The organism is Phycicoccus sp. Root563, from assembly GCF_001427915.1.
Lineage (GTDB): Bacteria > Actinomycetota > Actinomycetes > Actinomycetales > Dermatophilaceae > Pedococcus.
Map to the genome: position 1 here is coordinate 115,344 of NZ_LMGM01000002.1, position 113,070 is coordinate 228,413.

A 113,070-nucleotide genomic window follows, 5' to 3' on the forward strand; every position below is an offset into this window, starting at 1 on the left:
GGGTTCAGCCGTGGTCAGCGACCTCGCGTCCAACGGCCGGCTCAAGAACGGGCTGTACGGGCTGGTCGTCGTGGCTCCCGCCTCGAAGGTGCCGGGCCTGTCCACCGAGTTCAGCGACCCGGTGACCGGTGACGCCAAGGACCTCGGCGCCCAGGTGATCGTCCACGTGCCCGGCGGGACCCCGCAGGACTACCGGGACTTCTCGGTCACCGTCGCCGACGACGACACCCAGATCGGGCAGGACTTCATGCCGTACCCGACCAACGCCACCGCGGGGCGGTCGAACATCAACTACCTCACGGCCCCGGCAGGGGACGGCCCGACGTCCTTCAAGAACCCCGGACAGGTGCCGTACCTGACCGCCTTCGCGGGCGATCCCGAGCTGGTGCACGTCATGGTGGCACCCGGCAGCGAGAACAACCACGTGTTCAGTCTCGGCGGCCTGCGCTGGGACGAGGACCCGCTCGTGGGCCGTTCACCCTGGATGACCGCGCAGGGTATGGCGCCGTGGGAGACCTTCGACCTCAACGTCGTCGGTGGTGCCGGCGGGACCGCGGAGGTGCCCGGCGACTACTTCTACGGTGACCAGCGACGTCCGTTCACCGCCGTCGGGATCTGGGGCCTGCAACGGGTCCTCCCCCCGTCAACCGGCACCTGCCCCATCCTGCTCGTCGACGGAAGCACCTGCTGAGGCCGTCGTGACCCCGAGCAACGCAGTGACGGGTGCCCCATGGGTCCCACGGACCCATGGGGTCACACCCGTCACAGGCGGCCCGGATTCCCCGCCATCTGGGGGTCGATTCGCCGCCGGTTGCGGCTTACGATCGGCCCGAGGGGGAACCGCGTCGATCTGGCGTGCGATGAACGACGGCCGAACCAGCGGGGAGGTCTGATGGCCGAGCCACACCCGGAGCGCGGACCACGGGTGGTCCGCATCCCGGTCGCGCGCCCGCTCGCCACTGCCCTGTCCGTGATGGCGTTCGGTGCGGCCCTGCTCGTGGGCGGGAGCCCTGCCGACGCACCGGCCAGCGCCGGCCGACCGACCGGGCCCGCCCAGGCGGCCCCGTCGCCCAGTCCCAGCACCGCGGCGGACTGGGACGTCACCCCTCGCGACCTCGTGGTCGGCGAGCGCACGGGACTGGTCAGCGTCGACCAGGTGATCGCCGGGCCGTTGCGGCTTGCCACGCTCGCCGCCGCGCTCCAGCCGTCGGTGGTCGACCCGCCCGTCCCGCAAGGGGCCGCGGGGAGCACCAGCGTCCCCGTCGTCCTGTGGAGCGCCTACCGTTCGGCGGTCGCGTCCGCCCCCACCTCGTGCCGGCTTCCGGTCCAGCTGCTCGCCGCCATCGGCCAGGTCGAGTCCGGCTCGCTGGCTGGACGGAGCCTCGACAGCCGGCACCGAGCCGTCCCTGCCGTCTACGGGCCGGTCCTCAACGGCGGTGCCTTCGCCGCGATCTTCGACACCGACAACGGCCGCTATGACGCGGACCGGGTCTGGGACCGGGCCGTCGGGCCGATGCAGTTCATCCCCTCGACGTGGCAGCGCTGGGGCCGCGACGGCAACGGCGACGGCATCCGTGACCCGCAGAACGTCGAGGACAGCGCCTTCTCCGCCGCCGCGTACCTCTGCGCCGGGGGCCGGGACCTGTCGACCGCTGTCGGACTCCGCTCGGCGATCCTGTCGTACAACCACTCGGACGTGTACCTGCGCGACGTCCTGCGCCTCATGCAGACGGTGTCCCCCGGCGGTGCGGTGCCCCGCTCCGTGGTGACCCTGCCCTCGTCGCCCACACCGCCCGTCGGCCCGCCGTCGCGTCCACCGGTCGTGGCCGCACCGAGGGCGAGCACCCCGAGCTCCCACCCGTCCACGACGTCGCACCCCACTACCAGCACCACGACGTCGACCTCCACCACCAGCTCGTCGACGACGGGCACCGGCACGAGCAGCTCCACGACGACCACCACGTCGTCCACGTCGTCCACGTCGTCCACGTCGTCGACATCCACCTCCTCGACATCCACGTCCTCGACGACCTCCAGCTCCACCACGCCGTCGACGTCGTCCAGCACGTCGGCCACGGGCACGACGACCTCGACCACCTCGTCCTCCACCACCACACCCTCGTCGAGCTCGACCACCACGGCCTGCCCGACCCCGACCCCGTCGACGACCACCCCGTCGACGACCACCGCCACGGCCACCGCGGCATCGACGACGAAGCTGCCCACGCCGTCCACCACGACCGGACCGTCGGCGACGAGCAGCACGAGCACGTCGTCCACCTCCGTGACGACGGCCACCGGGACGACCTCCGCAGGGAGCGCGACGAGCGCCACGTCCGGGGACTCGTCCCCCGGGCCCTGCGCGGCTCCCACCGACACCCCGTCGACCGGCAACGGTCTCGGCCTGGTGGTTCGCCCGGCGAGCTGGCCGACTCAGCCGACGATGTCGAACCTCACCGTGCTGGTGCTGATGTTCGCCTCGGTCAGCCTGATCTTCACACGGGTGCCGAGGGCGTGGTCGCCCGTCGCGTTCGCGAGGACCGCGGGCTCGTCGACCTGAACCACCAGCCGGCCCTTGTCCCGCTGGTCGACGACCATCGCGTCGAACACCTCACCCACACGGTCCTCGAGCGAGGCTGCCTCGACGGCATCCGCGCACCCGCGTTCGACGGCACCGGCCACCTTGTCCGAGGCCGCCATCACCTCCGGTAGTGACCCGAGCGCCTCGCGCGCCCAACCGGGCAGCTCGGTCCCGGCGCTGATCGCCTCGCAGATGGCCAGGCCGAACCGGTCGACGAGCCGACGCAGCGGCGCCGTGACGTGGGCGTAGGCGGCAGCCACGGCCGAGTGCTGCGGGTCCGCGGGGACCGTCCCGTCGAACGGCGTGTAGCCGGCGCCGCGGAACAGGGCGGTCGCCTCGTGGATCAGGGCGAGGTGCCGCGGGTCGGTGCGGTCCAGCGTGCGCAGGAACTCGCCGTACGGCACGTCCTTGCGCCACTCGACGCCGAGCGCCCGGCTGGCCTGCCGGAAACGGGTGACCGCGCCGTCGTCCGGGGCGGGCATGGTGCGCAGGATCCCCACCTTCGCGCCGAGCATCAGGTCAGCAGCCGCCATACCGGTCATCAAGGAGATCTGGGCGTTCCAGTCCTCCGCCGCCAGCGGCGGGCGGAAGTGGGTGCGGTAGTGGCCGTTCGCGTCCTCGGTGACCTCCTGCTCGGGCATGGGCAGGCTCGCACCGCCCCGCTGGCGCTCGAGCTCGAGGCGGCGTGTGCCCACCTCCTTGAGCAGCTCCAGGCGCTCGTCGGCGCCACCGGCGTCGACGGCCTGCTGGACGTGGTCGTAGTCGTAGCGGTCGGTGCTGCGGACCATCGCGCGGTAGAGGCTGGTCGAGGTGGTCGTGCCGTCGGCGCCGAGCCGCAGGTCCCAGACGAACGCCGGTCGCACCTGGTCGGGGAGCAGGCTCGCGGCACCCTCGCTCACCACCGGGGGGTGCAGCGGGGTGCGGTGGTCCGGCGCGTAGATCGTCTGCCCACGCCGGCGCGTCTCGGCGTCGATGGCGCCCCCCGCCCGGACGAACGCCGGGACGTCGGCGATGGCATAACGGACGCGGTAGCCCTCGCCGTCGCGCTCGATGTGCAGGGCCTGGTCGAGGTCCATCGACCCGGGCGGGTCGATGGTGCAGAAGGCGACCGCGGTTTCGTCCCGCTCGGGCAGGTCCGGGGCGGCCGCGACCTGCTCGGCCTCAGCCTGGACCTGCGGCGGGAACTCCTTCGGCACCGCGTTCTCGGCGCGCACCGCGTCGAACCGAGCCCGGAGCTCGGCGGACTGGGCCACGGCCTTCGCGGCCACCGGCTTCTCGACCTGGATTCGTCGTTGGGGCATGCCGCCAACCTATCCAGCGGACCGACGCGGCACCCGTCGGAGGCCGGACCTAGGCTTGCCCCGTGCTGATCCTGCTCCCTCCCTCGGAGTCCAAGACGGGCCGGTCCCGCGGCCGCCCGGTCGACCCCGGGACCCTGAGCTTCCCCGAGCTGACCGACACCCGACGCGCCGTCCTCGACGCGGTGGCCAAGGTGAGCGCCCACCCCTCTGCTGCAGAGGTCCTCGGCGTCAGCCCCAACCTCACCGCCGAGATCGCCCGAAACACGGTGCTCGACAGCGCACCGTCCCTGCCCGCGTCTCGCGTCTACTCCGGGGTCCTCTACGACGCCCTCGGCCACGCCTCCCTCGACCCGGCGGCCAAGCGCCGGGCGAACCGGTGGGTCGTCGTCGTCTCGGCCCTCTACGGTGCGGTGCGCCCCACCGACGCCATCGCGCCGTACCGGCTCTCGATGGCGGTGAACCTGCCCGGAATCGGCCCCCTTGCCAGCGCGTGGAAGCCCGAGCTCGCGCAGGTGCTGCCCGAGCTCGCCGGACGTGGGCTCGTGGTCGACTGTCGCTCCAGCACGTATGCCGCGGCGTGGACTCCGCAGGGCGCCCTCGCCGACCGCTGGGTGCAGGTGCGCGTTCCCGGTGCCACGCACATGGCCAAGCACACCAGGGGCCTGGTCACCCGGCACCTGTGCCAGGTGGGCCGGGACGTGCGCAGGGTCTCCCAGCTGCTCGACGTCCTCGACGACGCCTTCGAGGTCGCGCTGACCCCGCCCGAGCGGCCCGGTCGGCCGTGGGTGCTCGACGCGAAGGCCCGCTCCCTGACCTCGACGAACACCGCGTGAACGGCACCGAGCTCGCCGACCTCGTCGCCCGTGTCGCCCCGGTCCTGATCTTCTTCGTCGCGATCACCGTCGTGGCCGAGATCGCCGACGCCGCAGGCGTGTTCGACGTCGCTGGGCACTGGACGTCGCGGGCCGGTCGGCACCGCGTGCCGCTGCTGTGGTTGCTGTTCGTCCTCCTCGCGGTGGTCTGCACGGTCTTCCTCAGCCTCGACACCACCGCCGTCCTGCTGACACCGGTCGGGCTCGCCATCGCGGCGCAGCTGGGCATCTCACCCCTGCCGTTCGCGATGACGACCCTCTGGCTGGCCAACACGGCCAGCATGCTGCTACCCGTCTCCAACCTCTCGAACCTGCTGTCGCTGCACCACTTCGACGAGCTGGGCGTGGGCCACGCCGGGTACGTCCGCCTGGCCGCCGCCCCGGCGCTGGCCGCGGTCGTCGGCACGCTGCTCGTGCTGTGGGTCTTCCACCGCAAGGACCTGCGCGGTCGTTACGAGCCCGACGCGCCGCCGGAGCCGCACGACGCGGTCATGCTCCGCGTCGCCGGCGGGGTCTGCCTCGCCGTGGGCCCGCTCTTCGCCCTCGGCCTCTCCCCCGCCTGGGTGTCCTCCGTGGCCGCCGCCGTCCTGCTGGTGCTGGTCGCGGTGCGGGACCGTCCGTTGCTGCGTCGGCTGGCCCTCCCGTGGCAGATGGCCCTGGGCGTCGCGGTGCTCTTCGTGGTCATCGACGTGGCGCTGCGCCACGGGTTGCAGCCGGTGCTGGAGTCCCTGACGGGCAAGGGCACCGACCCGGCCGCCCTGGCGCGGGTGGCCGGCAGCGGCGCCCTCACCGCGAACGTGGCCAACAACCTCCCGGCCTACATCGCCCTCGAGTCGGTCACGGCCGACGCGCCACAGCGGCTGATGGCCCTGCTCATCGGGGTCAACGTGGCACCCCTGGTGACGCCGTGGGCGTCCCTGGCGACCCTGCTGTGGGCCCAGCGCTGCCGGGCTCGCGGGCTGACCGTCAACCCGTGGCGGCTGGCGGCCCAGGGCCTGGCCTGCGCCGTGGTCGCAGGCGGCCTGTCCGTGGCTGCGCTCGCCCTCGCCGGCTGACCCGGGGCGCGGCACGTCGTGAGTGTCGCCCGTCAGCCGGGCAGGCCGCGGAGCAGGTCCTCGATGACGTCCTGGGGGTCCTCCAGACCGACCGAGATGCGGACCGTGCCGTCGGTGATGCCGACGGCCGCGCGCGCCTCGGGCGTGAGCCTGCGGTGGGTCGTCGTCGCCGGGTGCGTGACCATCGACTTCGCGTCACCGAGGTTGTTGCTGATGTCGACGACCTGCAGCGCGTTCATCAGGGCGAACGCCTCGGCCTTGCCCCCGTCTAGCTCGAACGTCACCACGGTGCCGCCGCCGAGCATCTGCCGCTGCGCCAGCTCGTGCTGGGGGTGCGACGGCAGCCACGGGTAGAGCACCTTCGTCACCGACGGGTGGGCCTCCAGGGCCTCCGCGACGGCGAGGGCGTTGGCCGCCTGCTGACGCACCCTCAGGCTCAGCGTCTCCAGGCCCTTGACCAGGACCCACGCGTTGAACGGCGACATCGCCGGTCCGGTGTGCCGCATGAGGTTCTTCACCGGCCCGTCGACGAACTCGGACGTGCCGAGCACGGCCCCGCCGAGGGTGCGGCCCTGGCCGTCGATGTGCTTGGTCGCGGAGTACACGACGACGTCGGCACCGTGGTCGAGCGGACGGGAGAACACCGGCGTGCCGAAGACGTTGTCGACGACGACCTGGGCCCCGGCGGCGTGCGCCAGGTCCGACACGGCCCGCATGTCGACGAGCTCCTGCATGGGGTTGCTCGGGGTCTCGAAGAAGACCGCCTGCGTCGGCACGGACAGCGCCTCGCGCCACTGGTCGAGGTCCGGTCCGTCGACGAACACCGTCTCCACGCCCCACCGCGGCAGGATCTCGTCCAGGATGACGAAGCACGAGCCGAACAGGCCGCGCGAGGACACCACGCGGTCCCCCTGTCCGAGCAGCGCAGCCAGGGCGACGAACACCGCCGACATGCCGGACGCGGTCGCGAAGCAGGCCTCGGCACCCTCGAGCTGGCGCAACCGCTCCTCGAACATCGACACCGTCGGGTTGCCGTAGCGCGAGTAGATGAAGTGGTCGACCTCGTCCTTGAACGCCGCCTCGGCCTGCTCGGCGCTCTCGTAGACGAAGCCGGACGTGAGGTACAGCGCTTCGGACGTCTCGTCGAAGTTGCTGCGGGACAGGCCTCCCCGCACCGCGACCGTGTCCGGTCGGAACGAGCGGCCCTCGGTCATCCCTGCCTCCACGGCAGCCCCGAGTTCTTCCAGCCGGAGACCGAGCGGTGCCCCTGGTCGTCGTGCGGTCCCTCGAAGCCCTCCGTGACGTTGTAGGACGGCTCCAGCCCAGCACCGGTGGCGGCCTCGGCGGCGGCCACCGAGCGCACGCCGGAGCGGCACAGGAAGTAGATCGGGGCACCGTCGGGCAGGCCGGCGTCGCGCAGCTGCTCGACGAAGTCGCCGTTCACCGCTCCGTCCGGAAAGCGTTGCCACTCCACGCAGATGACCTTCTTGCCCAGCCCGGTGAGGTCGGGCAGCCCGACGTAGTTCCACTCGGCGCTGGTGCGCACGTCGACGAGGACCGCGTCCTCGTCGGCCGCCAGCGCGGCATACGCATCCTGGGGGGCGACGTCTCCTGCGTAGCTCATGTCCCCAGCGTAGGACGGACCGCCACATGGCGAGACGACCCGGCCACATCGTGGGCGGGTCGTCCGTCCGCTCAGGTGCGGTTGGTGAACGCGACCGAGACGTTGCCGTCCGGCCAGACCTCGAGCGCCGTGAGCGAGCCCGGGGCCGCGGCGAGCCGCCAGATCCGGTCGTGCGGGATGCCCAGCACGTGCGCGAGGACGACCATGATCGGCTTGCGGTGGCAGACCACGACGGTCGTGCCGCCCGCGGCGACCACGCGCTCGTATGCGGCGAGGACGCGCTCGGCCAGCTCCAGGTGGGTCTCCCCGCCCGGACGGGCGTATGCCGCGTCGCTGCGCATGCGGTCCAGCTCGTCGGCCTGCTCGCGGGCGAGGTCGTGGACGCTCATGCCGTCCCAGTCGCCGAAGTCCTGCTCGTCCCAGTCCTCGTCCTGCTCGGCGTCGACGCCGATGGTCGCGGCGACCGCGGCACCCGTCTGGACGGCGCGGGCCAGCGACGACGTGACGACCCGTGCGTCGACGCCCCCCAGGAGGTGGGCAACGGCGGCTCCGGCGGCTCGCGCCTGGGCGCGACCGGTCTCGTTGAGGGAGGGGTCCGCGCCGCCCCGGCCGTCGAGCTGGGCGTGCACGGTGAAGTCGGTGACGCCGTGGCGCACCAGCACGAGGCGGGTGGGGGTCCCCCGGCCAGCAGCCGGCGGCAGTGTCGTGGAGGCGGGGTTGGGGTCGATGATCTCCTCGACGAGCTCGTCGGCCGACGTGTCCCGCTCTGCCACGGCCGCGTCGCCCAGCATCCGGTCGATGGTGCGACCGTCCATGCCGTCGTTGGACAGGGCGTCCGCGTCCTTGTTCTTCTCACGGGGGATCCACGTGTAGGACACCGAGCCACCACCGCGGCTGATGAGCGCGGCCAGCTCGCGGGCCTCGAGGGCCAGTCGCCGCATGTCCTCGTGCTTGATCTTCCAGCGGCCCGACATCTGCTCGACGACGAGCTTGGAGTCCATGCGCGCCTCGACGTGGGCGCCGGGGTCGATGCGCTGGGCGGCTCGCAGCCCGGCGATCAGGCCGGAGTACTCCGCGACGTTGTTGGACTCCTTGCCCAGCGGCGCAGCGCCCTCCCAGAGGACCGTGCCGCTGGCGCGGTCACGGACGAGGGCACCGTAGCCGGCGACCCCGGGGTTGCCCCGGGAGCCGCCGTCGGCTTCGACGACGAGCTGACGACCCACCGGTCAGAGGCCGGACTCGGACGTGCGGACCAGGATCCTGCGGCACTCCTCGCAGCGCAGCACCTCGTCGTCCGGGGCGGCCTTGATGCGGTTCATCTCGACGTTGTTGAGCTCGAGCTGGCAACCACCGCAGCGTCGCTGGCGCAGGGCCGCTGCCGCCAGTCCACCGGTCTGGGTGCGGATCTTCTCGTAGAGCGCGACCAGGTCGGCGCCGACGCCCGCGACGGTGTCGGCCCGGGGGGCGGAGACCTTGGCGGCCTCGGCCTCGAAGTCCTTGAGGGCGTCGTCCTTGGCTGCGGAGGCCGCCTCGAGCTCGGTCGCGAGGGCCGCCCGCTCCGCCTCGAGCCGGGCCACGGCGGCCTCGGCGGCCTCGGCCCGCTCCATGACCTCGATCTCGACGTCCTCGAGCTCGGCCTGGCGCCGGTTCAGGGAGTCGAGCTCGTGCTGGAGCGCCTGCAGGTCCTTGGCGGTGCCGGTACCGGCGTCGAGCCGCGCCCGGTTGCGCGCTGCACGGTCACGCACCAGCTGCACGTCGGTGTCGGCCTTGGCCACCTCGCGCTGCACGTCGCCCAGGGCCGTCTGGGCACGGACGAGGTCGGAGTCGAGGGCCGCTGCGCGCCGCTCGAGCTCGGCGAGCTGGGCTCGCTGCGGCAGGTTCTTGGTCGCGTGGGCGATCTGGTCGAGACGGGTGTCGATCGCCTGCAGGTCCAGGAGCCTCCACTGACGGGACGGGTCGGCTTTCAGGACGTACCTCCGGGCGGCTCGGCACCGACGACGAAGGTCCACGGGTCGGTGCGCAGTGTGGAAATGTGAGTCTCCACTCTAGAGGCCGACGGGTCCCCGTCCGCAAGCGCCGCCTCCAGCCGCCGCGCGGCCTCGGTGAGCCACAGGGACTCGGTCGCCCAGTGCCCCGCGTCCACCAGGTATGGCGTGCCGCCGCGGGCCTCCTCGCGCGCCTCCAGCACGGGGTGGTGGCGCAGGTCCGCAGTGACGAAGACGTCGGCTCCCGCAGCCCTGACGTGGTCGAACATGTCGTCCCCCGCGCCGCCCATCACGGCGACACGCTGGACCCTGGCTCCGGGTGGACCCGCCACCCGGACGCCCCCCGCCGAGGGCGGCAGGGCGGCATACAGGGCGGTGGTGAACTCGGCCAAGGTGTTCGGGGCGGGGAGGCTGCCGACCCGGCCGAGGGGCTGCCCCTCGACCACGGCCAGCGGCTCCACGTCGGTGAGCCCGCAGGCGTCCGCCAGCGCGTCGTTGACGCCGGGCTCGGCGACGTCGGCGTTGGTGTGGGCGACGTACAGCGCGATGTCGTGCACGACCAGGGCCGTGACGCTCGCCCCCTTGGCCGTCGAGGTCGCCACGCTGTGGATGCCCCTGAGCAGCAGCGGGTGGTGGGTGACCAGGAGGTCGGCGCCGAGCTCGCGCGCCTCGTCGATGACCGCCAGCGTGGGGTCGACGGCGAACAGGACCCGCGACACCGGCTGCTCGAGGTCGCCGGACACCAGGCCGACCTGGTCCCACGACTGCGCCGTGGACGGCGGGTAGAAGCCCTCGAGGGCGTGGACGGCGTCGGCGAGGGTGGGGTGCACGTGGGCCCGGCCGGGCTCGAACCGACGACACCCGCGGTGTAAACGCGGTGCTCTACCAACTGAGCTACAGGCCCTCCGCACGGTCGACCCAGCCGAACCGCGCGGCGCCATTGTGTCAGGTGGGCAGGGGTGCGAGGGAAATTTCGGCAGGCGGGGCGGGATGTGGTGATTTTCCTTCCCAAAGGCCCCCACGCGGTGCAAGATGCCCCTCATTGTGGTCTCTCGCAGAGAGAGGTCCCTGAACCCGGCTACTCCGCGGCCGGGTCAGAACATGGAGGAAAAATGACTCATCGCAGGATCACGGGGCGTGCTCTCCGGGCCGCCGCGGTGGTTCCGACGTTCGCGCTCGTCGCCACCAGCCTCGCGGCTGTCGGCGCAGCGGGCACCTCGTCGGCCGCCCCCGCACCCGCGCCGGCCAGTCCCAGTGCCGCCGCAGGAGGCAGCACCTACCTGAACACCGTGGCCCCCCGGGCCGAGCAAGCCTTCGGCACCGACACCCGGGTCACCAAGGACAAGAAGGTGCTGGCCCGCCAGGCCGCCGTCCTGGAGAAGGCCAAGAAGTACGACGCCAAGCACGCCAAGGGGAACCCGGTCGCCGCACGCGGCCTGGCGAAGATCGAGGCGCAGTCGCTGCGCACCGGCCAGAGCCCCGCGGCGATCAAGAGCAAGTTCAAGCAGGCCCCTGCCATGCAGGAGGCCAAGCTGCTCACGATCCTCGTCGAGTTCAACGACAAGGCGAACGACGACTTCCGCACGTCGATGGTCCCGAGCGAGTTCGGCTCGGACACCTGCAAGCTGGGGTCCGTGCAGAACGGCCCGAAGCACAACACCATCCCCAACCCGGCGAGCGCCCCGCTGCTCGACAACAACTCCATGTGGGTCAAGGACTTCTCGTCCGCGCACTACAACACGATGCTCTACACCAAGACCGGCATCACCCAGCGTGTGCGCACCGACCTCAAGGGCCCTGACGGCAAGCCCGGCTTCGACATCTCCGGCTACACGATGAAGAACATGTACGAGGAGATGTCCAAGGGCGCGTACACCGTCGACGGTGCTGCGACCCCGTGGATCACGGTGCCGCACTCGGAGGCCTACTACGGCGCCACCCGGTGCCACCAGGACGAGAACGGCGTCTGGACCTACGACGCGATCCAGGACATGCAGGGTCACCCGAGCAACCCGCTCGGCGCCGGCCAGCTGCCCATCGACGCCGTGGCGGCCCTCGCCAAGGCCCAGCCGAACTTCCCCTGGGCCGACTACGACCTCGAGGACCAGGGCGACGTCGACGGTGACGGCAACTTCAACGAGCCGGACGGCGTCATCGACCACGTCGTGCTCGTCCACGCCGGCTCGGACAAGTCCGGTGGTGGCGGTGCCCAGGGCACCTACGCCATCTGGGCGCACTCGTCGGCCGTCGCCGGTGGCGCTCCCGTTCCCGGGACCAACCTCAAGCTGAGCAACTACATCGTGCAGCCGGAGGACTCCGGCGTCGGTGTGTTCGCCCACGAGTACGGTCACGACCTCGGTCTGCCGGACCTCTACGACACCGCCAGCGGCGGCGACTCCGACGTCGACTTCTGGGACCTGATGAGCTCCGGCTCGCACTCGGGCCCGATCTTCCAGTCGATGCCGACGCACATGGGCATCTGGGACAAGTACGTCCTCGGCTGGGCCGACCCGAAGGTCATCAACCCCGGTGACCCGCGTCAGTCCGTCCTCGTCGGCCAGTCGTCGCGCACGCCGCGCGGCACGCAGGACGGCCTCAAGGTCAACCTGCCGAACAAGACCATCACCCTCGCGACCCCGCACAGCGGCGCGAAGATGTGGTTCTCCAGCAGCGACCAGTCGTGGGCCGACAACACCCTGACCCGCACGGTCAGCGTCCCGGCGGGCTCGACCGACGCGAAGTTCTGGATGTGGAACAACTACTCCATCGAGGAGGACTGGGACTTCGGCTTCGTCGAGGTCTCGACCGACGGTGGCGCCACGTGGACCGAGCAGAAGGTCTACGACACCACGGGCGCCGAGGTCAGCACGTCCGACACCTACGCCGACCCGAACGGCAACCTCAAGACCTTCGGCAACAAGAAGTACGGACTCACCGGCGCCACCGACGGCTGGGAGCACCACTACGCGAAGGTCACGCCCTACGCCGGCAAGACCATCCAGGTCCGCCTGCACTACGCCACCGACGCCGCCTTCGAGGACCGTGGCTGGTTCGTCGACGACCTCTCGCTCACCAACGGTGCGAGCACGGTCTGGAGCGACGACGCCGAGGCCAACAACGGCTGGACCGCCAAGGTCGGCACGCACGTCGACACCACCGGTGCCGGCTGGATCCTCGACACCGGCACGCAGACCAAGGCGCAGTACTACCTGGTCGAGTGGCGCAACTTCGACGGGTTCGACAAGGGCCTGCAGTACGGCTACGACACGACCTACCAGGCCAAGGGCGCGTGGAACGTCGAGAAGATCAAGTACAACGCTCCCGGTGCCCTCATCTGGTACCGCGACACCACGTACGGCAACGCCAACCACGTGCTCAACAACCTCTCGGACCTCCCGAGCGAGGGCACCAAGGGCGGCCTGCTGATCGTCGACAGCCACTTCGACCCGCTGCGCCGCACCGGCGCCGCGGCAGCGCTCGACCCGACGCTGCTGAAGAACCTGCCGTCGCGCCCGCAGTCGTCCAACGCCGCGTTCGGCCTCGTGGGGACCTACCCCTTCAAGGAGTGCGTGACGAACGACGCGGTCACCAAGACCGCCTGCAACACCTACCCGAAGCAGGCCGCGGTGCGGACCTTCACGGACAACAAGGGCTGGTACCCCGGTATCGAGTACCGCCCCGACCTGGACGCGAAGAACCCGTACTTCTACCGCGACGCTGACGCCTCGGTGGTCGTCCCCTCCAAGGGCAACTCGCCGTACACCGTCAAGATCGTGGACAAGAACGGCAAGCTCCTCCCGGCGCAGTACGGCGACGGACTCGGCACCGGCAACCCGGCGGACTCGAAGGTCGGCTACGGCACGACCATCACCGTCGCGATGACGATGCAGAACAACCAGATGGCGCGGCTCATGGTGACCCCGCCGAAGAAGTAACCAGCACCGAACGAACCAGGGCCGGTATGCCGCACACGCGGCATACCGGCCCTGTCGTCGTCGGGGCGCCGGGAGGACCCGGCCCGCGCTCAGGCGAGCTCGCGCAGCGCCTCGTGGTAGCCGGTGAAGTCGCGCGCCTGGCCGATCTCGTTGACCAGGGACCAGCGGACGACGCCCTCGCGGTCGATCAGGAAGGTCCCGCGGACGGCGGCGCCGGCACCCTCGTGCAGGACGCCGAAGGACTGCGCGACGGCCCCGTGCGGCCAGAAGTCGGACAGGAGGGGGAAGAAGTACCCCTCCTTGTCGGCCCAGGCACGCTGGGTGAACATGTGGTCGGTGGAGATGCCGAGCACCTGGACGTCGTCGGAGACGAAGGCGCCGAGGTTGTCGCGGATCTCGCAGAGCTCGCCGGTGCAGATGCCGGAGAAGGCGAACGGGTAGAAGACCACGACGACGAACTTGTCGCCGCGGAACGAGGACAGCGTGACGTCCTGGCCGTTCTGGTCCTTGAGGGTGAAGTCGGGGGCGATGTCGCCGACAGCGAGCGGTGAGGTCATGGCTGGCAGTCTGCCAGCGAACTCAGCGCCGGGCCGACTTGGGGGCGACGAGCCGGGTCGCGGTCCAGTCCTCGCAGGCGTTGACCGTGCCGGACGTGTGGAGGCCGCCGGTGGTGGCCGCCTCCTCGATGTCGCTGGCCTGGACGTGGCCGGGACGGCCCGCCTTGGGGGTGAGGATGACGATGAAGGCACCGTCGGCCAGGTTGGTCAGGGCGTCGACGACTGCGTCGACGAGGTCGCCGTCGTCCTCGCGCCACCAGATGAGGACGGAGTCGGCCACGTCGCCGTAGTCCTCGTCCTCCAGCTCGGTGCCGGTGAGGTCCTCGATGGCGAAGCGGAGGTCGTCGTCGACGTCCGTGTCGTAGCCGAATTCCTGGATCACCTGACCTGCGGTGAACCCCAGACGGTCGGCCCCACCGTGCGGCGCCGCCTGTGCGGACGTGCTCACGTGCCTTCTCCTGTTTCTCGTCGTCGACCTCGGTGGTCGGGGACTGTGGCGCACAGTCCACTCTGTCCGGGCCGTTTGCGCAACCAACTCCACAGAATCGTCGCAGATCAGCCGCGATCTGGACGCCGTCGTGCCCCGCGCGACCGCCTGCCCGCCCACGGCGCGGGCGCGCCGGAGCCGGGTTAGGGTCGCCGTATGGCCACCCCCAGCGACCTCACCAGCACCGACCCCCTGGCCACCGCCGACCCGACGGGGGCGGCCGAGGCGCACCAGCCCAAGCAGTGGGCGGCTGGGCTGCCGGCGGTGGTCAACTCGTTCCGACACGGCGTCGAGCAGATGGGGCTGCCGCGGACGGCACGGGTCTTCGGGCGGCTCAACCAGGACCAGGGCTTCGACTGCCCGTCCTGCGCCTGGCCAGACCCCGAGACCGGCGACCGGCACGTGGCCGAGTTCTGCGAGTCGGGGGCCAAGGCGGTGGCCTGGGAGGCGACCAAGCGGCGCGTCGACCGCGAGTTCTTCGCGAAGCACTCCGTCGCAGCGCTCGACGAGCAGAGCGAGTGGTGGCTCGGGCAGCAGGGCCGGCTCACCGAGCCGATGCACCTGCGCGCGGGCGGGACCCACTACGAGCCCATCTCCTGGGACGCCGCCAACGAGCTCATGGCCCGCCACCTCAAGGCCCTGCCGACCCCGGACGACGCCGTGTTCTACACGTCCGGCCGCACGAGCAACGAGGCCGCGTTCCTCTACCAGCTCATGGTCCGCGCATACGGCACCAACAACCTCCCCGACTGCTCCAACATGTGCCACGAGTCCTCGGGCACGGCGATGAGCGAGCAGATCGGCATCGGCAAGGGCGCGGTGACGCTGGAGAGCCTCGAGCAGGCCGAGCTCATCGTGATCGCCGGGCAGAACCCCGGCACGAACGCCCCGCGCATGCTCACCCACCTCGAGAACGCGAAGAAGAACGGTGCCGTCATCGTCGCGGTCAACCCGCTGCCCGAGGCGGGCCTGATCCGGTTCAAGAACCCGCAGACGCCGCGCGGCATGATCGGCCCGGGCACGGCCCTGGCCGACGACTTCCTCCAGATCCGGCTCGGGGGCGACCACGCGCTCTTCCGCGCCGTCGGCCACCTGCTCGTGCGGGCCGAGGAGTCCGCTCCCGGGACCGTCCTCGACCGGGCGTTCGTCGAGTCGCACACCGCCGGGTACGACGAGTACGCCGCTGCGGTCCGCGAGATCGACTGGGACGCAACGCAGCTCGCCACCGGCCTGCAGCGCTCGGAGATCGAGGCGCTGGCCCAGCGGTTCGTCGAGTCGAAGGCCACGGTCGTCTGCTGGGCCATGGGGCTGACCCAGCACGTGCACGCGGTGAACTCGATCCAGGAGGTCGTCAACGTCCTGCTCCTCCAGGGCAACATCGGCAAGCCGGGGGCCGGACCGTGCCCGGTCCGCGGCCACTCCAACGTCCAGGGCGACCGCACCATGGGCATCTGGGAGCAGATGCCGCAGACCTTCCTCGACGCGCTCGAGGCGGAGTTCGGGTTCGCCCCGCCGACCGACCACGGTGTCGACGCCGTCGCCACCGTCCAGCGCCTGAGGGACAAGTCGGTCCGGGTCTTCTTCGGCATGGGCGGCAACTTCTCGATGGCCACGCCGGACACCCCCGTGGTGCACGAGGGCCTGCGCGCGTGCGACCTCACCGTGCACGTCTCCACGAAGCTCAACCGGTCGCACACCGTCACCGGGCGCGAGGCGCTGATCCTGCCCTGCCTCGGCCGCACCGACCGGGACGCGACCCCGCGGGGGCACCAGGGCGTCACCGTCGAGGACTCCCAGGGCCAGGTCCACCTGTCGCAGGGGCGCCTCGATCCCCCGTCGGACCAGTGCCGCTCGGAGGTCGCCATCGTCGCGGGGCTGGCCGAGCGCCTCGTGCCCGACGTGGGCTCGGTCGACTGGCGTGCGCTGGGTGAGGACAACGACCTCGTCCGCGACCACATCTCCCGGGTCGTCCCGAACTTCGAGGACTACAACAGCCGGGTCCGCGAGCCGGGTGGCTTCCTGCTCCCCCACAAGCCGCGCGACAGCCGCGAGTTCGACACCCCGTCGGGGAAGGCCGAGTTCCTCGCGCGCGACGTCCCGATGCTCGAGGTGCCCGAAGGGCGGCTGCTGCTGCAGACCATCCGCAGCCACGACCAGTTCAACACGACGATCTACGGCCACGCCGACCGCTACCGCGGCATCAGCGGCAACCGACGCGTCGTGCTGGTGAGCCCCGAGGACCTGCACCGGCTCGGCTTCCACCAGGGGCAGGTCGTCGACGTCGTGAGCGAGTTCGAGGGCACCGAGCGCCGGGCCGAGGGCTTCACCCTCGTGTCGTACCCCACGGCCCAGTCGTGCGCGGCGGCGTACTACCCCGAGACCAACGTGCTGATGGCGGCCGACCACGTGGCCCTGCGGTCCAACACCCCGGTCGCCAAGGCCCTCGTCATCCGCCTCGAGCGCCGCTGACCTCCGCCCGCCGCTGGTCTCAGGCCGCCGTATGGCGCGTCAGCTGCGTCGGCGCGCCAGCCCGGACCGCACGACCTGCTCTTCGAGCAGGCGCTCGGCCTCGGGCAGGTCGAGGTGGGCCACGACCGGGCTCACCGGCCCCGGTGTCGACACCAGGGTCACCGAGGCCACCCGCTGCGAGCGCTGCACGGGCCCCTGCGACACCTTGAGCGACTGCACGCGGGCGTGCGGCACGAACTGCGCCACGCGCCACAGCCGACCCCGGCGGGTCACCAGGACCTCGGGGGCGACCGTGTAGCCGAGGCGGCGCCACCCGACGGGGTCGAGCCGACGAGCCCGTGCGGTGGCCGTGGTGAAGCCGTGGTCGCCGCCCTCACCGAGCAGGGCCGCCGCGGCCATCTCCCTGGTGGTTCCGGGCAGCACCAGCACGATGACCTCGAGGACCTCCGCGAGGGTGCCGACCGGCAGCAGGACCGTCTCGGTCGAGTCCTCGCCCCGGCCCGCGCCGGCGACGTTCATCTGCAGCCGCCACCACCCCGTCAGCCGCCACGGCAGCGGCTGGCTGGCCTGCACCGCCTGGATCCGGTGCAGCGGCACCGTGGTCGCGCGCAGGTCGGTCAGGCCGTGCCGGATCCGCAGCCGGTCGCCGCCGTGGAGCAGCTCGAAGTTGCCCTCCTGCAGCAGTCGCTTGAGCTGCCCGCTGCCCACCGCCAACGTGGCCGGGCCGAGCCACGCGACCATGCCCCCGATCCCGGCGATGAGCGACCCCACCAACCCGGGGACGGCGAGGACCAGGAAGAGGCTCTGGCCGGTGTAGAGCACGGACTGGACGACCCTGGAGTTGGGCACGAGGACGACGCGGCGTCCGAGTGGCGCGGCGGCGTCGGTGGGTACGTCGCCAGGGGCGACGGCCGAGCCGGGCGTGGGCGTGTCGGCGGTGCCGGCCAGCGACATGAGCTGTTCGCGGACCTCCTGGGCGCGCGAGTCGGCGAGGAAGGACAGCTTGAGCTGGGAGTCCTTGCCCCCGGCCGACTGCACCACCACCTCGGACAACCCCGTGAGCCGGGCCAACAGGGGTCGGCCCACGTCCACGGCCTGGATCCGGTCGAACCGCACCTGACGGTGCTGGCGGAAGAGGAACCCGGTGCGCAGTTCGATGAGCGTGGCGCCGAGGCGGTAGCGCGAGAACCGCCAGGACAGCCACGACCCCGCGATGATCGCCACCAGGACTCCCAGGACGGCCAGCGCAGCCCAGCCGAGGTGTCCCCGGGTCGGGTCGTCGGCGGCCGCGCCGAAGAGCGTGTCGAGCTGCTGGGAGACGACGTAGGCCACGACGGCGGCGAACGCCAGACCGCCCCGGAGCAGCGGCGACAACGGGTGCAGGTGCTGCCACGGCCGCTCGACCGCGTCGGGGTGCGGCTCGCTCACAGGCCGGCCCGCTGCGACTCCCCGCGGGCGGCGAGCCGCTCCCGCAGCCGCTCCGCCTCGGCGGTCGGGAGACCGGGGATCTGGCCACCGCTCTCGGGCGAGGCCGTGTGCAGCTCGACCGTCGCCATGTCGAAGCGCCGCTCCAGCGGCCCGGACTGCACGTCGACGTACTGCAGGCGGCCGTACGGCACCGACACGACCGACCGGAACAACCGGCCGCGACGGACGACCAGCTCCTCCGCGCCCTCCGCCCAGCTGATCGCCGACACCTGCCGGCCGACCACCCACCACGCCCAGCCTCCGGCAACGGCCACGACAGCCACGGGCACCCAGGTCCACGACCAGACGAAGACCGCGAGGACGACGAGGACCACCAGGACCGGGACCAGCACGATCCCGAGGACCAGGTGGCGCGCCGTGGCGAGCCGCTGCGACACCGGCTGCCACGGCATACCGCCGTCGTCGTAGAGCCGCACCGACGCGAGCCCGGTCGGCGCGGCGCTGGGGTCCGGTGGGTACAGGTGGGGCGCGTCGGTCACGCCCCCAACCTAGCCGCCGAAGAGCTTGGCAGCCTTGAGGATCGTCTGCCACAGGCCGTACGCGAGCGGCGTGCCCACGACCAGCCAGGCGGCCGTGACGACGAGGGGGTTGGTGGTCGCGGCCGCGGTGGCCGTGGCTCGGGTGTCGCTCATCGGAGGGCTCCTTCGTCGACGGTGTCTGAGGCGCGGGCGTCAGGAGCGGAATCACTCGTGGCGCCGGCGTCGAAGTGGTCCCGGCTGACGTCGGTCACCAGGAGGTTGGCGACGAACCCGACGACGAGGACACCGACCATCGTGAACAGCGCCGGGCGGTAGTCGCCGTTGGTCAGGCTGCCGGGCTTGCCCGCAGCGTCGAGGAACCCGTTGACGATCAGGGGTCCGGCCACTCCGGCGGCCGACCAGGCGGTGAGCAGCCGGCCGTGGATGGCGCCGACCTCCAACGTGCCGAACAGGTCCTTGAGGTAGGCCGGGATCGTCGCGAACCCGCCACCGTAGAAGGACAGGATGACGGCCGCCAGCAGGACGAACAGCCCGGTCGAGGTGTGGCCGACGGTGGCGAGCAGGAGGTAGGTCACGATGCCGACGCCGAGGTAGATCATGTAGATCGGCTTGCGCCCGATGAGGTCGGACGTGCTCGACCAGACGAACCGACCCGCCATGTTGGCCAGCGACAGCACCCCGACGAAGCCGCCGGCGGCGGCCGCCGTGACGGTCGAGGTCTTCCCGTCGCGGAAGAAGTCCTGGATCATCGGCGCAGCCTGCTCGAGGATGCCGATGCCCGCGGTGACGTTGCAGAAGAGCACGACCCAGAGCAGCCAGAACTGCTTGGTGCGAATGGCTTCCGACGCGCGAACCATGGCGCCGTTGCGGCCGGTCATCTGGCCCGCCGGGGTCTTCGTGCCCGCGGCGTCGGTCGACTCCGGGGGCACCCGGATGAGCGAGGCGCCGAACAGCATGAAGACGAGGTACGCGACGCCCAGGACGAGGAACGTCATCGTCAGGGCGTGGCCGTCGGCGACCGAGCCGGTCTTGCCGTCGAAGCCGGAGTCGAAGGTGCCGAGCAGCTTGTTGGACAGCGGCGAGGCGATCAGCGCACCGCCACCGAAGCCCATGATGGCCATGCCGGTCGCGAGGCCGGGGCGGTCCGGGAACCACTTCATCAGCGTCGAGACCGGGGAGATGTAGCCGATGCCCAGCCCGATGCCGCCGATGACGCCGTACCCCAGGTACAGCAGCCAGAGCTGGCTGGTCGCGATGCCGAGCGAGCCCACCATGAAGCCGATCCCCCAGCAGAGGGCCGCGGCGACCATGGCCTTGCGCGGCCCTTCCCGCTCCACCCAGGTGCCGAGCACCGCGGCGGACAGGCCGAGCATGACGATCGCGATCGAGAAGATCGCCGCGACCGGGGTCTGCGAGGTGCCGAAGTGGTCGACGAGGGAGGTCTTGAAGACGCTGAACGCGTAGACCTGACCGATCGACAGGTGCACCGCGAGCGCGGCCGGCGGGATGAGCCACTTGCTGTAGCCCGGACGGGCGACCGAGCGGCTGCGGTCGAGGATCGACATGCACATACCTCCTTGTACGTGGCAATGCCCCCACAGCAGGACGAAGCGGGGCAGGAGCCGCGGTTGACGCTACCCCGGGTGGCGAACAACCGCGCGGCAACTGGTCTCGGGCACGAGGACGAGGCACGAGCGCGGGACACGAGGACGGCTGCGGACCGGGCCGGGCGAGCGGCGCACGGCCGCGCCGCATACCGTGGCGCCATGGGCAGGGTGACGCAGCGGACTCCGGCGATCCGGCTCGAGGTGACCCCCGAGGGAGTGGTGTCGCGGTCGCGCCCCGACACGGTCGCCGTCGAGGAGCCGCTGGAGATGCGCGTCGACGGCACCTCGATCTCGGTGACCATGCGCACGCCCGGCGACGACTTCGACCTCACCCTGGGCTACCTGCTCACCGAGGGCGTCCTGCGCCACGGCAGCGACGTCGCGCAGATGATGCACTGCCTCGACGAGGACGAGAACGGCTCCCCCACCTACAACGTCGTCGACGTGACGCTCGCCCCCGACGTGACCGTGGACCTCTCGCGCAGTGAGCGGAACCAGTACACGACCAGCGCGTGCGGCGTGTGCGGCAAGACGAGCATCGAGGCCATCACCACCCACCGCCCGTATGCCGTCGACTCTGACGCCGTTCGCCTCGCCCCCGCCGTCCTGGCGGGGTTGCCCGACGTCCTGCGGACGCAGCAGAAGGTGTTCGACAAGACCGGCGGCCTGCACGCGGCAGGGTTGTTCACCCCCGAGGGCGAGCCCCTGGTGGTCCGCGAGGACGTCGGCCGCCACAACGCGGTCGACAAGGTGATCGGCTGGGCCGGCCGCGAAGGGCGGCTCCCCCTGAGCGGACACGTCCTCGTCGTGAGCGGCCGGGCCAGCTTCGAGCTGGTGCAGAAGGCCGTCATGGCCGGGATCCCTGCCCTGGTCGCGGTCTCCGCGCCGTCGTCGCTGGCGGTCGGGTTGGCCCGCGAGGCGGGGCTGACCCTGGTCGGCTTCGCCCGGGCCCCGCGGCTCACGGTCTACTCCGGCGAGCACCGGCTCGACCTCGACTGACGCGGTCGTCGGGTCGCCACCGCGTCGCCACCGCGTCGCCACCGCCTCACCGTCGCGTCGCCACGGCGTCGTCGCGGCGCCCGGCCCCACCACCGCGGCACATATATGTGGGCGCCTGCTCCGGATACTGGCCAGTAGCCCCGACCGGGTTGTGACCGACGCCTCCCGAGGGGGGAAGATAGGGGCTGGTCGCAGGCAACCCCGCGACCGTGGCGCGAGAAAGGACTCACCACCGTGGCCGCACGCGAGGAAGCCGGACCCATTCTCAACGGCATCCCCAGCCAGCTCCCGGACATCGACCCCGATGAGACCCAGGAGTGGCTCGACTCCCTCGACGGAGTCATCGAGGAGGGCGGTCGCCAGCGAGCCCGCTACGTCATGCTCAAGCTGCTCGAGCGCGCTCGGGAGATGCAGGTCGGGGTGCCGTCGCTGACGGCGACCGACTACATCAACACGATCAGCCCCGAGGCCGAGCCGTGGTTCCCCGGTGACGAGGAGGTCGAGCGCCGCTACCGCGCCTACCTGCGCTGGAATGCCGGCGTCATGGTGCACCGCGCCCAGGCCCCGGGCATCGGCGTCGGCGGCCACATCTCCACGTACGCCTCCGCAGCGACCCTCTACGAGGTCGGCTTCAACCACTTCTGGCGCGGCGCCGACCACCCCGGCGGTGGCGACCAGGTCTTCTTCCAGGGCCACGCCTCCCCCGGCATGTACGCCCGCGCCTACCTCGAGGGCCGCCTCTCCGAGGACCAGCTCGACGGGTTCCGCCAGGAGCACAGCCACGTCGTGGCCGGCAAGCCGCTCGCGCTGCCGTCCTACCCGCACCCGCGCCTCATGCCGGACTTCTGGCAGTTCCCGACCGTGTCGATGGGCATCGGCCCGATGAACGCGATCTACCAGGCGCAGTTCAACAAGTACCTGCACAACCGTGGCGTCAAGGACACCAGCCAGCAGCACGTCTGGGCATTCCTCGGCGACGGCGAGATGGACGAGCCGGAGTCGCGCGGCCTGCTGCAGCTGGCGGCCGGCGAGGAGCTCGACAACCTCACCTTCGTCATCAACTGCAACCTGCAGCGCCTCGACGGCCCGGTCCGCGGCAACGGCAAGATCATCCAGGAGCTCGAGTCGTTCTTCCGTGGTGCGGGCTGGAACGTCATCAAGGTCGTCTGGGGCCGTGGCTGGGACCCGCTGCTCGCGGCCGACCGTGACGGTGCCCTCGCGCACATCATGAACACCACGAGCGACGGCGACTACCAGACGTTCCGCGCCAACGACGGCAAGTACGTCCGCGAGCACTTCTTCGGCAAGGACCCGCGCACGCGCGAGATGGTCAAGGACTGGTCCGACGAGGACGTCTGGTGGAAGCTCAAGCGCGGTGGCCACGACTACCGCAAGGTCTTCGCCGCCTACCAGGCCGCCATGAACCACACCGGCCAGCCGACCGTCATCCTCGCGAAGACGATCAAGGGCTACGGGCTCGGCAGCCACTTCGCCGGCCGCAACGCCACGCACCAGATGAAGAAGTTCACCCTCGACGACCTCAAGGGCCTGCGCGACAGCCTGAAGATCCCGATCAGCGACGAGCAGCTCGAGAAGGACCCGTACCGTCCGCCGTACTTCCACCCGGGAGCCGACGACCCGACGATCCAGTACCTGCGCGAGCGCCGCGAGAAGCTCGGCGGCTCGCTGCCGTTGCGCCGAGTGGAGCACGAGCCGCTGAAGCTGCCCGACTCGTCGGCCTACGACATCGTCAAGAAGGGCACCGGCAAGCAGCAGGTCGCCACGACGATGGCGTTCGTCCGGCTGCTCAAGGAGCTCATGCGCGACAAGGAGTTCGGCAAGCGCGTCGTGCCGATCATCCCCGACGAGGCCCGCACGTTCGGCATGGACTCGTTCTTCCCGACGATCAAGATCTACAACCCGCACGGGCAGAACTACACCTCCGTCGACGCCGAGCTCATGCTGGCCTACAAGGAGGCCAAGGACGGGCAGATCCTCCACCTCGGCATCAACGAGGCAGGCTCGATCGCGGCCTTCACCGCCGCCGGCACGTCCTACGCCACGCACGGCGAGCCCATGGTCCCGATCTACGTCTTCTACTCGATGTTCGGGTTCCAGCGGACCGCAGACTCGATCTGGGCGGCTGCCGACCAGATGACGCGCGGCTTCCTCATGGGTGCCACCGCCGGCCGCACGACCCTCACCGGTGAGGGACTGCAGCACGCCGACGGCCACAGCCACATCCTCGCGGCGACCAACCCCGCGGTCGTGTCCTACGACCCGGCGTTCGCCTTCGAGATCGGCCACATCATGCAGGACGGGCTGCGCCGGATGTACGGCGACAACCCGGAGAACGTCATCTACTACGTGACGCTCTACAACGAGCCGATGAGCCAGCCCGCCGAGCCGGAGAACGTGGACAGCGAGGGCATCCTCAAGGGGATGTACCTCTTCGCCCCCGGCATCACCGACGGCCTGGGCGACGAGGCCCCGCGCGTGCAGCTGCTCGCGTCGGGTGTCGGCGTGCCGTGGGTGCTCGAGGCCCAGGAGCTGCTGCGCAACGACTGGGGCGTCGTCGCCGACGTGTGGTCGGTGACCTCGTGGAACGAGCTGCGTCGTGACGGGCTCGCCAGCGACGAGCAGGCGTTCCTGCACCCCGACGAGGAGCGCCGGGTCCCCTACGTCACCCAGCGCCTGCAGGACACCCGCGGCCCGGTCGTCGCGGTGTCGGACTACATGCGCCAGGTGCAGGACCAGATCCAGCAGTGGGTGCCCGGAGACTTCGCGTCGCTCGGCGCCGACGGGTTCGGGTTCTCCGACACCCGACCGGCTGCGCGTCGCTACTTCCACATCGACGGCCCCTCGGTCGCGGTGCGCGCGCTGCAGATGCTGGCCGCCCGTGGCGAGATCGACGGCAACGTCCCGCGTGAGGCGGCGGCCCGCTACCGCCTGCTCGACGTCACCGCCGGCACCTCCGGCAACGCGGGCGGCGACAGCTGACCGCCTGATTCGGTTGTCGCACAACAGGTATGCCGCCTGCTCACCGTGAGCAGGCGGCATACCCATTCTGTGGGCCGGCGCAGTCTGGGAGAGGATGGGGACATGACCTCCCCATCCCCCCAGATCCCGCGGCGCCGCGTCGCCGTGACCGGCTCCTCCGGCAAGCTCGGCCGCACCGTCGTCGCCCACCTCGCCGAGAGCGGCTACGACGTCCTCGCCCTCGACCGCACCCGGCCCGAGTCGCCGCAGACCCCGTTCGTCGCCGTGGACCTCACCGACTACGGCCAGGTCCTCGAGGCGTTCTCCGGCGGGGTGGACGAGCACACCAGGCCGGTGGACGCCGTCGTGCACCTCGCGGCGATCCCGGCCCCCGGGCTGACGACGAACGCGGCGACCTTCGCGAACAACTCGGCGGCCACCTACAACGTGTTCGCCGCCGCCCGTGCGCTGGGGATCCGCAGCATCGTCTGGGCCTCGAGCGAGACGGTCCTCGGCCTGCCCTTCGACACTCCCCCGCCGTACGTCCCGGTCGACGAGGAGTACCACCCGCGCCCCGAGAGCACCTACTCGCTCAACAAGGCGCTCGAGGAGGAGATGGCGGCCCACTTCTGCCGCTGGGACCCCGAGCTCACCATGGTCGGGCTGCGCTTCTCCAACGTGATGGATCCCGAGGACTACCAGGCGTTCCCGTCGTTCGACGCCGACGCGACCCTGCGCAAGTGGAACCTCTGGGGGTACATCGACGCCCGCGACGGCGCCCAGGCCGTGCGCCTGGGCCTCGAGCGGACCGAGCCCGGCGTCGAGGTGTTCGTCATCGCGAACGCCGACACCGTGATGAGCCGGTCGAGCGCCGAGCTGGTGGCCGAGGTGTTCCCCGGTGTCGAGGTGCGCAAGGAGCTCGGCGAGCACGAGACGCTGCTGGGCATCGACAAGGCGCGTCGGGTCCTGGGCTACGACCCGCAGCACTCGTGGCGCGACCACGTCTGAGCTCCGTCGACCTGACGCACGACGAACGCCCGGCCCCCAAGGGACCGGGCGTTCGTCGTCGGAACGGGTTCGCTCACTCGCTCTGCCCGAGGAAGTCCTTGCGCGCGGTGACGCAGATGTCGGGCTGGTCGCAGAAGACGCCGTCCACACCGGCCTTCATGAACTCCACCACCTCGTCGACCGCCCGTCCGAAGTCGGCGGGGTCGGACCCGACGCGGTAGTCCGTCGGCAGGAAGGTGTTCTCCGCACGGAAGGTGTACGGCGTCACCTTGAGGCCGGCAGCGTGGGCGGCAGCGACCAGACCGGTCGGAGAGGCGAGCGTCCCGTCGGCGCGGCGGCCGATCACGAGGTTCTTGTCGGGACCGATGCCGTCGATGGTCCGGGACAGCCGCTTCAGGCTGGCCGGCGCCAGCAGGTCGGCGTACGTGCGCGGGTCGCCCTTGCTGACGAGGTCGTACGGCGCCCCGGTGGCGCCTGCGAGGAAGACCTCGTTGGCGCGGTAGCCGTAGGTCGTCCGCAGCTCCACGAGGTTGGTGAGCTCGAAGGACTGGACCCACAGTGGCGCCTTCGGCGTGTCGAGCCGGTGCTTGCGGACGGCCTTGATGAGCGCAGCCTCGGGGTTGAGCCCCTTGGCGTGGAAGTACGTCGAGTGCTTGATCTCCGGGATGATGCCGATCTTCCGGCCGTACTCCTTGGACAGCTTCTCGCGCAGCGCCAGCACCTCCTCGAACGTCGGCACCCTGTACCGACCGTCGTAGAGCGTGTTCTCCTGGCGGATCTGGGGCAGCCGCTCCTTGGCCCGCAGCGTGCGCAGCTCGGCGAGGGTGAAGTCCTCGGTGAACCACCCGGTCGTCGCGACACCGTCGAGGTTCTTGGTCGTGCGACGCGAGGCGAACTCCGGGTGGTCGGCGACATCGGTCGTCCCGGAGATCTCGGGCTCGTGCCGGTCGACGAGGACCCCGTCCTTGGTCATGACGAGGTCGGGCTCGATGTAGTCGGCACCGAGCGCGACCGCGAGCTCGTAGGCACCGGTGGTGTGCTCGGGCCGGTAGCCGGAGGCACCGCGGTGCGCGATGACGAGGGGCCCGGTGGTCTTGCGGACCCGGTCGGTGGTGGCGGTGCGGTCCGCGCGGTCGGTGGCGGAGGAGGTGGTCGTGCGGCCCGAGGGTGCAGCCGCGGACGGCCCGGCGAGGGCAACGGTGGCACCCAGGACGAGGGCACCGGTGACGGCCAGGGCGGGGAGGGTTCTGGTCATGCCCGCGACGCTAGGAACCCGCCCCCGGCCGTGGGCGACCCTGCGGTGTCGGTCAGGTGAAGGTGCGTCGAACCGTTGGGGCCGCTCCCCCGGTGGTTGTGGGCGTCATACAAATAGACTCCCCGTATGGCGCCCGCGACGGTCACGACCTCCCCCGCCACCCTGCAACGGGTGGAGCGTGCCGCAGGGGAGCTGTCCAGCGGCGCGACCCGGCGGATGGAGACCGCGCACGACTGGTACCGCGCCCTGTCGGCGGAGGACCGGTCATGGGTCGGGCTGGTCGCCCAGGCCGGCATCGCGGCCTTCATCGCGTGGCTGCGCGAGGGCGGCGACCACATCCCCGTCACGGCGGACGTCTTCGGCACCGCACCCCGTGAGCTCACCCGGTCGATCACGCTGAGGCAGACCCTCGACCTCGTGCGCTCGGTGGTCGACGTCGTGGAGCAGGACGCCACGGCCCTCGCGGAGCCCGGTGAGGAGCAGGCCCTGCGCGAGTCGGTGCTGCGGTACTCGCGCGAGATCGCGTTCGCGGCGGCCGAGGTCTACGCGCACGCGGCCGAGGCCCGCGGGGCGTGGGACGCGCGGCTCGAGGGGCTCGTGGTCGATGCAGTCCTGCGTGGTGAGGCCGACGACTCCATGCAGTCGAGGGCCGCCGCGCTGGGCTGGGGTTCGACCACCCGCGTGGCCGTCATCGCCGGGAGCACGCCTCCCGGGAGCTCGGCGGGAGTGGTCGACGGCCTGCGCAGGGCGGCTGAGCGCGTGGGAGTGGACACCCTCGCCGCGGTCCAGGGACGCCGCCTGGTCTGCATCATCGGCAACGTCGACGACGCCATGGTGGCGGCGCGTGAGGTGGGCGACCAGTTCGGCGAGGGCCCCGTGGTCGTCGGTCCGACGGTGCCGCACCTGTTCGCCGCCGGCCGCTCCGCGCGGGCGGCGCTCGCCGGCCACTCGTGCGCGCAGGCCTGGCCCGAAGCACCCCGACCGGTGGCTGCGGACGACCTCCTGGCCGAGCGCGTCCTCATCGGCGACGCCCCTGCCCGCGCGCTCATGCTCGACCGGATCTGGCACCCGCTCTCCTTGAGCGGGGGTGCCCTGCTCGAGACCGCGGCGTCCTACCTCGAGACCGGGGGCGGCCTCGAGGGCACGGCCCGGCTGCTCTTCGTGCACCCCAACACCGTGCGCTACCGCCTGGGCAAGATCGCCGACCTCACCGGCTACCAGCTGACCGATCCCCACGACGCCCACACGGTGCGGATCGCCCTGGCCCTGGGTCGGCTGAGCCGCCCCGGCCCCTCCGCGGTGCGCTACACGCCCGCCGGCTGACGACGTGGCACCGGTCACGCCGGCGGAGATCAATTGGAGGAAACCTCCAAAACGGGCCCGGGATGTTCGTGCGGAACGGTCACGCCTCCGTCGGGTGGGGACCGCAAGGCTGGGATCGTGCTCGCAATCGTCTGCCCCGGACAGGGCTCCCAGACCCCCGGCTTCCTCGCGCCCTGGCTCGAGCTGCCTGCCTTCCGCGAGCGGCTCGAGTCGCTCTCCGACGTCGCCGGTCTCGACCTCGTGGCGCACGGCACGACCTCGGACGCCGAGACGATCAAGGACACGGCGGTCGCCCAGCCCCTCATCGTCGGCGCGGGCCTGGCCACCGCCGCGGTGCTGCTGCCGAGCGGCCCGGCGGGCACCGTCGGCGTCACCGCCGGCCACTCCGTCGGCGAGATCACCGCGGCGGCCCTGGCGGGGGTGCTGTCCGACCACGACGCGATGGTGTTCGTCCGCGAGCGCGGCGCCGGCATGGCAGCCGCCAGCGCCACCACGCCCACCGGGATGAGCGCCGTCCTCGGTGGCGACCCCGCGGAGGTGGCCGCCGTCCTCGAACGCCACGGCCTCACGGCGGCCAACGCCAACGGCGCCGGCCAGACCGTCGCCGCCGGCACCCTCGACCAGCTGGCAGCGCTGCTCGCCGACCCGCCGGCCAAGGCGCGCGTCATCCCGCTGCAGGTGGCGGGCGCGTTCCACACCACCCACATGGCCCCCGCCGTCGAGGCGCTCGGCGAGCTCGCCCAGGGCTTCGACGTCAGCGATCCCGGCGTCACCCTGCTGTCCAACCGCGACGGCGCCGCGGTCGGCTCGGGCGCTGAGGTCCTGACCCGCCTGGTCCAGCAGGTGAGCAACCCGGTGCGCTGGGACCTGTGCATGCAGACGATGGTCGAGCAGGGCGTCACCACGCTCATCGAGCTCAGCCCGGCCGGCACCCTCGTGGGGCTCGCCAAGCGCGGGATGCCCGGGGTCACCACCCTGGCCGTAAAGACGCCCGACGACCTCGCGGCGGCCCAGCAGCTCATCTCCGACGACGCGCAAGAGGCCTGACATGACCACACCCGCCCCCAAGGGCACCGGCACCATCACCGCTCCCGCCGGAGCCACGTTCTCGCGGATCCTCGGCGTCGGCGGCTACCGCCCCGAGCGGGTCGTGTGGAACGCCGAGCTCGTCGAGGCGATCGACTCCTCCGACGAGTGGATCCAGGAGCGCTCGGGCATCAAGAGCCGCCGCTTCGCCGCCAAGGACGAGTCCGTCGTCGACATGTCCGTCGCCGCCTCGCACGAGGCCCTGGCCATGGCGGGGCTCGAGGCCTCCGCCATCGACGCCGTCATCGTCGCGACCGTGACCCACCCGTTCCAGACGCCGGCCGCGGCGCCGATCGTCGCCGACCGGCTCGGCATCCAGGCCGCTGCGTTCGACATCTCGGCCGCGTGCGCCGGCTACTGCCACGCCATCAGCCTCGCGAGCGACATGGTGCGCGGCGGCAGCGCCCGCCACGTCCTCGTCATCGGCGTCGAGAAGCTCTCCGACTTCACCGACCTCAACGACCGTGGGTCCGCCTTCATCTTCGGCGACGGCGCCGGCGCGGCCATCGTCGGGCCGTCCGACACCCCGGCCATCGGCCCCACCGTGTGGGGTTCGGACGGCGCGCAGTGGAAGGCCATCTCGCAGCGCGACTCCTGGGTCGACGTCCGCGACCAGGACCTCGGCTGGCCGGCGATCGGGATGGCCGGCCAGACCGTGTTCCGCTGGGCCGTCTGGGGCATGGCCCCGGTCGCGCTCAAGGCGCTCGACGCCGCCGGGGTGCGCCCCGAGGACCTCGACGCGTTCATCCCCCACCAGGCGAACATGCGGATCATCGACGCGATGATCAAGCAGCTCAAGCTGCCCAGCGACATCGCCGTGGCCCGCGACATCGCCGACACCGCCAACACCTCCGCCGCCTCCGTCCCCCTCGCCACCGAGCGCATGCTGCGCGAGGGTGAGGCACCACGGGGCGGCCTCGCCCTCCAGATCGGCTTCGGTGCCGGCCTGGTGTATGCCGCGCAGGTCATCGTCCTGCCCTAGCGGCACCCACGACTCCCGCGGGCCCGCGGGGTGCACGACCGGGCCGACCCACGACCAACCACACCGACACCCGTCGGACAACCAAGGAGCGCAAGCACATGGCACAGAGCGAGCAGGAGATCCTCGAGGGACTGGCCGAGATCGTCAACGAGGAGACCGGTCTGGACACCGACTCGGTGCAGTCCGAGAAGTCCTTCACCGACGACCTCGACATCGACTCCCTGTCGATGATGACCATCGTGGTCAACGCCGAGGAGAAGTTCGGCGTGCGCATCCCCGACGACGAGGTCAAGAACCTCAAGACCGTCGGCGACGCCGTGTCCTTCATCTCGAAGAGCCAGAGCTGACCTGCGGCTGACGCCGCACCCGCACCACCCGCGGGGTGGCGCGCCCGCGCCATACCCGGCTCGCCGGCCGCCACCCCGCAGCAGCACCACGCACCACCCTCCACCGCAGCACCCCTCACGAAGGAGCACCCAGACATGACCGCCGAACGACGCGTCGTCGTCACGGGCCTCGGAGCCACCACCCCCGTGGGCGGCAACGTCCCCGACACGTGGGACGCCATCCTCGCCGGCCGGTCCGGTGCCCGGACCATGCCCTACGAGTGGGTGGAGCAGTACGACCTCCCCGTGAAGTTCGCCGCGACGCTGAAGACCCCCGCCGAGGAGGTGCTGAGCAAGGTCGAGGTCCGCCGCATGGACCCGAGCGCGCAGTACGCCCTCATCGCCGCGCGTGAGGCCTGGGCCGACGCCGGGTCGCCCGAGGGCGACCCCGAGCGCCTGGCTGCCTGCATCGGCACCGGCATCGGTGGCGTGTGGACGCTGCTGTCGCAGTGGGACAACCTGCGCGAGAAGGGCCCGCGCCGCGTCTTCCCCCTTGCCGTCCCCATGCTGATGCCCAACGCCTCGTCGGCCGCGGTCTCGCTCGAGATCGGGGCCCGCGCCGGCGCCCACACCCCCGTCTCCGCCTGCGCCTCCGGCCTCGAGGCGATGGGCTACGCGTACGACATGATCCGGAACGGTCGTGCGGACATCGCCGTCGCCGGTGGCACCGAGGGTGCCGTGCACGCGCTGCCCATCGCCGGGTTCGCCGCGATGCAGGCCCTCTCGACCCGCAACGACGACCCCGAGCGCGCCTCGCGCCCCTACGACACCGGGCGCGACGGCTTCGTCCTCGGTGAGGGTGCGGCCGTCGTGGTGCTCGAGGAGTACGAGGCGGCGAAGGCCCGCGGTGCCAAGATCTACGCCGAGGTCGGGGGCGTGGGCATGTCCGCGGACTCCCACCACATCGCGGCGCCCGAGCCCGAGGGCGCCGGTGCGTCCCGAGCCATGGTCGAGGCCGTCCAGCGCGCCGGCCTGACGCCCAAGGACATCGTCCACGTCAACGCCCACGCGACGTCGACGCCGGTCGGCGACGTGGCCGAGTCCAACGCGATCCGCCGGGCGTTCGGCGACGACGCGGACGGCATGCCCGTCAGCGCGACCAAGTCGATGACGGGGCACCTGCTCGGTGCCGCCGGTGCGCTCGAGGGCGTCCTGACGATCCTCGCCCTGCACCACCGCCTGGCCCCTGCCACCATCAACCTCGACGACTTCGACCCGGCGATCAAGCTCGACGTCGTGCACGGCGAGGCGCGCAAGCTGCCCGCCGGCGACATCGCCGCACTGAACAACTCGTTCGGGTTCGGTGGTCACAACGTGGCGGTGGTTTTCACTTCACCGTGACCCCTGCGGTTGCCTGAGTTAACGGCAAGTCAGCCGTTCGGAGGGTGGTCGTCCCGTGATGTCTTCGTGATCATCGAGTCGCGGCCAGTTTGCGGCCGTGAGTCCGATCAGGGAGGTCGCGGGTGGTTGGTGCATCGGGAGCGCGGGGCTGGGGCGTCGAACGCATCCAGGTCGTCGACGACCGCCTGCCCCGACGGTTCCGGGCAGCCCTGTGGTCGCACACCCTCCGCAGCCCCCTCGTCCTGCGCCAGCTCGCGCCCGTCCTCGCCGTGGCAGCCCTGACGGCCCTGTTCTGTGCCTGGCGGCACCCCGGCGGGGCCGCCGAGCTGACCTGGTGGCTGATGGGCGGGCTCGCCGCGGTGGCCCTCGCCGCATATGGCGCCATCGTCCTGATGACCATGGGCCGCAACGAGGCGTGGCTGGCCCGTGAGGTGGTCCCGGGACGGTTCATCGCCGTCACCGTCGGGCAGGAGAGCCTGCGGGTCCGGGACCACGACTCGTCCGTCGAGTACGGCTACTCGCTCATCACCGGTGTGCACCAGTACGGCGACGTGGTCGTCATCGAGCACAGCCCGTCGTTCTGGACGCTGCCCCTGGAGCTGTTCGAGGTGCACGAGCTCAGCGTCATCCGCGCCCGGGCCGGGCGCACCTTCCTGCCCTCCGCCGGCACCACCGAGCAGCCGCTCGAGGTCGGGCAGCACGCGATGGTCCAGGCGCGGGCCGGGCGGGTCGGGCGCATCGTCCGCTGACGGCGGGCGTCTCGCCCCGACCCCGTCCAGACCCGGTTCAGCGCGGGGCTGGGGCCAGGGTCACGCCGCGGATGGGCGTACCCGGTGACGACCGTGGAGGTGGTCGGCGGCCGGGGAGGTCGCTCGCGTGACGGTCGAGGACCGCGAGGAGCTCGTCGTCGCGAAGGTGGGCGACACCGTGCTGCCGTCCGGCGCCCCTCCCCCTGTGAGCGCCGCATCGGGCACCGACCGGTCCTGGGTGGCGGGCCGGTCGGACCGGGTCGCGTCGGACCGCTCGGGCAGGACGAACGGGAACGCCAGCAGGGCCGTGAGACCGGCGACCCAGAGCAGCAGCAGCCCCGGCCGCGGCTTCCAGCTGCCGCGACGGGCCAGTGCGCCGTGCCGGACCAGCTCGCTCAGGTAGGCGATGAGCGTGGCGAACGCGGCCACGGCGAGCAGCCACAGGGCCCAGGCTGCGGCCGCTGCGTCGCCGGGCAGCGGGGCGGTCAGGACGAGCCAGGCGCACCACAGCAGGACCCCCGCACCAGCCGTGGCCAGCACCCCCACGAACACCAGCGGACTGGCCTTGGGGCGGGTCACAGATACCTCCAGGGTCGGACGATCAGCGCGACACGCTACCGAAACCCGTCCCGGACCCGGGAATCCCGCAGGTCAGCGGGGATCTCTCTCCGGCCGGCTGCGGCCCGGCACGCAGACGAGCCGGCGAGCCTCCCCCCGGAGGCCTCGCCGGCTCGTCCCTGCCTTGCTGACCTGGGTCAGCCGACCTTGTGGAGCCATCGCACGGGCGCGCCGTCACCGGCGTAGCGGAACGGCTCGAGCTCCGCGTCCCAGTCCGACCCGAGGATCTCCTCGAGCATGTCGGACATCGCCTCCGGGGAACCCTGCGACAACCGCAGGACCTCCCGCAGCCGGTCCTCGTTGACCACGGCGTCTCCCGCGGCCGAGGTCCAGGTGTGGTGGATGCCCAGCGCCGGCGTGTGCGACCAGCGTGACCCGTCGGCGCCGGGACTCGGCTCCTCGGTCACCTCGTAGCGCAGGTTGTCCCACCCGCGCAGCGTCGAGGCGAGCTTGGCACCACTGCCCTGCACACCGGTCCACGCGAGCTCGGCGCGCACCAGTCCTGCGCCGGCCGGTTGCGGGGTCCAGTCGATGGACAGTGGGCGGTCGAGGGCTGACTCGAGCGCCCAGGTGATGTGCGGGCACAGCGCTTTGGGGGTGGAGTGAATGAACACCACCCCGCGAGTCGTGACACGCGGCATCGCGACAGACATCCGGGCCTCCTTGGGTGTGCGAGGGACGTCTTCCCCACGAACCTGCGCACATCTCGGGTCACCGGCGTGTTGCCGCGATCTTCAGTTGGGACCTGCTGGCGACCATTGTGCACCACGCACCACTTCGGCACCAGCGTTATCACGAGTCCCGTCCAGCACATGGTCACCGACGGGTGTGGTGGGCGGTGAGCAGCGCCCGGCCGCGCGCCATACCGGTCTGCCGCGCCCACCCCGCCCATGCTGGTGCGGGGTGGGTGCGACAGGAGGATGGTGCGGTCAGGTCGTCGAGCTGGAGGTGGCTGCCGGCGCCTCGCCCTGGGTGGGCGCCCCTCCCCCGGCTCCTTGCCCAGCGGACGGCCCACCGCCCGGCCCACCGCCCTGGCCGCCCTCCTGAACCGCTGTCACGGCGTAGTCCTTGCCGATCTGGACGATGACGTGGGTGCCGTCGGCGCGGACCATGTGGGCCTCGAACACCCCGTCGGAGTCGGTCTCGACCCGTTCGATCGCCGCGGTGGGCTCCTTGGCCTTGGCGGCCGCGGTGACCTTCGCGGCCACGTCCCCGGTCAGGAGCTTCTCGTCCGAGCGCATGGGCCTGCTGGGGTCGGCAGCCGCGCCGGACCCGGTCGACGGCGGGTACGACGACGTGGCGGTGGACGACGTGACCTGGTCTGCGCTGGCCAGGGACGCGCCGGTGATGGCGATGCCGGTGGCGAGCGCGAGACCGGCGGCGACGGGGACGATGGTGATCTTCACGGGGTGCTCCTTGGTTGGTGGAGCTCCACCGTGCGACCGGCGTCTGTGCCGGAGCACTGCGGGAGGAGTGCCGGGGCTGTCGGTGCCTGTGACTCCCTGTGAGGGCTGCCGGTAGGCTCACCGCGCCCAGCCGGTGACAGCCGAGCTGGTGCCGGGGCAGTAGCTCAGTCGGTCAGAGCAGCGGACTCATAATCCGTCGGTCGTCGGTTCAAGCCCGACCTGCCCCACCACCTCCGGCACGATGTCGGCCGGCCCTTGACACCCATCACGCCCGTGCCGATGCTAGACGGGACCGCAGACAGCGGTGCTGCCCGGACCCGCGGCGATCGGACCCCCGAACCACGGGACGGCACGCCGTGAACCAACCCCCGCCCATCCTGACCCCCAGCCTGGCTCTGGCCATGGTCGTCGAGGCATCGCGCGTCCTCTCCGGCGCCTCGTTCGACGGCGTCACCGAAGCCGCCCCGGTCCTTCTGCTCGAGGCGCTCCCCTGCGCGAGCCGCGTGGAGCTCGCGCTGAAGCGCCCGGGCGACTCCGAGGTCCTCACCCGCGTCGCGACCAGGGAAGGGCACGGAGGACTGACCTCGGTGGCGACCGGAACGAAGGTCGTGTCCTTCGACATCTCCCTCTGGGGCCACCCCGCGGCGGGCACCGTCTCCGTGTCGGTCCACGGTGACGACGACGACCTCTGGATCGCCTCGATCACGGCTGAGCTGTTGACCATCCAGGTGGAGTCCGCCGATCGCGCGCACGACCACGAGCCGTTCGCTGCCCCTCCCCCGTCGACCCACCAGGCCGCCCTGGACATCGGCACGGCGACGGGACTGCTGATGGTCCGTGAGGGACTGAGCCGTGACAGCGCCCTCGAACGCCTGCGCGAGCTGGGCAGGCAGACCGACCGCGCCCTCGCCGACATCGCGACCAACGTGATCGACGAGCGCGGCGCCGTCACCCACCACGCGCTGCTGGCCCTCGTCCGCCCCACCGGCGCCGTGGAGCGGGAAAGGTAGTCACGCCAGGGACTGGTGATGGCGCCTGATGAGTTCTATGGTGGAGGTGCTGCCCCAGACCATGGCCTCGGTCCTCTGGAGCATGCTTCCATGGGGGGAACCGCCGCCGGGGCAGGTCCCAGCGCGCCCCCTCCCGAGGGATCCCCCCATCGCCTCTGGTCGAGGGGGCGCGCTCGCGCCCCGAGCCCGATCACCCCTGGTGCTGGGCCGAGGTCAGGTCCGGATGGCTCGTGGGGTCGTGCAGCACGGCATCGGCGACGTCTGTGAGCCGAAGGTGGCGCCCGCGGCTGTACGAGCGGAGCATCCCGAACGCCGCGTCCGGCGTGGTGCCGTGCAGCTGCGACAGGGCTCCCTTCGCCTGCTCGATGGTGATGCGACTGTTGAGGGCCCGCTGCAGCTGCTCGGTGAGCAGCTCTCCGCGCCTGATGGCGCGCTCCTGCAGGATGCCGATCGTCGCCACGTCGGCCAGGGCCTGCAGCAGGTTCGCATCAGCGCTGGAGAAGTCCCGCGGCACCGCGTCGAAGAGGTTCAGGGCGCCGATCAGCGTCTGTTGGTGGCGCAGGGGGAAGGCATGGACGGAGCGGAAGCCCGCAGCGACGGCGCGGGGCGCGAAGCTCGGCCACCGCGCCGCACTGTCCTCGAGTGCGGACTCCGAGATCGCCACCCCGCTACGGAAGCAGTCCTGGCACGGACCTTCCTCACGCTGGACCTGGAACAGCTCGATGATCCTGGCGGACTCCGTCGAGGCGGCCATGAACTGCAGTCGACCGTTCTCGTCGCTGAGGAGCAGGCCGGACGCGGACGACCCGGCCAGCTCGGCGGCGCGCTCGGTCACCAGGGTGAGGAAGTCGATGAGGTCGAAGTCATCCACCAGGGTGTCGGCGACCTGGACGAAGGTCTCCGCCAGCCGTTCGCTGGAGATGGTGCTCATGGTGCGCTCCCGTCGACCAGGTTCGGACGGGCCATGCTCGTGGTCACAGGTCATCCCGGGTCAGGTCGATCCTACCGGCGAGGACGTCCGCGGCGATCTCCTCCAGCGAACGTTCCGTCGCGTAGGCACGAGCCCGGAACCGCAGCATCGCCTCCGACAGGGGAACCCCCAGCTGCACCGTGAGGACCCCCTGCGCCTGGTAGACCTCCGAGCTGAGGCCGAGGCCGTCGCCGAGCCCGTCCGTGGCGCCGACCAACGAGGCGGCAGGCACGCTCAGCATGGTGTTCAGGCAGATCCGGGCGAGCCCCAGGGCGTCGAGGACGACCTCGTGGTCCAGCGGACGACCCTCGTGGCGGTAGACGACCATCGCCCCCAGGCGCGCCGCGCCCACGTGGATCGGGAAGGCGAACACGGCGTTCACCCCCAGCTCCTGGGCTGCGGCGGCATACGCGGGCCACCGGCGTGCGCCGGAACCGGTCAGGTCGTCCTCGAGGACCGGGCTCCGCGCCGAGGAGGCCTCCACGCCGGGGCCCTCACCGAGCGTGAACTGGACCTCCTCCAGGCGACGGACGAGTGGGCTGGACTCGGCAATCGTGCCCAGCGGTCGCGCCGCCCTGTCCATGAGCGACACCCCGACCCCGGCCACGGCCAGGATCCGCACGGCCGCACAGCAGATCCGGTCCTACTTCCCGGCCAGCCCACTCGCGACATCGGCCGGCGCCTCGACGTCGACGAGCGCCTGCAGCCGGTGCAGTCGGTCGGGTGCCTCGCTCACCCGCGTGACCGTGGCGGTCCGGCAAACCCAGGCATGGCTCTCGGTCCTGCTCACTGCCGCAGTCAGTGGTGTCCGTGGTCGGTCCACCAGCCTACGGCCACCCGAGCAGCCGCGCCTGATCCACCGGAGCCCAGCATGCGAGATATGAGGTGGATTGACGGGCGCCGGGGTATGGACTTGGCCCCCGGAGGGCAAAGGTCCGGTCAAGGCACTGCCGCTCGCGCACCGCCGAGGCGTACCTTCGACGTGTCGGGACGGCCAAGCGCACCCCCACTCCAGCGGCGAAGCCCCCCGACAGCGTCGAAGGTCCCGGTCTCATCCGCCGCGGGCCCCGACTGCGGCCGACGATCAGGGGTAGGCCGCACGTCCAGCGCCTCCGCCAGCTCCCGCTCTGGGACGGCGGAGGCGCTTTCGCGTTCCCCGGGAACCTCAGCCTTCAACTCGTCGGGACGCCTGTGGCGGCAGCCAACCCGGCCGCCGCATCAGCAGGCGGTGATGCGGTAGAGCGTGAGCCGCCCGCCGCTGGCCACGGGGACGAACCCCGGTGCACGGGAGACGTCCAGCCCTCGGTAGGCCGCCTGACGCCAGTCGCCCTTCCAGAACGAGACCGGGCCCGACAGCACGTACCCCAGCCGCAGGCGACGCACGGCCGGGCAGACGTCGGGGTCGCTGCCGGCAGCGGACAGGTCCGCGGCCACCAGGGCACGGTCCGGCCCCCAGCTGCCCTGAAGGTGCGGGAACAGCGCAGCCCGGTCGCCGAGCGGCGCGCTCAGGACCGAGCCGTTCCACGGGTTCCCGGCCACGGTGCTCCCGGCCGGGACGAGCTCAGGCAGGCGGCGCAGGAGCGACTCCTCCCCGGAGCCGACCATGCCCTGGCCGGCGTACCACGTGGCCACGACCCGGGTGTTGGAGCCGGTGTAGACGCCGCCGGTCACGACGACGAACCCGATCGCCGCGGCGGCGACGAGACGCTCCGGCCAGCGCGACGCCGCTGCTCGGTCACCCACCCCGTCGGCGAGGTGGGCCAGACCCACGGTCGCAAGGGGGACAGCCGTCACCCCGAGAAGGGCGGCGAGGCGGAACGGGTCGTCGTACCAGGGCCCGCTCAGCGTGCGGGAGACCGGTCCGTCGCTGCCGGCCACGACCACGAACGCGGCGCCCGCCGCAGCGTGCGCCAGCACCAACCAGCGCCACGAGGGTCGCTTCCACGCGGTCACGCACCCGACCAGCACCAGCGCTGCCGCGAGCCACGGCACGGGGGTGCGCACCGGTGCCGACAGCGCCCACTCCCCCGCGGCCTGCGCGAGTCCCTGGCGGGCTGGCCAGCTCGTCCGTCGGGTCGCCGCGAACACCGGGGACTGCGCGACCACCCAGAGCTCGGTCGACACCAGCAGCAGGGCCGCGACGCCGACCGCGACCCGCCGGGCGGTGGAGGTCCGTGGTCTCGCCACCCACTGCCACCCGGACACGAGGGCGACGACGGTGACGAGCAGGACGGCGCTCAGCACCGCGTTCGGGTGCGCCAGTGCCATCCCGGGGACGACCGCCACGGCGACCAGACCCGCTCGGAACCGGCCCAACGACAGGTCCGCCGCGCGGAGCTCGTCGGTCCGCCAGCTCGCGGGGGCTTCGATGGGACCGCCGTGACCGATCCCGCCCTCGGGGACCCGCAGCACCGTCACCGCACACGCCAGCACGGCGGGGAGCAGGACCGTGGCGAGGGCGTTAGGCCACAAGGTCCCGTACGACAGGAGCAGGTGGGGCGTCGCGCCGAAGGCCGCGGCGAGGACGCCACCGGCCAGCAGGACGCCGGGACGGACGCCCACGGTCTGCCGCACGAGGAACACGCAGCCCAGGGGCCAGACGACCCCGGCGATCGCCACCGACACCGCGCTCGCCGACACGATGACCCCCGCGCCGCTGAGCTGGGCGACGAGGACGGTCACGCCGTGCCAGGCGGCGGGGTAGAAGCCTGCAGCGCGCTCCGGGGCCGCGACCGTGCCGAGGGTCAACGACGAGGCGTCGCCGCCGCGCAGGGCCGTCCACACGGCGTTGAGGTGGAACATCGCGTCGAACGTCTGGGGGAACACGTCGGGCCGGCCGATCCCGCGGGCGACGGCCACGGCGGCGCACACGCCCCCGACTGCGGCCCCGCCGAGCCCGGCCAGGTCCGGGAGGTGCCCGACCGTTCGCGCCTCGGGGCACCGCAGCCCCAGGGAACGGGCCAGCGCGAGCACCCCCACCATCGCCGCGGACAGGACCACGGCACCGAGGGCCACCACACCCATCCCGAACGGCACGCCGAGCCGCCCCGCGACCACGGCGGTGACGGACACCGTCGTCACCGACAGTGCCGGTGCCAGCCCCAGGGCGGGTATGCCGCGCAGCCCGGCTGCCAGGGCGACGACCAGTCCCGGGAGGACCAGGACCCCGCACGCGGCGACGAGGGCCGGCCACGCGGCACACCAGGCGCTCAACCTGCCACCCGCATGGCGGCGACGGCCGCGCCGATGGGGGCGTCGGCGACGAGGTGGCCCCGGTCCAGGACGATCCCGCGGTCGCAGAGCCGTTCGACCAGCGGCAGGTCGTGGCTGACGACGACGAGGGTGCGGCCCTGGGCGCGGAGGAGCTCGATGCGGTCGAGGCACTTGGCACGGAAGGCCTCGTCGCCCACGGCGAGGATCTCGTCGACGAGGAAGACGTCCGGTTCGGTGTGGACCGCGACCGCGAAGGCGAGGCGCAGGAACATGCCCGAGGAGTAGAACCGCACCTGGGTGTCGAGGAACGGCCCGATGTCGGCGAACGCCACGATGTCGTCGAAGCGTTCCTCGATCCGGGCCCTCTCGACACCGAGGATCGAGGCGTTGAGGTAGACGTTCTCGCGCCCGGTGAGGTCGGGGTGGAAGCCCGCGCCGACCTCGAGCAGCCCGGCCAGCCGTCCCCGCACGCGGACCTCGCCCGTGTCCGGGGCCATGACGCCGGCGACGAGCTTGAGGAGGGTGGACTTGCCGGATCCGTTGCGCCCCAGCAGCGCCACGGACTCACCACGGCCGATGGTGAGCTCGACCGGGTGCAACGCGGTGAACTCGTCACGGCGGGCGCGACCCTGCAGGGCCCACACGACGCTCTCCTTGAGCGAGTGCGTGTGCCGCAGGCTGAAGTGCTTGGAGATGCCGTCGAGCTCCACGGCGGACACGGGGTCGACCATCACAGCTCCTGCGCGAAGCGGCCCGACAGCGAGCGGAACACCCACTGCCCCAGGGCGAGCAGCGCCAGGGCGATGGCGAAGGAGCTGGCCACGCGCACCCCCAGGTCACCCGGCAGGGCAGCGGCGTTCCCCGGTGAGGCGTGCGCCCAGGTGCCGCGGTGCACGAGCTCGACGGCGACCGTGAGCGGGTTCGACTGGTAGATCGCCAGGAGCGTCGAACCGTGGCCGAGCAGGTCTGCGACCCGTTGCCAGGGGTACAGGACCGGGCTCGTCCAGACGACGACCATGAGGACGAGGTCGACGACGTTCTCGACGTCCCGGAACAGCACGTTCACGGCCGCCAGCAGCAGCCCGAGGCCGAGGGCCAGCACCCCGACGAGCACCAGGGCTCCCAGCAGGGCGAGCAGGCCGACAGGGTCCGGCGACCACCCGGCGACCAGGGCCCCGATCACGAGGACGAGCAGCTGCGGGCCGAGGTGCACCGCGGCGACGCAGAGGCTGGAGACCGGGAAGAGCTCGCGCGGGAGGTAGATCTTGCGGACCAGGTCGGCGTTGGCCACCACCGAGCGCGTCGCGTTGCCGACGGCCTCGCCGAAGACCGTCATGACCACCAACCCACCGAAGAGGTACACGGCATAGTCGCCGATCGCGTTCTGCCGCAGGACGAGTCCGAGCCCGACGAAGTAGACGCCGAACTGCACCGCCGGCTTGACGTAGGACCAGCCCAGGCCGAGGACCGACGCGCGGTACCGGACGCGGAGCTCCTTGCGGACGAGGAGGCTGAGCAGGAAGCGCCGTCCGGCCACCTCTCGCAGGCCTCCGCTGCGTCCCTGGACCACCAGCGGCGCCTCGCCGGTCGTCGGCAGCGACACCGTCACTGCCCGTCCTCCCGGTCCGGGAGCGGGAGGTCGAGCGTCTTGCGCCATGCATCGGCACCCACGAGGTCGGGCAGCGCCGCGCGGTACTCGGCAGCCAGGCGCGGCCACTCCCGCAGGAGCCGCTGGTGGACGGCGGTGGCGCGCCGCGTCGCGGCAAGGGCCGCGGCACGGTCGCGGCGGTGCCACGAGACGCCGGTCCCGTCCGTGGTCGACACCAGCGCGGAGTCCAGGCGCGAGAGCGTCCACCAACCTGCGTCGACGGCCGGCACCTCGCGCTCGGGACGCTCACGCGACGCGGCGGGCACCGGGGTGAGCTGGCGCGCCATACCGAGCAGGGCGGTGACCACCGTCGCGGCCTGGCTGGTCGGCTTGCCCGTGCTGGGGTCGCGCCGGCGCGGCTTGGCCGGCCGGACGGCGGCGAACTCGTGGGGGTCGGCGGCGACGCGGGCGTCGTCGAAATCCGCCCGGGCGGTCCGGACCTCGCCGAGCGTCGTGGCCAGGCTGCCGTGCAGGGCCGCAGGCCCCTCGAGGACGTCGAGCAGGGCACGCTCGCGCAGGTGGGCTGCCGAGTACTGCATCGCGACGAGGTGCTTGAGCTGGATGGCCAGGCTCTCCCGGACCATCCGCCCACCGTGCTCGAAGGGCGAGTGCAGCAGCGCCGCGACGAACCGGTTGCGGGCGTGGAAGTAGGCCTGCCAGTCCACGGAGTCGTCCTTGTCGGTCCACGGCACGTGCCAGACGGCCGCACCGGGCAGGGAGACCGTGGGGTAGCCGGCCGCCGCGGCACGCAGGCCGAACTCCGCGTCGTCCCACTTGATGAAGACGGGCAGCGACAGCCCGACGTCACGCAGGACCGTCGTGGGGATGAGGCACATCCACCAGCCGTTGTAGTCGGCGGCGGCGCGGCGGTGCAGCCACGGGGTGGACCGCAGGTTGGACGACGACAGGTCGTGGTCGTGCTCGGTGGCGGCGGCGGGGGCCCACCGGAACTGCCACGGCGCCACGCGCTCGGCGAAGGCGTGCAGCACCGACCGCTCGTACATCGAGAACATGTGCCCACCCACGACGGTGGGCGTCCGCGCGAAGTCGGCGAAGGTCACCGCACGGGCGATGCCCTCGGGTTCGCAGACGACGTCGTCGTCGAGGAGCAGCACGTGGTCGCTGCGGCCCACGTCGAGCGTCTCGAGCATGGCGCGGGCGAACCCACCCGAACCCCCGAGGTTGCCCTGCTCCAGGACCCGCAGCCTCCGGCCGAGAGCCGTGGCCGCGTCGTCGAAGCCCGGAGCCTGCCGGACGGCCTGGGTGCCCTGGTCGACGACCAGCACCTCGTCGACGACGTCGCGCAGCTCCTCGGCCGCCCCCAGCTGCCCCAGCAGTGCCGCGCAGTAGGCGGGGCGGTTGAACGTCGTGATCCCGATGGTGACCGAACCGCGGGGCGGCTCCTGCGCCTCGGGGCGCAGGTCGCCGGACAGCCACTCGGCCGACTCGAGGACCAGGTCGTTGCTGCCGGCCACCAGGTCGAACCAGTACCAGCCGCCGTCGCCGAACGCGTTCAGCGGCAACGACACCCCCTCGTCCGACGACCCCGCGAGCGACCGCGAGGTCACGCGGGCCACCGACCCGCGGGCGGACGAGCGGTAGACGACGAGGGTGCCGGCCCCGCTGGTCCGCACCCGGAGCCGGACGCCCGCCAGGGTGCTCCACCGGCGCCAGTACCCCGCCGGGAAGGCGTTGAAGTAGGTGGCGAAGGAGGCCCGCTGCCCGTGGCCGAGCTGGTACGAACGACGGCCGAGCACCTGGTCGGGGTTCTGGTCGTAGGCGACCGGCAGGACGGTCTCGCCGTCCTCCACGGCCACGGGAACCTGCTGTCCGTCGACGTAGAGGGGCAGGACGTCCAGGTCACCGTCGGTCGGGAAGACGACGCGCGCGAGGACGCGGGGCTCGGTGCTCACGTGGTCGCTCCAGCCGTCGCGCCGGCCGGTGCGAGGGCCGGTGCGAGGGCGGCACGACCCCGGCTGCCGGAGCCCGGTCGCATGGCTGCGCCGCGGCCGTGCACCAGCTCGTCGAGGTCGTCGACGAGGCGCAGCGCGGAGGCGATCGCCATGTGCATGTCGAGGTACTGGTACGTGCCCAGCCGTCCCCCGAACGCGACACCGAGTCCCCGCTCCTGCTCCACGAGCTCGCGGTAGGCCAGCAGGCGACTGCGGTCCTGCGGGGTGTTCACCGGGTAGTACGGCTCGTCGCCGGCCCCCGCCGTGCGGGACCGCTCTCGGACGATCACGGTCCGGTCGGTGCGGTAGTCCCGCTCGGGGTGGAAGTGGCGGAACTCCAGGATCCGGGTGAAGTCCACGTCGCCGTCCGCGTAGTTCATCACCGGCGCGCCCTGGAAGTCGCCGACCGGCAGCACCTCGCGCTCGAAGTCGAGCGTCCGCCAGCCGAGCGGTCCGTGCTCATCGCCGAAGTAGCGGTCCACCGGACCCGTGTAGACGACCGGCACCTGCCCCCTCACGGCGTCCCGGGACAGCGCGTGCCCGGCTTCCAGGAAGTCGGTCTCGAGGTGCACCGAGATCCTCGGGTGGTCGGCCATCCGGCTCAGCCACGCGGCATACCCGTCGACGGGAAGGCCCTCGTAGCGGTCGTTGAAGTAGCGGTTGTCGTAGTTGTAGCGGACAGGAAGCCGGCTGATGACCTCCGCAGGCAGGTCGCGCGGGTCGGTCTGCCACTGCTTGGCCGTGTAGTCGCGGATGAAGGCCTCGTAGAGCGGGCGCCCGATGAGCGACACCGCCTTCTCCTCGAGGTTGCGGGGCTCCCCTGCGAGCTCGGCCGCCTGCTCGGCGACCAGCGCCCGAGCGGCGTCCGGGCCGTGGTTGGAGCGGAAGAACTGGTTCAGCGTGCCCAGGTTGATCGGCAGCGGGAAGACCTCACCACCGTGGACGGTCCAGACCCGGTGCCGGTATGCCGTGAAGTCGGTGAAGCGGTTGACGTACTCCCAGACCCGCTCGTTGGAGGTGTGGAACAGGTGGGCGCCGTAGCGGTGCACCTCGATCCCGGTGTCGGGGTCGGTCTCGCTCCAGGCGTTGCCACCGGGGTGGTCCCGACGGTCCACGACAGCGACGTCCAGCCCGCGCTCGGCTGCCTGCTCCGCGACGGTGAGGCCGAACAGGCCCGCCCCGACGACGACGAGGTCGGCCCTCATGCCCCACTCCTCTCGTGGCGCTTCCGCGGCGACGGCGCGACCCCGGGGCCACCACCGGCCTCCCGGCCGAGGACCTCCCCCGCGTCACCGACGGAGGTCGTGAACTTGTTGCGGTACAACGAGGTCCGCAGACCGACGGGGATGACGCGGTAGCCACCGCGCACCGCGACGTTGCGCAGCATCTGGCCCGAGGTCGTGAACCCCTCACGCCGCAGTCGACGCTGGAGCCCGAGCTCGGAGCGCAGCAGCCGCAGTCCCCCGCGTCGCTGGTAGGACCCGGCATCGACGCGGTAGAGGACCAGCGGCTCCGGCACGTTGGCCACCACGGACCCGGACTCGATCATCCGCGTGAAGAGCCAGTAGTCCTCGAGCAGCGGCAGCTCACGGTAGCCCCCCGCCTGGAGGACTGCGGAGCGGCGGTAGACGACCGTCGGGTGGTTGAAGGGGCTGCGCAGGCGCGCCTCGGCGGCGATGAGCGCCGGGTCGGTAGGCGGGATGCGCAGCAGGCCCCCCGTCGGCGTCGTCTCGCCGAACTCGCGCATGCCGGCGCCGACGAGGTCCGCCCCTGCCTCGATCATGGGCAGCTGCACGGCGAACCGGTGCGGCAGGCTGATGTCGTCGGCGTCCATGCGGGCGACGACCTCGTGCGAGCAGGCCGACAGCCCGCACTGGAGCGCCTGCGCCAGGCCGACGTTGTGCTTGAGTCGGAGGCGGCGCACCGGCACCGGGCTCGAGGACTCGGCGCGCTCGAGGGCCGACGCCAGCTCGGGTCCGATCTGACCGTCCTGGACGACCACGACCTCTGAGGGGCGCACGAGCTGCTCGTTCACGGTGCTCTGGAAGGCCCTGGCGAGGTAGTCGGCGCGGTCGCCGCGGTACACCGGCAGGAGCAGGGAGAAGGGGGTGCTCACGAACGACGACGCTAGGCACGCCGCCCAACCAGACGGTGAACACGCCGCGTCCTCGAGGTGGACCGCCGACCAAGGACACGGTTCGGTGCGCGAGTCGACACCGTCGGTGCACCCGACGTTCACCGGGAAACCGCCGGGACACCACCTGAGCCGCCTAGCGTTACGGCCGTGAGCCCCCCCCCGCAGCACCGCGAGCCCTTCGTGGTGTGCGTCATCGTGACGTGCGACCGGGCGCGCCTGCTGCGTCGCTGCCTCGACTCGGTGGCGGCACAGCACCACCGTCCGGACCACCTCGTCGTCGTCGACAACGGCGAGGAACCCGGTGCGGCGGAATCGCTTGCTGCGACGGGGATCCCGCACACCCTGCTCACCAGCGAGACCAACCTCGGCGGCGCCGGCGGGTACGCGTACGGCGTGTTGACCGCACGCGCGCTCGGTGCCGACTGGGTGTGGCTCGCTGACGACGACGGGCTGCCCGGATCACCGTGGACGCTGGGGCGGCTGCTGGCCTGCGCGGCCGACCACCGGCTCGATGTCGTCTCTCCCCTCGTGGTCGACCAGGACGACCCCGACCGTCTCGCCTTCCCGCTGCGTCGCGGGCTGCGCTGGGTCCGGCGCCGCGACGAGCTCGGTCCCGACGTCCTCGTGCCGAACGTCGCGAACCTGTTCAACGGCGCCCTCTTCTCCGCCCGGGCCCTCGACGTCGTCGGCGTCCCCGACCCGCGCCTGTTCGTCCGGGGCGATGAGGTCGAGGTCCACCGCCGGCTGCGCCGCAGCGAGCTGCGGTTCGGCACCTGCTCCCCCGCGACCTACCTCCACCCGCAGGGCCACCACGACTGGAAGCCGCTGCTCGGTGGTCGCCTCACGGTGCTCGTCCCGCAGGACCCGGTGCGGCGCGACCGCACGTTCCGCAACCTGGGTTACCTCACGGCCCAACCCGGCCTCCGCTGGCGGCGCTGGCCGGACGAGATCCGTTACGCCTGGTACTTCCTCGGCCAGCAGCGCGACGTCTCGGGGTGGGCCCGGTGGCGACGGCTGAGCCGTGCCGGACGGCACGAGATCTTCGAAGCAGCACCCGAGCGCGCGCCCGCCCGCCAGGTTGCCATTGCGTGACAGTCCGGGCCGGGGTGGTCCCCTGATGGGGGCAAACCGGTAGGTTGCCGGACATGACGGAGCCCCTCGTCGTCCTCAAGGACGTCAACAAGCACTTCGGCGACCTGCACGTGCTGCGTGACATCAACCTGTCCATCGGCAAGGGCGAGGTCGTCGTGGTCATCGGCCCGTCCGGGTCGGGCAAGTCGACGCTGTGCCGCACGATCAACCGGCTTGAGACCATCGAGAGCGGCTCGATCACGATCGACGGACAAGCGCTGCCCGAGGAGGGCAAGGAGCTGGCCCAGCTGCGTGCCGACGTCGGCATGGTCTTCCAGTCGTTCAACCTGTTCTCGCACAAGTCGATCCTCGACAACGTGACCCTCGGCCCGATCAAGGCGCGCAGGACGCCCAAGGCCGAGGCCGAGAAGCGCGCGATGGAGCTGCTCGAGCGCGTGGGGGTCGCCCACCAGGCGCAGAAGCTCCCCGCGCAGCTGTCCGGCGGCCAGCAGCAGCGGGTGGCGATCGCCCGCTCGCTCGCCATGGACCCGAAGGTCATGCTCTTCGACGAACCCACCTCCGCGCTCGACCCCGAGATGATCAACGAGGTCCTCGACGTCATGGTGGCCCTCGCCAAGGACGGCATGACGATGGTCGTCGTCACCCACGAGATGGGCTTCGCCCGCAAGGCTGCCAACCGCGTCGTGTTCATGGCCGACGGGGCGATCGTCGAGGAGCAGGAACCGGAGGCGTTCTTCACCGCACCGAAGTCCGACCGCGCCAAGGACTTCCTCGGGAAGATCCTCACCCACTGACCAACTGACCTGCTCGACCGCGGCGCACCGGCGCTGCGATCAACAACCAGGAGGAAACAATGAAGGTTCGTCAGATCGGAGCCGTCGCCGCCGCATCGGTGCTCGCGCTCAGCCTGACCGCGTGCAGTGACAGCGCGTCCGACGGGGGCGCCGGCGGTGGTGGCGGCGGCAAGGCGTTCAAGGTCGGCATCAAGTTCGACCAGCCGGGGCTCGGGCTCAAGGAGGGTACGAAGTACACCGGGTTCGACGTCGACGTCGCGACCTACGTCGCCAAGGAGCTCGGCCACGACGCCGCAGACATCCAGTGGGTCCAGGCGCCCTCCGCCCAGCGGGAGACCCTCATCTCCACCGGTCAGGTCGACATGGTCGTCGCCACCTACTCGATCACCGACGCCCGCAAGGAGAAGATCTCCTTCGCCGGCCCGTACTTCGTCGCCGGCCAGGACCTCCTCGTCCGCGCCGACGACAGCTCGATCACGGGTCCCGACTCACTGACGGGCAAGAAGCTCTGCTCGGTGACCGGGTCCACCTCGGCGCAGAAGGTCAAGGACAAGTACCCTGGGGTCCAGCTCCAGGAGTTCGGCACCTACTCCGAGTGCGTGACGGCACTCGCGTCCAAGGGTGTCGACGCCCTGACGACCGACAACACCATCCTCGCCGGCTATGCCGCACAGGCGCAGTACAAGGGCAAGCTCAAGGTCGTCGGCCAGACCTTCTCCGAGGAGCGTTACGGCATCGGCCTGAAGAAGGGTGACACCGCCACCTGCGAGAAGGTCAACACCGCCATCGCGAAGATGATCTCCTCCGGCGAGTGGCAGAAGGCCGTCGACGCCAACCTCGGCCCGGCCGGGTTCAAGGTCGACTCGGCCACCAACCCGCCCAAGCAGGACGCCTGCTCCTGACCGTGCAGACCACGGCTCCGGTATGCCGTCCGCCCACCTGCGCAGCGCGCGGGGCCCACGTCGTGGGCGGCATACCGGGGCGTCCTGCACGTCCCCCCACCGCAACGGAAGGTTCCCTGCATGGGTGACATCCTGAGCAAGTACGACGTCCTCGGCGCCTTCGGCATGACCGTGTACCTCGCGTTCTTCTCGGCCATCGGCTCGCTGCTCCTGGGCACCGTCGTCGGCATCATGCGCCTGTCGCCGGTGCGGGTGCTGCGACTGCTCGGGACGGGGTACGTCAACATCTTCCGCAACACCCCGCTCACCCTGCTCGTGGTGCTGAGCGTCCTGGGCCTGACGTACATCCTCGGCCTCAACCTGGACCCCTCGTCGATCACCGGCAACGCAAGCCGCTGGGCCATCGTCATGCTGTCGATCTACCACGCGTCGTTCGTGTGCGAGGCGCTGCGGTCCGGCGTCAACACCATCCCGGCAGGGCAGGCGGAAGCGGCTCGCGCCATCGGGTTGACGTTCGGGCAGAGCATGCGAGAAGTCTTGCTGCCACAGGCTTTTCGCGGCGCCATCGCACCGCTCGGATCGACGCTCATCGCGCTGATCAAGAACACCACCGTGGCCGCGGTCGTCGGCGTCGCCGAGGCCGCCAACCTCATGGCGGTCATCATCGAGAACGAGACGGGCGGACTGGTCGTGTTCCTCGTGTTCGCCATCGGGTTCGTCATCCTGACCCTGCCGCTGGGCCTGGCCTTCACGAGCCTGTCGCGGCGCCTGGCGGTGAAGCGATGAGCTCCAACGTCCTGTTCGACGCACCGGGTCCCCGCGCCCGGCGGCGTCACGCGATCCTGTCCGTCCTCGGTGCCGCCATCGTCGTCGGGCTGGTCTACCTCGTGGTCCGCAAGCTGGGCGACGCCGGCCAGCTCCAGGTCGAGCAGTGGAAGCCGTTCGTCGTCGACCGCTCCGTCTGGCGCGACTACCTGCTGCCGGGGCTGCTGGGCACCTTCAAGGCGGCGGTCCTCTCGATCGCCCTGGCCGGTGTCTTCGGGCTGCTGCTCGGTGTGGGCCGGCTCTCGGGGATCGCGCCTATCCGGTGGGCCAGCAGTGTCGTCGTCGAGTTCTTCCGCGCCGTCCCGGTCCTCATCATGATGATCGCCAGCTACGGCCTCTACTCCCGTAGCGGCGTGTTCTCACCCGAGACCGCTCCCCTGGCGGGGGTCGTGACGGGGCTGACCCTCTACAACGGGTCGGTCATCGCCGAGCTCGTCCGCTCCGGCGTGCACTCGCTGCCGAAGGGCCAGTCCGAGGCCGGGCTCAGCGTGGGCCTCACCCCGGCGCAGACGCTGCGGTCGATCCAGCTGCCCCAGGCGCTCACCGCCATGCTGCCCGCGCTCATCGGGCAGTTCGTGGTCATCCTCAAGGACTCCGCCCTGGGGTACGCGATCACCTACCTGGAGCTGCTCAACTGGTCCAAGACCCTCGGATCGGCCTTCGCCAACGTGCTGCAGGCCTACCTCGTGGCGGCGGTGCTCTTCATCATCGTCAACTACCTGCTCACCGTGCTCGCCTCCCGGGTCCAGCGTCGCCTGTCCCGGCGCGGCCGAGCCAACGTCGTGGCGGTCGGGGCCGTGGTCGGCGCCGTCCCCGAGGCATCCACGCTGGGTGGCCAGGGTGTGGTCAACACTGACGGGACGCAAGGGGGCCCCTGAGGTCGTGTCGTCGGTGCCGGGGTGAGCGCGGTGACCCCGCCGCCAACACCTCGGCGCCAGGGCATCACATGCCGGGCGGCCGCCTGTCCTTCCGGTCCAGCAGCGGCCTCGAGCCCCGGTACTCGCTGGGTCCCTTGACGTCACCCAGCTGGTTGAGCGAGCGGGAGAAGTCGTCGATGAGCCGGCGGGCCCTCCTGATCTCCCGCTCGGCACCTCGCCCGGGCTGACCCGACCGCCCGGGCGACGCCGCCCGTCGAAGGACCCGCAGAGCCGGGCGCGCCGTGCGCCGGGACAGCCTGTGCGCATCGAGCACGAGGTCGACCAGGACCTGGAGATGCTCCCTCGTCGCAACGATCAGCGCTGCATCCGCGGGCGACGGGGGGATCCCGGCGACATCGGCCACGGCAACTGCACCGTGCCGGAGGGAGCGGGGGACGCCGTCGGCGGAGTACCGCCAGTGCCACGGCGCGGGCGGCGCCGAGGTGGCCAGGGCCTCGAGGGCCTTCAGCTGGCGCCGTCCGAGCCACATCCCTGCCCGTGGCCCTCCCACCCACGGGCTGAGGTCCAGCGATGCCACCGCTTGGCGCAGAGCCCTGTCGGACCCGAGGGCGGCCCAGAGGTCCTGGAGCCGGGCGAGCTCCTCCCGGTCGCGCCGGGCGCGTTCGGTCCCGGTCGAGCGCAGACGCAGCACCTCCCGCACCAGGGCCGGGACGAGCTCCGGTGCAGCACAGATCAGTTCGGCCGCCGGGCCACCGAAGTAGTGGTGGTCGAGCTCGAGCACGCAGCCGGACCGGGAGTAGATCGCGTCGAAGGCCTCGTGCTCGGGGTCCTGGCTCAGCACCCACGGACCCGCGGAGGCGCCGGCGCAGAGCGCCAGGAGTCGGTGGAGCTGCTCGTCATCCACGTCGCGGGGAGCGGACCGGCTCGCCCCGCGCGTCACCGTCCCACCGTGATCCGCCTGCGCCGCCGGGACCTGCGCATCGTCGCCTCTCCGCTGCCGGATGATGCAGACCGCTGACGGACCGCACTCCTTCTGGCTACGAGTCACTGTAGGGCCGTGGTCGCGACGATTCCCGGCATTCCAGATCCCCCGCGTCCGGGCCTTGCTAGCGTGTGGGGACGACGGATGCGGAGGCGCGACATGGTGCTTGGTCCGGACCGTGGTGCGGTGGGTCGATGACGTCCCCGGCGCGTTCGACCAGCGGCAGCGGCCCGCGGGTGATCGTCATCGGTGCCGGTATGGCGGGCCTGGTCGCCTGCCTCGAACTCGTCGACCTGGGCTACGACCCGGTCATCCTCGAAGGTCAGTCCCGGGTGGGCGGGCGCATCCTCACCCTGCGCGACTTCGCCCCCGGCCTCCACGCCGAGGCGGGCGCGATGCGGATCGCCCGGGTCCACCAGCTGACGCTGGAGTACTGCCGGCGGTTCGGGCTTGCGCTGCGCCCCTTCGTCATGGAGAACCCCAACGCGCTGGTCTACATCGCCGGGAAGCGGTGGACCTACGAACAGGTCAACCGCGAGCCGGACCTGCTCGGCTTCGACCTGCACGAACGGGAGCGGGGACGGACGTACGAGGACCTGTGGCTCGAGGCGACCACGGAGATCAGGGACCGCTACGCGCGCGAAGGGCCGACCGCGCTGGCGGGCATCGGCAAGGAGTACAGCCACGACTCCATCCGGGACTTCCTGCTCCGGCGGGGCTTCTCGGAGGGCGCCCTTGAGCTCTACGGCCTGATGAGCTTTCGCGAGGCCAACATGAACGCGGCCGTGATCGAGCAGTTCAGGGAGATCGTCGGGCACGCCTTCGAGGACATGCAAGAAGTCGTCGGCGGCATGGACCAGCTGCCCCGAGCGATCTACCGCCAGCTGCGCAGCCGCGTCCGCTTCGGGGCGCAGGTGCAGGCCGTGACCCAGGACCCTGGGTCGGTCACGGTGCACTACCGGACCCGCGCCGGGGTCTTCTCGGAGACCGCGGACCACGTGGTCTGCACCGTGCCGCTCGGGCTGCTGAGGCACCTCGACTTCCAACCCCCGCTGCCCCGCGCGAAGTACCGCGCCATCCGGCAGCTCAACTACAACGCCTCCACGAAGATCTTCCTCCAGGTGCGCCACAGGTTCTGGGAGTCCGCCGACGGGATCGTGGGTGGCACCACGACCACGGACCTCCCGATCCGACGCCTGGTCTACCCGTCCCACTCCGACCCCGAGGACGAGCGAGCCGTCCTGCTGGCGAGCTACACGTGGGGTCAGGACGCGGCACGCTGGGGCGCCCTGGGACCCGACGAGCGGATCAGCCTCGCCATCAAGGACGTGGCGAAGATCCACCCCCAGATCGTGGACGAGGTGGAGGGCGGTGCCTCCCACGTCTGGCAGAACGACCCGTGGGCCGGAGGTGCGTTCGCCCTGTTCGAACCCGGTCAGGAGACAGCCCTCCACGAGGACATCGTGAGCGCGCACGGCCGCATCCACTTCGCCGGCGAGCACGCCTCGGTGCACCATGCCTGGATCGAAGGAGCCATCGAGTCCGGCCTCCGGGCGGCCAGGGCCATCGACGGGTCCAGCTGATCGGTCGCCCGCTCACGACGAAGGCCCCGGACCTGGTGGTCCGGGGCCTTCGCGGCGGGCTCCCCCGGTTGGACTCGAACCAACAACCTGCCGATTAACAGTCGGCTGCTCTGCCAATTGAGCTACAGGGGAAAGTGCCTCGGCGGTGACCCGCCGTTCGCGCTGCGCAACCATAGCAAAGGATGCGCGTCGACCAGAAAACGGGACCCGCCGCGCGGGTCGGCTCCTGGGCCGGGTCGCGAACCGTGCTCAGGAGAGGCCGACCTGCTCCCGCAGGTAGGCCAGGGCGGCAGCTGTCGCGGCGGCCACCTCGGGGTCGTCCGCCCGCACGCCACGCCCGAGGACGACCTGCTCGACGAGGCCGCCACGGCCGAGGTCCTGGCGGATGACGGCGCGGGCGGTGCGGCGGGGGCCGAGCTCGATCTTCTGGGTCAGCACGACGCTGGCCTGCACCCGCTCCCGCAGCGTCTCCGGCAGGAGCGTCGTGTCACCGAGGACCCACTGGCTCGGTCTGGTCCCGTCGATCCACGTCACGGTCAGCTGGGTGAGCTCGGCCGACCACGACCCGGAGTCCACCTCGTGCCACGGCCGGGTGAGGCTGCGCTCGCCGGCAGCGCCGACGGCATACAGGGCGTGGTTGGTCGCGACGAGGGTGGTGCCGCTGGGCTCCCCTGCCACCCCCGGGCCGGCGCCGACGAGCACCGGCGCCCAGGTGAGCACGCGCTCCCCCGGACCGAGGCCGACGGCGGCCCGGACGTCGGCAGGGAGTCTGGGCGCGCGACGCAGCGAGAGCGCCATCAGCTGGCCCGGTCGCGCAGCTGCGCGAGCTCGCGCTGCAGGTCCTGCAGCTGACCGCTGAGCGTCCGGGACGCTGCCGGGTCGCTGTGCGGGTCGGCCGCCATCCGGCGCATCGCCGACATGGCGTCCCCGATCTTCCTCGTCAAGGTGACCTCCTGGACCCGCACGAGCAGCGAGTCGATGTAACGGCGTTCGGGCAGGCCCGTCGCCTTGTCGAACCGCGTGGGCAGCGGGGCCACCGACAGCTCGGAGACCAGGGTGCGGACCGAGAGCGGCGCGGCCTCGGCGACCGCGTCGCCCCAGGCCTGGGTGGACATCCCGCGCTGCGGACCACCGACACTGCGCACCCCGTCGAACACGGCGCGGTGGGCGGGAGCAGTGAACGCGTCGGGGCTGACGCCGTCGATGTCGGCCTCGTCGAAGCTGTCGGGGTACTGCAGCAACGTCTGCAGGAGCTGTCGCTCGGCGAACACCACGGGGTCCCGCAGGTCCGGCGCCGGCAGCGACGAGCGCACCTCCTCGGGCGACGGCTCGGGGACGACGTCGGCGTCGGGACGCTGGCTGCCCCGGCCGTTCTGCGAGCCCGGGGCGTCTGCCTCGGCCTTGGCGTCGCGGGCGGCCATCCGCTGGGCGCGCGAGACCTCCGCCTGCACCTGCTCCACCTCGACGCCGATCCACCCGGAGACGGTGCGGATGTACTCGGGCCGCATGGAGCTGTCACGGATGCTGTTGACGATCGGTGCCGCGGCACGCATTCCCTGCACGCGGCCCTCGGCGGTGGACAGGTCGAACCGGTCGATCGTGGTCCGCACCGCGAACTCGAACATCGGCACGGCGTCCTCGATGAGGTGGCGCACCGCGTCGTCGCCCTTGGCGATGCGCAGCTCGCACGGGTCCATGCCGCCCTCGGCCACGGCGACGAACGACTGCGAGGCCCAGCGCTGGTCCTCACCGAACGCACGCATCGCCGCCTTCTGCCCGGCGGCGTCGCCGTCGAACGTGAAGACGACCTTGGCCGGCGCGAGGTCGGCCTCGTCGCGCATGATCCGCCGCAGCATCTTGATGTGGTCGACGCCGAACGACGTGCCACACGTGGCGACGGCACCCTCGATGCCGGCGAGGTGGCAGGCCATGACGTCGGTGTAGCCCTCGACGATGACGGCCTTGCGATCCCCCGCGATCGACTTCTTCGCCGCGTCGAGGCCGTAGAGGACCGTCGACTTCTTGTAGATCGGCGTCTCGGAGGTGTTGAGGTACTTGGCGGCGATGCGGTCGTCCTCGTAGAGCCGTCGTGCCCCGAACCCGACCGTGTCGCCCGTGATGTCGCGGATCGGCCAGACCAGGCGCCCACGGAAGCGGTCGTAGAGACCGCGGCTCCCGCGGCCGGACAGGCCCCCCAGCGTCAGCTCCTCGTCGGTGAACCCCTTGCTGCGCAGGTGGCGCGACAGCTCCTCGCCGCCCCGGGGGGCGAACCCGACGCCGAACCGTTTGGCCGCCTCGCTGTCGAACCCGCGCTCGCGCAGGAAGTCGCGGCCGATCCTCGCCTCGGGCGAGTTGAGCAGGGCGTGGTGGTAGAACTCCTGCGCCACCCGGTGGGCCTCGACCAGCCGCGAGCGCCGGCCGAGCGACTCACCCGTGCCGGGGCGGCCGCCCTCCTCGTAGTGCAGCTCCATGCCGAGCTTCTGCGCCAGCCGCTCGACGGCCTCGCTGAACGTGAGGTGCTCGACCTTCTGGACGAACGAGATGACATCGCCGCCCTCACCGCACCCGAAGCAGTGCCAGGCACCGACGGTCGAGCGGATGTTGAACGACGGGGTCTTCTCGTCGTGGAACGGGCAGAGCCCCTTCATCGAGCCCGGACCCGCGGGGCGCAGCGTGACGTGCTCGCGCACGACGTCCTCGATGGACGAGCGCTCCTTGACGAGCGCGACGTCCTCGGCCTTGATCCGACCCGGCAACTGGCCCTCCTTGTCGCGGCCGAGTCTAGGTGGTGGCTCGGACGCCGTGGGGGCTCCCCCACGACCACCGGCCACGCGGGGTCCCGTGGCCGCGCCGCCGGCCGGCCCCATACCTCCCGGTCGGCTCGTGGCCGACCCCGCGATTTCAGCGGCCGGGAGGTGAGCAGTAAGGTAAGGCTTGCCTTCACCCCCACCCCGCACAGGAGAACCCGATCGTGATCCGCCGACGGACCGTCCTCGTCGCCCTGGCCGCGAGCGCCACCCTCGCCCTCACCGGCTGTGGCAACGGCACCCTCGAGGCGGGGAAGAACCTCGACCCCGACAAGCTCACGATCTACAGCGCGCAGCACGAGAACCTCACCGAGGCGTGGGCGAAGAAGTTCCAGGACGACACCGGCATCAAGGTGCAGATCCGGTACGGCAGCGACTCCTCGATGGGCGCGCAGATCGTCCAGGAGGGCGCCAAGTCGCCGGCGGACGTGTTCCTCACCGAGAACTCCCCCGCCATGACGACGGTCCAGAACGCCAAGCTCCTGGCCCCGGTCGACGCGAGCACCATCGCGCAGGTCGGCGAGACCTACGCGCCGTCGAGCAAGGAGTGGGTCGGTATCGCCGCACGCTCCACCGTGCTGGTCTACAACCCCGGCAAGATCACCGAGGCCGAGCTGCCGAAGTCGATCATGGACCTGCAGGACCCCAAGTGGGCCGGCAAGTGGGGCGCCGCCGCGGGTGGCGCAGACTTCCAGGCGATCGTCAGCGCGATCCTCGCGACCCAGGGCGAGGGGAAGACCGCCACCTGGCTCAAGGGCCTCAAGGACGGCGCGAAGATCTACCAGAACAACATCGCCGTGATGAAGGCCGTCAACGCCGGTCAGGTCCCGGTCGGGATCATGTACCACTACTACTGGTACCGCGACCAGGCGCTGACCAAGGCCGGCAGCGGCAACACCAAGCTCCTGTACTTCCGCAACCAGGACCCCGGGGCGTTCGTGAGCGTCTCCGGTGGCGCGGTGCTGAAGTCGAGCAAGCACGCCGCCAACGCCCAGAAGTTCCTCGCCTTCGTCACCAGCGCCGAGGGCCAGAAGATGCTCGCGACCAGTGACGCCAAGGAGTACGCCGTCGGCAAGGGCGTCGCGTCCGACGCGGCTCTCGAGCCGCTGGACACCCTTCAGGCACCCAAGGTCGACCCCTACACGCTCAACGGTCCCAAGGTCATCGAGATGATGACCGCGGCAGGCATCCTCTAGGTGGGCCGACCCCGAGGAGGAGCCCCCTCCGCACCGGCAGCAGTCGTCACGGCGAGCCTCGCCGTGGCGGCGCTGTGCGTGCTGCCGCTGCTCGTCGTCGCCTTCACGGCGTTCGACACCGGCGCGGGGGCCGCCTGGGACCTGCTGTGGCGGCCGCGGGTCGGCGAGCTCCTGCGCAACACCGCCTCGCTCGTCGTCGTCACCGTGGCCCTGACGACCGTCATCGGCATCGCCGCCGCCTGGCTGGTCGAGCGGACGTCGCTGCCCGGCGCGCGGTTCTGGCGGGTGCTGCTCGTCGCCCCGCTGGCGGTCCCGGCGTTCGTCAACAGCTACGCGTGGACCACCGTCCGCCCCGACCTCGAGGGGCTGACCGGCGCGGTCCTCGTGACCACCCTGTCCTACTTCCCGTTCGTGTTCCTGCCCGTGGCCGCGGTCCTGCGTGGGCTCGACCAGAGCATGGAGGACTCCTCCCGCTCGCTCGGCCTCGGGCCGTGGCCGACGTTCTTCCGGGCGGTGCTCCCCCAGCTGAGGCCGGCAGCGCTCGGCGGCATGCTGCTCGTGTCGCTGCACCTGCTGTCCGAGTTCGGCGTGCTGGCCATGCTGCGCTTCCCGACGTTCACGACCGCCATCCTCGAGCAGTTCCAGGTGGCGTTCAGCAACAGCGCCGGCAGCGTCCTCGCACTGGTCCTCATCGGCCTGTGCCTGGGCCTGCTCACCGTCGAGCTGCTGCTGCGCGGGACGATGCGGCACTCGCGCTTCGGGCGCGGCGCCGCACGGCGTGCGCTCCCGGCCCGGCTCGGTCGGTGGACCGTCCCGTCCCTGCTCGGGCTCACCCTGCTCACGGTCCTCTCGCTCGGTGTCCCGCTCGGCAGCCTCGTCTACTGGTTCGCCGCAGGGAACGCCCAGCCCGACGTGCCCGAGCTGCTCCAGACGCTCGGCAGCACCCTCGGCCTCGGCCTCGGCGCCGGCGTGATCACCGTCGTGGCCGCCTTCCCGATCGCCTGGCTGATCGCGCGCCGCCGCAGCTGGCTCTCGGTGCTCGTCGAGCGGGCCACCTACGTCGCGTCGTCGCTTCCCGGCGTGGTGATCGCCCTGGCGCTGGTCACCCTCTCGGTCCGGTACGCCAACGCCGTCTACCAGACCAGCATCGTCCTCGTCGCGGCCTACGCGATCCTCTTCATCCCGCGGGCCATGGTGAGCATCCGGGCGGCCATGGCGCACGCGCCGGAGGAGCTCACCGACGCGGCTCGCGCGTTGGGGGACAGTCCCTTTCGCGCGTTCGTCCGCGTCCTGCTGCCCCTGACCCTGCCGGGCACCCTGGCGGGTTTCGCGATGGTGTTCATCGCCGTCTCGACCGAGCTCACGGCGACGTTGCTGCTCGCCCCGACCGGGACGCAGACACTGGCCACCGCCTTCTGGAGCGCGAGTGAGAGCATCGACTACGCGGGCGCGGCTCCGTATGCCGCCGCCATGGTGCTCGTGTCCGCGCCCCTGACCTACCTGCTGCTGCGATCCCCCGACGAGGAGCCTGCCCTGTGACCACCCTGCGCGTCAGCGGTGTCGACGCCTCCTACGGACCGCGACCGGTGCTGCACGGCATCGATCTCGTCGTCCCGTCGGGCACGACGACGGCGATCCTCGGGCCGTCGGGCTGCGGCAAGACGACCCTGCTGCGGGTCGTGGCGGGGTTCCAGACGCCTGATGCCGGGACGGTGCAGCTGGGTGAGCAGACGGTCGTGGGACCCGGCACGTGGGTCGCCCCCGAGCGCCGTGGCATCGGGTACGTCCCGCAGGAGGGCAACCTCTTCCCCCACCTGTCAGTGGGGCACAACGTGTCGTACGGGCTCCCCCGGGCATCGCGCCGGTCCGGTCACCGCGTCGGCGAGCTGCTCGAGCTCGTGGGCCTGTCACCCGATCTGGCGACCCGGCGCCCCGACCAGCTCAGCGGCGGCCAGCAGCAGCGCGTCGCGCTGGCACGCGCCCTCGCCCGTCGGCCGTCGGTGGTGCTGCTCGACGAACCCTTCTCCTCCCTCGACGCCGGTCTGCGCGCCTCGACCCGCCAGGCCGTGGCCGACGCCCTGGCCCACGAGGGCGTCACCGTCGTCCTCGTCACCCACGACCAGTCCGAGGCCCTGTCCTTCGCCGACGAGGTCGCGATCATGCACGAGGGTCGGTTCGCCCAGGTCGGTGCGCCGACCGAGGTCTACGCGACGCCGGCGGACCGCCACGCGGCAGCCTTCCTCGGTGACGCCGTCTTCCTGCGCGGCCGGGCCGAGGGCACCTCCGTCGCCACGTCGCTGGGCACGATCCCGGTGCACCAGCCCGCCCCTCCCGGCACCGTCGACGTCCTCCTGCGCCCCGAGCAGATCCAGCTCGGCACCGTGGCCGAGGGCCGCCCCTGCGCCGAGGTGCTCTCCACGACGTACTTCGGCCACGACGCGCTCGTCGCCCTGCGACTGCAGGCCGACCACACCGTGGTCACCGCGCGCATCCACGGCACCGACGTCCCTGCGACGGGCTCGATCGTCGGCCTGAGCGTCGTCGGCGAGGCCCGCGCCTTCAGCCCCGCCTGAGCCTCAGCACCAGCGCTGGTGCAGCGCGAGGGCGCGCACGTCGGTGAGCGAGGCGACCTGGTCGACGAGGACCCGCAGGGCTGCGGCGTCGCTGTCGGCGGCCTTCCAGTCGGCGAGCAGGTCGGGGTCGAGCCGGCCGGGCGGATCTGCCTGGTACGCCTCGACAAGCGAACGCACCACCTGCCGCTGGCCGGCCATCACGGTCACCCGTTCCTGCGCGTGCATGACGAAGTGCGCGGCGACGGCCTTGAGGACGGCACACTCCGCCCGGGTGTCGTCGGGGACGACGAGGTCCGCGGCATACCGGGTGAGGGTGCCGGTCCCGTGGCGTTCGCGGGTCGCCACCTCCACCGCCAGGACGAACCTGCCGATCAGCCGGGAGGTCATGTCCTTCAACGCTGCCCGGTCGGTCCGCGTCCCGTCGTATGCCGCCGGCACGGCTCCACTGGCCAGCACCCGCTCCAGGGCGGCACCGAGCGCGTCGGTGCCGAGGTCGGCGGCGTACAGGCCGGTGGCGACGGCGAGGACGCTGTCCACGTCGGAGGCATCGCGCAGGCGGCGGACGTCGAGGCGACCCGAGGCGATCGCGTCCTCGACGTCGTGCACCGAGTAGGCCACGTCGTCGGACCAGTCCATGACGTCGGCCTCGAGGCAGCGCTGGCCGGGACGGCGTCCGTCACGGAACCACTCGAACACCGGCAGGTCGTCCTCGTACACCCCGAACTTGGCCGTCGGTCCGACCTCCACCGGCGCTGCACCGCGCGCCCAGGGGTACTTGGTGGCTGCGTCGAGGCTGGCCCGGGTCAGGTTGAGGCCGGCCGGCCGGCCGTCCGGGTGGATGCGCTTGGGCTCCAGCCGCGACAGGAGGCGCAGCGTCTGGGCGTTGCCCTCGAAGCCCCCGATCTCGGCGGCGACGGCGTCGAGCGCCTGCTCGCCGTTGTGGCCGAAGGGTGGGTGCCCGAGGTCATGGGCCAGGCACGCCGTGTCGACGACGTCGGCGCTACAGCCCAGGGCCGCCCCGAACTCGCGCCCGATCTGCGCCACCTCGAGGGAGTGGGTCAGCCGGTTGCGGACGAAGTCGTCGTCGCCGGGCTGGACCACCTGGGTCTTGGCCGACAGCCGTCGCAACGACGCCGAGTGGACGAGGCGGGCGCGGTCACGGGCGAAGTCGTCCCGGTCCGCACGCTTGAGGACCGGGTCCTCGCGGACCCAGCGCTCCCGGTCGACCTCGGTGTACCCCACGCGGGGAACTCTAGGCGTCGCCGGCGCCCTCGGTCGCGGCAGTCTCGGCCGCCTCGTCCCCACCAGCCGCTGCAGCCGCCTCGGCCGCCCGCTCGAGCCAGCGCGGCGCGTTGCCGTACTGCTGGGACGGGATCAGCCGCCCGTGCGCACAGTCGTCGAGGAGCTGGGCGAGCCGCTTCTCGCGCGTGGCCTCCTGCTTGGCGGTGAGCACCCAGTTGACGGCGATCTTCCGGTACGACGGCGTGGCCACCGCCCAGAAGGCGGCGACGCGCGGATCGGCGGCGAGCTGGGCGGCATACGCCTCCGGGAGCTCGAGCTCACGCGTCTCGTAGGCGTAGATGCCGGAACGCTCCGGGGTGCGGCGTTCGTAGGCGGCCAGGCCCGAGGGCTGCATCCGCCCCTCGGCCTTGAGCCGCTCGACAGTGGCGATGTTGACGCTGCTCCAGTTGCTCTGCGCCTTGCGGGGTGTCCACCGCTGGCGCACGGCGTCCTCGTCGACGCGCTGGGCGACAGAGTCGATCCAGCCCCAGCAGAGCGCCTCGACCACGGCCGCCTCCCAGGTCAGGCCGCGCTCGGGGACGTGCTTCTTGTACAGACCCATCCAGAGCTCGGTCTCGCTGTCGTGGTGGGCGGCCAGCCACTGCCCGAACTCCTCCGGGCTCGCGAAGAACGTCGCCGGCCGCTCCGGGGTCCCACCCGGTGTCCCGATCATGGGGGCAGCCTGCCACGACGGTCTGACGCCGGGGGCGTTCCCCGTCCGACCCGTTCCAAACGGTGGCCTTCCCCACAGCCACAGGCCGCCCCTGCGAATTGCGGGGCCCCGCAGCACGTCGCAGGGTGGAGACATGAGCCATCTGAGTGGAAAGACCATCGCCTTCCTCGTCGCCGCCGAGGGCATCGAGCGCGTCGAGCTGACCGACCCCTGGCAGGCCGTCACCGACGCCGGGGCCACCCCGGTGCTGCTGTCGCCCGAGGAGGGCGACGTGCAGACGTTCGACCACCTCGACAAGGCGGAGACGCGTCCCGTCGACAAGACCGTGAAGTCCGCCTCCGTGGACGACTACGACGCCCTCGTCCTGCCCGGCGGCGTCGCCAACCCCGACGCGCTGCGCACCGACGAGGACGCTGTCGGCTTCGTCCGTGACTTCGTCGCCTCCGGCAAGCCGGTTGCGGCCATCTGCCACGCCCCGTGGACCCTCATCGAGGCCGACGTGCTCAAGGGCCGCACCCTGACGTCGTGGCCGAGCCTGCAGACCGACCTGCGCAACGCCGGCGCCACCTGGGTCGACCAGGAGGTCGTCGTCGACGGCAACCTCATCACGAGCCGCAACCCCGACGACCTGCCGGCGTTCAACAGCCAGCTGCTCGAGTCCATCGCGCACGGCGCTGCCGCGCAGGAGGCCTGAGCGAGTCACTGAAACTCCTGGCCGAGGCGGGCACGTCGAGGGATCCCTCGACGTGCCCACCTCGAACCGTGGTGACCGTCAGGTCCGAGGACACTCAGTCGTGCTTGCGCACCACCGCCGCGGCGTTGACGATGCCGTCGCCGTAGAAGCTGTTGACGTCGGTCCCGCCGACGCACAGGGCGTCGAACTCGGCCGAGCGACCGACGTCGGTGTACGTCTGCAGCGCCGGGGTCGGGCACGCGTGGTCGGTGGCCGTCCGCATGAGCAGGCGCCGGACGCGGTCGGGTGCGAGGCCGAACCCACCGTGACCGGTGGACCTCCCGTGGGCCGAGACCGCCAGTGCAGCCACACCGGCGGCGTGCGGTGACGCCATCGAGGTGCCCTGGAGGTACTGGTAGTAGCCGCAGGCGGTCGCGCCCCTAGCCGGATGCGTCGTGCAGCTCTTCATGGTGCCGAGCGATGCTCCGAGCGGGGTGATGTCGCCGTTCGCGTCGACCTGCCCCTCCTCGACCATGACGTTCAGCGGCGCCGTGGAGAGGATGAGGTTCCCGTTGGTGCGGAAGGTGTCGGTGCCGAGACCGTCACGGAACCAGCCACCGGGCGCGGACACCTCGAGCTCACCCGAGCCGAGGTCGTTCGCGTAGTTGGAGTAGTCGGCCTTGCGCTGCGACGGGCCCAGCGCCGAGACACCGATGACGTGCGGACCCTCGAGCGGGAGGTTGACGCAGTTCGCGTTGTCGATGGTCCGGGGGTGCTCCGTGCCCAGGGGGAAGTCCGGGCTGGTGGTGTCCGTGCGCGGGTTCGAGACGTTGTCGTGCTCGTTGCCGAGGGCGGCCACGAGCGTGACGCCCTTGTGGTGGGCGTACTCGAGGGCCCGGTTCATCGTCGCGATGATCATGTCCTGCTCGGCGGCCTGCTCCGGGGTGTCCTCGGGCGCGCCACCGCGGCAGTTGTACAGCCACGGGTCGACGTAGAAGGACATGTTGACGACGTCGATGCCGACGTCGCCGGAGTAGGTCAGGGCGTTGGCCGTGGCTCCGAGGAAGAAGAAACCGCTGTCCTGCCCCGCGCGCACGTTGACGATGTCCACGTCCGGGGCCACCCCCGAGACCCCCATGCCGTTCAGGGCCGCCGCGATCGTGCCGGCGACGTGCGTGCCGTGTCCGTCATCGTCCTCGGTCGCCGGGTCGACGCACCCGACGTGCTCGCACGGCCCGTCGATCTCCGGCAGGTCCGTGGTGAAGTTGCGCGACAGCCGTCGGTCGAAGTTGGCTGCCAGGTCGGGGTGGGTCGCGTCGACCCCGGTGTCCATGATGCCGACCTTGACCCGCTTGTCACCGAGCTCTGTCCGGTGGGCCGCGGGGGCGTTGATCATGTCCATCCCCCACAGGAGCGAGTCGAGGGGGTCTGCCTTGCCCTTGCCCTTCTTTCCCTTCTCCGAGTGGGCATCTCGGCTCGTCGAGCCGCCCGAGGACGACTGGTGCTCCTTGAGGACGCGGTCCTTGACGGCGCCTGCATCGGGCGCGCGCCCGACGACGCTGTCCCGGGCCGCACCGGCGACACCGGCGACGTGACGGGCGCGAGCCAGGAAGCCGGACGAGCTCGACCTGACGGTGACCAGGCCGATGGCCCGGTTGACCGTGGTGACCTGGCCGCCGGCTCGGCGCAGGTCGGCCGCGAGGCCGTCCGCATCGGCCGCTCGGTCGGCGAGGACGACATAGCTCGTGTCAGCACCTGCGCTGGACACGGCCGTCGTGTGCGTGGTTCGTACTGCCGCTGAAGCCGTCGTCCCCGCCAGAGCGGTCGTGGCCAGGGCCACTGCTCCGGTGACGGCGACCATGCGAGATCGTCGCATCAGTCAACTCCTCCATAGGGATGGGTCACGGCGTGATGACCCATCGCTCACCGTAGGCCTCGGCCCCATGGCGCGACAGGTCCGAAAACTGCCCCCATCCGGGCGGTTCGCGACGTGTCGGGACTGCGCGGCCCCGGCGCGTCGACCCCTCGACCGACCCAGGAGGGCGGTCAGCCTCCGGAGACGGAGAGCTCGGCCTGGGAGACCGCCTCGCGCGCGGCGTCGTTGAGCTCGCGGGAGTCCAGCCAGCCGTCCGGCAGGGCGACGTGGCGCGGCGAACCGGCGCGTCCTCGTTGCCCCTCGGCAGCCTCACCCGGCCACGGCGCGTCTGCCTCCATCGTCGCGATGAGGGTGTCGAGCGCATCGAGCGAGTCCACCAGCGCCAGCGAGTGCCGCACCGTCGAGCCGGCCGGGAATCCCTTGAGGTACCAGGCGATGTGCTTGCGGATGTCGCGGCAGGCCTTGTACTCGTCGCCGTAGAAGTCGACGAGGTACTCCGTGTGTCGCCGCATCGTCGCCGTCACCTCTCCGAGGGTCGGCTCGGCGCGGGCGGTCGTCCCGGCGAACGCCGCGGCGAGGTCCGTGAAGAGCCACGGCCGACCCAGGCACCCACGGCCGACGACGACCCCGTCGCAGCCGGTCTCGGTGGCCATGCGCAGCGCGTCCTCGGCTGACCAGATGTCGCCGTTGCCCAGCACCGGGATGGTCTTCACCGTCTCCTTGAGCCGGGCGATGGCGCTCCAGTCGGCCTGCCCGGAGTAGGCCTGCGACGCGGTCCGCCCGTGCAGCGCCACTGCAGCCACCCCGGCGCGCTCTGCCGTCAGCCCGGCCTCGAGGTACGTCAGGTGGTCGTCGTCGATGCCCTTGCGCATCTTCACGGTGACGGGCACGTCATACGGGCTCGCCTCACGGACCGCGGTCGTGACGATGGCGGTGAAGAGGTCCCGCTTCCACGGCAGCGCGGCACCGCCGCCCTTGCGCGTGACCTTGGGGACGGGACAGCCGAAGTTGAGGTCGATGTGGTCCGCACGGTCCTCGGTGACGAGCATCCGCACGGCCGCACCGACGGTGGCGGGGTCCACGCCGTACAGCTGGATGGACCGCGGCGACTCGTCGGGGTCGTGCTCGATGAGCAGCATGCTCTCCGGGGTGCGCTCGACCAGCGCGCGCGAGGTGATCATCTCGCTCACGTACAACGAGGTCGCGCCGCTGGCACCTCCGGCCTCCAGGCCGTCGCGGCCGTACTCGCGGCAGAGCCGACGGAAGGCGCGGTTGGTGATGCCGGCCATCGGCGCGAGGACGACGGGTGACTCGATGGTGTGGCGCCCGATCTGCAGGGGCGGCAGCACGGGGGTCGTGCCGGGGCTGGCCTGCGTCGGGCGCGTCTGGGGGGCGGTGGCGGCGGTCATGGCGCCACCATTGTCCCATCTGCTGCTTGACTGGCCGAATGAGTGCCCTCGTCAGCGCCGCCGACCTGCGAGCCGAGTTCGCCTCCCCCGCCCCACCCGTGGTCCTGGACGTCCAGTGGATCCTCACCGGGGCCGCCGGTCCGGCAGGTCCCGAGCGGTATGCCGTCGAGCACCTTCCCGGCGCGACGTTCGTCGACCTGGACACCGAGCTCGCCGGACCCATCGGTCCCGCAGGAGTCGGCGGCCGTCACCCCCTGCCCGAGGTGGCGGTGGTCGAGTCAGCCCTGCGCAGGGCCGGTGTCGACCAGGACGGCAGGGTCGTCGTCTACGACCAGGGTCCGGGGTTCGCGGCGGCTCGCGCCTGGTGGGTCCTGCGGTGGGCCGGCCTCGCAGACGTGCGGGTGCTCGACGGCGGGCTCACGGCCTGGACGGCGGCCGGTGGCGCGACGTCGGCTGACGTGCCCGACCCGAGCCCGGGCTCCTTCGTCGCGCAGGCCGGCTCGCTGCCGGTCCTCGACGCCGACGCGGCCGCCGAGGTCGCACGCGACGGCCTCCTGGTCGACGCCCGGGCAGCCGAACGATTCGCCGGGGAGACCGAGCCGATCGACCCGGTGGCGGGCCACATCCCCGGTGCCGTCAACGCGCCGACCACGGGGAACTCGGGGCCGGACGGGCGCCTCCTGCCGCCGTCCGAGCTGCGGGAACGGTTCTCCTCGCTGGGGATCCGGGTCGACACCGCTCCTGTGGGCGTCTACTGCGGCTCCGGGGTGACCGCGGCCCACGAGCTCCTTGCCCTGCACGAGGCCGGCATCGAGGCGACGTTGTACGCCGGGTCGTGGAGCGACTGGATCAGCGATCCGAGCCGACCGGTCGCGACGAGCTGATCCGACGCACGGCCGACGGCGTCAGCCGCCGCCGCCGATCCCGCCGCCTTGGTTGAACCGTGGATCGGCGTCGGCGCGGTAGCGGTTCGCGCCGGGGTCGAAGCCGTCGTTGGGACCCGGATCCTCGACCGGCTCCTGGGACACGCCGTCCCAGTACGCGTACCCGTTCAGCCGCCCGAACGCCGCCTCGCTGTCGAGGGCCTTCTCCGCCAGCCGGCGCGCGAACATCGGGTCGAGGCTGTCGAGCCAGGCGCGGGTGTGTCGATGCCCGCCGGCGGCGATCAGGTGCGCGATCTTCCGGTGCTCGACGACCTCGACGTGCCGCCCGGTCGCGAACGCGTCCGACAACCCGCCCAACAAGGCCCGGCGGTCGGCGTCGGACATGCCGACCACGACCTCCTCATGGACCTTCTCGAGGGCATCGAGCGTGGCCGTGCTGAGCAGGTACCGGTACTGCCGGACGACGACGTCCTCGTCACCGTCGGCCCGCTCCTGCGCGTGCTGCCTGCCTCGGCTCCACACCGCTCGTACCGGTGCCATCCCCTCAGGGTAGACAGGGCTGCGGCGGCCCACCAGAGACAAACAGGACGCCCTCGGAGCCGCGTCTCAGAGCCAGCCGAACTCGTCGGCGATGCGGACGGCGTCGGCGCGGTTGCGAGCCATGGTCTTGCCGATCGCCGACGACAGGTGGTTCCGGACGGTTCCCTCGGACAGGCTCACGTGGCGCGCGATGTCGGACACGGATCCGCCGTCCCGGGCCGCGATGAGCACCTCGGTCTCGCGGGCGGTGAGGGGCGACTCGCCGCCGGACAGGGAGTCTGCCGCCAGCGCCGGGTCCACGACCCGGAGCCCTGCGTGCACCCTGCGCACCGCCTCCGCAAGCTGGCGCGCAGGGGTGTCCTTGACGACGAAGCCACTGGCTCCCGCCTGCAGGGCCCGCCGCAGGAACCCCGGGCGGCCGAAGGTCGTGACGATGAGCACCCGCACCGCGGGCAGCGCCTCGTGCAGGGCCGCGGTGGCGGCGATCCCGTCGAGCCCCGGCATCTCGACGTCGACCAGCGCCACGTCCGGTGAGGTCCGCCGTGCAGCGGCAACCACTTCGTCACCGCGCCCGACCTCGGCGACGACCTCCATGTCGGCCTCGAGCCCGAGCAGCGTCGCCAGTGCGCCGCGCACCAGGGCTTGGTCGTCGGCGAGCAACAGCTTGATCGTCATGCGTCCACCCTCTCTCCTGCGCCGAACCCGCCGGTCACCGGCCGGCCTGCCGACCGGACCGACAGCTCGAAGCCGTGCGGGTTGAGCACGATCGTGCGCAGCTGCGCACCGGCGGCCTCGGCGCGTTCACGCAGGCCGATCAGCCCGGTGCCGGCCTCGGCGTGGGTCGTCACGTCACCACGGTCGCCGTGGTCGCGCGGGCTCGTCGACCCGTTGTCCGACACGGTGATCCCGTGGTCGTCGAGGGTGACCCGGCACGCGGTGGCGCCACTGTGCCGGATGACGTTCGTGACCCCCTCGCGCAGGGTCCAGGCGCAGAGCTCACGCAGGTCCGTGGGCACGGCGTCGGCAGCGGTCGGCAGGTCGGCCTCGATCCCCGCGGCCGCGAGTGAGGACCGCGCCCTGGCGAGCTCGGCGGGCAGTGACATCTCGCGGAACCCCGCCACGGCCTGGCGCACGTCCGACAGGGCATCGCGGGCGAGCCGTTCGAGGTCGGCGACCTCGGCGCGGGCACGCTCGGGGCTCACCTCCAGCAGTCGTGCCGCGAGCTCCGCCTTGACGGTGATCACCGTCAGGCTGTGACCGAGGATGTCGTGCACGTCGCGCGCCATCCGGTTGCGCTCCTCCTGGATGGCGAGGCGGGCGTTCTCCTGCCGCGCCTCGGCCAGGGCGCGCTGGCGCTGGGACGCGACCATCCCCCCGGTCACGGCGGCCATGGCGAGCACCATCGACATGGTGATGCTGGCGTCGTGCGCCCACCCGTCGACGTGGAACGTGAGCAGCTCGTAGAGCACCACGAGCCCGAGCCCGATTGCGAGCCCCAGCCGCAACCGGAACGTCCAGAGTCCCGAGACGGCCAGGAACACCCACGTGCTGGCCCCCTCCTGGCCGACCGTGATCGTGGACAGGGCGGCCAGGACCGCGAGGCCGACCCAGCCGACGACGCCGGTCCGCGTCACGAACCAGCGGTGCGAGGTGGGCGTCGACTCCCCCCAGACGGACGAACGCAGGTGGCTGAAGTGGGCGACGTAGACCGTCACGAACAGGACGAGGACGACGAGCGCCGTGTCGCCGCGGAGCTCGAGGCGGTGCCGCCAGGCTGCGGAGAAGGCGTCGGACAGGAAGACCAGCCAGATCGCGGCGAGCCCGAGCCCCAGCACCCGTCCCTGCCAGCCCTGGTCCTGCTCTGCCGCGAACAGCCGGGGACGCGGCTCGGCGAAGCCGTCCTTCTGCCCGGGTGCACTCACGGCACCCAGCCTCTCAGAGTCCACCGCCGAAGCGGCGGCAAGGACCGCCCTCAGACCCGCGCGGTGTCCCGGCCGAAGCGCCATACAGCTCCTCCCACGAAGATCGCAAGCCAGACGGCGACGTTCACGACGGCGCCCCACCCGGGCGCGTCGCCCGTCAGGGGTGCGTGGACGAGCTGGTTCAGGCCGTACATGGGCGTCACCTTCGCCACCTCCTGGAACACGTGCCCGAGCTGGTCCAGCGGCACGAACAGGCCACCGAGGAAGGCGAACAGCGCGAGCACGGGGCCGAGGATCTGCATGACGTTCTCGCTCGGCAGCAGGTAGCCCATGAACACCCCGAACGCTGCGAAGACGAGCGACCCGAACCAGACCGCCAGGCCCGTCTCCACCCACACCAGCGCATCCGCGTGGGCACCGCCGACCGCGCCGGCACCATAGGTGACGGCGACGGAGACCGCGCCGAGGAGCATCGCGACGATGACCTTGACCGTGATGTATGCCGCGGACGTCAGGGGGGTGAGCCGCAGCTGCCGGCTCCAGCCCTGGTTGCGTTCGACGGAGACCATCGCCCCGGCACTGGTGGTCGAGAGCATGGCGCCGTAGAGGGCCATGCTGATCATGATGAACGCGGCGACGTTGCCGTGACCAGCGTCCTCGTTCGAGTAGGACTGCCCGGTCCCGAAGAGGAAGAAGAACGCCACCGGCATGATCACGGCGAAGATCAGCGTGCGGCGGTTGCGCAGCAGCCGTCGGACCTCGAGCTTCAGGAGAGTGGCGTTCAGTCCGCCCATGGGGGGAACGCGACGGCCGGTGGCTTCGGTGGTGGTCGAGGTGGTCTGCGTCGTGGTGGTCATGACTCGGCTCCGTCGGAGGTCAGGCTGATGAATGCGTCCTCGAGGCCGCGGGTGGTGATCTCGAGGTCCCGGGCGTCGGTGGTGGTGAGCAGGTGGCGGGCTACGGCGTCGCTGTCGGTCGAGGTGACGAGCAGGGTGTCGCCACGGAGCTCGACGGACTCGGCCGTGTCCATGTCCCTGAGCTGTTGCACGACAACGGGATCCGCGTCGCTGAGGGTGGCCCGGATGGTGCGCCCGGAGACGAGCGACTTGACCTCGGACGCCGTTCCGTCCGCGACGACCTTGCCGTGGCTGACGAGGACGATGCGGTCTGCGTAGGCGTCGGCCTCCTCGAGGTAGTGCGTGGCGAACACCACCGTCCGACCCCGGGCGGCGTCCTCGTGGATCGCGTTCCAGAAGTCGCGACGGCCGGTGACGTCCATGCCTGTCGTGGGTTCGTCGAGGATCAGCAGCTCCGGGTCGGGCAGCAGGGCCATGGCGAACCGGAGCCGCTGCTGCTGGCCGCCCGAGCACTTGCCCACGCGGCGGTCGCCGATGTCGCTGATCCCGGCGCGGGTGAGGACCTCGTCCACCGGTCGGGTGCCGGCGAACAGGCTCGCCGTGAGCTGCAGGGTCTCCTTGACGGTGAGGTCCTTGAGCAGTCCGCCAGTCTGCATCACGGCACTGATCAGCCCGTGGCGCACGGCAGTGGTCGGGTCGAGCCCGTGGACCCTGACCTCACCGGCATCGGGCCTGGCGAGACCGAGGAGGAGGTCGATGGTGGTCGTCTTCCCGGCGCCGTTGGGACCGAGGAGGGCGACCACCTCGCCCGGTGCCACGGTGAGGTCGATGCCCCGGACGGCGTGGACGGTGCCGAAGCTCTTGGTGAGCCCCATGAGCTCGATCGCGGGAACGGTGTGGACGGCCGCTCCCCCGCTGGGCCGTCGTACGGTCTGCGTCGATGACATGCCCCCACCGTGCCCGTGGTGTCCCCTCAGGACCCGCGACGCTCGTCACGACCTCGCCGTGACGTCTGTCAGGTTTCCTTCAGGTGGGCCGTGCTGCCAGGGGGGCGGGCAACCGTTCCCGTCCGACGTCGGAGCTCGCGAGACCACACCCCCTAGGCAGGATCGCCCGGCGCGTCTAAGCCCCGGGCGTCGACAGCTTCAGGGTGCCGCCGACTCGTTGGGTGCCCAGCTGCAGACCGTGGCGGTAGGTGACGTCCATCCCCTCGATCACCACGCTGCCACTGCCCGAGGCAGTGACGGCGAGCACCAGCTGCTGGCCGTGCTCCCGTCCGAGGTGCATCGAGATTCCCTCGGCCGGCACGACCGAGGAGCAGGTCTGGCGGACCATGGCCTCGTCCCCGGACCCGATGGCCGAGTCCTGCGTCGACCGCAGCGTGCACACCAGCGCCACACTCTCGATCTGGCGCCCCGACGCGTCGACCACGTGTGCCCGCGCCGAACGCACGTCGATCACGTCATCGGTGTCGGGCTGGGGGAAGGTCATGCCGACGTACAGCGGAGCGGCGGACGACAAGTTCCGGTACTCCATCCCCCAACCGCCTGCATCCGGGAAGGCGGACGGGTGACGCCACGTCCAGCCGACCAGCCCGACGGCCAGCAGGGCCAGCACGAGGCCCGATCGGACGGCCCAGCGTCGTCGGCTGCCTCCCGACTCCCGAGCCACGTCATCGACCGTCTGCGCCCCCGCGACCTCCACGTCGGCAAGTGTGCCCGCCAAGGCTCGACCACGTCCTCACTTCGTCAGAAACCGGAACCGGCGAGCTCGACGTGGTCCAGCACGTGTCGGCACACCATCGCGCGTTACGGTCGAAGACACCCACACCCGCACCCGAGCCCAGACCCGCCAGTCGGGAAGGAACCGTGTACTCCCACCTCAGCCACCTCGAATGCTCCCGGACCGGCGAGCGACACGACGCCGACCTCGTCCAGGGCGTGAGCACGGCCGGCGCGCCCCTCCTGGCCAGGTACGACCTCGAGCGCGTCGCCGCCACCCTCGACAAGGCCGAGCTGGCCACGCGCGCGGCGACGCTGTGGCGCTACCACGAGGTGCTCCCGGTCCGGGACGAGCGCTTCGTGACCACGCTGGGAGAGGGGTGGACACCCATCGTCGACCTCCCGGCATACGGGCGGTCGGTGGGGTTGCCGCGGCTGGCGATGAAGGACGAAGGACTCATCCCCACGGGCACGTTCAAGGCCCGTGGCGCGGCCGTCGGGGTGTCCCGCGCGGCCGAGCTCGGTGTCCGTGGCATCGGGATGCCGACCAACGGCAACGCGGGGTCGGCCTGGGCGACGTACGCCGCCCGCGCCGGACTCCCCTCGCTGATCATCATGCCCGAGGGCGCGCCGGAGATCACCCGCGTCGAGTGCGCGGCGGCCGGAGCCGAGCTGTACCTCGTCGACGGACTGATCGGGGACGCCGGCGCCATCGTGCACGAGGCCATCGGCAGGCGCCCCGGCTGGCAGGAGGTGTCGACGCTCAAGGAGCCCTACCGGCTGGAGGGTAAGAAGACCATGGGGTACGAGCTCGCCGAGCAGCTCGGGTGGCGACTTCCGGACGTGATCCTCTACCCGACCGGCGGTGGGGTCGGCCTCATCGGCATCCACAAGGCCCTCCTCGAGATGCGCGAGCTGGGCTGGATCAGTGGACCGTTGCCGCGGTGGGTCGCCGTCCAGGCCACCGGGTGCGCCCCCATCGTGCGTGCGTATGCCGCGGGGGCCCGTGAGAGCGAGCCGTTCCCGGACGCCCGCACCGTCGCCTTCGGGATCACCGTGCCCAAGGCGCTCGGCGACTTCCTCGTCCTCGACGCGATCCGGGAGACCGACGGGTGCGCGGTCGAGGTCACCGACGAGGACCTGTTGGCCGAACAGCGTCGGCTGGCCTCGTCCGACGGGGCGTTCATCTGCCCCGAGGGCGCGGCCTGCCTCGCCGCGGCCAGGGACCTGCGCGAGTCCGGCTGGATCGGCGAGGACGAGCACGTGCTCGTCATCAACACCGGCACCGGGATCAAGTACCCCGACACCGTCGAGGTCAGAGCACCCCTGCTCCCCATCGGTGGTCGCGTCCCCGACGCCGGTGACGTGCTGCGATGAGTTCCGCCGCGCCGACCGGTCTGTCCTGACATGGCAACCGTGATCATGCATGCAGTGGTGTCCGTGGACGGCTTCATCGCCGACGAGGACGACGGCGTCGGTCCGCTCTTCGACTGGTACTTCAACGGCGACCGGCCCATCACCGACGCTGCCGACGAGGCCCGCCAAGGCCCGTTCCGGGTCGGTGCGGCGTCGCACGGGTACGTCAGCTCGCTCTGGGCCGGCATCGGCGCCACCATCCAGGGACGGCACCTGTTCGACCTGACGAACGGGTGGGACGCCCAGCCACCTGCCGGGGACCACCTCGTCGTCGTCTCGCACCGGCCCAAGCCGGAAGGCTGGCACCCCGAGGCCGACGTCCCGTTCTTCGACGACGTCGCGGCCGCGGTCGAGGAGGCGAAGCGTCGGGCCGGTGACGGGGTCGTCGCGATCTGCGCCGGGGACGTCGGTGGCCAGGCGCTGGCGCTGGGTCTGGTCGACGAGGTGGCCATGGACGTCGTCCCGGTGGTGTTCGGCAAGGGCAAGAGGTACTTCGGGCAGGTGGACTCGCAGCTGCTGCTCGACGACCCTGACATCGTCATCCAGGGCGACCGGGTGCTCCACCTGCGGTATGCCGTGCGCCGCTAGGGAGGCGCCGACCGCCCACGGTCCGAGCGGCACGGGGGGCCTCACGAGCCACACGTCCGCTGAACCGAACGCGGGGCGGGCCGCTCAGGCCCGCAGCACCTTCGCCATCGCCTTGCCCTTGGCGAGCTCGTCGACCAGCTTGTCGAGGTAACGGATCTTCTGCATGAGCGGGTCCTCGACGTCCTCGACCCGGATGCCGCACACCGTCCCCGTGATCAGGGACGCGTTCGGGTTGAGCTCGGCCTGGCCGAAGAAGTCCTCGAAGGTCGTGCCCCCGGCCAGGTGCTGGTCCAGCTCCGACTCGTCGAACCCCGTCAGCCACGTGATGACCTCGTCCAGCTCGGCCTTGGTACGGCCCTTGCGCTCGACCTTGGCCACGTAGTGCGGGTAGACGGACGCGACGCTGACGGTGAAGATCCTGCTCACGTCGCGAGGATATCCCTAGCCGCGGCTGCCCACGGCGAGCGCGAGGGCCTGCGGGTAGTCGACTCCCCCGCCCTCGTCCAGCCGGGTCACGTCGTACACCCGGCCGGTCTGCACGTTCCACGCGAGGACCCAGGAACCGTCGTACCCGGTGGACCGGAACAGCACGGTCGAGGCGTCGGCCCACGCGAGGACCGTGCAGCACCCCTTGAACCGCCCGGTCCTGCCGTCAGGAGACTCCGGAGCGAGCAGCACGCGGCCCGAGTGCGCCTCGAAGTCGACGGCCAGCAGTCCTTGGTAGATCGGTCCGTTGCCGCGGACGATCACCGGCGACGTGACGTCCTGGTCGAAGTAGGCCCCGCTCGCCGACCACTGACCGGCAGAGACCGTCTCGCCCGCAAGGTCCGTGACCGGGACGCCCAGACCGGAGTTGATCGGGACGGGCACGTCAGCCGCGACAGCCGGCGGTGCGCCACCACCGCTGGCAGCCCCTTGCTGACCGAGGTCGAGGGTCCACGCCCGACCGGCGGAGCGAGCCACGACCTCGAGGCCATCTCCCCACCCGGCCACCTCGAGGTCGGAGGCCGGCACGGCATACCGCTGGGTCCTGCCGGTCCGCAGGTCGAGCCGCACCACGGCACCTGGTTGGGCGAACACGACCCATCGCCCGTCGGCGCTGACCGCCTTGGGCCCCAGGGGAACTCCCTCGTTGCCGTCGGCGTCGCGCGTCGGCAGCAGGTCGAGCGAGTCGACCACGACCTGCGTGCGGCCCTTGGGCACGAGCACCGCCCGGTAGTGGGCGCCGGCACGTCGCAGGTAGACCGCGACGACGTCGGTCGGCGGCACCTTCGAGGACGACAGCTTCACGGTGGGCCCGGTCGGGTCGATCTGCGAGGGCAGCCCCGCGTCGTAGTCGGGCAGCTGGTCCTCGTCCCCCTCCAGCGGCATCGACGCGTACAGCGTGCCGTCCGAGAGCCGCTTCACCGGAGCGGTGACCGTCGTCGACGGTGCCGGAGAAGGCGTGCCCCCTCCGCGCTCGGCCCCCTGTGCCACCGCGACCACCACTCCCACCGCCGCGATGCTGCCCACCGCGCCGAGCACCCGCCGACGACGTGTGCGCCGTCGGGTCAGGGCAAGGGCCCAGGCGCGGTCGGCCACGTCCACCTCGACCACCTGTTGAGCGGCCACGTCGAACAGGTCCACGAGGTCGCCACCACCGACCACCTGCTGCGCCACGCGTTCGGCCGCCGCCTGGGTGTCGGCCACGACGCGGGCTCGCGACTCTCCCATCACCTCGGCGACGTCCTGGTCGCTGCGCTCGTCGAAGTACCGCAGCACGAGCAGCGCCCGCTGCCGGGGTGAGAGGGCGTCAAGGGCACTGCGGACGTCCGGGGTCCTCGTGCCGTCCCCCTCGAACGCGCAGCCCACCTCATCGGCCAGCGACCGTGTCTGCGGATCGCGCCGAGCACGCTTCAGGGCGGCGACGGCCCGGCGGTACACGTGCTGCCGCACCACCGTGTCCGGGTACTCGCGCACCGCTCCCCAGCGTGCAGCGACGTCGGCGAGGCCCTCCTCGAGGACCTCCACCGCCTGTCGCGTGTCACCACAGACGAGGTATGCCGCCCGCAGCAGCCGGTGCTGGCGCGCACGGACGTAGCCGGCGAAGTCCGCATCCACCTCGCGCTGCATGCCACCTCCCTCGCTGGCCCCGGCGCGCCGTCCGCGACGCTCTGCCCATCAAACAGCACTCTGCCCACGACGCATCGTGGGCAGGGTGAAGTGGGACAGGCAGGGCGGGCGAGCCGGAGGTCGCCAGCCGAGCGTCAGCAGCCGAGCAGGCGCGCCCCGAGGTAGGACTCGACCTGGTCGAGGGCCACGCGCTCCTGAGCCATGGTGTCGCGCTCACGGATCGTCACCGCGTGGTCGTCGAGGGTGTCGAAGTCCACGGTGATGCAGAACGGCGTGCCGATCTCGTCCTGGCGGCGGTACCGGCGGCCGATGGCGCCGGCGTCGTCGAAGTCGATGTTCCAGTGCTGGCGCAGCGTGGCCGCGAGGTCGCGGGCCTTGGGCGACAGGTCGGCGTTGCGCGACAGCGGGAGCACGGCGGCCTTGACCGGGGCGAGGCGCTTGTCGAGCTTGAGGACGACGCGCTTGTCGACCCCACCCTTGGTGTTGGGGGCCTCGTCCTCGGTGTAGGCGTCGACGAGGAAGGTCATCAGCGAACGCGACAGTCCGGCCGCCGGCTCGATGACGTAGGGCGTGTACTTCTCACCGCTGGCCTGGTCGAAGTAGACGAGGTCGGTGCCCGAGTGCTCGCTGTGCGTCTTGAGGTCGAAGTCGGTGCGGTTGGCGATGCCCTCGAGCTCGCCCCACTCGCTGCCGGCGAAGTTGAAGCGGTACTCGATGTCGACGGTGCGCTTGGAGTAGTGGCTCAGCTTCTCCTGGGCGTGCTCGAAGTGGCGCAGGTTGTCGGGGTTGATGCCGAGGTCTGTGTACCACTTGGTGCGCTCGTCGATCCAGTACTGGTGCCAGGTCTCGTCCTCACCCGGCTGGACGAAGAACTCCATCTCCATCTGCTCGAACTCGCGGGTCCGGAAGATGAAGTTGCCCGGCGTGATCTCGTTGCGGAAGCTCTTGCCGGTCTGGGCGATGCCGAACGGCGGCTTCTTGCGCGCCGACTGCATGACGTTGAGGAAGTTGAGGAAGATGCCCTGCGCCGTCTCGGGCCGCAGGTAGTGCAGGCCGGACTCGTCCTCCACCACGCCGAGGTAGGTCTTGAGCAGGCCGGAGAACTGGCGCGGCTCGGTCCACTGGCCGCGGGTGCCGCAGTTGGCGCAGGCGATCTCCGACAGCGGGACGTCGTCCGGGTTGTCGAGCTTCTTCTTCTCGGCGACGGCCTCCTGTAGGTGGTCGGCGCGGAAGCGCTTGTGGCAGGACAGGCACTCGACCAGCGGGTCGGAGAACGTCGCCACGTGGCCGGAGGCCTCCCACGTCTGGCGCGGCAGGATCACCGAGGAGTCGAGGCCGACGACGTCGTCACGGCTGGTGACGGTGCTCTTCCACCACTGCCGCTTGATGTTCTCCTTGAGCTCGACACCGAGGGGGCCGTAGTCCCAGGCCGACCTCGTCCCGCCGTAGATCTCGCCGCAGGGGAACACGAACCCCCGGCGCTTGCAGAGGGAGACAACGGTGTCGACGGTGGAGGGCGCAGCCATGCGCGCAAGGTTACTGTGCCCTTCCCCGCCACCGGAGGGGGTATGCCGCGCGGCCGCCGCACCGGTGTGCGCCGACCACCATCTAGGGTTTCCTGCGTGCCCTCCCTGCGTGAGTCGATCCAGCGAGCCAGCCTTCCCGCCGTCGAGCGGTTGAACGCCCTCCCCCGCTTCGTGCCCTTCGTGGCGATCCTCGCCCTGATGCTCGCCGGGCTCTTCGTGCCCGGCTGGGGCTGGGTCCTGCTGCTGCTGGTCGTCCTGTTCCTGCTCTGGACGCTGTACCTCGCCTGGCCGGCGATGGACTCCACGCAGCGCTTGATGCGCATCACCATCGTGCTGATCGCTGCGGCCATCACCGTGACGCAGGCATTCCCCCGCACCTGACCTCCGCCCGACCACTGCCACCTCGGTGAGGTTTTTGACAATGGTTCTCATTTCAGATGAGAATGGTTGTCATGAAGTCCCGACACCTCGGTTGGCCCGCCGCCGCAATCGCCATCGCCATGGTCTCCGCCTGCGGGGCGACCGGGGGGTCGGGCTCCACGGACGGCACGGTGACCGTCGCAGCCGCCTTCTACCCCCTGGAGTACGCCGTCTCGCAGATCGGCGGCGACCACGTCGACGTCCAGGCGCTGACCAAGCCGGGGGCCGAGCCACACGACCTCGAGCTCAACCCCAAGCAGGTCGGTGAGGTCGCCCAGGCCGACCTCGTCGTCTACGAGAAGGGCTTCCAGCCCGCCGTCGACGACGCGGTGAAGAGCGAGGCGAAGGGCACCGGCTTCGACGTCTCCCCCGCCGCCCGGCTCGACCTCGCTGCTACCGAGGAGGGTCACGACCACGCCGGCGAGACGGAGCAGCAGCACTCCGACCACGCCACCGGCGCGAAGGACCCCCACTTCTGGCTCGACCCGATGCGCTACGCCGACGTCGGCGACGCGATCGCTGCCGAGCTGGGCCGACGGGACCCGGCCAACGCCGCGGCATACACGGCGAACGCGACGGCGTTCCGCGCGCAGCTGACCACGCTCGACGGGGAGTTCCGCACCGGGCTGCGGTCCTGCAGGATCAAGGACCTGGTCACCTCGCACGCCGCGTTCGGCTACCTCTCGAAGGCGTACGGGCTCACCCAGGAGAGCATCACCGGCCTGACGCCCGACAGCGAGCCGAGCCCCGCCGCCCTCGCCGACCTGACCCGGCACATCCGCGAGAGCGGTGCGACGACCGTGTATGCCGAGACGCTCGTGAGCGAGGACGTGGCCAAGACCCTCGCCCGCGAGACCGGTGCCACACTGGCCGTGCTCGATCCCATCGAGGGCATCACCACGAAGTCGGCGGCCCAGGACTACCCCGGCGTCATGCGCGCCAACCTGGCCACCCTCAAGGCAGGACAGGAGTGTTCGTGACCGACGACCCGATCATCGAGCTCCGGCGCGCCTCGTTCGGCTATGCCGACCAGACCATCGTCCAGGCCGCCGACCTCACCGTGCACGCAGGGGAGGTGGTGGCCGTGCTCGGCCCGAACGGTTCGGGCAAGTCCACGCTCGTCCGCGGCCTGCTCGGGCTCAACGACCAGCTCGGCGGCGAGGTGCGCCTCTTCGGCCAGCCGCGGGACTCGTTCCACGACCACGCACGCCTCGGGTACGTCCCGCAACGCCACACGCTGTCGGCGTCCGTGCGCGCCACCGTCGAGGAGATCGTCGCGGTCGGCCGCCTGTCGCACCACCGGTGGTGGCGACCGGTCGTGCGGAGCGCGCAGGACATCGCCATCCTCGACAAGGCGCTCGACGTCGTCGGGCTGTCCGACCGCGCGACCGCCGACGTCTCGACCCTCTCCGGCGGGCAGCAGCGGCGGGTGCTCATCGCGCGCGCCCTGGCGTCCGACCCCGACGTGCTCCTCATGGACGAGCCGACCGCCGGCGTCGACGCCGCGAACCAGCACGTCCTGTCGACGGTGCTGGCCCGGCTGGCGGACCGCGGCACGACGATGGTCATCGTCACCCACGAGCTCGCCGCCCTGGCCGGCATCGTGACCCGCATCGTCCTGGTGCAGGGCGGCCGCATCGCCTTCGACGGGACGCCGGAGCAGTTCGCCTCCCACAGGAGCGGATTCGCGCACGACCACCACCACCATCACCACGACGACGAGGTCGACCCGTCGGCGCCGCACCTCCCCGGGGCACCGTCCGCCGGACCCCTCGACCCCCGGCAAGGAGCGCGTCGATGAGCGAGATCCTCGCCCTGGACTTCATGCGGCAGGCCCTGGTGGCCGCCCTCCTGGTCGGCATCGCCGCCCCCCTCGTCGGGGTCTTCCTCGTGCAGCGGCGGCTGTCCCTCATCGGTGACGGCATGGGCCACGTCGCGCTCGCCGGTGTCGCCGTCGGCCTCCTCACCGGCCAGGCCCCCGTCCTCACCGCCCTGCTCTTCGCCGTCGCCGCGGCCATCGCGATCGAGGTGATCCGGGGCCGAGGGCGCACGAGCGGCGACATCGCGCTGGCCGTGATGTTCTACGGAGGCATCGCCGCCGGCGTCGTGATCATCGCGAAGTCGCCCAGCAGCAGCCCCGCCAACCTCACGGCATACCTCTTCGGGGCGATCACCACGGCGGACCAGAACGACCTCTGGGTGTTCGCCGGGCTCGCCGCGGTCGTCCTGTTCACCACGTGGCTGCTGCGGCCCTGGCTGTTCGCGGTCGCCAACGACGAGGAGTACGCCCGGGCCAGCGGCCTGCCCGTCACGGCCCTCAACATCGCCCTCGCCATCCTCACCGCGGTCACCGTCGTGGTGTCGATGCGGGTCGTCGGGCTGCTGCTCATCAGCGCCCTGATGATCATCCCCAACGCCACGGCCCAGCTGCTCGGACGCAGCTTCCGCGCCTCGGTCCGCTGGGCGGTCCTGGTCGGCGTGCTCTCCAGCGTCGGGGGTGTCATCGCCTCGTACTACGCGGAGACCCCGTCAGGCGGGACGATCGTGCTGCTCGCGATCGGCGCGTTCGTCGTGGTGGCCACGGTCAACGCGCTTGGCGCCAGGGCCCGTGCCGCGCGGCACCGGTTGGCCGAACGCCACGACCACGAGCACGGTCCGGGCTGCGGACACGCGGCGGTGGCTCACGACGACCACGTCGACTACGTCCATGACGGGCACCGTCACGCGCCGCACGAGGGCCACTACGACGAGCACGCCCCCGACGCACACGGCCACCACGACGGCCACGACGGCCAGGGCCACGGCGACCTCGCACCGAAGGAGACGGCACCGCGATGACCGGAGTCCAGGAACGCCCGACCGCACTCACCGAACCCGGCGAAGGCGCCCGTCGCCCCACCCGCCAGCGCGCGGCCGTGGCCGCGGTGCTCGCCGACACCGGCGAGTTCCGGTCGGCCCAGGAGCTGCACGCGCTGCTGCGCGAGGCCGGCGACAAGGTCGGGCTCGCCACTGTCTACCGGAACCTCCAGGCCATGGCCGCCGACGGCGAGATCGACATGCTGCGCACCGACGAGGGCGAGGCCGTCTACCGCGCCTGCTCGACCGGGCACCACCACCACCTCGTGTGCCGGGTGTGCGGACGCACGGTCGAGGTCGAGGGCCCGACGGTGGAGGCATGGGCGACGAAGGTCAGCTCCCAGCACGGCTTCACCGACGTCCACCACACGCTGGAGATCTTCGGCACCTGCGCCGACTGCTCGCGCTGATCCGACAACCGTCCACTGCGACGGCGGGTTCGGTGCCGGCTGACGGCTAGCTGCTGGGGACGTCGACGGCGCCCCCGTACCGGCGGTCACGCTCGGCGTACGTCTGGATCGCGGCCCAGAGGTGGCGCCGGTCGTAGTCCGGCCACAGCGTGTCCTGGAAGACCATCTCGGCGTACGCGCTCTGCCAGAGCAGGAAGTTGCTCGTCCGCTGCTCCCCCGAGCTCCGCACGAACAGGTCGACGTCCGGCATGTCCGGCTCGGGCAGGTGGCGCGCGATGGTCTTCTCGTCGATCGACCCCGGCCTGAGCTTGCCCCGCTGGACCTGCTCGGCGATCTTCTGCACGGCGTCGGCGATCTCCGCGCGACCGCCGTAGTTGACGCAGAAGTACAGGGTCAGCCCCGTGTTGTCCTTGGTCAGCTCCTGCGCGGTCTCGAGCTCCTTGATGACCGAGCCCCACAGGCGCGGACGTCGGCCGACCCAGCGCATCCGAACGCCCCACTCGTGCAGCTGGTCACGGCGACGACGGATGACGTCGCGGTTGAACCCCATGAGGAAGCGCACCTCGTCCGGGCTGCGCTTCCAGTTCTCCGTCGAGAACGCGTAGGCCGACAGGTGGGTCACACCGATGTCGATGGCCCCTGCGACGACGTCGAGCAGCGCCGCCTCACCGGCTTCGTGGCCCTTGGTGCGGGCCAGCCCGCGCTGGTTGGCCCAGCGGCCGTTGCCGTCCATGACCACGGCCACGTGGTTGGGCACGAGCTCCCTTGGCAGAGATGGCGGTTGGGCTCCGCTGGGGTGGGCAAACGGCTTCGCGTATGCCGCGCTCACGCCTGGGCCGCCCGGGCTGCGGCGTGCGCCTGCTCGACCTTCGTCACGGCCGCGAATGCGTCAGCGAAGCGCTCGTCGACCGGTTCGGTCGCCGTCAGCGGGACCGCTGACCACGTGACGCGGGAGCTGGACGGGTTCAGGGCGTCGGGGTCTCGTCGGTCCACGAGGCGCAACGATCGCACACCCCGCTCGAGGTGCCACTGGAGGAACGCGCTCGCCAGCGTGCTGCCCTCCCGGCGGTGCCGTCCGCTCGACGCGTCGGCGATCGACCAGTCGCCGGCGAGCAGCGCCGCGAGGAGGGACAGGGTCTCCGGAGCCGGCGCGGCGGAGCCGGGCGGGCGGCACACCGAGCACACGGTGCCTCCAGAGGCCAGGTTGAACGCGCGGTGCGGACCCTCCGCGCCGCACCGTGCGCAGTCGTGGAAGCTCGGCGCCCAGCCGGCGACGGCGAGCGCGCGCAAGAGGTAGGCGTCCAGGACGAGGCCCGGGTCGTGGACCCCTTCGGCCATCGAGCGGAGCGCGCCCTGGAGGAGGAGGTACTGCTGGAGGTTGGGCTCACGCTCCTCGGTGAGCCGGTCGGCGGTCTCGAGCATCGCCGCCGCCGCGGTGTAGGTCGTGTAGTCGCGGGCGAGCACGTCCCCCCAGGAGGCGAGGGACTCGGCCTGGGTCACGGTGTCGAGGTTGCGGCCCTCGTAGCACTGGACGTCCACCATCATCGCCGGCTCGAGCCGCGCCCCGAAGCGGCTCTTGGTGCGACGGACCCCCTTGCCCACCACGCGCACCTTGCCCAGCCCGCGGGTCAGGAGGGTGACGATGCGATCGGCCTCGCCCAGCTTCTGGGTGCGCAGGACGATGCCTTCGTCGCGGTACAGGGGCATGGCGCCATTGTCTCCCACGGGCGGCAGGACGCAGGGAGGCGGTGCCGTGCTCACCGCGTCCACTACTGTCCGGGCCCATGACGGACTGGCGACGGGACCGCGTGGGCGCCGCCCTGCGCGACGAGAACCCCACGGTACTGAGGCGGTTGGCAGCCGGCTTCGCAGTGATGGGGGACGTGCAGTTCCTGCCCGGTTACTGCGTGCTCCTCACCGACACCCCCGGGGTCGACCGGCTCACCGACCTCCCGCGTGCGCGCCGCCTCGAGTTCCTCGCCGACATGGAGCTGCTCGGCGAGGCGGCCCAGGGCGTGTGCGCCGACCGCGACCCGGCGTTCCGCAGGATCAACCTCGAAATCCAGGGCAACCACGACGCGTTCCTGCACGCCCACGTGTGGCCGAGGTACGAGTGGGAGGGGCCGGACCACACCTGGCGACCGGTCGCCCTGCACCCGATCGAGCGGTGGCGGGCACCGGAGCCGGAGACCGTCCTGGGCCCCCAGCACGACGCCCTCAGGGCCGAGCTCGTCGCCGAGCTGGACAGACTCGGCAGCGCCGAACACTAGAACAGGTGTTCGAACGCGGGTTATGCTCGGGTCATGGCCATGGCACTGCAAGGGTCCCTCCTCGACACCGCCGACGAGATCGAGCTGCACGGGCTCGACGCGCGCCTCACCCGCACCGAGCTCAGCAGGGGCGCTTGGGTCGACTACCGGCCCGGCTGGCTGGGCGGCGCGGAGCAGCTCTTCGACGCCCTCCACCACGACGTCCCGTGGTACGCCGAGAAGCGCGAGATGTACGAGCGCGTCGTCGACGTCCCGCGCCTGCTCAAGTTCTACTCCGAGGGCGAGGGCCTCCCCCACCCCGTGCTCACCGACGCCCGTGAGCAGCTCAGCGACTGGTATGCCGCGGAGCTTGGTGAGCGCTTCGTCAGCGCCGGCATGTGCCTCTACCGGGACGGACGCGACTCGGTCGCGTGGCACGGCGACCGGATCGGCCGGTCCAAGGAGCACGACACGATGGTGGCCATCCTGTCGATCGGCTCGGCCAGGTCCCTCATGCTGCGACCCCGCGGCGGCGGCGAGTCCATCGGGTTCTCCCTCGGCCACGGCGACCTCGTGGTCATGGGCGGATCCTGCCAACGGACCTGGGACCACTGCATCCCCAAGACGAGCCACGCCGTCGGTCCGCGCATCTCGATCCAGTTCCGCCCCCGCGGCGTCCGCTGACCTCGGCGAAAAGCCGCACACCGACCTGCGACCTGGTCCACACTGACTCGGATCCGACCCCCGTCCGAGCAGGAGTGATGAGCAGAGCACGCGACGTCCTCCTGGCGCTGGTCGTGGTCGCGGCGCTGGCGTTCCTCGCTCCCAGCGTCCTGGCTCGCATCGACACCGACCTGAGGGATGCGGTCGGTGGGGTGCGTCAGGCGTCAGGGGCCGGAGCGACCTCCGAGGGCTGGTCACAGGTGCAGAGCGCCTACGAGCTCTCGGGTCCGCTCAGCCGTGAGGGCCTGGGGTACCTGCTCGCGGCCGGGCTGCGGGGCGGCCACCCGTGCCTCCTGGAGATGACGCCGGGCACGAGCCTCCAGTGCAGGACGATGCTCGACACGAACGGACCGGTCACGGCTCTTGCCGGCCACGGTGAGTGGATGCTCGCGGCGACAGGGGCCGCGGGGAACGCACCCCGCACCTGGACCGCGGGCACCGCATACGTCCGGGCTCCCGACGCCGATGCTGCCGAAGGGCAGCACGTGCCGGTGAATGGTTCGCTCCCGGCGGACGCACGGATCACGGCGGCGGCCATCGACGACGACTCCTACTTCCCCCTCGTGGCTGGAACCGTTCCGGCCGGCGCCACGCAGCGGCTGCAGGTCTGGTCGGTGACCGACACGGTGCAGGGCATCGCTGCTCCCGGTGGAGCGCTGTGCTGCGAGGTGCGACCGGGCAGCGCAGTGGTGGCCGCCGGCACCGACCCGGACATCCTCGTCGCCGCGGAGGTGCGCGGCGCCTCCAGCACCGAGCCCTTCACCGTCCGCGCGTGGTGGGGGTCCTCGGACGACTCGGCGCCCGAGGGGAGCTGGGAGTGGCAGGACGTTCCCCTCCCGACGGCGATGGAGCACGTCAGCGACGCGCAGGGCCAGACCCTCGACCACTGGCTGGCCGGGAGCACCCGCGGTCGAGCGGTGGTCATCACCACCAGGTCGACGAGCCGAGGCCTCGTCTCGGTCCCGCTACCGGTCGCCGAGCTGGATCCAGAGCGGCCCACGGTCCTGCTCGCCCGGACCTCGTTCCTCGACGACGGCCTCGTCCTGGCCGTGCAGACCGCCGACGGACCACAGGTCTGGATCAGGCCCGACAGTGGGACCTGGAGCTCGGCGCCGTTGCCGGCAGGCACCATCCTCGACGCCGAGACGGTCGAGGACACCACCTACGTGACCATCCGTGGGGAGGACGGCATCCGCCTGTGGAGCAAACGGCTGCTCCCCGCAGCGCGCTGAGGTCCGACCCGACGGCGGCCCCACGGCGTCCGCTGACGCAACGACGTGCAGTGGCGCCGTTCACCGCGGGCGTCCGGTAGGAGCTCCCGGCGGCGGGCCGCCACTGCACGTCGTCGTGGTCAGTCCTGGTCGCGCAGGGCGCGGTTGACCGCGGACAGCACGGCGGTGAGTGACGCCTTGACGATCGAGCTGTGCAGCCCGACGCCCCACAGGACCCGGTCCCCGACGGCGCACTCGACGTAGGCGGCTGCCCGGGCGTCCCCACCCGAGGACAGCGCGTGCTCGGCGTAGTCGAGGACGCGGACGTCCACGCCGACGGTCGACAGGGCGTCGATGAACGCGGCGATCGGGCCGTTGCCGGTGCCCTCGATGGAGACCTCGACACCGTTGTCCAGCATCGTCGCGACGATGCGGTCGGCACCCCCGGCCTGGCTCTCGAGCGCGTGGCTGATCGGCGTGAACCGCCCCCAGGCGTTGGCCTCGCCGTCGACCGCGGGCAGGTACTCGTCCTGGAAGACGCTCCACAGCTCGGCCGGGCTGACCTCGCCGCCCTCGCTGTCGGTCTTGGCCTGGACGACGCCGCTGAACTCGATCTGCAGGCGACGCGGGAGGTCGAGCTGGTGCTCGGCCTTGAGGATGTAGGCGACCCCGCCCTTGCCGGACTGGCTGTTGACGCGGACCACTGCCTCGTAGGACCGGCCGACGTCGTGCGGGTCGATGGGCAGGTAGGGCACACCCCACACCAGCTCGTTGATCGACTTGCCGGAGGAGGCCACCTGGCGCTCCATGTCCTCGAAGCCCTTCTTGATCGCGTCCTGGTGCGAGCCGGAGAACGCCGTGAAGACGAGGTCACCGCCCCACGGGTGGCGCTCGGCGACGGGCAGCTGGTTGCAGTGCTCGACCGTGCGCCGGATCTCGTCGAGGTCGGAGAAGTCGATCTGCGGGTCGATGCCCTGGCTGAACAGGTTCATGCCGAGGGTGACCAGGTCGACGTTGCCCGTGCGCTCACCGTTGCCGAACAAGCACCCCTCGATACGGTCGGCTCCCGCGAGGTAGCCCAGCTCGGCGGCCGCGACACCCGTGCCACGGTCGTTGTGCGGGTGGAGGCTGACGACGATGGAGTCGCGCCGCTCGAGGTGGCGGATCATCCACTCGATCGAGTCGGCGTAGACGTTGGGCGTCGCCATCTCCACGGTCGCGGGCAGGTTGATGATCATCTTGTGGTCCGGCGTCGGGTCGATGACGTCGGCGACCTCGTTGCAGATGCGGACCGCGAACTCCAGCTCGGTGCCGGTGTAGGACTCTGGGCTGTACTCGTAGTAGACGACCGTGTCCGGGATGGTCTCCTCGAGCTTGCGGCACAGGCGGGCGGCCTGCAGCGCGATGTCGACGATGCCGTCCTGGTCCAGCCCGAACACGACGCGACGCTGGAGCACCGAGGTCGAGTTGTAGAAGTGGACGATGGCCTGCTTGGCACCACGGATCGAGTCGAACGTCCGCTCGATGAGGTGGTCGCGGCACTGCGTCAGCACCTGGATCGTCACGTCGTCGGGGATCATGTCGTCCTCGATGAGCATGCGCACGAAGTCGAAGTCGGTCTGGCTCGCCGAGGGGAACCCCACCTCGATCTCCTTGTAGCCCATCCGCACCAGCAGCTCGAACATCCGCTTCTTGCGGTCCGGGCTCATCGGGTCGATGAGGGCTTGGTTGCCGTCGCGGAGGTCGACCGCGCACCAGCGGGGTGCGGACTCGAGCACCTTGGTCGGCCAGGTGCGGTCGGGCAGGTCGACCGCGATCTGCTCCTGGAAGGGCAGGTACTTCGCTACCGGCATGCCTGACGGCTGCTGGGGATGAATCATGTTCTCTCGCCTATCGATTCGTTGCTGGGTGGTTCCGACAGAACCTCAGCCTGGGCAACGCTACTCCGCGACGAGGGGCGGCTGATCGATCAGGCCCCGCCGCGGCGGCGAAGAAGGAGGCGCGAGAGACGCACGTGTTGAGGGTATGCCGCCCGCGCGGCATACGTCCATCGTCACGTGGGCACGGCCCCCGATCCGGACGCCTCACGCGCCGGCCCACCCCTCCTCGAAGATGCCGGAGTAGGCGTTGAGGGCGGGCTGCCCGCCGAGGTGGGCGTAGAGGACCGTGGAGTCCCGAGGGATCTCACCCGAGGTGACGAGGTCGACCAGCCCTGCCATGGACTTCCCCTCGTAGACCGGGTCGATGATCATGCCCTCGAGGCTCCCGCTGAGCCGGATGGCGTCGATCGTCGACTGGACGGGGATGCCGTAGAGGTCCCCGGCCCACCCCTCGAGGACGCTGACCTCGTCCTCGCGCAGCTCACGCCCGAGGCCGATGAGGTCCGCGGTGTGCTGGGCGATGCGACGCACCTGACCACGCGTCTTGTCGATCGTCGCCGAGGCGTCGATGCCGAGGACGCGTCGCGGCCGACCTCCCGCGTCCTCGAGCGCGGCGAACCCGGCGATCATGCCGGCGTGCGTCGAACCGGTGACGGTGCAGACGAGGATCGTGTCGAAGAAGACGCCGAGCGCCTCCTCCTGCTCGGCGACCTCGTAGGCCCAGTTCGCGAAACCCAGTCCGCCGAGGCGGTGCTCACTGGCCCCGGCCGGGATGCCGTAGGGCGTCCCGCCGGACTCCTCGACCTCGCGCAGTGCGTCCTCCCACGAGGAGCGGATGCCGATGTCGAAACCGTGCGGGTCGAGCCGGGAGTCGGCACCCATGATGCGCGACAGCAGGAGGTTGCCCACCTTGTCGTTGACCGGGTCGTCCCAGTCCACCCACTTCTCCTGCACCAGCCGGCACTTGAGCCCGAGGTGCGCGGCGACGGCCGCGACCTGCCGGGTGTGGTTCGACTGGTAGCCGCCGATCGAGACGAGCGTGTCGGCGCCCGACGCGAGGACGTCGGGGACGATGTACTCCAGCTTGCGGGTCTTGTTGCCACCGAAGGCGAGACCGCTGTTGACGTCCTCCCGCTTGGCCCACACCTGCGCCCCACCGAGGTGCTCGGTCAGGCGGGCCAGCCGGTGGACCGGGCTCGGGCCGAAGGTCAGAGGGTGGCGAGGGAAGTCATGGATGGACACGGTCAATCTCCTTGTTCTGCAACGGTTGCAGCATCGTGGGCCAGGGAGTCCAGGAGCGGCTCGAGGGTCTGCCAGGTCTCGAAGGACACCCGCGCGGCTGCGTCGACATCGCCCTGTTCACAGAGGTCGACGAGGCGCGCGTGCAGCACGACCGAGCCCCGACCCGCCAGGGAGGCGAACCGGAGACGCTCGACGCGCCGCAGCACGGGTGTGTACTGCTCGAGGACGGCGGACACCGCCGCGTTGCCCGCAGCCGCGACCGGTATGCCGTGCAGCTCGTCGTCCGCCTCGAGCGCCGCGTCCGCGTCCCCGGCCTCGAGTGCGGTGGCGAAGCGGAGGTTGGCCTGACGCATGCGCTCGACGTCCGAGCTCGTCAGCTGGGGCACGGCCTCGCGCACGGCGAGCTCGTGCATGGCAGCCACCACCGCCTGGGCATCGCGGACGGCTCGGGCGTCGAGGGACGCGACCCGGGTCGAGCGGCCGGGGAGCGCGCTCACCAGACCGGCCTGCTGGAGCCGGAGCAGGGCCTCCCGCACCGGGGTCCGGCTCACCCCGAGCCACGCCGCGAGCTCCTGGTCGCGCAGCTGCTCGCCCGGCTGGAGCGTGCCGTCGACGATGGAGTCCCTCAGGCGGAGGTAGACGTCGTCACGCAGCAGCGCCCGCGGCGCGATCGAGGACTCGGGGACAGGCATGCGATATATTGCATATCACTCGGCTCCTGCGGTCAAGTCCCGCGTGCGGACTCCGCGACGCCGTCGAGATCCTCGATGGTCCGGGTCCGGCCGATGGGCGACCCCACGAGCCACAGCACCGCGAGGGTCCCACCGGCCGCAGCCAGGTACAGCGTCGGGGCGATGCCGATCCACTCCCCCAGGAACCCGCCGAGCACCGCACCCAGCGGGCGGACGCCGTAGTTCACGGTCGAGAAGGCTCCCGCCACCCGGCTGCGGATCTCGTCCGGGACGACCGCGGTCTGCATCGCGTTGAGGGGCACGTCGAGCCACATGACGCCGAGACCGGTGACGAACTCGACCAGGGCGAGCACGCCGGCCCGCAGCCACAGGGGCCCACCGGCCAGCGGCAGCAGGGCGACCGGCGCCGAGAACAGGACGCCCCCCACCATGATGGTCCGCCCCATCCCGAGGACTGCGGTCGCCCTGCGGGACAGCACGGCGCCGAGCAGCCCACCGCTGGCCCCGACCCCGAGGGCGAGACCGATGCCTCCGGCCGAGAGTCCCAGCTGGCGGCTGGCGAACAGCACCAGCAGGGCCGCCACCACGAAGTTGAAGAAGTTCACGGTGGTGGCGAAGGCCAAGGAGACCCGCAGGTACGGGTGGCGCAGCACGAGCGCCATACCCTCTCGGGCCCTGCGCAGGAGCGGGGCGGCGCCCTCGCGGTCCACCGGCGGGTCCTGCACGTCCACGCCCCCGATGAGCACCGCGGATGCCGCGAAGGTGACGGCGTCGACGAACATCGCGACCGGGGCCGTCAGCAGCTGGATCAGGCCACCGGCCGCAGCCGGGCCCGCGACGAACGAGAAGGAGCGCGTCGTGCTCAGCAGGCTGTTGGCCTCGACGTACTGGTCACGACGCACCAGGGCGACGAAGAAGCTGGGGTAGGCGGTCTGGTATAGCACCTGTCCGAGCCCGGCGACCAGGGCCACGACGAAGAGCTGGGCCATCGTCACCAGCCCGAACCAGTGGGCCACGGGCAGGCTGAGCAGGACCGCGCACCGGAGCAGGTCGGCGAGGACCAGCAGGCGCCTCTTCCGCTCGTGGTGGTCGACCCAGGTGCCGACGAGGAGGGACAGGAGGTTCGGGGTCCACACGGCGGCGGTGAGCAGCCCCACCGTCGGGGCACTCGCGTGCAGGGTCGTCACGCCGATCAGTGGGAGCGCGAGGTCGGTGATCCGGTCGCCGAACTGCGAGATCCCCTGACCCACCCAGTAGCGCCCGAACCGGCGGTCCCGCCACAGCGGCGCCGTCACGGCGTCGGCGCTTCGGGGAGGACGTAGCGCAGCATCCGGACCGGGCGTGCGCCCGGTTCCGGCGCGGACCCCTTCGAGCGCAGCACGTATGGCGCGAGGACCTGTTCGATGGCGGCCTCGATCGTGTCGAGCTCGTCCGCGGTCACGACGACCGTCGTGTTGGACAGGCCGGCCGACCGGCGCCACCCGTCCTCGAGCAGGGGCTCGGTCTCACGGACCCAGCGCGCGGGCAGGTCCTGGGCCTGCTCGAACAGGACGCGGGACAGCAGCGTGGCCGCGTCGCGGCCGGCCTCGTCAGCCGGCGGCGTGAACCGGAACCCCCGACCCACCGCCTCCCACCAGCGCTGCCGCCCGTCGGACTCCACCTCGGCGTCGCGGACCAGGCCGTGCTCGGCGAGGTGCCGCAGGTGCCAGCTGGTGACCGAGGGCGTCGCGCCCACCTCGGGGGCGAGTGCCGTCGCGGTGCTGGGACCGTCCTTCTGGAGCCGGCTGAGGATGGCCAGCCGGGTCGGGTGGGCCAGGGCGCGCATGCCCCTGGGCGTGAGCTCGACGTCGTCGTACGGGTTGGACACCGGACCTCCCGGAGGCTGTGCCACTGATGTGAGAGAACTGTTTCGAGAGGACTCTCTCACGAATTGCACGAGCAGGCCAGAGCGGAAATCCACGTGCGCACACCTCACCCCGCCCGCCACGATGGCGGCATGAACCTGCCACCGGGTCTCGTGGCCCGCCCCCTCGTGATGTCCGACGCCTCGGCGGTCCACGCGCTCTTCGCCGCAGCCGAGCTCGCCGACACCGGTGAGGTCGCCGTCGAGCTCGAGGACATCGAGGGTGGCTGGCAGCGACCCAGCTTCGACCTCGAGCAGGAGAGCATCGGGGTGTTCGAGAACGGGACCCTCGTCGCGGCCGGCGAGGTCTACAAGACCCGTCGCGCCGAGGCCACCGTCCACCCTGACCATCGCGGCCGCGGCATCGGTACCTGGCTCGCCCGCTGGGTCGAGGACTGCTCGCGGCGGCGTGGGGGCAGTCTCGTCGGCCAGAGCGTGCCGGTGGGCGGCTCCGCGGAGAGGCTCTACCAGTCGCTCGGCTACCGCGAGGGTTGGCGGGCCTGGGTGCTGGTCGTCCCCGAGGGCGCGGCGATCGAGCCCCAGCCGCTCCCCCGCGGGTACGTGCTGCGCGACCTCGTCGTCGGCGAGGACGAGGAGACGGCCTACCGGCTCGTCGAGGACGCGTTCAACGAATGGCCCGACCGACAGCCCAGCACGTTCGACGACTGGGCCGCGAGCACGGTGCGCCGGCCGGGGTTCGAGCCGTGGCAGATCCGGTTCGCCGTGGACGACCGCGGCACCGCCGTCGGGGTCGCGTTCCTGATCGTGACCGAGGGGTGCGGGTACGTCGACCAGCTGGCCGTCCGCAGTGACCAGCGCGGGAAGGGCCTGGCCCGGGCGCTGCTCGTCGACGCCTTCGCTCGCGCACGCGAGCACGGCGCCGCCCGCAGCGAGCTGTCGACCGACTCACGGACCGGCGCCCTCCCGCTGTACGAGCACGTCGGGATGCAGGTCAGCCAGAGCTACCAGCACTGGGTGACCGACGTCTGACGGTCAGCCCTCCGGCGCGAGGGCACGACGAAGGGTGGCGATCTGCCGCCTCGCACGGGCCTGGAACGGCAGATCGCCACCCTTCGCGGTGGTCACCGGCGTCAGCGGCGCTTGAGCAGCTCCTCGGCGATCTGCACGGCGTTGAGGGCGGCACCCTTGCGCAGGTTGTCGCCGACGACGAACAGCACCAGGCCCTTGCCGGCCGGCGCGGCCTGGTCGGCACGGACCCGCCCGACGTAGACGTCGTCGCGCCCAGCCGCCTCGAGCGGGTTGGGCACCTCGGACACCACGACGCCGGGCGCCTTGGCCAGCAGCTCCAACGCTCGCTCGGGGCTGATCTCGCGGTCGAACTCGGCGTGGATCGCCAGCGAGTGGCCGGTGAAGACGGGCACCCGGACGCAGGTGCCCGAGACGAGCAGGTCGTCGATGTGCAGGATCTTGCGCGACTCGTTGCGGAGCTTCTGCTCCTCGTCGGTCTCCAGCGAACCGTCGTCGACGATCGACCCGGCCAGCGGGATCACGTTGAACCCGACGGGCACGGCGTACACGTTCGGCGCGGGGATCTGGACCGAACGCCCGTCAAGCGCGAGGTCGGCGGGCTCGCCCGCGGCATACCCGCCACGCAGCTGGCCGTCGAGCTCCTGCACGCCCTTGCCCCCCGAGCCGGAGACGGCTTGGTATGACGCGACGGTGAGCCGCACCAGACCCGCCTCGTCGTGCAGCGGCTTGAGGACCGGCATGGCCGCCATCGTGGTGCAGTTGGGGTTCGCGACGATCCCCTTGGGGATGGTGTCCAGGTCGTCGGCGTTGACCTCGCTCACGACCAGCGGGACCTCGGGGTCCTTGCGCCAGGCGGAGGAGTTGTCGACGACGATCGCGCCGGCAGCGGCGACCTTGGGTGCGAGCTCCTTGGAGGCCGCTCCCCCGTTGGAGAACAACGCGATGTCGATGCCGGAGAAGTCAGCGGTCGCCGAGTCCTCGACGGTGACCTCGCCACCGGCCCACGGCAGCGTCGTGCCGGCAGAGCGCGCCGACGCGAAGAAGCGGATCTCGTCGACCGGGAACGCCCGTTCGGCGAGGAGTGCACGCATGACCGAGCCGACCTGCCCGGTGGCCCCGAAGACACCAATTCTCATGGGACCAAGGATAGGTCGGCTCGGTCGTGCAACGGTTCAGCGGCTCACGATGTGGCAGAACCTGCGCGCACATCGGCAGTCTCGAGCTCGTCCTCCGGACCGCTGCCGGTCACGGGCGCGGTCGGCACCAGGTCGCCGACGCCCTCACCGGGAGCGGACTCCTCGAACGTCAGGGCGAAGTCGTCACCGTGCTCGGTGACGCCCGCGACCACGGCCTGCTCGACGGCAGCCACGGCATACGCGCGACGCACGATGAGCGGGTCGTTGCTGAGGTCCTTCACCAGGGCGATGGCCAGGCCGATCATCACGATGAGGAACGGCAGGGCCGCAACGATGGTGATGTTCTGCAGGCCGGACAGGGCGTCCTCGCCACCCACGAGGAGCATGACGGCGGCGACGGCACCGGTTGCGGCGCCCCAGAAGATCACCGTCTTGCGGCTCGGGGCCAGGGTGCCGCGCTCGGAGAGCGTGCCCATGACGATCGAGGCGGCGTCGGCACCCGACACGAAGAAGATCGCGACGAGGACCATGACGAGCACCGACGTGACGGTCGACAACGGCATGTGCGAGAGCATCTCGAAGAGGGTGCCTTCGGTGGATCCGGCTCCGGCGAGGTCGGTGCCGCTGCGCTGCATGTCGATGCCCGCGCCACCGAAGATCGCGAACCACACGAGCGAGACGACGCTCGGCACCAGCAGCACCCCGGTGACGAACTGGCGGATGGTGCGACCGCGGGAGATGCGGGCGATGAACATGCCCACGAAGGGCGTCCAGCTGACCCACCAGGCCCAGTAGAAGATCGTCCAACCGGAGAGCCAGGTCTTCATGGCGTCGCCCCCGGCAGCGTCGGTGCGCGCGGACATCATGGCCAGGTTCTGGAAGTACGAACCGATCTCGGTGGGGACGAGGTTGAGGATGAAGACGGTCGGGCCGACGACGAAGACGAAGACCGCGAGGGCCAGCGCCAGCACCATGTTGATGTTGGACAGCCACTGGATGCCCTTGGCCAGCCCGGAGACGGCCGAGAGGATGAAGCAGACGGTCAGGACGGCGATGATGCCGACGAGCACCATGTTGCCGGTCTTCCCGAGCCCGCTGACGATCTGCAGGCCCGAACCGATCTGGAGCGCGCCCAGGCCCAGCGAGGCGGCCGAACCGAACAGCGTCGCGAAGATCGCGAGCATGTCGATGACCCGACCGGCGGGGCCGGCGGCGCGCTTCTCGCCGAGCAGCGGCGCGAACGCCGAGCTGATGAGCAGCGAACGCCCCTTGCGGAAGACGCCGTACGCGACGGCGAGCCCGACGACCGCGTAGATGGCCCACGGGTGGAGCGTCCAGTGGAAGAGCGTCGTGGCCATGGCGTTCTGCACGGCCTGCGGGTTGCCGGCGGCACCGGTCCCGGGCGGCGGCTTGACGAAGTGCGACAGCGGCTCGGAGACCCCGTAGAACATCAGGCCGATCCCCATGCCGGCGGAGAACATCATCGCGATCCACGAGACCGTCTTGAACTCCGGCTCCTCGTCGTCGCGCCCGAGCGGGATGCGCCCGTACTTGCTGGCGGCGAGCCAGATGACGAACAGCACGAACCCGGAGGCGACCAGCGAGAACAGCCAGCCCATGTTGTGCACGACCCACCCGAGCCCTGCGCCGGACGCCGAGCTCAGCGTGTCGGTGCTGAGGAATCCCCACAGCACGAACGCGATCGCGATCGCCGCGGTGACGCCGAACACGATGGTGTCGACCTTCTGCGGCTCCTCGGCAGGGTGCTCCTCGATGACGGGGTCGAGGGCGGGGTGGGGCGTGTCGAGGGCTTCGTTCGCGCCCGTGGCCTGGGCCGGTGCGGCCGGGCCTGTCTTGGTCAGTGTCGAGTCCACGTGGTGTAGGCGCCCTCGTTGGGGAGGGCGCCGCTCCTTCGCTGTTCTGGATTGGCTGCGTATCAAAACCGTCGTTGGTCGACCGCCCACTGTGCCGAGAAGCACGGCACATCTCAAATCGCGGATGCCGGGAACTTCCCGCGCACCTCACCAAAACCGTTGCAGCACAATCGATCCCACGTATGCCGTGAGCCTCGCCACGGTGGGCCGGGATCGTCGCGAGCGGGTCAGAAACCCAGGCGCTGGAGCTGCTTGGGGTCGCGCTGCCAGTCCTTGGCGATCTTCACGTGCAGGTCCAGGTAGACCTTCTGGCCGAGGAGCTCCTCGATGCCCTGACGGGCGTTCGTGCCGACCTCGCGCAGCCGCGACCCGCCACGACCGATGATGATGGCCTTCTGCGACGACCGCTCGACGAACACGTTGACCCGCACGTCCAGCAGGGGCTTGCCCGCGGGACGGCCCTCACGCTGGACCATCTCGTCGACGACGACCGCCAGGGAGTGCGGCAGCTCGTCGCGGACGCCCTCGAGAGCGGCCTCCCGGACGAGCTCGGCGATCATGACCATCTGCGGCTCGTCGGTGAGGACGCCCTCCGGGTACAGCGGGCCGGGCGACGTGGGCAGGTAGCTCGACAGCACCTCGGTCACCTCACCCACCTGTGACCCGTCCACGGCCGAGCAGGGGACGATCGCGTCCCACGAGCCGAGCTGGTCGATGGAGATGAGGTGCTCGGCCAGGCGCTGGCGGTCGACGCGGTCGGTCTTGGTGGCGATGGCCACGACCGGACGACGCTTGCCCTGCTGGATCTCCTTGAGCTCGCGGGCGATGAACCCGTCGCCGGGGCCGATCTTCTGGTCCGCCGGGAGGCAGAACCCGATGACGTCGACCTCGAGCAGCGTCTCGCGGACGACGTCGTTGAGCCGCTCCCCCAGCAGCGTCCGGGGCTTGTGCAGGCCCGGGGTGTCGACCAGGACGAGCTGCGCCCGCTCGTTGGTGACGATCCCGCGGATGGTGTGGCGGGTCGTCTGCGGCTTCGAGGACGTGATGGCGACCTTGTGGCCGACCATGGCGTTCGTCAGCGTCGACTTGCCGGCGTTCGGGCGCCCGACGAGGCAGGCGAAACCGGCGAGGTACGGCTTCTCCTCCGACGGTGACCCCGCGGCATACCCCTCGGTCGGTCCGGTTCCGCTCTCAGTCATGACACTCCCTCGCGCTCGGGCTCCACCGTAGTGCGCTCGGGCACCCCCTCGTCGCCACCCTCGTGCGGCTCCGGCAGGCGGGACACGATGACGGAGGCGATCCGGTGCCGGCGACCAGCCATCCGCTCGGCCGTGAGGGCCAGCCCGGCGACCTCTGCGCGCGACCCGACGATGGGCACCCGGCCGATGCTCTTGCCGATGAGCCCACCGACGGTGTCGACCTCGTCCTCCTCGATCTCGACGTCGAACTCGTCGGCGAGGTCGTCGATGTCCATCGTCGCCGGCACCCGGAACGTGCCGTCGCCGAGGTCCTCGACCCCGGGTGCCTCCCGGTCGTACTCGTCGGCGATCTCGCCCACGATCTCCTCGATGATGTCCTCGATGGTGACCAGTCCGGCGGTGCCGCCGTACTCGTCCACCACGACGGCGAAGTGGCTCTGGTCGCGCTGCATCTCGCGCAGCAGGTCGTCGACCGGCTTGCTCTCCGGGACGTAGTGCATCGGTCGCATCTGCGTCGTCACTGGCAGCGACCCGGCCTCGTGGTCGGCGTTGACCCGCCGCGCCACGTCCTTGAAGTAGAGCAGGCCGAGGATGTCGTCCGAGCCGTCGCCGACGACGGGGATGCGCGAGAACCCCGACCGCAGGAACAGCGACATCGCCGAGCGCAGGGTCTTCTCGCTGTCGACGGTGACCATGTCGGTGCGCGGGACCATGACCTCGCGGGCCACCGTGTCACCGAGCTCGAAGACGGAGTGGATCATCTCCCGCTCCCCGGCCTCGATCACGGCGCTCTCTCCGGCGAGGTCGACGAGGTCGCGCAGCTCGGACTCGCTCTGGAACGGGCCGTCACGGTAGCCACGACCGGGGGTCACGGCGTTGCCGAGCGCGATGAGGACACGGGCGACCGGGCCCAGCAGCGCACGGAGCCACACGATGACCGGTGAGGCGATGAGGGCGACGGCGTCGGAGTTCTGCCGTCCGAGCGTGCGCGGCGAGACCCCGACGACGACGAACGACACCAGCGCCATCACCCCGATGGCGATGAGCAGCGGTTTCCAGAACCCGTCGACGAGGTCGACGGCGCCCAGTGTGATGAGCACGGCTGTCGTCGCCTCGGCGATGACCCGCAGGAACGCCGTGACGGACAGGTATGCCGCGCTGTCGCCGACGATGCGCATGAGCGACGCCGACCCGGGTCGCTTCTCCTCGAGCAGCTCGTGGGCGCGCACCCGGGACATCCGCCACAGGGCTGCTTCCGCAGCCGAGAGGAGGAAGGCGACCGCGATGCTGAACAACGCGGCCAGGACGAGACGGGTCATCGGAGCACCATCAGCCGGCGGGTCGACCACGGCCCGCGAGGAACGTCAGCAGCAGCTGGCGCTGGAGCTCGAACATCTCGCGCTCCTCCTCGGGCTCGGCGTGGTCGTAGCCCAGCAGGTGCAGGATGCCGTGGGTCGTGAGGAGCAGCAGCTCCTCCTCCGTGGCATGGCCGGCCTCAGCCGCCTGCTTCGCCGCCACGGACGGGCAGAGCACGATGTCGCCGAGGACACCCTCCTCGGGCTCCTCGCCCTCTCGTCCCGGCCGCAGCTCGTCCATGGGGAACGACATCACGTCGGTCGGGCCCGGCAGGTCCATCCACTGCACGTGGAGCACCTCCATGGCCGCCTCGTCGACGAGGCGCAGGCACAGGTCCGCACCGGGGTGCACGCGCATCGCGCCCAGGACGTACTTGCTCAGGGCCACCAGCTCGAGCTCGTCGAGCTGGTGGTCGGTCTCATTGAGAACGTCGACGCTCACGCTGTGCCCGCCCTCCCTGCTGCTGTCCGTGCGTCTCGCCCTGCAGGTCGTCCCAGCGGCCGTAGGCGTCGACGATCGCACCCACGAGGCGGTGCCGGACGACGTCCTGGGGGCTGAGGACCGAGAAGTGGATGTCGTCGACTCCGGTGAGGATGTCGCGGACCACCCGCAGCCCGGAGCGCGACCCGTCGGGGAGGTCCACCTGGGTCACGTCACCGGTCACGACCATCTTGGAGCCGAACCCCAGACGGGTGAGGAACATCTTCATCTGCTCGGGCGAGGTGTTCTGGGCCTCGTCGAGGATGATGAACGCGTCGTTCAGCGTGCGGCCACGCATGTAGGCCAGCGGCGCCACCTCGATCGTCCCGGCGGCCATCAGGCGCGGGATCGACTCGGGGTCGACCATGTCGTGCAGGGCGTCGTACAGGGGACGCAGGTAGGGGTCGATCTTGTCGTTGAGCGTGCCGGGCAGGAAGCCGAGCCGCTCGCCGGCCTCGACCGCAGGACGGGTCAGGATGATCCGGTTGACCTGCTTGGCCTGCAGGGCCTGGACCGCCTTCGCCATCGCGAGGTAGGTCTTGCCCGTGCCGGCGGGACCGATGCCGAACACGACGGTGTGCTTGTCGATCGCGTCGACGTAGTGCTTCTGGTTCAGCGTCTTGGGACGGATCGTGCGACCGCGCGAGGAGACGATGTTCATCGTCAGGACGTCGGCGGGCCGTTCGGTCGTCTGGGCGCGCAGCATGCTGATCGAGCGCTCGACGGCATCGCGGTTCAGCGGCTGGCCGCCCTCGATCACGAGCAGCAGCTCGTCGATGGTCCGCTCTGCGAGGGCCACCTCGGCACTCGGGCCGGACAGGTGGAACTCGTTGCCGCGGACGTGGATCTCCAGCTGCGGGAACGCTCGCTCCATCGTGCGGAGCAGCTCGTCGCGGGGTCCGAGAAGGGTGACCATCTGGACCTGCGGAGGGATCTCGACGGTGTGGGTGGGCAGGGAGTGCGCGCCCTCGGGCGTGCCCCCCGGCGTGGTCGGTTGATCTGCTTCAGGCATGGTCCGCCCAGTCTACGGTGCCGCTCAGCCGGGCGGCCACGTCATTGCCCGCCCACCCAGCACGTGCAGGTGGGCGTGGAAGACGCTCTGCTGGGCGTCGGCACCCGTGTTGAACACCGTGCGGTAGCCGCTCTCGGCGATGCCCTCCTGCTCGGCGACCCGGGCCACCGCGGCCAGCAGGGCGGCCGCGTCCTCGGGCCGCTCGGCGGCGAGAGCGGCCGCCGTCGGCACGTGGTGGCGCGGGATGACCAGGACGTGGGTCGGGGCCTGGGGTTCGAGGTCGCGGAACGCCACCGTCGCCTCGTCCTCGTACACCACCGTGGCCGGGATCTGCCCCGCCACGATCTTGCAGAAGAGGCAGTCGGGGTCGGTGCTGCGCTCCGTCGAGGGGGTCGGATCGGTCATGCAGGCGAGGGTATCGGCGCGTCAACCTCGGACGCTGGTTGCGCGTCAAGGGAGCGTGAGACTGTTGAGCGTGGCAGAGCGCGACCCCGGTGGGGACACCCGGGGACGGCGGGGCGGTGCGGGCACCGGTGGGGCCGGCGCCAGGACCCCGGGCGCCGACGTGCCGAGCGCCGACGTCGCCATCACCGAGCTGTATGCCGCGCACTGGACCGGCCTGGTCCGCCTTGCCTGGCTCCTCCTGCGGGACGACCTCGCCGCCGAGGAGGTCGTCCAGGACGCCTTCATCGCCGTCCACCGGCGGTGGGACTCGTTGCGCAGCCACGAGAGCGCGGCCGCCTACCTGCGCCGCGCCGTGGTGAACGGCGCCCGGTCCGGCCTGCGCCACCGGGGCGTCGAGGAGCGGTACCTGACGCGCGAGCAGGGTGAGCCCACCGCATACGCACGACGCACCGAGGTCAGCGCGGAGGACCGCGCCCTCGATGCCGAAGCCACCAGCTCCATGGTCACGGCGCTCGGGCGGTTGCCCCAGCGCCAGAGAGAGGTCCTGACGATGCGCTACTACCTCGACCTGAGCGAGGCCGAGATCGCCGACGCCCTCGGCATCTCCGCCGGATCGGTCAAGGCCCACGCCCACCGCGGCCTCGCCGCCCTGCGCGACCGGATGGAGACCTCGTCATGAGCGACCGCACCGAGTTCCTGCACCCCGACTTCGAGCCGGGCGAGTTCGACCGCATCGAGCGCGAGCTGCGCCGTTCGCTGACCCAGGAGTCTGGCCGGATGCGCCCCACGGACCGGCTCGACACGATCCTGCACGAGGCCCACCGCGCCGGTCCGGTCACGGCGACCGGGGGGACCGGGATGCGTCGTTGGCTCGCGCCCGCGGCCGCGGCCGCCGTGGTGGCCGCGATCGCCGGCGGGGTGTGGCTGTCCAACCAGGACCCCACGGCGACCCCCGGGCCCCCCGCGGGCAGCCCGTCGGCGACCGTCCCGGCACCCACCGCCACCGGCCCCTCGGTCACCGACCAGCCCACCACCGCCCCCACCCAGACCTCGAGCCCGACCACGTCCCCGAACAGCGGGCCCGGTGTCGTCATGACGTTCCCGGCCTACTTCGTCGGGCCTGTCGGAGGCTCCACACCCACGTACAAGCTGTTCAGGGAGTTCATCCGCCAGGAGGTGGCAGCCGACCCCACTCCGGCGGACAAGGTGACGGTCGCGCTGACCCTGGCCATGAACGCCCAGCCCTACTCGAACACCGACGGCTACCTCCAGCCGTGGTCGGGCACCACCGTGACCGCGGCGACGGTGGCGAACGACGTCATCGAGGTGCGGCTGAGCGGTCCCGGCGCCGAGGGTTTCACCCCCGAGGTCCAGCGACTCGCGGTGCAGCAGCTCGTGTGGACCGCGGAGGCAGCAGTCGGTCGGGGCCCGCTCCCGGTCAGGTTCGAGATCGAGGGAGGCGCGACGAAGCTGTTCGGGTCGATCTCGACGGACCAGTCCTTCACCCGGCCCTCGGCGGACGAGTCCTGGAAGGACCTCGCGCCGATCTGGGTCACCGCACCGTCGCGCGACCAGGTGCTGCCGTCGGCGTCACCCGTCACGGTCAAGGGTGAGGCGAGCGTGTTCGAGGCCACCGTGGGCTGGGAGCTCACCCGAGGCACGACCTCCGTGAAGACCGGCAACGCCATGGCGACCATCGGTGCGCCCAGCCGGGGCACCTACTCCTTCTCGCTCGGCACCCTCGCGCCCGGCACCTACACGGTGAAGGTCTATGAGGCCAGCGCCAAGGACGGGTCGATCGCAGCCGAGGACTCGGTCACCTTCACGGTGAAGTAGCCCTCGCGGACGGGCTCAGCGCCAGCGCGCCGCGGCGCTGAGCACCGCGAGGGCAGCCGGTCCGGCGCTCGACGAACGCAGCACCGTCGGCCCGAGTCGCACCGTCACCGCGCCAGCAGCCTCGAGCGCGGCCACCTCCTCAGGGGTGATGCCTCCCTCGGGCCCCACGACCACGAGCACCTCGCCGGAGTCCGGAACCCGTTGCGCCGCAAGGCTCTGGATGGCGTCCTCGTGCAGCACGTATGCCGCCGCCGCGGCGCCCACACGCGCCGCCAGGGTCTTCGTCGTGGCCAGCTCCGCGACGACCGGGACGCGAGACCGGCGCGACTGCTTGGCAGCGGCGACCACAGCCGACTCCCACTTGCGACGGGCCTTGTCGCCCCGCTCCCCACGCCACTGGACGATGCAGCGCGACGCCTGCCACGGGACGACCTCGTCGACCCCGAACTCGGTCGCCGCCTCGACGGCCTGGTCGTCGCGGTCGCCCTTCGCGAGGGCCTGGACGAGGACGAACCTTGGCTCGCCCTCGGGCTCGGTGGCCAGCTCGGCGACGACCAGGTCGAGCTCGGCCCTCCCGGCTGCCACGACGTCGCACGTCGCGCGCAGCCCCAGCCCGTCAGCCAGGAGCACCCGCTCCCCCGCGGCGATGCGGCGCACCGTCGCGGCGTGCCGCCCCTCCGGCCCGTCGAGGACGACCTTCGCCCCGGGGACCGCTCCTGCGAGCAGCGCCGGGTCGACGAGGAAGAGCGGGAGGGTCATGGGAGCAGCCTGGGGCGGTGCGGGCGGGCCCCGCTACTTGGCCTTGAACGCGTCGCGGAGCTTGCCGAACAGGCCCGGGTGGGCGGGCGTCATACGACCCTCGGGGCGCTCCTCGCCGCGCAGGGCGGCGAGCTGGCGCAGGAGCTCCTCCTGCTGCTCGTCCAGCTTCGTCGGGGTCAGGATCGTCGCGTGGACGATGAGGTCGCCACGACCACCACCGCGCAGATGGGTGACACCGAGGCCACGGAGGGTCATGGCGTCACCGGACTGCGTGCCGGGCTTGATCTCGAGCTCGTTGACACCGTCGAAGGTGTCGAGCTTGAGGGTCGTGCCGAGCGCACCGGCCGTCATCGGCAGCTCGACGGTGCAGTGCAGGTCGTCGCCACGGCGCTGGAAGGTCTGGTGCGGACGGACGGCGACCTCGACGTAGAGGTCCCCTGCGGGACCGCCACCCTGGCCGACCTCACCCTCCCCCGTGAGCTGGATGCGGGTGCCGGTGTCGACGCCTGCGGGAACCTTGATCTTCAGGGTGCGACGGGTGCGGACGCGTCCGTCGCCCGAGCACTCGAAGCAGGGGCTGACGAGGACCTCGCCGTACCCCTGGCAGGTCATGCAGGGACGGGTCGTCATGACCTGCCCGAGGAACGAGCGCTGCACCTGCTGGATCTCGCCGCGACCGGCGCAGACGTCACAGGTCCGGCGGGACGTGCCCGGCTGGGCCCCGTCACCGTGGCAGGTGGAGCAGACGACCGCGGTCTCGACCGTGAGCTCCTGCTCGCCACCGAAGACGGCGTCGGCGAGGTCGAGGTCGAGCCGGATCAGGGCGTCCTGGCCGCGGCGCTGGCGCGACCGGGGGCCGCGCTGGGCCTGACCGGCACCGGCGCCGAAGAAGGCGTCCATGATGTCGCTGAAGGAGAAGCCCTGGCCGAACCCGGCGGCACCGGCGGCATACGGGTCGGCGCCCTGGTCGTAGGAGCGCTTCTTCTCCGCGTCGGAGAGCACGTCGTAGGCCTGGGAGACCTTCTTGAACTGCTCTTCCGCCTCGGGGCTGGGGTTGACGTCCGGGTGCAAGCGCCGGGCCATCTTGCGGTAGGCCCGCTTGATCTCCTCCGGCGACGCGTCCTTGGAGACGCCCAGGTCCTGGTAGTAGTCGTTCAACGAGAGTCCTTGTCAGTGGTGCGAGGGGTGGATCGGTGAGCCCGGTCGGGCACAGGCGTCACTGCGCCAGGATCCGGGAGACGTACGTGGCGACTGCCCGAACCGACGCCATCGTCGTGGGGTAGTCCATGCGGGTGGGGCCGAGGACGCCGAGGCCCGCGACCAGGTCGGAGCCGCTGCCGTACTCGGTGGCGACGACCGAGGTCGACTGCAGTCCGGCGAACGGGTTCTCGTGCCCGATGCGGACCGAGACGGCGTCGCTCGTCTCCCTGGCGGTGCCGAGCAGCTTGAGCAGCACGACGTGCTGCTCGAGCGCCTCGAGCACCGGGCCGATGCTGAGGGGGAAGTCGGTGCCGACGCGCGCGAGGTTCGACGTGCCTGCCAGCACGACGCGCTCCTCGCGCTCCTCGACCAGGGCGTCCTCCAGGGAGCGGACGACGGCCCGGACGAGGTCGCGGTCGGCCGGCTCGAACTCCTCCGGCAGCGACTCGAGGGAGGCGGCTGCGTCGACCAGGCGCTGGCCCACGGCGCTGGCGTTGATCTTCGCTCGCACCAGCCCCAGGGTGGCCTCGCCCTCGGTCGTGGACAGGTCGTGGGTCGTCTCGATGACCCTCTGCTCGACGCGGCCGGTGTTGACGATGAGCACGACCATCAGCCTGGTCGCGCCCATCGGCACGAACTCGATGTGCCGCACCGACGAGCGGGTCAACGAGGGGTACTGCATGACCGCGACCTGCCGCGTCAGCGAGGACAGCAGCCGCACGGTGCGGGCCACGACGTCGTCGAGGTCGACCGCCCCCTCGAGGAACTGGGCGATGGCGGAGCGCTCGGCCGGCGACATCGGCTTCACCGAGCTCAGGCGGTCGACGAACAAGCGGTAGCCGGCATCCGTGGGCACGCGCCCGGCGCTCGTGTGGGGGGCTGCGATCAGCCCCTCCTCCTCGAGGGCGGCCATGTCGTTGCGGACGGTGGCGGCGGAGACCCCGAGGTGATGGCGCTCGAGGAGGGCCTTGGACCCCACGGGTTCGGAGGTCTCGACGTAGTCCTGCACGATCGCGCGCAGCACGGCGAGACGGCGTTCCTCACTCATCGGACACCTCCTTTGCGGTCGGACTGGAGACGGGACTTGAGTCGGCGCTGGCGACGGGTGGCAGCAGGCGGGTCCGGGTCGGGCGGCCGACGCCGGCTCTGCTGGCACTCATGCTCAGCGAGTGCCAAGTCTACGGTGTTCCCGGGTCCGGGGCCGCACCGGCGGCGCGTCCTCTCCGGTGGCGTCGGCCACGCGGCATACGCTGCGTCGGTGTCCGACCGCTATGGCTCCGATGTCCTCTCCGGCGACTGGAAGGTTCCCCCGAGGGGACGCTCCCGCGAGGTGGAGGCCGAGACCGGCCTGGTCGTCGAGGACGTCGACACCGGGTGGTGCGGCGCCGTCGTGCGCGTCGAGAAGGCCGGCGGCATGCGCGTGGTGCACCTCGAGGACCGCCGCGGCCGCACCAAGGGGTTCCCGATGGGGCCCGGTTTCCTGCTCGACGGGGCCCCGGTGATCCTCACGCCGCCGACCGCTGCCGCCCGCGCGAAGCTCGCCGAGGCGAAGGCGGCGACTGCGCGGACGGCGTCCGGGTCGAGGGCGGTCGAGGGCGCCAAGGCGCGGGTCGCGAGCGGCTCACGGATCTTCGTCGAGGGCCGCCACGACGCCGAGCTCGTCGAGAAGGTCTGGGGGGACGACCTGCGCATCGAGGGAGTCGTCGTCGAGATGCTCGACGGCGTGGACGACCTCGCCGGGGCCATCCGTGACTTCCGTCCCGGCCCCGGCCAGCGGATGGGGGTCCTCGTCGACCACCTCCTGCCCGGCACCAAGGAGGACAAGGTCGTCCAGGCGTGCCGCAGGGGCCCGTATGCCGCGCACGTCAAGATCCTGGGCCACCCGTACGTCGACGTCTGGCAGTCGGTGCGCCCGGAGCGACTGGGCCTGCAGCAGTGGCCCGTCATCCCACGGGGCCAGTCGTGGAAGCACGGGATCTGCCGTCACCTCGGCTGGCAGGCCGACAGCCAGGCCGACATCGCCCGGGCGTGGAAGCAGATCCTCGGCACGGTGCGGTCGTACGCCGACCTCGAGCCCACCCTGCTGGCCAGTGTCGAGGAGCTCATCGACTTCGTGACCGAGCCGGGGCACTGAACCGGGCACTGAACCGGGGCACTGAACCGGGGCACTGAACCGGGGCACGGTCGGGGTCGACCCTGACGCACCCCTGACCCGCCCCTCGCCAGACCCCGAAAGTCCTGTCTGCACGGGTCGTCATGCGTTTCACTGGTGGAAGACACCACCACGGAGGAACACCATGACCGAACAACCGCAGCCCCAGGCCCCCGGCTCCCAGTCGGTGCCGCCGCCCCCCGGTCCGTCCGGACCGCCCCCGGTCTACGGCTCCGGCCCCAAGCCGATGTCGCAGCAGGACGAGAAGACCTGGGCGACCCTGGCCCACCTGGCTCCCTTCGCCGCCGCCCTCGTCGGGCTGCCGTTCCTGGGACCACTGATCGTCTTCCTGCTCCTCAAGGACCGTGGACCGTTCGTGCGGGCCCACGCCGCCCAGGCGCTGAACTTCCAGATCATCACCACCATCGCGCTGTGGGTCTTCGGACTGCTGTCGTTCGTGCTCATCGGGATCCCGTTCGTGATCGCCACGGGGATCGCCTGGATCGTCCTGCCGATCATCGCGGCGATCAAGGCCAACAACGGTGAGTGGTACCGCTACCCGTTCACGCCCGAGCTGGTGAAGTGACCTCGGGCTAACGCAGCCCGAGCAACCGCCGCACCACGGTGTCGGCCAGCAGGCGGCCCTGCCTCGTCAGCACGACCCGCTGACGGCGCAGGGCCGCTGCCGCGTCCACGAGCTCGTCGGCGATGAGACCTGCGACAGCCGTCCGCCCTTCCTGCTGGAGGTCGTCGATCGGCAGTCCCTCGACCAGGCGTACCCCGAGCAGCACGCGCTCGTCGTAGCGCTGCTCGTCGGTGAGCGTCTCGCGGCCGTGGGCCGGGCTCGTGCCGGGTGAGGCGACGCGGGCGGCATACGCGTTAGGGTGCTTGACGTTCCACCACCGCACGCCGCCGACGTGGCTGTGCGCGCCGGGGCCGACCCCCCACCAGTTGCCGTCGGCCCAGTAGCCCTCGTTGTGGCGGCAGCGGGCGTCCTCGCGAGTGGCCCAGTTGCTCACCTCGTACCAGCCGAAGCCTGCGGCGGTGAGGTGCTCGTCGGCGATCTCGTACTTCGCCGCCTCGTCGTCGTCCTCCGGCGCCGGCACCTGCCCCCGACGGACCTGGGCGGCCAGCTTGGTGCCGTCCTCGACGACGAGGGCGTAGGCCGAGACGTGGTCGGGTGCGAGGTCGGTCGCGGTGCGCAGGCTGGTGCGCCAGTCGTCCAGGCTCTCCCCCGGCGTTCCGTAGATGAGGTCGAGGCTCACCTGCAGACCCGCGGACCGGGCCGCGTCGACGGCGCGGGCGACGTTGGCCGGGTCATGGGTGCGTTCGAGGGTGCGCAGCACGTGCGGCACCGCGGACTGCATGCCGAGCGACACCCGGGTGAACCCGGCATCGGCCAGCACGCGAAGGCCCTCGGGAGTCACGGAGTCGGGGTTCGCCTCGGTCGTCACCTCGGCATCACCGGCCAGCCCGAACCGGTCCCGTATGCCGTGCAGCATGCTCGCGAGGTCGGCGGCGGCCAGCATCGTCGGCGTCCCGCCGCCGACGAACACGGTCTGCACCTCGGGTGCCCGGTCGCCAAGGACCGAGGCGGCGAGGTCGAGCTCCCGGACCGCCGCACCCGCGAACGTCGCCACGCTCGCACCGTCGTTGCCGAGCTCGGTCAGCGTGTAGGTGTTGAAGTCGCAGTAGCCGCAGCGCACCGAGCAGAACGGCACGTGCAGGTAGATCCCGAACGGCCGGGACGGCAGGGTCGCCAGGGCCGACTCGGGCAGGAGACCGTCCGCGGGCGCGGGGTCGCCGTCGGGCAGGGCGCTGGGCATGTGGCCATCCTCTCAGCCTGCCGCGCAGCTACCGTCGTCGGATGCGCCACCTCTCCGACGCGGACGTCGAGGCCCTGCTCCCCCCGCCGGCCGAGGCATTGCGCCTCGTGCACGACGCGCTCGTCGCCCTGTCCCGGGGTGAGGCCGAGGTGCCGCCGAAGCCGACCGTCCACGCACCCGGCGGAGCGTTCGCGAATGCCATGCCCGCGGCATACCCGGCTCGAAACCTGTTGGGGTGCAAGTGGATCAGCATCTTCCCGGACAACCCGTCGCAGGGGCTCCCGACCGTCAGCGGGCTCATGGTCGTCAACGACGGTCGGACCGGAGCTCCCCGGGCCGTCATGTCCGCCGGCGCCCTGACGGCAGCCCGGACGGCCGCGGTCTCGGGTGCCTGCATCGCTGCGCTCGCCGCGACCGGTGCGCCCGCGGGCTTCACCGGTGCCGGCCTGCAGGCACGTTCGCACCTGCGCGTGCTGGAGGCGCTGGGTCACCTCGACGTCACCGTGTACGCGCGGCGCGCCGACGCCCGGGCTCAGCTGATGGCGTGGGCGGAGGAGCACGTCCCCCGGGTACGGCTTCGCGTCACCGACGACGCGCGGGAAGCCGTCCTGGGACGCCCGGTCGTGGTCACTGGACTGTCGATCGGGCTGACCGGCGCCGAGCTCGACCCGTCGTGGATCGCCACGGACGCGCTGGTCCTGCCGCTGGACTACGCCAGCTCGGTGGGTCCGGCGCTGGCGCGAGCCTCGGTGCTCGCGGCTGACCACGTCCCGCAGTTCGAGGCGGTGCGGGTCGCCGGCACGCTCGGTGAGTACCCGGCGACGACGACGTGGACCGGCTCGCTGCTCGACCAGGCGCGACCCGACGGACGCATCGTCTGCCAGAACCTCGGCAACGGCCTCAGTGACCTGGTCGTCGCCGCAGCGGTGGCCGACGCCGCCGAGGCACAGGGTGCCGGACACCCGGTGGACACCGGGTCCGCGTAGGGTCCAAGGGTGAGCACCTCCCGCTGGATCGACCTCGACGGTGTCGTCAACATGCGTGACGTGGGCGGGCTGCCCACCACCGACGGAGGCACCGTCGCCACTGGACGGCTGTTGCGTTCGGACAACCTGCAGGACCTCAGCGACGCCGACATCGACCACCTCGTCGAGGTCGTCGGGGTCAGCGACATCGTCGACCTGCGCAGCAACGTCGAGGTCCACATCGAGGGCCCGGCACCACTGCAGGTGCGCGGACTGGCGGCGCACCACCGGTACTCCCTCTTCCGCGACGACGAGCGCGAGATCACCGCCGGGGACGCCCTGGTCGTGCCGTGGTCGAAGAAGAACCAGAAGGAGGCCGACGCCCGTCCCCGGCTCGATGACGACTACTGGGCCAGCCACTACCTCGGCTACCTCGTCGACCGGCCGGACTCGATCCTCGGAGCCCTGGAGGTCATCTCCCGAGCGCAGGGAGCCACGGTCGTGCACTGCGCGGCCGGCAAGGACCGCACCGGCACCGTCGTGGGCCTGGCCCTGTCGGTCGCCGGCGTCTCCGACGAGGACGTCGTCGCCGACTACGTCGCGACCGGTGAACGCATCGAGCAGATCGTGGGCCGGCTCATGGCGAGACCCGCGTACGGCGAGGTGCTCAAGGACCAGCCGATGGACCACCACCGCCCCAAGCCCGAGACGATGACCCGCATCCTCACGGTGCTCCGCGAGCGCCACGGCGGTGCCGCCGGTTGGCTGCAGGAGCAGGGCTGGAGCGTCGGCCAGGTCGAGGCGCTCCGCGGCCACCTGCGCGCATGACCTCCGCCGACGACGCAGACCGTCGCCCGCGCGGGCGACGGCGCGCCATGCGCGTGCTCCTCGTCGACGACCGTGACCGCCTGCTGCTCTTCCGGGACAGCGACCCCGGTATGACGCCCGTGCCCCGCTGGTGGATCACCCCCGGCGGCGGCGTCGAGCCCGACGAGTCGGATGTCGAGGCTGCGGTGCGCGAGGTGTTCGAGGAGACCGGCGTGCAGGTCCCGGCGCAGGACCTGGTCGGTCCGTTGGCCACCCGGGTCGTCGTCCACGGTTACAGCGACGTGGTGACGACCCAGGACGAGGCGTTCTGGTACGTCCGGGTGCCCGCCTTCGAGGTGAGCACCGCCGGGCACACCGAGCAGGAGCTGCTGACGATGACCGACCACCGGTGGTGGAGCCGGGCCGAGCTCGAGGCCACCGACGAAGAGGTCTGGCCGCGCACCGTGCTCGAGCTCTGGTCGCTGGCGGACGACTTCGCCTCCGGTGCCACGACTCCACCGCGCGACCTCGGCCCCGTCGAGGAGTCGACAGTCCCCGTCTGACCGGCCACGGTCCGGCGCCGGTTGCGCACCTCCGCGAAGCACGGGCGAGTCAGGCCGCATCTGCGCTCCGTACCCACGTCACCCGGACAAGGTCAGGGCCCCTTTGCCCGCGACGAGCCGTACTCTGACCACGTTCGCTGGCGGGGCCACGATCAGGGTCCGGATCGACGGGGGGAAACGGATGGTGAACGACCGCGCGGGTACCGAGATCGAGGGGATGCACCGACTGCCGGCCCTCGTGTGGACGGCCGTGGTCGCACCGCTGTCCATGATCGGCGTTGGTGTCGTGCTGGTGGCCGTGACCGACCTCGGCTGGGGGGCGCTGCTCGCCGGAGTGCTCTTCGGCCTACCGATGGTCCTGCGGTGGTGGAACCGAACCGTCGTCTCCCCCGAGGGAATCCGGACCAGGCGGTGGCTGAGGTGGCGCGTGTTGCCGTGGGAAGACATCGCCGCCGTGGCCGAGGCGGGTCGGTGGACGTGGGATGACGTCGTCGGGGTCATCACCGAGCACGGTGAGCCGGTCGCCCTGGACCTCCCCGGATCCCGCCGTGCCGAGTTCAGCGACTACGCGGCGTCCCGCGGCGTGCCCCGGGACGCACGGTCACGGGGGCGTCGAGCGGCCGGCTGAGGACCTCGGCCGGCGCCACCGGGGAGGTCGGCGACCGCAATCCCGTCTCCTGCGCTCAGCGGGCGGGCTTGTCGGTCACCCAGAGTCGGATGGTGCCCTCGACCACGGCGGTGCCGTCGGCGCGGGTGGCGACCACGTGCACGGGCACGTCGACGTCACCGGTCCGCGCCCAGTCGGCCGGGTCGGTGGTGGCCACGCACGTGATGTCGGTCGTCGCCTTGGCTGCGTAGTCGACCTCCATCCCGCGAGGGATCCAGCGCCGGTGCGCCGGGATCGTCGCCTCGGCCAGCGCACCCATCGCTGCCTCGAGCCCGTTGCAGATCGCGATGACGTGAACGGTCCCGAGGTGGTTCTGCACGCGTCGCCGCTTGCGGATCGTCAGCTCGGCGCGGTTCGGCCCGAGCTCGACGAAACGCGGGCGCGCGGTGCGGAAGTACGGCGCCGCCTGCTCGAAGACGAGCGAGAACACGGTGCGACCGCGAGGCAGCCGCGACAGGCGTCGGTAGAGCGCGTAGGTGTCGACCATGGCGAGATATTACCCACCGGTAACCACTGGGAGCCTGCCGCACCTCCGCTTTGGGTGCCCAGACGGTCGGAAATCCGACCGTCTGGGCACCCAAAGCGGGAGAGGCGGGCGGCTACTTCTTGGTCGCGCCGGGCTCGTCGTTGGACAGGGCTGCGATGAAGGCCTCGGGCGGGACCTCGACGGAACCGATGTTCTTCATCCGCTTCTTGCCGGCCTTCTGCTTCTCGAGCAGCTTGCGCTTGCGGCTGATGTCACCGCCGTAGCACTTGGCGAGCACGTCCTTGCGGATGGCGCGGATGTTCTCGCGGGCGATGATGCGCGCCCCGATGGCGGCCTGGATCGGCACCTCGAACTGCTGGCGCGGGATGAGGTCCTTGAGCTTGCTGGCCATCATCACGCCATACGCGTAGGCCTTGTCCTTGTGGACGATCGAGGAGAACGCGTCCACGGTCTCGCCCTGCAGCAGGATGTCGACCTTGACCAGGTCGGCCACCTGGTCGCCGTCGGGTTCGTAGTCGAGCGAGGCGTAGCCGCGGGTGCGGGACTTCAGCTGGTCGAAGAAGTCGAACACGATCTCCGCCAGGGGCAGCGTGTAGCGCATCTCCACGCGCTCCTCGGACAGGTAGTCCATGCCGCGCAGGCTGCCGCGCTTCTGCTGGCACAGCTCCATGACCGCACCGATGAACTCGCTGGGCACGAGGATCGTCGCGCGGACGACCGGCTCGGTGACCGAGGAGACCTTGCCGTAGGGGTACTCGCTCGGGTTGGTGACCGTCAGGACCTTGCCGTCGTCCATCGTCACGTCGTAGACGACGTTGGGCAGGGTCGAGATGAGGTCGAGGTCGAACTCGCGCTCGAGGCGCTCGCGGACGATCTCGAGGTGGAGCATCCCGAGGAACCCGATGCGGAAACCGAACCCGAGGGCTGCGGACGTCTCCGGTTCGTAGACCAGGGCCGCGTCGTTGAGCTTGAGCTTGTCGAGCGCGTCGCGCAGGTCGGGGTAGTCCGAGCCGTCGATCGGGTACAGCCCCGAGAACACCATCGGCTTGGGGTCGCGGTAGCCGCCGAGGGCCTCCTTGGCCGGCTTGGCCGCGTTGGTCACGGTGTCGCCGACCTTGGACTGGCGCACGTCCTTCACGCCGGTGATGAGGTAACCCACCTCGCCGACGCCCAGGCCCTTGGCCGGTGTGGGCTCGGGCGAGCTCACGCCGATCTCGAGCAGCTCGTGCGTCGCACGGGTCGACATCATCGCGATCTTCTCGCGCGGGTTGAGGTTGCCGTCGATCACCCGGACGTAGGTCACCACGCCGCGGTAGGTGTCGTAGACGGAGTCGAAGATCATCGCGCGGGCCGGGGCGTCCGGGTCACCGACGGGGGGCGGCAGCTGCCGCACGATCTGGTTGAGCAGCGGCTCGACGCCCTCACCGGTCTTGCCGGACACCCGCAGGCAGTCCTCGGGCTCGCAGCCGATCAGGCCGGCCAGCTCCTCGGCGAACTTCTCCGGCTGGGCCGCAGGCAGGTCGATCTTGTTGAGGACCGGGATGATCGTGAGGTCGTTCTCCATGGCGAGGTAGAGGTTCGCCAGCGTCTGCGCCTCGATGCCCTGGGCGGCGTCGACGAGCAGGACGGCGCCTTCACAGGCCGCCAGCGAGCGCGAGACCTCGTAGGTGAAGTCGACGTGCCCGGGGGTGTCGATCATGTTCAGCGCGTACGTGATCCCGTCGAGCTCCCACGGCATGCGCACGGCCTGGCTCTTGATGGTGATGCCGCGCTCGCGCTCGATGTCCATCTTGTCGAGGTACTGCGCGCGCATCGCCCGGCCGTCCACGACCCCGGTGACCTGGAGCATCCGGTCGGCCAGGGTCGACTTGCCGTGGTCGATGTGGGCGATGATGCTGAAGTTCCGGATCAGGTCCGGCGGCGTTGCGTGCGGCTGCAGCGCGGTGCGGGCCATCGGGGACACGGGTGTACTCGACCTCACGGGTGGGACGGCGGGGAACGGTTCATCCTCCCACGACCGCGCCACTGTCCGTGACGCGACGTGCGCGGTCCCCGAGGTCAGGCGGTCGCCACCGCCGACGAGACGTCGCCGCGAGAGCGTCGGGTCGTGCGCCGTTGCGCCAGCCCCGAGGCCAGCGCGATCCCCACTCCGAGCACGGCGAGTATGGCGCCGACCCTCGAGGGCCACTCGTACCCCAGGCCCGCGGACAGCACGATCGAGCCGAGCCAGGCGCCGAGCGCGTTGGCCAGGTTGAGCGTGGAGTGGTTGAGCGCCGCCGCGAGGGACTGTCCCTCGTGCGCGACGTCCATGAGCCGGGTCTGCAGCATCGGCACCAGCGCGCTCGGCAGCAGCCCGAGCATGAAGACGGCCACGATGGCCAGCCACTTGGCCTGGTGGACGGCAGGACCGAAGAGCGCCAGCATCACGGCGATCGTCCCCATGAGGACGCAGATCCCGCGCAGCAGCCCCAGCTTCGAGACCGGCCCCGAGGCCACCGCCCCGGCGGTCATCCCCACGCCGTAGACGGCGAGGATGAGGGGGATCGCCCCCTTGCTGAAGCCACCCAGCTCGGTCATCGTCGGCGCGATGTAGGAGAACGTGGCGAACATGCCCCCGAAGCCGACCGTGCCGATGGCGAGCGCGAACCACACCTGGGGCCGACGCAGGGCGGAGAACTCCGAGCGCATCGTCGCTCCCCCGTCGGGTGGGCAGAAGGGCACCCAGCGCCAGACCGCGAGGACGGTGACGGCCGCGAGGACGGACACCGCGGCATACGGCCACTGCCAGCCGTAGGACTGGCCGAGGCGGGTGGTGAGCGGGACCCCCACGATGTTGGCCACGGTGAGTCCGGTGATCATCATCGAGACCGCCCACGTGCGGCGGTGCGCGGGCACGAGCGAGGCGGCCACGAGCGAACCCACGCCGAAGTAGGCGCCGTGCGGCAGGCCGGAGAGGAACCGCGCCGCCATGAGGAGGCCGTAGCTGCTGGCGAGCGCGGACAGGCCGTTCGCGACGGCGAAGCCGCCCATCAGCCAGAGCAGCAGGCGCTTGCGCGGCATCTTCGAGCCCAGGGTCGCCAGGACCGGGGCGCCGACGACCACGCCGGCGGCATACGCGGAGACGACGTGACCGGCCGTCGGGATGGAGATGCCCACCC

Annotated in this window: 106 protein-coding genes, 3 tRNA genes and 1 pseudogene (2 of these 110 running past the window's edge); 47 read left to right on the forward strand and 63 right to left on the reverse strand. The window is 71.4% G+C overall.

The window, feature by feature from the left end; all coding sequences use genetic code 11:
* Positions 1 to 691, forward strand: partial view of a multicopper oxidase domain-containing protein gene (locus ASD62_RS17860; RefSeq protein WP_056917583.1) — the 3' portion only. The gene continues 4,001 nt to the left of window position 1, outside the view; only the last 691 of its 4,692 coding nucleotides appear in the window; its start codon lies off the left edge, out of view; its stop codon occupies positions 689 to 691.
* A gap of 282 nt (positions 692 to 973) precedes the next feature.
* Positions 974 to 1,624: pseudogene (locus tag ASD62_RS20925) on the forward strand (lytic murein transglycosylase); the annotation flags it as partial.
* Between the two features lie 809 nt (positions 1,625 to 2,433).
* Here the strand turns inward: ASD62_RS20925 and ASD62_RS20865 are convergent.
* Positions 2,434 to 3,882: an RNB domain-containing ribonuclease gene (locus ASD62_RS20865; protein ID WP_056917584.1), complete on the reverse strand. Its 1,449-nt coding sequence runs from the start codon at positions 3,880 to 3,882 to the stop codon at positions 2,434 to 2,436.
* A gap of 62 nt (positions 3,883 to 3,944) precedes the next feature.
* Between ASD62_RS20865 and ASD62_RS17870 the strand changes: the two genes are divergently transcribed.
* Positions 3,945 to 4,715, forward strand: coding sequence for a YaaA family protein (locus ASD62_RS17870; protein WP_056917585.1), 771 nt, complete (start codon positions 3,945 to 3,947; stop codon positions 4,713 to 4,715).
* Positions 4,712 to 5,809, forward strand: coding sequence for an SLC13 family permease (locus ASD62_RS17875; protein ID WP_056917586.1), 1,098 nt, complete (start codon positions 4,712 to 4,714; stop codon positions 5,807 to 5,809). The genes ASD62_RS17870 and ASD62_RS17875 overlap by 4 nt, the downstream gene beginning before the upstream one ends.
* Before the next feature lie 32 nt (positions 5,810 to 5,841).
* On the opposite strand, the gene ASD62_RS17880 is transcribed toward ASD62_RS17875, so the two are convergent.
* From ASD62_RS17880 to ASD62_RS17905, 6 genes are all read right to left on the reverse strand, one after another.
* Entirely contained in the window at positions 5,842 to 7,023 is a 1,182-nt protein-coding gene (locus ASD62_RS17880) for an O-succinylhomoserine sulfhydrylase (protein ID WP_056917587.1), read from the reverse strand.
* Positions 7,020 to 7,433 carry a rhodanese-like domain-containing protein gene (locus ASD62_RS17885; RefSeq protein WP_056917588.1) on the reverse strand — a complete coding sequence of 138 codons (414 nt, stop codon included), beginning with the start codon at positions 7,431 to 7,433 and terminating at the stop codon, positions 7,020 to 7,022. The genes ASD62_RS17880 and ASD62_RS17885 overlap by 4 nt, the downstream gene beginning before the upstream one ends.
* Before the next feature lie 71 nt (positions 7,434 to 7,504).
* A complete protein-coding gene (locus ASD62_RS17890; RefSeq protein WP_056917589.1) occupies positions 7,505 to 8,656 on the reverse strand; it encodes a bifunctional RNase H/acid phosphatase in 1,152 nt (383 codons plus the stop codon).
* Positions 8,657 to 8,659: 3 nt separating this feature from the next.
* On the reverse strand, positions 8,660 to 9,442 hold the full coding sequence (locus ASD62_RS17895) for a zinc ribbon domain-containing protein (RefSeq protein WP_369796245.1): 783 nt from the start codon (positions 9,440 to 9,442) through the stop codon (positions 8,660 to 8,662).
* Entirely contained in the window at positions 9,397 to 10,248 is an 852-nt protein-coding gene (locus tag ASD62_RS17900) for a Nif3-like dinuclear metal center hexameric protein (protein ID WP_056917868.1), read from the reverse strand. The genes ASD62_RS17895 and ASD62_RS17900 overlap by 46 nt, the downstream gene beginning before the upstream one ends.
* 1 nt (position 10,249) lies before the next feature.
* A tRNA-Val gene (locus ASD62_RS17905) sits at positions 10,250 to 10,322 on the reverse strand.
* A 208-nt stretch (positions 10,323 to 10,530) separates the two neighbouring features.
* Between ASD62_RS17905 and ASD62_RS17910 the strand changes: the two genes are divergently transcribed.
* Positions 10,531 to 13,353, forward strand: coding sequence for an immune inhibitor A domain-containing protein (locus ASD62_RS17910; protein ID WP_056917590.1), 2,823 nt, complete (start codon positions 10,531 to 10,533; stop codon positions 13,351 to 13,353).
* 89 nt (positions 13,354 to 13,442) lie between these two features.
* On the opposite strand, the gene ASD62_RS17915 is transcribed toward ASD62_RS17910, so the two are convergent.
* Positions 13,443 to 13,910, reverse strand: a complete 468-nt coding sequence (locus ASD62_RS17915) for a peroxiredoxin (protein ID WP_056917591.1) — start codon at positions 13,908 to 13,910, stop codon at positions 13,443 to 13,445.
* 22 nt (positions 13,911 to 13,932) lie between these two features.
* Entirely contained in the window at positions 13,933 to 14,358 is a 426-nt protein-coding gene (locus ASD62_RS17920; RefSeq protein WP_056917592.1) for a DUF3052 domain-containing protein, read from the reverse strand.
* A 195-nt stretch (positions 14,359 to 14,553) separates the two neighbouring features.
* On the opposite strand from ASD62_RS17920, the gene ASD62_RS17925 reads away from it, so the two are divergent.
* Positions 14,554 to 16,866, forward strand: a complete 2,313-nt coding sequence (locus tag ASD62_RS17925; protein ID WP_082581051.1) for an FdhF/YdeP family oxidoreductase — start codon at positions 14,554 to 14,556, stop codon at positions 16,864 to 16,866.
* A gap of 39 nt (positions 16,867 to 16,905) precedes the next feature.
* On the opposite strand, the gene ASD62_RS17930 is transcribed toward ASD62_RS17925, so the two are convergent.
* From ASD62_RS17930 to ASD62_RS17940, 4 genes are read right to left on the reverse strand one after another with little or no spacing between them, the layout of a single operon-like run.
* Positions 16,906 to 18,294 carry a PH domain-containing protein gene (locus tag ASD62_RS17930; RefSeq protein ID WP_056917593.1) on the reverse strand — a complete coding sequence of 463 codons (1,389 nt, stop codon included), beginning with the start codon at positions 18,292 to 18,294 and terminating at the stop codon, positions 16,906 to 16,908.
* On the reverse strand, positions 18,291 to 18,833 hold the full coding sequence (locus ASD62_RS17935) for a PH domain-containing protein (protein WP_235529263.1): 543 nt from the start codon (positions 18,831 to 18,833) through the stop codon (positions 18,291 to 18,293). Before ASD62_RS17935 ends, ASD62_RS17930 begins: the two co-directional genes overlap by 4 nt.
* A 9-nt stretch (positions 18,834 to 18,842) precedes the next feature.
* Complete coding sequence (locus ASD62_RS20225) at positions 18,843 to 18,986, reverse strand: oxalate:formate antiporter (protein WP_157581631.1); 144 nt, start codon at positions 18,984 to 18,986, stop codon at positions 18,843 to 18,845.
* Positions 18,983 to 20,398, reverse strand: a complete 1,416-nt coding sequence (locus tag ASD62_RS17940) for an OFA family MFS transporter (protein WP_200956962.1) — start codon at positions 20,396 to 20,398, stop codon at positions 18,983 to 18,985. Before ASD62_RS17940 ends, ASD62_RS20225 begins: the two co-directional genes overlap by 4 nt.
* Positions 20,399 to 20,599: 201 nt before the next feature.
* On the opposite strand from ASD62_RS17940, the gene fdhD reads away from it, so the two are divergent.
* The 3 genes from fdhD to ASD62_RS17955 all read left to right on the forward strand — a co-directional run bounded on the left by fdhD (position 20,600) and on the right by ASD62_RS17955 (position 25,426).
* The gene (gene fdhD, locus ASD62_RS17945) at positions 20,600 to 21,439 is read left to right on the forward strand and encodes a formate dehydrogenase accessory sulfurtransferase FdhD (RefSeq protein WP_056917595.1); all 840 of its coding nucleotides are present in this window, start codon (positions 20,600 to 20,602) and stop codon (positions 21,437 to 21,439) included.
* A gap of 234 nt (positions 21,440 to 21,673) precedes the next feature.
* Positions 21,674 to 24,439 (forward strand): pyruvate dehydrogenase (acetyl-transferring), homodimeric type, encoded by a 2,766-nt coding sequence (gene aceE, locus ASD62_RS17950; RefSeq protein ID WP_056917596.1) that lies wholly within the window; start codon positions 21,674 to 21,676, stop codon positions 24,437 to 24,439.
* 102 nt (positions 24,440 to 24,541) lie between these two features.
* Positions 24,542 to 25,426, forward strand: coding sequence for an NAD(P)-dependent oxidoreductase (locus tag ASD62_RS17955; protein ID WP_056917597.1), 885 nt, complete (start codon positions 24,542 to 24,544; stop codon positions 25,424 to 25,426).
* 73 nt (positions 25,427 to 25,499) lie between these two features.
* On the opposite strand, the gene ASD62_RS17960 is transcribed toward ASD62_RS17955, so the two are convergent.
* On the reverse strand, positions 25,500 to 26,681 hold the full coding sequence (locus ASD62_RS17960) for a glycerophosphodiester phosphodiesterase (protein WP_056917598.1): 1,182 nt from the start codon (positions 26,679 to 26,681) through the stop codon (positions 25,500 to 25,502).
* A gap of 126 nt (positions 26,682 to 26,807) precedes the next feature.
* Between ASD62_RS17960 and ASD62_RS17965 the strand changes: the two genes are divergently transcribed.
* The 6 genes from ASD62_RS17965 (at position 26,808) to ASD62_RS17990 (ending at position 32,548) form a co-directional block, all read left to right on the forward strand.
* Positions 26,808 to 28,004, forward strand: coding sequence for a CdaR family transcriptional regulator (locus ASD62_RS17965; RefSeq protein WP_056917599.1), 1,197 nt, complete (start codon positions 26,808 to 26,810; stop codon positions 28,002 to 28,004).
* Between the two features lie 117 nt (positions 28,005 to 28,121).
* Positions 28,122 to 29,051, forward strand: coding sequence for an ACP S-malonyltransferase (locus ASD62_RS17970; RefSeq protein WP_056917600.1), 930 nt, complete (start codon positions 28,122 to 28,124; stop codon positions 29,049 to 29,051).
* Position 29,052: 1 nt separating this feature from the next.
* Positions 29,053 to 30,072 carry a beta-ketoacyl-ACP synthase III gene (locus ASD62_RS17975; RefSeq protein WP_056917601.1) on the forward strand — a complete coding sequence of 340 codons (1,020 nt, stop codon included), beginning with the start codon at positions 29,053 to 29,055 and terminating at the stop codon, positions 30,070 to 30,072.
* Between the two features lie 98 nt (positions 30,073 to 30,170).
* Positions 30,171 to 30,419 (forward strand): acyl carrier protein, encoded by a 249-nt coding sequence (locus ASD62_RS17980; RefSeq protein ID WP_056917602.1) that lies wholly within the window; start codon positions 30,171 to 30,173, stop codon positions 30,417 to 30,419.
* A 135-nt stretch (positions 30,420 to 30,554) separates the two neighbouring features.
* Positions 30,555 to 31,799, forward strand: a complete 1,245-nt coding sequence (gene fabF, locus ASD62_RS17985; protein WP_056917603.1) for a beta-ketoacyl-ACP synthase II — start codon at positions 30,555 to 30,557, stop codon at positions 31,797 to 31,799.
* A 122-nt stretch (positions 31,800 to 31,921) separates the two neighbouring features.
* The gene (locus tag ASD62_RS17990; RefSeq protein ID WP_056917604.1) at positions 31,922 to 32,548 is read left to right on the forward strand and encodes a hypothetical protein; all 627 of its coding nucleotides are present in this window, start codon (positions 31,922 to 31,924) and stop codon (positions 32,546 to 32,548) included.
* 60 nt (positions 32,549 to 32,608) lie between these two features.
* Here the strand turns inward: ASD62_RS17990 and ASD62_RS17995 are convergent, their stop codons facing one another.
* From ASD62_RS17995 to ASD62_RS18005, 3 genes are all read right to left on the reverse strand, one after another.
* Positions 32,609 to 33,127, reverse strand: coding sequence for a hypothetical protein (locus tag ASD62_RS17995; protein WP_056917605.1), 519 nt, complete (start codon positions 33,125 to 33,127; stop codon positions 32,609 to 32,611).
* Between the two features lie 176 nt (positions 33,128 to 33,303).
* On the reverse strand, positions 33,304 to 33,819 hold the full coding sequence (locus tag ASD62_RS18000) for a DUF3145 domain-containing protein (protein ID WP_082581052.1): 516 nt from the start codon (positions 33,817 to 33,819) through the stop codon (positions 33,304 to 33,306).
* Positions 33,820 to 34,095: 276 nt separating this feature from the next.
* Positions 34,096 to 34,572 carry a hypothetical protein gene (locus ASD62_RS18005; protein ID WP_056917606.1) on the reverse strand — a complete coding sequence of 159 codons (477 nt, stop codon included), beginning with the start codon at positions 34,570 to 34,572 and terminating at the stop codon, positions 34,096 to 34,098.
* A gap of 153 nt (positions 34,573 to 34,725) precedes the next feature.
* On the opposite strand from ASD62_RS18005, the gene ASD62_RS18010 reads away from it, so the two are divergent.
* Together ASD62_RS18010 and ASD62_RS18015 are read left to right on the forward strand one after the other, a co-directional pair.
* Positions 34,726 to 34,802, forward strand: a tRNA-Ile gene (locus ASD62_RS18010).
* Positions 34,803 to 34,973: 171 nt separating this feature from the next.
* Positions 34,974 to 35,582, forward strand: a complete 609-nt coding sequence (locus ASD62_RS18015; RefSeq protein WP_157581632.1) for an ANTAR domain-containing protein — start codon at positions 34,974 to 34,976, stop codon at positions 35,580 to 35,582.
* Positions 35,583 to 35,772: 190 nt separating this feature from the next.
* Here ASD62_RS18015 and ASD62_RS18020 read toward each other — a convergent pair whose 3' ends face one another.
* The 8 genes from ASD62_RS18020 to ASD62_RS18055 form a co-directional block, all read right to left on the reverse strand.
* Positions 35,773 to 36,513 carry a GAF and ANTAR domain-containing protein gene (locus ASD62_RS18020; RefSeq protein WP_056917608.1) on the reverse strand — a complete coding sequence of 247 codons (741 nt, stop codon included), beginning with the start codon at positions 36,511 to 36,513 and terminating at the stop codon, positions 35,773 to 35,775.
* A 43-nt stretch (positions 36,514 to 36,556) separates the two neighbouring features.
* Entirely contained in the window at positions 36,557 to 37,174 is a 618-nt protein-coding gene (locus ASD62_RS18025) for a hypothetical protein (RefSeq protein ID WP_056917609.1), read from the reverse strand.
* Positions 37,175 to 37,770: 596 nt separating this feature from the next.
* Positions 37,771 to 39,765 (reverse strand): DUF6541 family protein, encoded by a 1,995-nt coding sequence (locus ASD62_RS18030; RefSeq protein ID WP_056917610.1) that lies wholly within the window; start codon positions 39,763 to 39,765, stop codon positions 37,771 to 37,773.
* Entirely contained in the window at positions 39,762 to 40,496 is a 735-nt protein-coding gene (locus ASD62_RS18035; protein WP_056917611.1) for an ABC transporter ATP-binding protein, read from the reverse strand. Before ASD62_RS18035 ends, ASD62_RS18030 begins: the two co-directional genes overlap by 4 nt.
* Positions 40,496 to 41,368: an ABC transporter permease gene (locus tag ASD62_RS18040; RefSeq protein ID WP_235530802.1), complete on the reverse strand. Its 873-nt coding sequence runs from the start codon at positions 41,366 to 41,368 to the stop codon at positions 40,496 to 40,498. The genes ASD62_RS18035 and ASD62_RS18040 overlap by 1 nt, the downstream gene beginning before the upstream one ends.
* Before the next feature lie 2 nt (positions 41,369 to 41,370).
* Positions 41,371 to 43,326: a glycosyltransferase gene (locus ASD62_RS18045; protein ID WP_056917612.1), complete on the reverse strand. Its 1,956-nt coding sequence runs from the start codon at positions 43,324 to 43,326 to the stop codon at positions 41,371 to 41,373.
* Positions 43,323 to 44,570 (reverse strand): UDP-galactopyranose mutase, encoded by a 1,248-nt coding sequence (gene glf / locus ASD62_RS18050; protein WP_082581054.1) that lies wholly within the window; start codon positions 44,568 to 44,570, stop codon positions 43,323 to 43,325. Before glf ends, ASD62_RS18045 begins: the two co-directional genes overlap by 4 nt.
* A complete protein-coding gene (locus ASD62_RS18055; RefSeq protein WP_082581055.1) occupies positions 44,567 to 45,481 on the reverse strand; it encodes a glycosyltransferase in 915 nt (304 codons plus the stop codon). Before ASD62_RS18055 ends, glf begins: the two co-directional genes overlap by 4 nt.
* A 168-nt stretch (positions 45,482 to 45,649) precedes the next feature.
* Here ASD62_RS18055 and ASD62_RS18060 point away from each other — a divergent pair, with 168 nt between their 5' ends.
* From ASD62_RS18060 to ASD62_RS18080, 5 genes are all read left to right on the forward strand, one after another.
* Entirely contained in the window at positions 45,650 to 46,594 is a 945-nt protein-coding gene (locus tag ASD62_RS18060) for a glycosyltransferase (RefSeq protein WP_157581633.1), read from the forward strand.
* Positions 46,595 to 46,647: 53 nt separating this feature from the next.
* Positions 46,648 to 47,388: an amino acid ABC transporter ATP-binding protein gene (locus tag ASD62_RS18065; protein ID WP_157581634.1), complete on the forward strand. Its 741-nt coding sequence runs from the start codon at positions 46,648 to 46,650 to the stop codon at positions 47,386 to 47,388.
* Between the two features lie 59 nt (positions 47,389 to 47,447).
* Positions 47,448 to 48,290, forward strand: a complete 843-nt coding sequence (locus ASD62_RS18070) for a glutamate ABC transporter substrate-binding protein (RefSeq protein ID WP_056917614.1) — start codon at positions 47,448 to 47,450, stop codon at positions 48,288 to 48,290.
* A 120-nt stretch (positions 48,291 to 48,410) separates the two neighbouring features.
* On the forward strand, positions 48,411 to 49,076 hold the full coding sequence (locus ASD62_RS18075) for an amino acid ABC transporter permease (RefSeq protein WP_056917615.1): 666 nt from the start codon (positions 48,411 to 48,413) through the stop codon (positions 49,074 to 49,076).
* Positions 49,073 to 49,993, forward strand: coding sequence for an amino acid ABC transporter permease (locus tag ASD62_RS18080; RefSeq protein WP_056917616.1), 921 nt, complete (start codon positions 49,073 to 49,075; stop codon positions 49,991 to 49,993). The genes ASD62_RS18075 and ASD62_RS18080 overlap by 4 nt, the downstream gene beginning before the upstream one ends.
* Before the next feature lie 64 nt (positions 49,994 to 50,057).
* On the opposite strand, the gene ASD62_RS18085 is transcribed toward ASD62_RS18080, so the two are convergent.
* The gene (locus ASD62_RS18085; RefSeq protein WP_157581635.1) at positions 50,058 to 50,933 is read right to left on the reverse strand and encodes a hypothetical protein; all 876 of its coding nucleotides are present in this window, start codon (positions 50,931 to 50,933) and stop codon (positions 50,058 to 50,060) included.
* A gap of 236 nt (positions 50,934 to 51,169) precedes the next feature.
* On the opposite strand from ASD62_RS18085, the gene ASD62_RS18090 reads away from it, so the two are divergent.
* Complete coding sequence (locus tag ASD62_RS18090) at positions 51,170 to 52,558, forward strand: flavin monoamine oxidase family protein (protein WP_056917618.1); 1,389 nt, start codon at positions 51,170 to 51,172, stop codon at positions 52,556 to 52,558.
* 59 nt (positions 52,559 to 52,617) lie between these two features.
* Here the strand turns inward: ASD62_RS18090 and ASD62_RS18095 are convergent.
* The 3 genes from ASD62_RS18095 to dnaG all read right to left on the reverse strand — a co-directional run bounded on the left by ASD62_RS18095 (position 52,618) and on the right by dnaG (position 55,314).
* Positions 52,618 to 52,690, reverse strand: a tRNA-Asn gene (locus tag ASD62_RS18095).
* Positions 52,691 to 52,807: 117 nt separating this feature from the next.
* Positions 52,808 to 53,356, reverse strand: a complete 549-nt coding sequence (locus ASD62_RS18100) for a hypothetical protein (protein ID WP_056917619.1) — start codon at positions 53,354 to 53,356, stop codon at positions 52,808 to 52,810.
* Positions 53,356 to 55,314, reverse strand: coding sequence for a DNA primase (dnaG, locus tag ASD62_RS18105; RefSeq protein WP_056917620.1), 1,959 nt, complete (start codon positions 55,312 to 55,314; stop codon positions 53,356 to 53,358). The genes ASD62_RS18100 and dnaG overlap by 1 nt, the downstream gene beginning before the upstream one ends.
* 215 nt (positions 55,315 to 55,529) lie before the next feature.
* Between dnaG and ASD62_RS18110 the strand changes: the two genes are divergently transcribed.
* Genes ASD62_RS18110 through ASD62_RS18120 form a run of 3 tightly spaced genes read left to right on the forward strand, consistent with a single transcriptional unit; the run spans position 55,530 to position 59,134 of the window.
* On the forward strand, positions 55,530 to 56,561 hold the full coding sequence (locus tag ASD62_RS18110; protein ID WP_082581056.1) for an iron ABC transporter substrate-binding protein: 1,032 nt from the start codon (positions 55,530 to 55,532) through the stop codon (positions 56,559 to 56,561).
* Entirely contained in the window at positions 56,562 to 58,100 is a 1,539-nt protein-coding gene (locus ASD62_RS18115) for an iron ABC transporter permease (RefSeq protein WP_056917622.1), read from the forward strand.
* Positions 58,097 to 59,134: an ABC transporter ATP-binding protein gene (locus ASD62_RS18120; RefSeq protein WP_056917623.1), complete on the forward strand. Its 1,038-nt coding sequence runs from the start codon at positions 58,097 to 58,099 to the stop codon at positions 59,132 to 59,134. Before ASD62_RS18115 ends, ASD62_RS18120 begins: the two co-directional genes overlap by 4 nt.
* A 3-nt stretch (positions 59,135 to 59,137) precedes the next feature.
* Here the strand turns inward: ASD62_RS18120 and ASD62_RS18125 are convergent, their stop codons facing one another.
* Both ASD62_RS18125 and ASD62_RS18130 read right to left on the reverse strand, forming a co-directional pair.
* Entirely contained in the window at positions 59,138 to 60,376 is a 1,239-nt protein-coding gene (locus ASD62_RS18125) for a deoxyguanosinetriphosphate triphosphohydrolase (RefSeq protein WP_056917624.1), read from the reverse strand.
* Positions 60,377 to 60,386: 10 nt separating this feature from the next.
* Positions 60,387 to 61,088, reverse strand: a complete 702-nt coding sequence (locus ASD62_RS18130) for a YdeI family protein (protein WP_056917625.1) — start codon at positions 61,086 to 61,088, stop codon at positions 60,387 to 60,389.
* A 133-nt stretch (positions 61,089 to 61,221) separates the two neighbouring features.
* Between ASD62_RS18130 and ASD62_RS18135 the strand changes: the two genes are divergently transcribed.
* Positions 61,222 to 61,782, forward strand: a complete 561-nt coding sequence (locus ASD62_RS18135) for a type 1 glutamine amidotransferase domain-containing protein (protein WP_056917626.1) — start codon at positions 61,222 to 61,224, stop codon at positions 61,780 to 61,782.
* A gap of 94 nt (positions 61,783 to 61,876) precedes the next feature.
* Here the strand turns inward: ASD62_RS18135 and ASD62_RS18140 are convergent, their stop codons facing one another.
* The gene (locus ASD62_RS18140) at positions 61,877 to 63,637 is read right to left on the reverse strand and encodes a S8 family serine peptidase (RefSeq protein WP_200956963.1); all 1,761 of its coding nucleotides are present in this window, start codon (positions 63,635 to 63,637) and stop codon (positions 61,877 to 61,879) included.
* A 170-nt stretch (positions 63,638 to 63,807) separates the two neighbouring features.
* A complete protein-coding gene (gene dusB / locus ASD62_RS18145) occupies positions 63,808 to 65,046 on the reverse strand; it encodes a tRNA dihydrouridine synthase DusB (protein WP_056917628.1) in 1,239 nt (412 codons plus the stop codon).
* Between the two features lie 38 nt (positions 65,047 to 65,084).
* Here dusB and ASD62_RS18150 point away from each other — a divergent pair, with 38 nt between their 5' ends.
* Positions 65,085 to 65,930 carry a sulfurtransferase gene (locus ASD62_RS18150; RefSeq protein ID WP_056917629.1) on the forward strand — a complete coding sequence of 282 codons (846 nt, stop codon included), beginning with the start codon at positions 65,085 to 65,087 and terminating at the stop codon, positions 65,928 to 65,930.
* Between the two features lie 21 nt (positions 65,931 to 65,951).
* Here ASD62_RS18150 and ASD62_RS18155 read toward each other — a convergent pair whose 3' ends face one another.
* The 6 genes from ASD62_RS18155 to ASD62_RS18180 form a co-directional block, all read right to left on the reverse strand.
* On the reverse strand, positions 65,952 to 66,470 hold the full coding sequence (locus ASD62_RS18155) for a hypothetical protein (RefSeq protein WP_157581636.1): 519 nt from the start codon (positions 66,468 to 66,470) through the stop codon (positions 65,952 to 65,954).
* 66 nt (positions 66,471 to 66,536) lie between these two features.
* Positions 66,537 to 67,145, reverse strand: a complete 609-nt coding sequence (locus tag ASD62_RS18160; protein WP_056917631.1) for a response regulator transcription factor — start codon at positions 67,143 to 67,145, stop codon at positions 66,537 to 66,539.
* The gene (locus tag ASD62_RS20525; RefSeq protein ID WP_056917632.1) at positions 67,142 to 68,392 is read right to left on the reverse strand and encodes a sensor histidine kinase; all 1,251 of its coding nucleotides are present in this window, start codon (positions 68,390 to 68,392) and stop codon (positions 67,142 to 67,144) included. The genes ASD62_RS18160 and ASD62_RS20525 overlap by 4 nt, the downstream gene beginning before the upstream one ends.
* Before the next feature lie 50 nt (positions 68,393 to 68,442).
* Entirely contained in the window at positions 68,443 to 69,249 is an 807-nt protein-coding gene (locus ASD62_RS18170; RefSeq protein ID WP_056917633.1) for an ABC transporter permease, read from the reverse strand.
* Positions 69,246 to 70,196: an ABC transporter ATP-binding protein gene (locus tag ASD62_RS18175; RefSeq protein ID WP_056917634.1), complete on the reverse strand. Its 951-nt coding sequence runs from the start codon at positions 70,194 to 70,196 to the stop codon at positions 69,246 to 69,248. The genes ASD62_RS18170 and ASD62_RS18175 overlap by 4 nt, the downstream gene beginning before the upstream one ends.
* A 175-nt stretch (positions 70,197 to 70,371) precedes the next feature.
* Positions 70,372 to 70,953: a hypothetical protein gene (locus tag ASD62_RS18180; protein WP_056917635.1), complete on the reverse strand. Its 582-nt coding sequence runs from the start codon at positions 70,951 to 70,953 to the stop codon at positions 70,372 to 70,374.
* Positions 70,954 to 71,117: 164 nt separating this feature from the next.
* On the opposite strand from ASD62_RS18180, the gene ASD62_RS18185 reads away from it, so the two are divergent.
* Together ASD62_RS18185 and ASD62_RS18190 are read left to right on the forward strand one after the other, a co-directional pair.
* Positions 71,118 to 72,347 (forward strand): threonine synthase, encoded by a 1,230-nt coding sequence (locus ASD62_RS18185; protein ID WP_056917636.1) that lies wholly within the window; start codon positions 71,118 to 71,120, stop codon positions 72,345 to 72,347.
* A 30-nt stretch (positions 72,348 to 72,377) separates the two neighbouring features.
* Complete coding sequence (locus tag ASD62_RS18190) at positions 72,378 to 72,974, forward strand: dihydrofolate reductase family protein (protein ID WP_056917637.1); 597 nt, start codon at positions 72,378 to 72,380, stop codon at positions 72,972 to 72,974.
* Between the two features lie 84 nt (positions 72,975 to 73,058).
* Here ASD62_RS18190 and ASD62_RS18195 read toward each other — a convergent pair whose 3' ends face one another.
* The 3 genes from ASD62_RS18195 to ASD62_RS18205 all read right to left on the reverse strand — a co-directional run bounded on the left by ASD62_RS18195 (position 73,059) and on the right by ASD62_RS18205 (position 76,612).
* Positions 73,059 to 73,400: a DUF2200 domain-containing protein gene (locus ASD62_RS18195; protein WP_056917638.1), complete on the reverse strand. Its 342-nt coding sequence runs from the start codon at positions 73,398 to 73,400 to the stop codon at positions 73,059 to 73,061.
* 15 nt (positions 73,401 to 73,415) lie between these two features.
* Positions 73,416 to 75,086: a sigma factor-like helix-turn-helix DNA-binding protein gene (locus ASD62_RS18200; protein WP_056917639.1), complete on the reverse strand. Its 1,671-nt coding sequence runs from the start codon at positions 75,084 to 75,086 to the stop codon at positions 73,416 to 73,418.
* A gap of 134 nt (positions 75,087 to 75,220) precedes the next feature.
* A complete protein-coding gene (locus tag ASD62_RS18205; protein WP_056917640.1) occupies positions 75,221 to 76,612 on the reverse strand; it encodes a glycine--tRNA ligase in 1,392 nt (463 codons plus the stop codon).
* Positions 76,613 to 76,708: 96 nt separating this feature from the next.
* On the opposite strand from ASD62_RS18205, the gene ASD62_RS18210 reads away from it, so the two are divergent.
* The 5 genes from ASD62_RS18210 (at position 76,709) to ASD62_RS18230 (ending at position 80,298) form a co-directional block, all read left to right on the forward strand.
* Complete coding sequence (locus ASD62_RS18210; RefSeq protein WP_056917641.1) at positions 76,709 to 76,993, forward strand: DUF6703 family protein; 285 nt, start codon at positions 76,709 to 76,711, stop codon at positions 76,991 to 76,993.
* A gap of 71 nt (positions 76,994 to 77,064) precedes the next feature.
* The gene (locus tag ASD62_RS18215) at positions 77,065 to 78,012 is read left to right on the forward strand and encodes a metal ABC transporter substrate-binding protein (RefSeq protein ID WP_157581637.1); all 948 of its coding nucleotides are present in this window, start codon (positions 77,065 to 77,067) and stop codon (positions 78,010 to 78,012) included.
* Positions 78,009 to 78,833, forward strand: a complete 825-nt coding sequence (locus ASD62_RS18220; RefSeq protein ID WP_082581058.1) for a metal ABC transporter ATP-binding protein — start codon at positions 78,009 to 78,011, stop codon at positions 78,831 to 78,833. The genes ASD62_RS18215 and ASD62_RS18220 overlap by 4 nt, the downstream gene beginning before the upstream one ends.
* Entirely contained in the window at positions 78,830 to 79,870 is a 1,041-nt protein-coding gene (locus ASD62_RS18225; RefSeq protein ID WP_056917644.1) for a metal ABC transporter permease, read from the forward strand. Before ASD62_RS18220 ends, ASD62_RS18225 begins: the two co-directional genes overlap by 4 nt.
* Positions 79,867 to 80,298: a Fur family transcriptional regulator gene (locus ASD62_RS18230; RefSeq protein ID WP_056917645.1), complete on the forward strand. Its 432-nt coding sequence runs from the start codon at positions 79,867 to 79,869 to the stop codon at positions 80,296 to 80,298. Before ASD62_RS18225 ends, ASD62_RS18230 begins: the two co-directional genes overlap by 4 nt.
* Positions 80,299 to 80,344: 46 nt before the next feature.
* Here ASD62_RS18230 and ASD62_RS18235 read toward each other — a convergent pair whose 3' ends face one another.
* On the reverse strand, positions 80,345 to 81,127 hold the full coding sequence (locus ASD62_RS18235; protein WP_056917646.1) for an isoprenyl transferase: 783 nt from the start codon (positions 81,125 to 81,127) through the stop codon (positions 80,345 to 80,347).
* Positions 81,124 to 82,005 (reverse strand): DNA repair protein RecO, encoded by an 882-nt coding sequence (gene recO / locus ASD62_RS18240; protein WP_082553369.1) that lies wholly within the window; start codon positions 82,003 to 82,005, stop codon positions 81,124 to 81,126. Before recO ends, ASD62_RS18235 begins: the two co-directional genes overlap by 4 nt.
* 77 nt (positions 82,006 to 82,082) lie before the next feature.
* On the opposite strand from recO, the gene ASD62_RS18245 reads away from it, so the two are divergent.
* The 3 genes from ASD62_RS18245 to ASD62_RS18255 all read left to right on the forward strand — a co-directional run bounded on the left by ASD62_RS18245 (position 82,083) and on the right by ASD62_RS18255 (position 84,502).
* The gene (locus ASD62_RS18245; RefSeq protein WP_056917647.1) at positions 82,083 to 82,568 is read left to right on the forward strand and encodes a hypothetical protein; all 486 of its coding nucleotides are present in this window, start codon (positions 82,083 to 82,085) and stop codon (positions 82,566 to 82,568) included.
* 33 nt (positions 82,569 to 82,601) lie between these two features.
* Positions 82,602 to 83,231, forward strand: a complete 630-nt coding sequence (locus ASD62_RS18250; protein ID WP_056917648.1) for an alpha-ketoglutarate-dependent dioxygenase AlkB — start codon at positions 82,602 to 82,604, stop codon at positions 83,229 to 83,231.
* Positions 83,232 to 83,308: 77 nt separating this feature from the next.
* Positions 83,309 to 84,502 carry a hypothetical protein gene (locus ASD62_RS18255; protein ID WP_056917649.1) on the forward strand — a complete coding sequence of 398 codons (1,194 nt, stop codon included), beginning with the start codon at positions 83,309 to 83,311 and terminating at the stop codon, positions 84,500 to 84,502.
* A 119-nt stretch (positions 84,503 to 84,621) separates the two neighbouring features.
* Here ASD62_RS18255 and leuA read toward each other — a convergent pair whose 3' ends face one another.
* The 5 genes from leuA to ASD62_RS18280 all read right to left on the reverse strand — a co-directional run bounded on the left by leuA (position 84,622) and on the right by ASD62_RS18280 (position 90,162).
* Complete coding sequence (leuA, locus tag ASD62_RS18260; protein WP_056917650.1) at positions 84,622 to 86,361, reverse strand: 2-isopropylmalate synthase; 1,740 nt, start codon at positions 86,359 to 86,361, stop codon at positions 84,622 to 84,624.
* A 204-nt stretch (positions 86,362 to 86,565) separates the two neighbouring features.
* Positions 86,566 to 87,603 carry a 1-aminocyclopropane-1-carboxylate deaminase gene (locus ASD62_RS18265; protein WP_056917651.1) on the reverse strand — a complete coding sequence of 346 codons (1,038 nt, stop codon included), beginning with the start codon at positions 87,601 to 87,603 and terminating at the stop codon, positions 86,566 to 86,568.
* Between the two features lie 2 nt (positions 87,604 to 87,605).
* Complete coding sequence (locus tag ASD62_RS18270) at positions 87,606 to 88,295, reverse strand: GntR family transcriptional regulator (RefSeq protein WP_056917652.1); 690 nt, start codon at positions 88,293 to 88,295, stop codon at positions 87,606 to 87,608.
* Between the two features lie 32 nt (positions 88,296 to 88,327).
* Positions 88,328 to 89,590, reverse strand: a complete 1,263-nt coding sequence (locus ASD62_RS18275; protein ID WP_056917653.1) for an MFS transporter — start codon at positions 89,588 to 89,590, stop codon at positions 88,328 to 88,330.
* Positions 89,587 to 90,162: a helix-turn-helix transcriptional regulator gene (locus ASD62_RS18280; RefSeq protein ID WP_200956965.1), complete on the reverse strand. Its 576-nt coding sequence runs from the start codon at positions 90,160 to 90,162 to the stop codon at positions 89,587 to 89,589. Before ASD62_RS18280 ends, ASD62_RS18275 begins: the two co-directional genes overlap by 4 nt.
* A gap of 129 nt (positions 90,163 to 90,291) precedes the next feature.
* Between ASD62_RS18280 and ASD62_RS18285 the strand changes: the two genes are divergently transcribed.
* On the forward strand, positions 90,292 to 91,188 hold the full coding sequence (locus ASD62_RS18285; RefSeq protein WP_056917654.1) for a GNAT family N-acetyltransferase: 897 nt from the start codon (positions 90,292 to 90,294) through the stop codon (positions 91,186 to 91,188).
* Positions 91,189 to 91,289: 101 nt separating this feature from the next.
* Here ASD62_RS18285 and ASD62_RS18290 read toward each other — a convergent pair whose 3' ends face one another.
* The 7 genes from ASD62_RS18290 to ASD62_RS18320 all read right to left on the reverse strand — a co-directional run bounded on the left by ASD62_RS18290 (position 91,290) and on the right by ASD62_RS18320 (position 98,650).
* Positions 91,290 to 92,324, reverse strand: a complete 1,035-nt coding sequence (locus ASD62_RS18290; RefSeq protein WP_056917655.1) for an aspartate-semialdehyde dehydrogenase — start codon at positions 92,322 to 92,324, stop codon at positions 91,290 to 91,292.
* A gap of 44 nt (positions 92,325 to 92,368) precedes the next feature.
* The gene (locus tag ASD62_RS18295; protein WP_056917656.1) at positions 92,369 to 94,198 is read right to left on the reverse strand and encodes a BCCT family transporter; all 1,830 of its coding nucleotides are present in this window, start codon (positions 94,196 to 94,198) and stop codon (positions 92,369 to 92,371) included.
* A 227-nt stretch (positions 94,199 to 94,425) separates the two neighbouring features.
* A complete protein-coding gene (gene era / locus ASD62_RS18300) occupies positions 94,426 to 95,397 on the reverse strand; it encodes a GTPase Era (RefSeq protein ID WP_056917657.1) in 972 nt (323 codons plus the stop codon).
* Positions 95,394 to 96,716, reverse strand: coding sequence for a hemolysin family protein (locus ASD62_RS18305; protein ID WP_056917658.1), 1,323 nt, complete (start codon positions 96,714 to 96,716; stop codon positions 95,394 to 95,396). The genes era and ASD62_RS18305 overlap by 4 nt, the downstream gene beginning before the upstream one ends.
* 10 nt (positions 96,717 to 96,726) lie before the next feature.
* The gene (gene ybeY / locus ASD62_RS18310; RefSeq protein WP_056917659.1) at positions 96,727 to 97,194 is read right to left on the reverse strand and encodes an rRNA maturation RNase YbeY; all 468 of its coding nucleotides are present in this window, start codon (positions 97,192 to 97,194) and stop codon (positions 96,727 to 96,729) included.
* Positions 97,172 to 98,245 carry a PhoH family protein gene (locus tag ASD62_RS18315; RefSeq protein WP_082553370.1) on the reverse strand — a complete coding sequence of 358 codons (1,074 nt, stop codon included), beginning with the start codon at positions 98,243 to 98,245 and terminating at the stop codon, positions 97,172 to 97,174. The genes ybeY and ASD62_RS18315 overlap by 23 nt, the downstream gene beginning before the upstream one ends.
* Before the next feature lie 24 nt (positions 98,246 to 98,269).
* Positions 98,270 to 98,650 carry a histidine triad nucleotide-binding protein gene (locus ASD62_RS18320; RefSeq protein WP_056917661.1) on the reverse strand — a complete coding sequence of 127 codons (381 nt, stop codon included), beginning with the start codon at positions 98,648 to 98,650 and terminating at the stop codon, positions 98,270 to 98,272.
* A 70-nt stretch (positions 98,651 to 98,720) separates the two neighbouring features.
* On the opposite strand from ASD62_RS18320, the gene ASD62_RS18325 reads away from it, so the two are divergent.
* Together ASD62_RS18325 and ASD62_RS18330 are read left to right on the forward strand one after the other, a co-directional pair.
* Complete coding sequence (locus ASD62_RS18325; protein ID WP_235529267.1) at positions 98,721 to 99,329, forward strand: SigE family RNA polymerase sigma factor; 609 nt, start codon at positions 98,721 to 98,723, stop codon at positions 99,327 to 99,329.
* Positions 99,326 to 100,486 carry a Gmad2 immunoglobulin-like domain-containing protein gene (locus ASD62_RS18330; RefSeq protein ID WP_056917662.1) on the forward strand — a complete coding sequence of 387 codons (1,161 nt, stop codon included), beginning with the start codon at positions 99,326 to 99,328 and terminating at the stop codon, positions 100,484 to 100,486. Before ASD62_RS18325 ends, ASD62_RS18330 begins: the two co-directional genes overlap by 4 nt.
* A 15-nt stretch (positions 100,487 to 100,501) precedes the next feature.
* On the opposite strand, the gene ASD62_RS18335 is transcribed toward ASD62_RS18330, so the two are convergent.
* The 3 genes from ASD62_RS18335 to hrcA are packed head-to-tail and all read right to left on the reverse strand — an operon-like array spanning position 100,502 to position 103,493.
* Complete coding sequence (locus ASD62_RS18335) at positions 100,502 to 101,245, reverse strand: 16S rRNA (uracil(1498)-N(3))-methyltransferase (RefSeq protein WP_056917663.1); 744 nt, start codon at positions 101,243 to 101,245, stop codon at positions 100,502 to 100,504.
* A gap of 33 nt (positions 101,246 to 101,278) precedes the next feature.
* Positions 101,279 to 102,403, reverse strand: a complete 1,125-nt coding sequence (gene dnaJ / locus ASD62_RS18340) for a molecular chaperone DnaJ (protein ID WP_056917664.1) — start codon at positions 102,401 to 102,403, stop codon at positions 101,279 to 101,281.
* Positions 102,404 to 102,461: 58 nt separating this feature from the next.
* The gene (hrcA, locus tag ASD62_RS18345) at positions 102,462 to 103,493 is read right to left on the reverse strand and encodes a heat-inducible transcriptional repressor HrcA (RefSeq protein ID WP_056917665.1); all 1,032 of its coding nucleotides are present in this window, start codon (positions 103,491 to 103,493) and stop codon (positions 102,462 to 102,464) included.
* Between the two features lie 210 nt (positions 103,494 to 103,703).
* On the opposite strand from hrcA, the gene ASD62_RS18350 reads away from it, so the two are divergent.
* Both ASD62_RS18350 and ASD62_RS18355 read left to right on the forward strand, forming a co-directional pair.
* Positions 103,704 to 104,579 carry a DUF3097 domain-containing protein gene (locus ASD62_RS18350; RefSeq protein ID WP_056917876.1) on the forward strand — a complete coding sequence of 292 codons (876 nt, stop codon included), beginning with the start codon at positions 103,704 to 103,706 and terminating at the stop codon, positions 104,577 to 104,579.
* Between the two features lie 163 nt (positions 104,580 to 104,742).
* Positions 104,743 to 105,183, forward strand: coding sequence for a DUF4870 domain-containing protein (locus ASD62_RS18355; RefSeq protein WP_235530790.1), 441 nt, complete (start codon positions 104,743 to 104,745; stop codon positions 105,181 to 105,183).
* 7 nt (positions 105,184 to 105,190) lie between these two features.
* On the opposite strand, the gene hemW is transcribed toward ASD62_RS18355, so the two are convergent.
* Positions 105,191 to 106,423 (reverse strand): radical SAM family heme chaperone HemW, encoded by a 1,233-nt coding sequence (gene hemW / locus ASD62_RS18360; RefSeq protein ID WP_056917666.1) that lies wholly within the window; start codon positions 106,421 to 106,423, stop codon positions 105,191 to 105,193.
* A 41-nt stretch (positions 106,424 to 106,464) separates the two neighbouring features.
* Between hemW and ASD62_RS18365 the strand changes: the two genes are divergently transcribed.
* The 4 genes from ASD62_RS18365 (at position 106,465) to ASD62_RS18380 (ending at position 109,386) form a co-directional block, all read left to right on the forward strand.
* Positions 106,465 to 107,409 (forward strand): ornithine cyclodeaminase, encoded by a 945-nt coding sequence (locus tag ASD62_RS18365; protein ID WP_056917667.1) that lies wholly within the window; start codon positions 106,465 to 106,467, stop codon positions 107,407 to 107,409.
* 9 nt (positions 107,410 to 107,418) lie between these two features.
* A complete protein-coding gene (locus ASD62_RS18370; RefSeq protein ID WP_235530791.1) occupies positions 107,419 to 108,216 on the forward strand; it encodes a tyrosine-protein phosphatase in 798 nt (265 codons plus the stop codon).
* Positions 108,213 to 108,758 (forward strand): NUDIX hydrolase, encoded by a 546-nt coding sequence (locus ASD62_RS18375; RefSeq protein ID WP_056917668.1) that lies wholly within the window; start codon positions 108,213 to 108,215, stop codon positions 108,756 to 108,758. The genes ASD62_RS18370 and ASD62_RS18375 overlap by 4 nt, the downstream gene beginning before the upstream one ends.
* A gap of 181 nt (positions 108,759 to 108,939) precedes the next feature.
* Positions 108,940 to 109,386 (forward strand): PH domain-containing protein, encoded by a 447-nt coding sequence (locus tag ASD62_RS18380; RefSeq protein ID WP_056917669.1) that lies wholly within the window; start codon positions 108,940 to 108,942, stop codon positions 109,384 to 109,386.
* 55 nt (positions 109,387 to 109,441) lie between these two features.
* Here the strand turns inward: ASD62_RS18380 and ASD62_RS18385 are convergent, their stop codons facing one another.
* The 3 genes from ASD62_RS18385 to ASD62_RS18395 all read right to left on the reverse strand — a co-directional run.
* Positions 109,442 to 109,912 carry a hotdog fold domain-containing protein gene (locus ASD62_RS18385; protein WP_056917670.1) on the reverse strand — a complete coding sequence of 157 codons (471 nt, stop codon included), beginning with the start codon at positions 109,910 to 109,912 and terminating at the stop codon, positions 109,442 to 109,444.
* Between the two features lie 112 nt (positions 109,913 to 110,024).
* Complete coding sequence (gene lepA / locus ASD62_RS18390; protein WP_056917671.1) at positions 110,025 to 111,866, reverse strand: translation elongation factor 4; 1,842 nt, start codon at positions 111,864 to 111,866, stop codon at positions 110,025 to 110,027.
* Positions 111,867 to 111,970: 104 nt separating this feature from the next.
* Positions 111,971 to 113,070 carry part of the coding region annotated (locus ASD62_RS18395) for an MFS transporter (protein WP_157581654.1) on the reverse strand (this coding region is incomplete at its 5' end). Its footprint extends 102 nt past the window's final position, so 1,100 of the 1,202 annotated nt are shown.

Excerpts from the sequence above, each read along its gene's own strand:
- ASD62_RS20865 (WP_056917584.1), bottom strand. The coding sequence starts at position 3,882 with ATGCCCCAACGACGAATCCAGGTCGAGAAGCCGGTGGCCGCGAAGGCC.
- ASD62_RS17880 (WP_056917587.1), bottom strand. The coding sequence starts at position 7,023 with ATGACCGAGGGCCGCTCGTTCCGACCGGACACGGTCGCGGTGCGGGGA.
- ASD62_RS17885 (WP_056917588.1), bottom strand. The coding sequence starts at position 7,433 with ATGAGCTACGCAGGAGACGTCGCCCCCCAGGATGCGTATGCCGCGCTG.
- ASD62_RS17910 (WP_056917590.1), top strand. The coding sequence starts at position 10,531 with ATGACTCATCGCAGGATCACGGGGCGTGCTCTCCGGGCCGCCGCGGTG.
- ASD62_RS17915 (WP_056917591.1), bottom strand. The coding sequence starts at position 13,910 with ATGACCTCACCGCTCGCTGTCGGCGACATCGCCCCCGACTTCACCCTC.
- ASD62_RS17925 (WP_082581051.1), top strand. The coding sequence starts at position 14,554 with ATGGCCACCCCCAGCGACCTCACCAGCACCGACCCCCTGGCCACCGCC.
- ASD62_RS20225 (WP_157581631.1), bottom strand. The coding sequence starts at position 18,986 with ATGAGCGACACCCGAGCCACGGCCACCGCGGCCGCGACCACCAACCCC.
- ASD62_RS17940 (WP_200956962.1), bottom strand. The coding sequence starts at position 20,398 with ATGTCGATCCTCGACCGCAGCCGCTCGGTCGCCCGTCCGGGCTACAGC.
- fdhD (WP_056917595.1), top strand. The coding sequence starts at position 20,600 with ATGGGCAGGGTGACGCAGCGGACTCCGGCGATCCGGCTCGAGGTGACC.
- ASD62_RS17955 (WP_056917597.1), top strand. The coding sequence starts at position 24,542 with ATGACCTCCCCATCCCCCCAGATCCCGCGGCGCCGCGTCGCCGTGACC.
- ASD62_RS17960 (WP_056917598.1), bottom strand. The coding sequence starts at position 26,681 with ATGACCAGAACCCTCCCCGCCCTGGCCGTCACCGGTGCCCTCGTCCTG.
- ASD62_RS17965 (WP_056917599.1), top strand. The coding sequence starts at position 26,808 with ATGGCGCCCGCGACGGTCACGACCTCCCCCGCCACCCTGCAACGGGTG.
- ASD62_RS17975 (WP_056917601.1), top strand. The coding sequence starts at position 29,053 with ATGACCACACCCGCCCCCAAGGGCACCGGCACCATCACCGCTCCCGCC.
- ASD62_RS17980 (WP_056917602.1), top strand. The coding sequence starts at position 30,171 with ATGGCACAGAGCGAGCAGGAGATCCTCGAGGGACTGGCCGAGATCGTC.
- fabF (WP_056917603.1), top strand. The coding sequence starts at position 30,555 with ATGACCGCCGAACGACGCGTCGTCGTCACGGGCCTCGGAGCCACCACC.
- ASD62_RS18000 (WP_082581052.1), bottom strand. The coding sequence starts at position 33,819 with ATGTCTGTCGCGATGCCGCGTGTCACGACTCGCGGGGTGGTGTTCATT.
- ASD62_RS18015 (WP_157581632.1), top strand. The coding sequence starts at position 34,974 with ATGGTCGTCGAGGCATCGCGCGTCCTCTCCGGCGCCTCGTTCGACGGC.
- ASD62_RS18020 (WP_056917608.1), bottom strand. The coding sequence starts at position 36,513 with ATGAGCACCATCTCCAGCGAACGGCTGGCGGAGACCTTCGTCCAGGTC.
- ASD62_RS18035 (WP_056917611.1), bottom strand. The coding sequence starts at position 40,496 with ATGGTCGACCCCGTGTCCGCCGTGGAGCTCGACGGCATCTCCAAGCAC.
- glf (WP_082581054.1), bottom strand. The coding sequence starts at position 44,570 with ATGAGGGCCGACCTCGTCGTCGTCGGGGCGGGCCTGTTCGGCCTCACC.
- ASD62_RS18065 (WP_157581634.1), top strand. The coding sequence starts at position 46,648 with ATGACGGAGCCCCTCGTCGTCCTCAAGGACGTCAACAAGCACTTCGGC.
- ASD62_RS18070 (WP_056917614.1), top strand. The coding sequence starts at position 47,448 with ATGAAGGTTCGTCAGATCGGAGCCGTCGCCGCCGCATCGGTGCTCGCG.
- ASD62_RS18075 (WP_056917615.1), top strand. The coding sequence starts at position 48,411 with ATGGGTGACATCCTGAGCAAGTACGACGTCCTCGGCGCCTTCGGCATG.
- ASD62_RS18080 (WP_056917616.1), top strand. The coding sequence starts at position 49,073 with ATGAGCTCCAACGTCCTGTTCGACGCACCGGGTCCCCGCGCCCGGCGG.
- ASD62_RS18090 (WP_056917618.1), top strand. The coding sequence starts at position 51,170 with ATGACGTCCCCGGCGCGTTCGACCAGCGGCAGCGGCCCGCGGGTGATC.
- ASD62_RS18100 (WP_056917619.1), bottom strand. The coding sequence starts at position 53,356 with ATGGCGCTCTCGCTGCGTCGCGCGCCCAGACTCCCTGCCGACGTCCGG.
- ASD62_RS18130 (WP_056917625.1), bottom strand. The coding sequence starts at position 61,088 with ATGATCGGGACACCGGGTGGGACCCCGGAGCGGCCGGCGACGTTCTTC.
- ASD62_RS18135 (WP_056917626.1), top strand. The coding sequence starts at position 61,222 with ATGAGCCATCTGAGTGGAAAGACCATCGCCTTCCTCGTCGCCGCCGAG.
- ASD62_RS18140 (WP_200956963.1), bottom strand. The coding sequence starts at position 63,637 with ATGCGACGATCTCGCATGGTCGCCGTCACCGGAGCAGTGGCCCTGGCC.
- dusB (WP_056917628.1), bottom strand. The coding sequence starts at position 65,046 with ATGACCGCCGCCACCGCCCCCCAGACGCGCCCGACGCAGGCCAGCCCC.
- ASD62_RS18150 (WP_056917629.1), top strand. The coding sequence starts at position 65,085 with ATGAGTGCCCTCGTCAGCGCCGCCGACCTGCGAGCCGAGTTCGCCTCC.
- ASD62_RS18155 (WP_157581636.1), bottom strand. The coding sequence starts at position 66,470 with ATGGCACCGGTACGAGCGGTGTGGAGCCGAGGCAGGCAGCACGCGCAG.
- ASD62_RS18160 (WP_056917631.1), bottom strand. The coding sequence starts at position 67,145 with ATGACGATCAAGCTGTTGCTCGCCGACGACCAAGCCCTGGTGCGCGGC.
- ASD62_RS18170 (WP_056917633.1), bottom strand. The coding sequence starts at position 69,249 with ATGACCACCACGACGCAGACCACCTCGACCACCACCGAAGCCACCGGC.
- ASD62_RS18175 (WP_056917634.1), bottom strand. The coding sequence starts at position 70,196 with ATGTCATCGACGCAGACCGTACGACGGCCCAGCGGGGGAGCGGCCGTC.
- ASD62_RS18190 (WP_056917637.1), top strand. The coding sequence starts at position 72,378 with ATGGCAACCGTGATCATGCATGCAGTGGTGTCCGTGGACGGCTTCATC.
- ASD62_RS18200 (WP_056917639.1), bottom strand. The coding sequence starts at position 75,086 with ATGCAGCGCGAGGTGGATGCGGACTTCGCCGGCTACGTCCGTGCGCGC.
- ASD62_RS18205 (WP_056917640.1), bottom strand. The coding sequence starts at position 76,612 with ATGGCTGCGCCCTCCACCGTCGACACCGTTGTCTCCCTCTGCAAGCGC.
- ASD62_RS18215 (WP_157581637.1), top strand. The coding sequence starts at position 77,065 with ATGAAGTCCCGACACCTCGGTTGGCCCGCCGCCGCAATCGCCATCGCC.
- ASD62_RS18225 (WP_056917644.1), top strand. The coding sequence starts at position 78,830 with ATGAGCGAGATCCTCGCCCTGGACTTCATGCGGCAGGCCCTGGTGGCC.
- ASD62_RS18230 (WP_056917645.1), top strand. The coding sequence starts at position 79,867 with ATGACCGGAGTCCAGGAACGCCCGACCGCACTCACCGAACCCGGCGAA.
- recO (WP_082553369.1), bottom strand. The coding sequence starts at position 82,005 with ATGCCCCTGTACCGCGACGAAGGCATCGTCCTGCGCACCCAGAAGCTG.
- ASD62_RS18245 (WP_056917647.1), top strand. The coding sequence starts at position 82,083 with ATGACGGACTGGCGACGGGACCGCGTGGGCGCCGCCCTGCGCGACGAG.
- ASD62_RS18250 (WP_056917648.1), top strand. The coding sequence starts at position 82,602 with ATGGCCATGGCACTGCAAGGGTCCCTCCTCGACACCGCCGACGAGATC.
- ASD62_RS18255 (WP_056917649.1), top strand. The coding sequence starts at position 83,309 with ATGAGCAGAGCACGCGACGTCCTCCTGGCGCTGGTCGTGGTCGCGGCG.
- leuA (WP_056917650.1), bottom strand. The coding sequence starts at position 86,361 with ATGATTCATCCCCAGCAGCCGTCAGGCATGCCGGTAGCGAAGTACCTG.
- ASD62_RS18270 (WP_056917652.1), bottom strand. The coding sequence starts at position 88,295 with ATGCCTGTCCCCGAGTCCTCGATCGCGCCGCGGGCGCTGCTGCGTGAC.
- ASD62_RS18285 (WP_056917654.1), top strand. The coding sequence starts at position 90,292 with ATGAACCTGCCACCGGGTCTCGTGGCCCGCCCCCTCGTGATGTCCGAC.
- ASD62_RS18290 (WP_056917655.1), bottom strand. The coding sequence starts at position 92,324 with ATGAGAATTGGTGTCTTCGGGGCCACCGGGCAGGTCGGCTCGGTCATG.
- era (WP_056917657.1), bottom strand. The coding sequence starts at position 95,397 with ATGACTGAGAGCGGAACCGGACCGACCGAGGGGTATGCCGCGGGGTCA.
- ASD62_RS18305 (WP_056917658.1), bottom strand. The coding sequence starts at position 96,716 with ATGACCCGTCTCGTCCTGGCCGCGTTGTTCAGCATCGCGGTCGCCTTC.
- ASD62_RS18315 (WP_082553370.1), bottom strand. The coding sequence starts at position 98,245 with ATGCCTGAAGCAGATCAACCGACCACGCCGGGGGGCACGCCCGAGGGC.
- ASD62_RS18320 (WP_056917661.1), bottom strand. The coding sequence starts at position 98,650 with ATGACCGATCCGACCCCCTCGACGGAGCGCAGCACCGACCCCGACTGC.
- ASD62_RS18330 (WP_056917662.1), top strand. The coding sequence starts at position 99,326 with ATGAGCGACCGCACCGAGTTCCTGCACCCCGACTTCGAGCCGGGCGAG.
- ASD62_RS18335 (WP_056917663.1), bottom strand. The coding sequence starts at position 101,245 with ATGACCCTCCCGCTCTTCCTCGTCGACCCGGCGCTGCTCGCAGGAGCG.
- hrcA (WP_056917665.1), bottom strand. The coding sequence starts at position 103,493 with ATGAGTGAGGAACGCCGTCTCGCCGTGCTGCGCGCGATCGTGCAGGAC.
- ASD62_RS18355 (WP_235530790.1), top strand. The coding sequence starts at position 104,743 with ATGACCGAACAACCGCAGCCCCAGGCCCCCGGCTCCCAGTCGGTGCCG.
- hemW (WP_056917666.1), bottom strand. The coding sequence starts at position 106,423 with ATGCCCAGCGCCCTGCCCGACGGCGACCCCGCGCCCGCGGACGGTCTC.
- ASD62_RS18365 (WP_056917667.1), top strand. The coding sequence starts at position 106,465 with ATGCGCCACCTCTCCGACGCGGACGTCGAGGCCCTGCTCCCCCCGCCG.
- ASD62_RS18375 (WP_056917668.1), top strand. The coding sequence starts at position 108,213 with ATGACCTCCGCCGACGACGCAGACCGTCGCCCGCGCGGGCGACGGCGC.
- ASD62_RS18380 (WP_056917669.1), top strand. The coding sequence starts at position 108,940 with ATGGTGAACGACCGCGCGGGTACCGAGATCGAGGGGATGCACCGACTG.
- ASD62_RS18385 (WP_056917670.1), bottom strand. The coding sequence starts at position 109,912 with ATGGTCGACACCTACGCGCTCTACCGACGCCTGTCGCGGCTGCCTCGC.
- lepA (WP_056917671.1), bottom strand. The coding sequence starts at position 111,866 with ATGGCCCGCACCGCGCTGCAGCCGCACGCAACGCCGCCGGACCTGATC.